Origin of the sequence: Prevotella koreensis, from assembly GCF_003977605.1 — a bacterium.
GTDB lineage: Bacteria > Bacteroidota > Bacteroidia > Bacteroidales > Bacteroidaceae > Prevotella > Prevotella koreensis.
In genome coordinates this window covers 184,846-300,188 of sequence record NZ_RYYU01000001.1, presented here as the reverse complement: position 1 = coordinate 300,188, position 115,343 = coordinate 184,846, and the positions used below count along the sequence as shown (strand labels likewise).

At 44.4% G+C, this 115,343-nt stretch carries 89 protein-coding genes, 1 tRNA gene and 1 other RNA gene (2 of these 91 only partly in view); 44 read left to right on the top strand and 47 right to left on the bottom strand.

What is annotated here, in order from left to right; genetic code table 11:
* From wecB to EHV08_RS01220, 4 genes are all read right to left on the bottom strand, one after another.
* Positions 1–13 carry the start of a non-hydrolyzing UDP-N-acetylglucosamine 2-epimerase gene (gene wecB / locus EHV08_RS01235; protein WP_126677623.1) on the bottom strand. Its footprint begins 1,073 nt before the window's first position, so the window shows 13 of its 1,086 coding nt (coding positions 1–13); it begins with the start codon at positions 11–13; its stop codon lies off the left edge, out of view.
* A gap of 136 nt (positions 14–149) precedes the next feature.
* Entirely contained in the window at positions 150–1,103 is a 954-nt protein-coding gene (locus EHV08_RS01230) for an SPFH domain-containing protein (protein WP_126677622.1), read from the bottom strand.
* Positions 1,104–1,151: 48 nt separating this feature from the next.
* On the bottom strand, positions 1,152–1,607 hold the full coding sequence (locus tag EHV08_RS01225; protein ID WP_126677621.1) for an NfeD family protein: 456 nt from the start codon (positions 1,605–1,607) through the stop codon (positions 1,152–1,154).
* A gap of 42 nt (positions 1,608–1,649) precedes the next feature.
* Positions 1,650–2,111 carry a hypothetical protein gene (locus tag EHV08_RS01220; RefSeq protein ID WP_203227035.1) on the bottom strand — a complete coding sequence of 154 codons (462 nt, stop codon included), beginning with the start codon at positions 2,109–2,111 and terminating at the stop codon, positions 1,650–1,652.
* A gap of 264 nt (positions 2,112–2,375) precedes the next feature.
* On the opposite strand from EHV08_RS01220, the gene EHV08_RS01215 reads away from it, so the two are divergent.
* A complete protein-coding gene (locus EHV08_RS01215) occupies positions 2,376–2,783 on the top strand; it encodes a 5-fold beta-flower protein (RefSeq protein ID WP_126677620.1) in 408 nt (135 codons plus the stop codon).
* A 64-nt stretch (positions 2,784–2,847) separates the two neighbouring features.
* Here EHV08_RS01215 and EHV08_RS01210 read toward each other — a convergent pair whose 3' ends face one another.
* Positions 2,848–3,132 (bottom strand): hypothetical protein, encoded by a 285-nt coding sequence (locus EHV08_RS01210; RefSeq protein ID WP_126677619.1) that lies wholly within the window; start codon positions 3,130–3,132, stop codon positions 2,848–2,850.
* A 270-nt stretch (positions 3,133–3,402) separates the two neighbouring features.
* Between EHV08_RS01210 and EHV08_RS01205 the strand changes: the two genes are divergently transcribed.
* Both EHV08_RS01205 and EHV08_RS01200 read left to right on the top strand, forming a co-directional pair.
* A complete protein-coding gene (locus EHV08_RS01205) occupies positions 3,403–4,224 on the top strand; it encodes an SDR family NAD(P)-dependent oxidoreductase (protein ID WP_126677618.1) in 822 nt (273 codons plus the stop codon).
* Complete coding sequence (locus tag EHV08_RS01200; RefSeq protein WP_126677617.1) at positions 4,225–5,730, top strand: class I adenylate-forming enzyme family protein; 1,506 nt, start codon at positions 4,225–4,227, stop codon at positions 5,728–5,730. It begins immediately after the preceding gene.
* A 180-nt stretch (positions 5,731–5,910) separates the two neighbouring features.
* Here the strand turns inward: EHV08_RS01200 and EHV08_RS01195 are convergent, their stop codons facing one another.
* From EHV08_RS01195 to EHV08_RS01185, 3 genes are all read right to left on the bottom strand, one after another.
* Positions 5,911–6,273, bottom strand: a complete 363-nt coding sequence (locus tag EHV08_RS01195) for a DUF2023 family protein (RefSeq protein WP_203227034.1) — start codon at positions 6,271–6,273, stop codon at positions 5,911–5,913.
* Between the two features lie 13 nt (positions 6,274–6,286).
* Positions 6,287–6,784 carry a flavodoxin FldA gene (gene fldA, locus EHV08_RS01190; RefSeq protein ID WP_126677615.1) on the bottom strand — a complete coding sequence of 166 codons (498 nt, stop codon included), beginning with the start codon at positions 6,782–6,784 and terminating at the stop codon, positions 6,287–6,289.
* A gap of 228 nt (positions 6,785–7,012) precedes the next feature.
* Positions 7,013–9,226, bottom strand: a complete 2,214-nt coding sequence (locus tag EHV08_RS01185) for a S8 family peptidase (protein ID WP_158676029.1) — start codon at positions 9,224–9,226, stop codon at positions 7,013–7,015.
* Positions 9,227–9,565: 339 nt separating this feature from the next.
* On the opposite strand from EHV08_RS01185, the gene EHV08_RS01180 reads away from it, so the two are divergent.
* Both EHV08_RS01180 and aroC read left to right on the top strand, forming a co-directional pair.
* The gene (locus tag EHV08_RS01180; protein WP_126677613.1) at positions 9,566–10,165 is read left to right on the top strand and encodes an FKBP-type peptidyl-prolyl cis-trans isomerase; all 600 of its coding nucleotides are present in this window, start codon (positions 9,566–9,568) and stop codon (positions 10,163–10,165) included.
* A gap of 74 nt (positions 10,166–10,239) precedes the next feature.
* Positions 10,240–11,331 carry a chorismate synthase gene (gene aroC, locus EHV08_RS01175; protein ID WP_126677612.1) on the top strand — a complete coding sequence of 364 codons (1,092 nt, stop codon included), beginning with the start codon at positions 10,240–10,242 and terminating at the stop codon, positions 11,329–11,331.
* A 205-nt stretch (positions 11,332–11,536) separates the two neighbouring features.
* Here aroC and EHV08_RS01170 read toward each other — a convergent pair whose 3' ends face one another.
* From EHV08_RS01170 to holA, 4 genes are all read right to left on the bottom strand, one after another.
* The gene (locus EHV08_RS01170) at positions 11,537–12,448 is read right to left on the bottom strand and encodes a dihydroorotate dehydrogenase (RefSeq protein ID WP_126677611.1); all 912 of its coding nucleotides are present in this window, start codon (positions 12,446–12,448) and stop codon (positions 11,537–11,539) included.
* Positions 12,449–12,499: 51 nt separating this feature from the next.
* On the bottom strand, positions 12,500–13,276 hold the full coding sequence (locus tag EHV08_RS01165) for a dihydroorotate dehydrogenase electron transfer subunit (RefSeq protein ID WP_126677610.1): 777 nt from the start codon (positions 13,274–13,276) through the stop codon (positions 12,500–12,502).
* 166 nt (positions 13,277–13,442) lie between these two features.
* Positions 13,443–13,919 (bottom strand): helix-turn-helix domain-containing protein, encoded by a 477-nt coding sequence (locus EHV08_RS01160; protein ID WP_126677609.1) that lies wholly within the window; start codon positions 13,917–13,919, stop codon positions 13,443–13,445.
* Positions 13,920–14,695: 776 nt separating this feature from the next.
* Positions 14,696–15,724, bottom strand: coding sequence for a DNA polymerase III subunit delta (holA, locus tag EHV08_RS01155; protein ID WP_126677608.1), 1,029 nt, complete (start codon positions 15,722–15,724; stop codon positions 14,696–14,698).
* Between the two features lie 84 nt (positions 15,725–15,808).
* On the opposite strand from holA, the gene EHV08_RS01150 reads away from it, so the two are divergent.
* The 3 genes from EHV08_RS01150 to EHV08_RS01140 all read left to right on the top strand — a co-directional run bounded on the left by EHV08_RS01150 (position 15,809) and on the right by EHV08_RS01140 (position 17,479).
* Positions 15,809–16,258, top strand: a complete 450-nt coding sequence (locus EHV08_RS01150; RefSeq protein WP_126677607.1) for a type I restriction enzyme HsdR N-terminal domain-containing protein — start codon at positions 15,809–15,811, stop codon at positions 16,256–16,258.
* A 69-nt stretch (positions 16,259–16,327) separates the two neighbouring features.
* A complete protein-coding gene (locus EHV08_RS01145) occupies positions 16,328–16,516 on the top strand; it encodes a hypothetical protein (protein ID WP_126677606.1) in 189 nt (62 codons plus the stop codon).
* A gap of 12 nt (positions 16,517–16,528) precedes the next feature.
* Positions 16,529–17,479 carry a bile acid:sodium symporter gene (locus tag EHV08_RS01140; RefSeq protein WP_126677605.1) on the top strand — a complete coding sequence of 317 codons (951 nt, stop codon included), beginning with the start codon at positions 16,529–16,531 and terminating at the stop codon, positions 17,477–17,479.
* Positions 17,480–17,857: 378 nt separating this feature from the next.
* Here the strand turns inward: EHV08_RS01140 and EHV08_RS01135 are convergent, their stop codons facing one another.
* Entirely contained in the window at positions 17,858–18,697 is an 840-nt protein-coding gene (locus tag EHV08_RS01135; protein WP_126677604.1) for a zinc ribbon domain-containing protein, read from the bottom strand.
* 297 nt (positions 18,698–18,994) lie between these two features.
* A complete protein-coding gene (locus tag EHV08_RS01130; RefSeq protein ID WP_126677603.1) occupies positions 18,995–19,798 on the bottom strand; it encodes a Nif3-like dinuclear metal center hexameric protein in 804 nt (267 codons plus the stop codon).
* Positions 19,799–20,386: 588 nt separating this feature from the next.
* Between EHV08_RS01130 and EHV08_RS01125 the strand changes: the two genes are divergently transcribed.
* Both EHV08_RS01125 and EHV08_RS01120 read left to right on the top strand, forming a co-directional pair.
* Positions 20,387–21,430, top strand: coding sequence for an agmatine deiminase family protein (locus EHV08_RS01125; RefSeq protein WP_126677602.1), 1,044 nt, complete (start codon positions 20,387–20,389; stop codon positions 21,428–21,430).
* Between the two features lie 37 nt (positions 21,431–21,467).
* Entirely contained in the window at positions 21,468–22,376 is a 909-nt protein-coding gene (locus EHV08_RS01120) for a carbon-nitrogen hydrolase (protein ID WP_126677601.1), read from the top strand.
* Between the two features lie 149 nt (positions 22,377–22,525).
* Here EHV08_RS01120 and EHV08_RS01115 read toward each other — a convergent pair whose 3' ends face one another.
* The 4 genes from EHV08_RS01115 to EHV08_RS01100 all read right to left on the bottom strand — a co-directional run bounded on the left by EHV08_RS01115 (position 22,526) and on the right by EHV08_RS01100 (position 30,440).
* Positions 22,526–23,914 (bottom strand): MFS transporter, encoded by a 1,389-nt coding sequence (locus EHV08_RS01115; protein WP_126677600.1) that lies wholly within the window; start codon positions 23,912–23,914, stop codon positions 22,526–22,528.
* Positions 23,915–23,971: 57 nt separating this feature from the next.
* A complete protein-coding gene (locus EHV08_RS01110; protein WP_126677599.1) occupies positions 23,972–27,664 on the bottom strand; it encodes a DUF4922 domain-containing protein in 3,693 nt (1,230 codons plus the stop codon).
* 538 nt (positions 27,665–28,202) lie between these two features.
* Positions 28,203–28,664: a nucleoside-diphosphate kinase gene (gene ndk, locus EHV08_RS01105; protein WP_126677598.1), complete on the bottom strand. Its 462-nt coding sequence runs from the start codon at positions 28,662–28,664 to the stop codon at positions 28,203–28,205.
* 159 nt (positions 28,665–28,823) lie between these two features.
* A complete protein-coding gene (locus tag EHV08_RS01100; protein ID WP_238988077.1) occupies positions 28,824–30,440 on the bottom strand; it encodes a phosphoethanolamine transferase in 1,617 nt (538 codons plus the stop codon).
* Between the two features lie 452 nt (positions 30,441–30,892).
* Between EHV08_RS01100 and EHV08_RS01095 the strand changes: the two genes are divergently transcribed.
* The 4 genes from EHV08_RS01095 to secG are packed head-to-tail and all read left to right on the top strand — an operon-like array spanning position 30,893 to position 33,866.
* Entirely contained in the window at positions 30,893–32,107 is a 1,215-nt protein-coding gene (locus tag EHV08_RS01095) for a sigma-54 interaction domain-containing protein (RefSeq protein WP_126677596.1), read from the top strand.
* Between the two features lie 29 nt (positions 32,108–32,136).
* Complete coding sequence (gene lptE, locus EHV08_RS01090) at positions 32,137–32,679, top strand: LPS assembly lipoprotein LptE (protein ID WP_126679379.1); 543 nt, start codon at positions 32,137–32,139, stop codon at positions 32,677–32,679.
* Positions 32,680–32,700: 21 nt separating this feature from the next.
* The gene (locus EHV08_RS01085; protein WP_126677595.1) at positions 32,701–33,471 is read left to right on the top strand and encodes a tetratricopeptide repeat protein; all 771 of its coding nucleotides are present in this window, start codon (positions 32,701–32,703) and stop codon (positions 33,469–33,471) included.
* Positions 33,472–33,479: 8 nt separating this feature from the next.
* Complete coding sequence (gene secG, locus EHV08_RS01080; protein ID WP_126679378.1) at positions 33,480–33,866, top strand: preprotein translocase subunit SecG; 387 nt, start codon at positions 33,480–33,482, stop codon at positions 33,864–33,866.
* Positions 33,867–34,120: 254 nt separating this feature from the next.
* Here the strand turns inward: secG and EHV08_RS01075 are convergent, their stop codons facing one another.
* From EHV08_RS01075 to tsaA, 4 genes are all read right to left on the bottom strand, one after another.
* Complete coding sequence (locus EHV08_RS01075) at positions 34,121–37,237, bottom strand: chitobiase/beta-hexosaminidase C-terminal domain-containing protein (protein WP_126677594.1); 3,117 nt, start codon at positions 37,235–37,237, stop codon at positions 34,121–34,123.
* Between the two features lie 316 nt (positions 37,238–37,553).
* Positions 37,554–40,133, bottom strand: coding sequence for a C10 family peptidase (locus EHV08_RS01070; RefSeq protein WP_126677593.1), 2,580 nt, complete (start codon positions 40,131–40,133; stop codon positions 37,554–37,556).
* A 424-nt stretch (positions 40,134–40,557) separates the two neighbouring features.
* A complete protein-coding gene (locus EHV08_RS01065) occupies positions 40,558–43,758 on the bottom strand; it encodes a choice-of-anchor J domain-containing protein (protein ID WP_126677592.1) in 3,201 nt (1,066 codons plus the stop codon).
* A gap of 483 nt (positions 43,759–44,241) precedes the next feature.
* A complete protein-coding gene (gene tsaA / locus EHV08_RS01060) occupies positions 44,242–44,898 on the bottom strand; it encodes a tRNA (N6-threonylcarbamoyladenosine(37)-N6)-methyltransferase TrmO (protein ID WP_126677591.1) in 657 nt (218 codons plus the stop codon).
* Positions 44,899–45,073: 175 nt separating this feature from the next.
* Between tsaA and EHV08_RS01055 the strand changes: the two genes are divergently transcribed.
* The 8 genes from EHV08_RS01055 (at position 45,074) to ccsA (ending at position 54,228) form a co-directional block, all read left to right on the top strand.
* Positions 45,074–46,372, top strand: a complete 1,299-nt coding sequence (locus EHV08_RS01055; RefSeq protein ID WP_126677590.1) for a DNA recombination protein RmuC — start codon at positions 45,074–45,076, stop codon at positions 46,370–46,372.
* Positions 46,373–46,475: 103 nt separating this feature from the next.
* Positions 46,476–46,549, top strand: a tRNA-His gene (locus tag EHV08_RS01050).
* Between the two features lie 374 nt (positions 46,550–46,923).
* The gene (locus EHV08_RS01045) at positions 46,924–47,997 is read left to right on the top strand and encodes an NAD(P)-dependent alcohol dehydrogenase (protein WP_126677589.1); all 1,074 of its coding nucleotides are present in this window, start codon (positions 46,924–46,926) and stop codon (positions 47,995–47,997) included.
* Positions 47,998–48,474: 477 nt separating this feature from the next.
* Positions 48,475–49,512 (top strand): transposase, encoded by a 1,038-nt coding sequence (locus EHV08_RS01040; RefSeq protein WP_126677588.1) that lies wholly within the window; start codon positions 48,475–48,477, stop codon positions 49,510–49,512.
* Between the two features lie 448 nt (positions 49,513–49,960).
* Positions 49,961–50,566, top strand: a complete 606-nt coding sequence (nrfH, locus tag EHV08_RS01035) for a cytochrome c nitrite reductase small subunit (protein WP_126677587.1) — start codon at positions 49,961–49,963, stop codon at positions 50,564–50,566.
* 12 nt (positions 50,567–50,578) lie between these two features.
* On the top strand, positions 50,579–52,075 hold the full coding sequence (gene nrfA / locus EHV08_RS01030; protein WP_126677586.1) for an ammonia-forming cytochrome c nitrite reductase: 1,497 nt from the start codon (positions 50,579–50,581) through the stop codon (positions 52,073–52,075).
* A gap of 48 nt (positions 52,076–52,123) precedes the next feature.
* Positions 52,124–53,434, top strand: coding sequence for a cytochrome c biogenesis protein ResB (locus EHV08_RS01025; protein WP_126677585.1), 1,311 nt, complete (start codon positions 52,124–52,126; stop codon positions 53,432–53,434).
* Positions 53,431–54,228, top strand: coding sequence for a cytochrome c biogenesis protein CcsA (gene ccsA / locus EHV08_RS01020; RefSeq protein ID WP_126677584.1), 798 nt, complete (start codon positions 53,431–53,433; stop codon positions 54,226–54,228). Before EHV08_RS01025 ends, ccsA begins: the two co-directional genes overlap by 4 nt.
* A gap of 290 nt (positions 54,229–54,518) precedes the next feature.
* Here the strand turns inward: ccsA and ssrA are convergent.
* Positions 54,519–54,918: a transfer-messenger RNA gene (gene ssrA, locus EHV08_RS01015) on the bottom strand.
* A 204-nt stretch (positions 54,919–55,122) separates the two neighbouring features.
* Here ssrA and EHV08_RS01010 point away from each other — a divergent pair.
* The 11 genes from EHV08_RS01010 to EHV08_RS00960 all read left to right on the top strand — a co-directional run bounded on the left by EHV08_RS01010 (position 55,123) and on the right by EHV08_RS00960 (position 73,898).
* The gene (locus EHV08_RS01010) at positions 55,123–55,758 is read left to right on the top strand and encodes a sugar transferase (RefSeq protein WP_126677583.1); all 636 of its coding nucleotides are present in this window, start codon (positions 55,123–55,125) and stop codon (positions 55,756–55,758) included.
* A 61-nt stretch (positions 55,759–55,819) separates the two neighbouring features.
* Positions 55,820–58,345 (top strand): SLBB domain-containing protein, encoded by a 2,526-nt coding sequence (locus EHV08_RS01005; protein ID WP_126677582.1) that lies wholly within the window; start codon positions 55,820–55,822, stop codon positions 58,343–58,345.
* 33 nt (positions 58,346–58,378) lie between these two features.
* Positions 58,379–59,455 carry a Wzz/FepE/Etk N-terminal domain-containing protein gene (locus EHV08_RS01000; protein ID WP_126677581.1) on the top strand — a complete coding sequence of 359 codons (1,077 nt, stop codon included), beginning with the start codon at positions 58,379–58,381 and terminating at the stop codon, positions 59,453–59,455.
* A gap of 93 nt (positions 59,456–59,548) precedes the next feature.
* Positions 59,549–60,652: an O-antigen ligase family protein gene (locus EHV08_RS00995; protein ID WP_158676027.1), complete on the top strand. Its 1,104-nt coding sequence runs from the start codon at positions 59,549–59,551 to the stop codon at positions 60,650–60,652.
* The gene (locus tag EHV08_RS00990) at positions 60,624–62,153 is read left to right on the top strand and encodes an MATE family efflux transporter (RefSeq protein ID WP_126677579.1); all 1,530 of its coding nucleotides are present in this window, start codon (positions 60,624–60,626) and stop codon (positions 62,151–62,153) included. Before EHV08_RS00995 ends, EHV08_RS00990 begins: the two co-directional genes overlap by 29 nt.
* On the top strand, positions 62,150–62,704 hold the full coding sequence (locus tag EHV08_RS11840; RefSeq protein WP_126677578.1) for an acyltransferase: 555 nt from the start codon (positions 62,150–62,152) through the stop codon (positions 62,702–62,704). Before EHV08_RS00990 ends, EHV08_RS11840 begins: the two co-directional genes overlap by 4 nt.
* A gap of 90 nt (positions 62,705–62,794) precedes the next feature.
* Positions 62,795–64,015 carry a polysaccharide pyruvyl transferase family protein gene (locus tag EHV08_RS00980; RefSeq protein ID WP_126677577.1) on the top strand — a complete coding sequence of 407 codons (1,221 nt, stop codon included), beginning with the start codon at positions 62,795–62,797 and terminating at the stop codon, positions 64,013–64,015.
* On the top strand, positions 64,012–65,553 hold the full coding sequence (locus EHV08_RS00975; protein WP_126677576.1) for a hypothetical protein: 1,542 nt from the start codon (positions 64,012–64,014) through the stop codon (positions 65,551–65,553). Before EHV08_RS00980 ends, EHV08_RS00975 begins: the two co-directional genes overlap by 4 nt.
* Before the next feature lie 3 nt (positions 65,554–65,556).
* Positions 65,557–66,708, top strand: coding sequence for a glycosyltransferase family 4 protein (locus EHV08_RS00970; RefSeq protein WP_126677575.1), 1,152 nt, complete (start codon positions 65,557–65,559; stop codon positions 66,706–66,708).
* Positions 66,709–67,048: 340 nt separating this feature from the next.
* Positions 67,049–70,465 carry a transcription-repair coupling factor gene (gene mfd, locus EHV08_RS00965; protein WP_126677574.1) on the top strand — a complete coding sequence of 1,139 codons (3,417 nt, stop codon included), beginning with the start codon at positions 67,049–67,051 and terminating at the stop codon, positions 70,463–70,465.
* Positions 70,466–70,874: 409 nt separating this feature from the next.
* A complete protein-coding gene (locus EHV08_RS00960; protein WP_126677573.1) occupies positions 70,875–73,898 on the top strand; it encodes a T9SS type A sorting domain-containing protein in 3,024 nt (1,007 codons plus the stop codon).
* Between the two features lie 263 nt (positions 73,899–74,161).
* On the opposite strand, the gene EHV08_RS00955 is transcribed toward EHV08_RS00960, so the two are convergent.
* Positions 74,162–74,896, bottom strand: coding sequence for a hypothetical protein (locus tag EHV08_RS00955; RefSeq protein ID WP_394366043.1), 735 nt, complete (start codon positions 74,894–74,896; stop codon positions 74,162–74,164).
* A gap of 514 nt (positions 74,897–75,410) precedes the next feature.
* Positions 75,411–75,884, bottom strand: a complete 474-nt coding sequence (locus EHV08_RS00950) for a hypothetical protein (protein WP_126677571.1) — start codon at positions 75,882–75,884, stop codon at positions 75,411–75,413.
* A 238-nt stretch (positions 75,885–76,122) separates the two neighbouring features.
* On the opposite strand from EHV08_RS00950, the gene EHV08_RS00945 reads away from it, so the two are divergent.
* The 6 genes from EHV08_RS00945 to EHV08_RS00920 all read left to right on the top strand — a co-directional run bounded on the left by EHV08_RS00945 (position 76,123) and on the right by EHV08_RS00920 (position 82,876).
* The gene (locus EHV08_RS00945; RefSeq protein ID WP_126679377.1) at positions 76,123–77,568 is read left to right on the top strand and encodes a sodium:solute symporter; all 1,446 of its coding nucleotides are present in this window, start codon (positions 76,123–76,125) and stop codon (positions 77,566–77,568) included.
* Between the two features lie 94 nt (positions 77,569–77,662).
* Positions 77,663–78,067: a YARHG domain-containing protein gene (locus tag EHV08_RS00940; protein ID WP_238987982.1), complete on the top strand. Its 405-nt coding sequence runs from the start codon at positions 77,663–77,665 to the stop codon at positions 78,065–78,067.
* A 12-nt stretch (positions 78,068–78,079) separates the two neighbouring features.
* Positions 78,080–78,940 carry a M15 family metallopeptidase gene (locus EHV08_RS00935; protein WP_203227033.1) on the top strand — a complete coding sequence of 287 codons (861 nt, stop codon included), beginning with the start codon at positions 78,080–78,082 and terminating at the stop codon, positions 78,938–78,940.
* A gap of 165 nt (positions 78,941–79,105) precedes the next feature.
* Complete coding sequence (locus EHV08_RS00930) at positions 79,106–80,851, top strand: DNA polymerase III subunit gamma/tau (RefSeq protein ID WP_126677570.1); 1,746 nt, start codon at positions 79,106–79,108, stop codon at positions 80,849–80,851.
* 77 nt (positions 80,852–80,928) lie between these two features.
* Positions 80,929–81,438 carry a histidine phosphatase family protein gene (locus EHV08_RS00925; protein ID WP_126677569.1) on the top strand — a complete coding sequence of 170 codons (510 nt, stop codon included), beginning with the start codon at positions 80,929–80,931 and terminating at the stop codon, positions 81,436–81,438.
* 394 nt (positions 81,439–81,832) lie between these two features.
* A complete protein-coding gene (locus EHV08_RS00920; RefSeq protein WP_126679374.1) occupies positions 81,833–82,876 on the top strand; it encodes a virulence RhuM family protein in 1,044 nt (347 codons plus the stop codon).
* Between the two features lie 531 nt (positions 82,877–83,407).
* On the opposite strand, the gene EHV08_RS00915 is transcribed toward EHV08_RS00920, so the two are convergent.
* From EHV08_RS00915 to EHV08_RS00900, 4 genes are all read right to left on the bottom strand, one after another.
* Complete coding sequence (locus EHV08_RS00915; RefSeq protein ID WP_126679373.1) at positions 83,408–84,514, bottom strand: hypothetical protein; 1,107 nt, start codon at positions 84,512–84,514, stop codon at positions 83,408–83,410.
* Between the two features lie 162 nt (positions 84,515–84,676).
* Entirely contained in the window at positions 84,677–86,590 is a 1,914-nt protein-coding gene (locus tag EHV08_RS00910; protein WP_126677568.1) for a polysaccharide biosynthesis protein, read from the bottom strand.
* Between the two features lie 39 nt (positions 86,591–86,629).
* Positions 86,630–87,217, bottom strand: coding sequence for a sugar transferase (locus EHV08_RS00905; protein ID WP_126677567.1), 588 nt, complete (start codon positions 87,215–87,217; stop codon positions 86,630–86,632).
* The gene (locus EHV08_RS00900; protein WP_203227071.1) at positions 87,214–88,413 is read right to left on the bottom strand and encodes a DegT/DnrJ/EryC1/StrS family aminotransferase; all 1,200 of its coding nucleotides are present in this window, start codon (positions 88,411–88,413) and stop codon (positions 87,214–87,216) included. The genes EHV08_RS00905 and EHV08_RS00900 overlap by 4 nt, the downstream gene beginning before the upstream one ends.
* Before the next feature lie 202 nt (positions 88,414–88,615).
* On the opposite strand from EHV08_RS00900, the gene EHV08_RS00895 reads away from it, so the two are divergent.
* Positions 88,616–89,413, top strand: coding sequence for a glycosyltransferase family 2 protein (locus EHV08_RS00895; protein ID WP_126677565.1), 798 nt, complete (start codon positions 88,616–88,618; stop codon positions 89,411–89,413).
* Between the two features lie 166 nt (positions 89,414–89,579).
* Here the strand turns inward: EHV08_RS00895 and EHV08_RS00890 are convergent, their stop codons facing one another.
* The 4 genes from EHV08_RS00890 to EHV08_RS00875 all read right to left on the bottom strand — a co-directional run bounded on the left by EHV08_RS00890 (position 89,580) and on the right by EHV08_RS00875 (position 93,608).
* Positions 89,580–90,800, bottom strand: a complete 1,221-nt coding sequence (locus EHV08_RS00890; RefSeq protein ID WP_126677564.1) for a glycosyltransferase — start codon at positions 90,798–90,800, stop codon at positions 89,580–89,582.
* 45 nt (positions 90,801–90,845) lie between these two features.
* Positions 90,846–92,000, bottom strand: a complete 1,155-nt coding sequence (locus EHV08_RS00885; protein ID WP_126677563.1) for a glycosyltransferase WbsX family protein — start codon at positions 91,998–92,000, stop codon at positions 90,846–90,848.
* Between the two features lie 68 nt (positions 92,001–92,068).
* Entirely contained in the window at positions 92,069–93,001 is a 933-nt protein-coding gene (trxB, locus tag EHV08_RS00880; protein WP_126677562.1) for a thioredoxin-disulfide reductase, read from the bottom strand.
* Between the two features lie 58 nt (positions 93,002–93,059).
* Positions 93,060–93,608 (bottom strand): glutathione peroxidase, encoded by a 549-nt coding sequence (locus tag EHV08_RS00875; RefSeq protein ID WP_126677561.1) that lies wholly within the window; start codon positions 93,606–93,608, stop codon positions 93,060–93,062.
* 226 nt (positions 93,609–93,834) lie between these two features.
* On the opposite strand from EHV08_RS00875, the gene EHV08_RS00870 reads away from it, so the two are divergent.
* Positions 93,835–94,434: a hypothetical protein gene (locus EHV08_RS00870; RefSeq protein ID WP_126677560.1), complete on the top strand. Its 600-nt coding sequence runs from the start codon at positions 93,835–93,837 to the stop codon at positions 94,432–94,434.
* A gap of 319 nt (positions 94,435–94,753) precedes the next feature.
* On the opposite strand, the gene EHV08_RS00865 is transcribed toward EHV08_RS00870, so the two are convergent.
* From EHV08_RS00865 to EHV08_RS00830, 8 genes are all read right to left on the bottom strand, one after another.
* Entirely contained in the window at positions 94,754–95,995 is a 1,242-nt protein-coding gene (locus EHV08_RS00865) for a nucleotide sugar dehydrogenase (RefSeq protein WP_203227032.1), read from the bottom strand.
* 10 nt (positions 95,996–96,005) lie between these two features.
* A complete protein-coding gene (locus tag EHV08_RS00860) occupies positions 96,006–96,461 on the bottom strand; it encodes a lipocalin-like domain-containing protein (RefSeq protein ID WP_126677558.1) in 456 nt (151 codons plus the stop codon).
* A gap of 8 nt (positions 96,462–96,469) precedes the next feature.
* Positions 96,470–98,032, bottom strand: coding sequence for a capsule assembly Wzi family protein (locus tag EHV08_RS00855; protein ID WP_126677557.1), 1,563 nt, complete (start codon positions 98,030–98,032; stop codon positions 96,470–96,472).
* A 366-nt stretch (positions 98,033–98,398) separates the two neighbouring features.
* On the bottom strand, positions 98,399–99,304 hold the full coding sequence (locus EHV08_RS00850; RefSeq protein WP_126677556.1) for a DNA/RNA non-specific endonuclease: 906 nt from the start codon (positions 99,302–99,304) through the stop codon (positions 98,399–98,401).
* 111 nt (positions 99,305–99,415) lie between these two features.
* Positions 99,416–99,670, bottom strand: coding sequence for a type B 50S ribosomal protein L31 (locus tag EHV08_RS00845; protein WP_126677555.1), 255 nt, complete (start codon positions 99,668–99,670; stop codon positions 99,416–99,418).
* 111 nt (positions 99,671–99,781) lie between these two features.
* Positions 99,782–101,116 (bottom strand): hypothetical protein, encoded by a 1,335-nt coding sequence (locus EHV08_RS00840; protein ID WP_126677554.1) that lies wholly within the window; start codon positions 101,114–101,116, stop codon positions 99,782–99,784.
* 51 nt (positions 101,117–101,167) lie between these two features.
* Complete coding sequence (locus EHV08_RS00835) at positions 101,168–102,097, bottom strand: DUF5689 domain-containing protein (protein ID WP_126677553.1); 930 nt, start codon at positions 102,095–102,097, stop codon at positions 101,168–101,170.
* Between the two features lie 20 nt (positions 102,098–102,117).
* Positions 102,118–104,679, bottom strand: coding sequence for a TonB-dependent receptor (locus EHV08_RS00830; protein WP_126677552.1), 2,562 nt, complete (start codon positions 104,677–104,679; stop codon positions 102,118–102,120).
* 569 nt (positions 104,680–105,248) lie between these two features.
* On the opposite strand from EHV08_RS00830, the gene EHV08_RS00825 reads away from it, so the two are divergent.
* Together EHV08_RS00825 and EHV08_RS00820 are read left to right on the top strand one after the other, a co-directional pair.
* Positions 105,249–106,637, top strand: a complete 1,389-nt coding sequence (locus tag EHV08_RS00825) for a C10 family peptidase (protein ID WP_006948820.1) — start codon at positions 105,249–105,251, stop codon at positions 106,635–106,637.
* A 125-nt stretch (positions 106,638–106,762) separates the two neighbouring features.
* The gene (locus EHV08_RS00820; protein WP_238987981.1) at positions 106,763–107,458 is read left to right on the top strand and encodes a hypothetical protein; all 696 of its coding nucleotides are present in this window, start codon (positions 106,763–106,765) and stop codon (positions 107,456–107,458) included.
* Positions 107,459–107,491: 33 nt separating this feature from the next.
* Here EHV08_RS00820 and mobV read toward each other — a convergent pair whose 3' ends face one another.
* The 5 genes from mobV to EHV08_RS00795 all read right to left on the bottom strand — a co-directional run bounded on the left by mobV (position 107,492) and on the right by EHV08_RS00795 (position 112,803).
* Complete coding sequence (gene mobV, locus EHV08_RS00815; protein ID WP_006948816.1) at positions 107,492–108,853, bottom strand: MobV family relaxase; 1,362 nt, start codon at positions 108,851–108,853, stop codon at positions 107,492–107,494.
* A 196-nt stretch (positions 108,854–109,049) separates the two neighbouring features.
* Positions 109,050–109,466 carry a hypothetical protein gene (locus tag EHV08_RS00810; protein ID WP_004363970.1) on the bottom strand — a complete coding sequence of 139 codons (417 nt, stop codon included), beginning with the start codon at positions 109,464–109,466 and terminating at the stop codon, positions 109,050–109,052.
* Positions 109,467–109,477: 11 nt separating this feature from the next.
* Complete coding sequence (locus tag EHV08_RS00805; protein ID WP_203227070.1) at positions 109,478–110,689, bottom strand: primase-helicase family protein; 1,212 nt, start codon at positions 110,687–110,689, stop codon at positions 109,478–109,480.
* A 504-nt stretch (positions 110,690–111,193) separates the two neighbouring features.
* On the bottom strand, positions 111,194–111,577 hold the full coding sequence (locus EHV08_RS00800; protein WP_019189219.1) for a hypothetical protein: 384 nt from the start codon (positions 111,575–111,577) through the stop codon (positions 111,194–111,196).
* Positions 111,578–111,579: 2 nt separating this feature from the next.
* Positions 111,580–112,803, bottom strand: a complete 1,224-nt coding sequence (locus EHV08_RS00795) for a site-specific integrase (protein WP_019189218.1) — start codon at positions 112,801–112,803, stop codon at positions 111,580–111,582.
* A gap of 581 nt (positions 112,804–113,384) precedes the next feature.
* Here EHV08_RS00795 and spt point away from each other — a divergent pair.
* Entirely contained in the window at positions 113,385–114,572 is a 1,188-nt protein-coding gene (spt, locus tag EHV08_RS00790; protein WP_126677551.1) for a serine palmitoyltransferase, read from the top strand.
* Between the two features lie 176 nt (positions 114,573–114,748).
* Here the strand turns inward: spt and EHV08_RS00785 are convergent, their stop codons facing one another.
* On the bottom strand, positions 114,749–115,343 hold the 3' portion of the coding sequence (locus tag EHV08_RS00785) for a helix-turn-helix domain-containing protein (protein ID WP_126677550.1). It continues 275 nt past the right edge of the window; 595 of the gene's 870 nt are visible here — the last part of the coding sequence; the start codon falls outside the window, past its right edge; it ends in the stop codon at positions 114,749–114,751.

The following is a 115,343-nucleotide window of genomic DNA, read 5'->3' as shown; positions in this document are numbered from 1 at the left end:
ATATTTTCTTCATTATTTGGTGATTTGTTATTTTCTTAAAGGAGTTAAACATTGTATGAGTTAGGGCAACACATTTGCTTAGAGTCTGGCTCACATAACACCAAGTGAGTGTGATGCCGGAACTCCTATTCAATTCCTTTTTCTTATTGTCATTCTCCCTTGAACAAATCTTTTATTCCTCCGATAGAGCCAAGCAGGTTTGTTGCTTCATACGGCAGATAGACGGTTCTGGTCTGCGGACCGTGTGCCAGTTGCTCCATCATCTGTATATACTTCTGCGCGAGCAGGTAGTTTGCAGGGTTAGTGCTCTGTCCAACGGCCTCTGTAATCTTTCCGATGGCAATCGCTTCTGCTTCTGCTTTACGTATTCTTGCAGTCGCTTCACCCTCTGCACGCAAGATAGCCTGCTGCTTGTCGGCCTCGGCACGGTTGATTGTAGAAGTCTTCTCTCCCTCCGATTGCAAGATGGCAGCCTGCTTCTGTCCTTCACTGGTGAGTATAGTCGCACGCTTGTTACGCTCTGCCTGCATCTGCTTCTCCATAGCGTTGAGTACGCTCTCCGGTGGTGTGATGTCCTGAAGTTCAACGCGGTTCACCTTGATACCCCACTTGTTTGTGGCATCATCGAGCACTGCGCGCAGTTTGGTGTTGATGGTATCGCGCGATGTCAGCGTCTGGTCGAGTTCCAGTTCACCGATTATGTTACGCAGTGTTGTCTGTGTAAGTTTCTCGATAGCATTCGGAAGATTGTTTATTTCATACACTGCCTTGAACGGATCTACGATTTGGAAATACAGCAAAGCATTGATTTTCATCTGGATATTATCCTTCGTAATAACATTCTGTTTGTCGAAATCATATACCTGTTCACGCAGGTCGATAGTCGTACTGTAAGTATATCTACCGCTACGCAGCGTAACAATATCCTTTGCGCGGTCGAAGAACGGTATGATAACGTTTATACCCGGCTGCAGAGTGGCATGATAACGTCCAAGGCGTTCCACTATTTTTGTCTCGCTCTGAGAAATTATCACGAGACTCTTCTTTACGAGCAACAGTGCCAACAGCACTATCACGAGAATTACAATAAGTGTTGTATTCATAAATTTTGGTATTTATTGTTTTTATTTTCATACAAGTTTTGCGGTCGTTCAGCACTTTTCAACCGTTATGATGATGCTATCACGCCCCACCACTCGCACCTTTGTGCCCTCGCCTATCTCACCACCATCGGCAGAAACGGCTTTCCAGTCGTCGCCGTCAATGGCCACACGGCCGTGTCCGTCGGCTACAATGGTTTCGCTCACTCTGCCCTCCTGACCTATCAGTGCGTCGGCATTGCTCTTTCGGTCGGGGTCGTTGCGATGAAAATATTTCAGCATGACGGGACGCACAAAGAACAGACAGAGCACCGCGAGTATTGCGAAGATGAGCAACTGCCAAAGGAATGGCAGTCCGGTAAGCGACAATACCGAAGTTACTCCTGCCGCAATGGCGAAGCAGATTATGAAAAAATCGCCACTCGTGAGTTCAAGAATGAGCAACATGAAAGCCACTACAGCCCAGAATTGCCACAGATTTTGAGTGAAATAGTCGAATATTCCCATTATCGTTTTATTTTATTTTGTTATTCATTAATTTTGTCAATATCATATTTTTCCATTCCTCCTCATCACCCTGTAACGTTCCGGAAAAGTCAACTTGCGATACATCCGCCATCCTGTTGCACCGTTCTCGAACCTATCAAGGTAGTGCATGTCATTCTCGTTTATATATGCCTCTATCTCGAAAGGGTTAAGATAATATGCGAGCAACTTGCGTTTGCGGGCAAGACATATCCCCTTGAGCCAGAACGTTAGGTAGAGAGCGTAGAACCTGAACCAGTTATTACCGGTGCTCTGTGCCTGTCTAAGGTGTATCATCTCATGGTTTTTCATCACCGTGTACTTGCTGTTCAGCGAGTCGGCAACACTCTGACGGTTAGTGAATATCCACCCGAACAACGTTATTCCGGAAAAACCCTTCCTGCAAAGGAAAGTGTTCACCATAGCCGGCATGTCCGTAATACGGCTCGGCCGCTTGGCTTTGAAGATGACTGAGAGCAGGTTCATATTACTTTACGGACATTAATTATTTGGTGCAAATATATTAAAAAGAATTAGAACAGCCAAATTTTTCTATATATTCATGGGCAATATTGTTTTGAAAACAAACGTTAATAATATGAAAAACAAGAACTTTCTTTAAGGAACTTCATGCCAATTTGTTTTTTTTCAGTATCTTCGCACCGAATGTATGTCAACATACAGAAACACGTAAGCAGATTTCAACGACTGCTTATCATATAATAATAGTAATAAAAACAAAATTGGCTTATGAAAAAAATGTTTGTAATTTTCGCAATGATTCTCATTCCGATGATTTCATTCGGACAAAACATGTATGACCGCTCAGGCTCATATAAGGGCAAAGTGGAGAGCAACGGTAGTGTGTATGACCGCACCGGCTCGTATAAGGGCAAGATTGATAGCGGAGGGAGCATATACGACAGAACGGGGTCATATAAAGGAAAGTTCGACCGTGGCAGTTTCTATGACCGCACAGGATCATACTTGGGGAAATTGGATAATAACGGAAGCGTGTATGACCGCACAGGTTCATACAAAGGAAAGATAGAGAGTAACGGAAACATATACGACCGCACAGGGTCTCATCTCGGCAAAGTGAGTAATGTAAATCGTAGTACTGCCGTCGCAATCTGGTTTTTCGGGTTCTTATTATAGTAATAAAACACCATCGGCCTGCATTTGAAGTGCAGGCCGGTGGTGTTTAACTACATCCACGATATTAGTTGCCCAAGACAAAAACATATCCCATTATGCCGAATGATAACGGCTCGCCAAGCATGCTGCTTCTACTGCATACCACATAGTCATCATATTTAAGGGCATGGTTAAGCACAAGTCTTGAGTACGAACGAGCATCCACCACGTTCTGTGCACCGGTTTCAAGTTTCCTGGCATAGTGCTCAGTTATGGCATCTATGTGTTTCTCCTTTGGCGGATTAAAGAAGAAACAAGCCACTACAAGAACCAGAACAGCCGTTAATATAATCGTTAAAGTCTTTTTCATTGTCAATATCTGTTATGTTGCAAAGATATAAATTATTTTATATAAATCCAAAAATGACAATGATTTTAATATAAAAAAGGGGATAAATGAAACGCTGCAGAGTATTCTTACGAAGAGCAAAAGCACATTGAAACAGGACAGGAAGTATGGCAACAAGCAAATAAAATAAGACAATAAAAATAAGCATTACAATAATGCTTTATGGTGTTTTCTCTTGGAAATCTCCCGAAATAGTATTATCTTCGCGCGGCAAAAATAGGACATTGAGCCATGAATATAATAACAAGTTTTATTTATCCATCGGTACATATCGCTGAAAACAAGTTGATTCGGCACTTCAATGGAAAGACCGTTGTAATAGTCGGAGCATCTCATGGGATAGGAGAAGCACTGGCTACAAGACTCATGTCTGTCAACTGCAGAATGATTCTGATAGCAAGAACAGAAGAGAAGTTGAAGAATATTTGCATAAAAGCCAAACAGAATGGTTGCCAAGCCGATTATCATGCGCTTGATTTAAGAGACCACAAAGCACTTGACCAACTCATAACAAACATGTCTGTTGAACTTGAAAGGATTGATTATCTGTTTTACAATGCAGGCAAATCAATCAACCGTAATATCTGTAATGCAACAGAACGCATTAACGATTACGACAGAACAATGAGCGTAAACTATCGTGCTATGGTGGCATTGAGTTTGGGATTGTTTGAAAAACTCAGGACTGCAAAAGGCAAGCTCATTTATACTTCATCTGTCAGCACTTTATATCCGGCCGCTCCGGGCTGGTCGGCTTATCATGCTTCAAAAAGCGCATCGAATGTGTGGTGCGAAACAGCAAGCGTGGAATGGAGCAAAATAGGTGTTCGTACAAAGGTTGCCTACATGCCATTGGTGCGCACGGCGATGTCTGATACCAACGAAAAATATCGCAAAATGCCTGCTTACAGTAAGGAAGAAGCAGCAAAACGACTCCTTAAATTGAGCATGAACAACCGATACTGTTACAAGCCTTGGTGGGCAAGAATATCTGCACCATTATCCTATTTGCTCTCACCTATAATCAAACAAATCTATAAACGCATTGCCTAAATGAGCCTGTCACTTATTAAATCGCTTGTAAGACTCCACCTTATTACTCCTTTAGGACTCTACACTATCATACGTTGCTTTATGTATGAGGGCATAACCCTTATGGCTGTGCTTAGATTTTCGGCAAAATATTATCCTGAAAATACTGCCATTGTTTCCGAAAAAAGAAAACTTACATACCGCCAACTATATCATCAGGCAAGGAATTTATCTAAGTTTCTATGGCAACAATACCAACTCAAAGAAGACATGCGGGTGGCTTTGCTCTGTCGTAATCATCATGTTTCCTCCATCCTGTTGCCCGCATTATCACGATTAGGAGTCAAAATCAAACTAATAAATACGGACATCTGCGAATCAAAAATTAAAGAAATTGCAGAGAAACAAGTCTTCAAACTATTTATTTACGATGAAGAATTCAGTGATAGAATCCAATCCGATATGCTGCCATTCACTTGCATCTCTACCGAGTCCATCAAAGAAATATCGGCCGAAGATTATCATCATGTCAAACTTCCGAAAGTAAAGCGTGGAGGTGATATATCCATTTTCACAGGTGGTTCAAGTGGTAAGTATAGCGAAGCAGCAAGACGTACCGGGGTGATACAATTCCTATCACCATTCATTGCACTGATAGAACGCATTAAAATTCAAAACTACAACAGCGTATTGATAGCACTTCCTTTCTATCATGGATTTGGTCTTGCCACATGGATAATCTCTCTTGTGATGGGGAAAAAGATTTGTCTTATGCGCCATTTCGATGCAACAGAAGCATTACAAATGATTCTTAATGAAAGAATTGAGGTGCTCCCGGTCGTGCCGGCAATTCTATCGCGAATATGGCAGCAACCAAATGCCCACTCGATGATGCAATCTGTGAGGTGTATTATCAGCGGTGGAGACAGACTTGACAAACGGCTCGTGGAACAAACCCACAACATCCTCGGACCTGTTTGTTACAATCTTTATGGCACAACAGAAGCAGGTTTACTCATGCTTGCTACTCCCGACGACCTTGATAATAACAAAGAAACGACCATCGGGCGACCAATCAGAGGGGTATGTACAGAAATACGTAACATAAGTTCAGAAGATATTGGTACGCTTTGGGTAAAATGCAGTTGTGCAATGCTTGGCCAACAACACCATTGGCAACCAACTTCCGACTTGGTTTTCAAGAACAACAACGGTTATTATTTTCATAAAGGAAGAGCAGATAGCATGATAGTATGTGGAGGAGAAAATGTTTTTCCCGGACATGTTGAACAAATAATAAACGGGCATCCGTCAGTAATACAGTCAATGGTGTATGCCGTTGAAGATCCGAAATTCGGTAATGTTCTCAACGCACAAGTAGAGTTAAAAACCGACATGCACATATCTGACAAAGAACTAAAGCAATGGTTGCGCCAAAGACTTTCACGTCCGGAAATGCCACATCATATTATTTTCGGAGAATTCTCTTTATTGTCCACCGGAAAAATATCAAAACAGAGAACTTAACACACCCTCCGTTCCATACCAAAAGAAATCCACAAAATGTGCTGATAACGCAATGGACTATCCTCACGGACAGTCCATTGCATATTATACAAAAACATTATGAATTTTATTTAGCGAACAAGATTCTAAAAAAGTTTACCTTTTTATTTACAATTTATATATTTTCCATCACATTTCAACTCATTGAGCCTTCAGGCATGTGCGGCACTTGCGTTCACAATAGCGTTCGCACTGGGCGCAGATGTCATACCCAAGCATCGCACCAAGAATGAAATCTTCTTCCGGAGATAATTGGTTGAGTGGCCGAGTAACCATCATCCGAATGGCATCAAGACACTCTTTCTTGCCGAAGAAAAGGTTCAGTCGGTCGTTACCGACAGGCTGAACGATGTAACTTATGCCCTGACGTTCCAGACGACGGATTGCAAACTCCTCGTATCGGCGGTTGAAAGTGTAGAGCACCATGTGGCGTACCCCTTTCTTATACTCATAAATATGATTCATGAGCACTTTCATGTCAACAGGCATAACTTCGGCTTTCATATTCATCAATTATTTACTTTAAACTACCTTTTATTTGTTCGAGCCAAGCGTCGATACGGCTTTCGGTACGGTCGTCCTCGTTGATGTCGTCAAGAGCAAGACCCACAAACTTGTTATCTACAACCGCATCAGAGTCGTCGAAGGTATATCCGTCGATTTCAACCTCGCCAACAAGTGTTGCACCACCGGCCTTGGCTGCATCGTATAGTTCTTTCATTGCACTACAGAAAGTGTCGCTGTAACTTGCCGAGTCGCCGCAACCATACACCGCAACAACCTTTCCTGCAAGGCTTGCACCCTTCAAGAGATCTACACCGTCATACCAGTCATCCTGCAATTCGCCCGCACCCCATGTAGAAGTACCAATCAACAGATTATCGTTTTCTGCCAAAACGGCATCATTAAGGTCGGTAACATTGATTGCTTTAGCACCAACTTTTTCTGCGATTTTCTCTGCGATAGCCTCGCATGTACCGGTTGAAGAACCGTAAACAACTATTGTCTTTCCCATTTTAGTTATTCGTTTAAATAATTATATGTTTATCTTTCGATTGCAAAGTTAATACGAAAAAAAAACATCTGCAATACCTAAAAATGGTGGTTTGTGCAAAATACCTACTTGTTAGTATGGCGATGAATTGATAACACACGACCGACAAGCAGTGAGCAGATAAAGGAAAATTGACCGTGTGGAGCAATTATAAAGTGCGATTGCTCACCCACGGTCAATCTTCGGTTCTCATTTTACAATTCTCACAAGTGTGGAACCGCAGACAGCAGTGTCCGGAGAAGTGATTTGAACGGCATATACCCCGGCGGGGAATGTCGCCATACCGACCTCTGTCGATTCTGTTCCGGCTGCCACCCTACCCTCATATAACATGTTGCCGGACACATTATATATATATACTCGTGCCGAAGCACTCAATGGACGAGTAAAACAGAGGTGAAGCAACGACGAACCATCAAGACGGAAATCCACACCTGTAGGCTGCTCTTTTGAAATGCCTTCTATGCCATCAATACCGAGTATGCGCAACAGGCCACGATAGACATCAATCTCGCCGTAGCCGTAAATGTTGTTGGGATGGCTGAGCGTGGGGTCGAGTTGGTGACAAGTCTCGCTGAAAAGACTTATCACGTCATCGGCAGTGAGTGACGGATTGGCCTGCAACCAGAGCGCAATACAACCCGAAACCATCGGTGCGGAGAATGATGTTCCCAACGTTGCCTGCCACGGATACTTGCGTCCACGGAACTCACTCACACTCACCACCGAGCGCGGATAGGGATATTCTCCATACACAAAACTGCTTGACGTGGTGATTATATTAGACCCCGGCGCAACAACATCGGGCTTTATGCGCCCATCGAAAGTAGGACCGCGCCCGGAATAGTATGCTATCACGCCTTCCTCGGTATCAACATTGCCGCACTCTTCGCCTTTATAATTAATGTATTTGGGGCGATAACTCGTAGCACCGACACATATAACGCTCGGCGCACTGCCCGGAGAATAAATGGTGTGGCTCTTCTCTGCATCTTTCAAAGACATGTCTATGGCATTACGAAGGAAATAACCGGATATGCGATAGAGTTCCACATCCGACTCTTCGCCAATCAACTGAACCGACAAAGGCATGTCTGCCCCAAGCCTGCCAACGGTTGTCTTCAACATCACATCTATCATCAAACGCTCATTATCAAAAACATTGGGATAGGCCGCGAAACCGAACATATAATCAACACCATGCAGACGAACGGTATCATTGAGCAAAGAGTCTTTACGGGCAATTATGTCCGACATTCTATATTCCACACTTGCAATCTCATTGGAGGCATCATAGGCATTGATACGCAGCGCGAAATCTCCGTTGGCAGAAATCCTGAGATAGGCCGAACTGCCTACTCCTTGCAGAAAATGCCCCATGCCCGACTTACCCACGGGCTTGTGTATATAAGTATTGTAATGCCCTTCGTTGCCCGCCGAGGCCACTATAATCCTGCCCGGACCACTCATCTGTCGCAGCACTTCATAGAAAAGTTGTTCGTCAGTGTCTTGCGCCTGATGACTTCCCTCGCTGAACGACACCACACACGGTTTGCCCTGCGACGCGGCATAGTCGAGAGAGTACTTGAAACCGAGCGCATCTGTGGCTGAGGTGTATTTGTAGAGGTCTTCTTTTCTTATGAATATCGTGTCGCTCGTCACGGCATTGCTCACGGCCACAATGTCGCTCTCATAGGCTATTCCTCTGTAAGATGTGCCGTAACCTGTGCCGGCCAGCACGCCGAGGGTGTATGTTCCGTGAGCGAAGTTTAAGCCGTCACGCGAATGTTTATAGGCAAGTATCTCCGCCTCGGTGGTGTAATCGGCTCCCACATAGAGCGCACTGCCAATGGTATCGGTAGAGAGCATGTCCCAAAATCGCTTTATGCGGTATTGTGTTTGGTCTGCATTATAGAAGTTGGGATTGGTCAGGTCGAAACCTATATCCTGAATGCCTACAACCACACCGTTGCCGGTGAACGCCTGCGGAAGTCGTGTTCCGGCATGCGCTTTGTCGGCACCGATTATCGTGACCGACTTGTCGAGCAACTCGGTTCGCGTGGGCGAAGCCTCTATACGTTCCACTCCGTTCTCGCATGCAAGGGCATGCAGGGCGGCGATAGGGATGTCGGCGATGTATATATCGCCAAAAGAGGCAAGGCGACGGCAACCGTACCTGCTCATCAAAGCATCGGCATCGCCCTTGATACGCACAAAGGCACAAATACCGGAGTTGCTCCGTGCACCAACGACACCGGCCTTGTCTGAAAACATCGAAGAGACTTTTTCCTGCTGTATCGCCGCCATTCTCACCATCGGCGACATCTTATCGAGTGCCGAAGAATGGGCAAAGGCGATTATTGTGACAACGGCAAAGCATATTGACAGTAACGTTCGTTTCATACGAATAATGGTTTTATTGCTGCAAAGTAAATGAAAAAAAACGAGAAAACCAAGTGTTATGACACAAAAGAAAATACCTATCGGCGCTCTGAATATCATATACCTCACAGCAATTTGGGCGATTTTGCCGACCAATTTCGCCCAAATTGCAAAGCAAAATCGCCTGTTTTGGTCGGCAATTCAGGCCAAATTGCTCGGCTGTAGGATATGTAGCATGGCATATAAGGTGTGCTTGGCCTGGCGTATTTATCCCTACGCGGAGTTCTTTTTATGACAATTTTGAGCAAATGTCGAATAAAAACGCTATCTTTGCAGCCATAAGAATAAAAATAAATCAAAATGGAAGAAAAGACAAAAAACATGTTTGTTGCCGTTGCATACAATCTTTATTCGATTGACAACGGCAAGGAAGAATTTATAGAAGAGGCTACGATAGAGAATCCATACACGTTCCTGAGTGGCTTCGGAATGGTGCTCCCGGCTTTCGAGAGTGCTATATTGGAAAAGCAGACAGGCGAGAAATTTGAGATTTTGCTTGACAAGGAACAGGCCTACGGAGAGCACGACAAGGATGCTGTGATAGAACTTGGACGCGAAGTGTTCACCATTGACGGAAAATTCGACGACGAAAAGATATTCGAGGGGGCTATGGTGCCGCTGATGAACGAGGAAGGACAGCGTTTCCAAGCAACGGTAGTGAAAGTTGATGATACGAACGTAACGGTTGACTTGAACTATCCTTTGGCAGGAAAAACACTGAAATTCATCGGCCACATAATTGAAAACCGAGAGGCAACAAATGCCGAGATTGAGTCGTTCGTGGCACAGATGAGCGGCGAGGGAGGCTGCGGTTGCGGAGGCGGTTGCAACTGTGGTGAAAGCAGTTGTGACAAAGATGGTGGCTGCAACGATGGCTGTGGCTGCGGAGGATGTGATTAATCATCTACCAACCACTTTCCCAATAATACCCAACCCCTCAATCAAAGTATCTGCGAAATCCCAATAATACAATTATGCGCAACACCTTCGGCCAAATTTTCACACTCACCACCTTCGGCGAAAGCCACGGTGAAGCCATCGGCGGCGTTGTTGACGGCATGCCTGCCGGCATTGACATTGATATTGACTTTATCCAAGAGGAACTGAACAAGCGTCGTCCCGGCCAAAGTCACATCACAACAGCACGTCAGGAAGCCGACAAAGTGGAGTTGTTGAGCGGAATATTCGAGGGAAAATCCACGGGGGCACCTATCGGATTCATCGTCCGCAACAACAATCAGAAGTCGCAAGACTACGAGAGTATGCGGTGCCTGTTCCGTCCGTCTCATGCCGACTACACTTATTATAATAAGTATGGAGTTCGCGACTATCGTGGTGGCGGACGCTCGTCGGCACGCATAACGATAAGCCGATGCGTGGCCGGAGCACTGGCAAAATTGGTTCTAAAGAAGGTGGGTATCACCATTCGGGCATACACTTCGCAGGTGGCCGAAATAGCACTCGACAAAGACTATACGCAGTATGACCTCATAATGACGGATAAAAACGCAGTGAGATGTCCCGACACCGGCAAGGCCGAGGAAATGGAAAGACTCATAGAGCAGGTAAAAGCAGAAGGCGATACGGTGGGTGGAGTGATAACATGCGTCATAAAAGGATGTCCCGCAGGGTTGGGAGAACCGGAGTTCGGGAAACTGCATGCCGACCTCGGCGCTGCGATGCTCAGCATTAACGCCGCTAAGGGTTTTGAATATGGCGATGGCTTTGATAGCACACTGAAACGTGGAAGTAGGCATAACGACATATTCAAGAGCAGAAAAGACAATGCAGAAGGTCTCGAAACAACGACAAATCACAGCGGAGGAATACAGGGCGGAATAAGTAACGGACAGGACATTTTCTTCCGTGTGGCTTTCAAACCGGTGGCTACGGTGATGAAAGAACAGCCCACGGTGGATACGAATGGTAACGCAACGACACTCAAAGCAACCGGCAGACACGACCCTTGTGTGCTGCCAAGAGCGGTGCCAATAGTGGAAGCAATGGCTGCAATTACCATACTTGACCACTATTTAATTGCAAAAACTGTGAAAATTTGCCCTTAATTCTATATAAAGTAAAAAAAAGTACGAAAATATTTGCAGATAAAAAAAATAATAGTAATTTTGTGCTCAGACAGCGGAGGTTTGTGAAAATCACGACTGTCGATTAAGTCTAATTTAGTTTTTGTGTTGGTTGAGGGCGGCTGTTTGGCCGCCCTCTTTTGTTTTATGCCTCAAAATTGGTCATAAAAAACATTGGAGGAAACTTTCAATCCTCCAATGCTCCTATTATTTCGCTTACGTTACGGCAACCATGGGCATCAAGCCATTCGCTGATGCCACGCGCAACTTTAACCGTGACCTGCGGATCTATGAAATTGGCAGTGCCTATCTCTATCGCCGTTGCTCCGGCCATGAGAAACTCTATTGCATCCTTGGCATTGCTTATGCCACCAAGACCAATTACGGGGATGCTCACAGCCTTTGCCACCTGCCACACCATACGTAGCGCAACAGGCTTCACGGCAGGTCCGCTGAGACCTCCTGTGGCGATGCTGAGCACCGGACGACGCTTCTCTATGTCGATTGCCATGCCCATTATTGTGTTTATCAGCGACACACTGTCGGCTCCCTCGGCCTCAACGGCACGCGCTATATCGGCCACGTTGGTCACATTGGGCGAAAGTTTCACTATTAATGTCTTGTGATAACGTTCGCGCACGGCACGCACAACGTCTGCTGCTCCTGAACAGGTAACACCGAAAGCCATGCCGCCTTGTTTGACGTTAGGGCACGAGATGTTCAGTTCTATCGCGGGAATGTGCTCCAAAGCATTGATACGTGCTGCACATTCTGCATAATCATCAATACTCGAACCACTCACGTTCACAATGATATTGGTGTCTATCTTGCTCACTTCGGGATAAATATGCTCACAGAAATAGTCAACACCCTTGTTCTGCAATCCCACGCAATTAAGCATTCCCTGCGCAGTTTCGGCCATTCTCGGGTACGGATTACCCTGCCTTGGATGGAGCGTGGTGCCCTTAACGATGATGCCGCCAATCTCTTCGATAGGTACAAGATCGGCAAATTCCGGGCCGTAACCGAACGTTCCGGATGCCGTCATCACAGGATTCTTCATCCGTAATCCACCTATATTTACGCTTATATCAGCCATATTCTCTCTTTATTAACCTCTATTATATATATTGTATATGGGAAATGAGTGTCAGATTTCCCATTTGAGTTGCTTTATATCGAATACCGGGCCTTCTGTGCAGACACAGACATTGCCCTCGGTGGTATCTTCCACACAGCACAGACACGCTCCGACACCGCATGCCATGCAGTTCTCAAGACTCACCTCGCAATCTATATGCTCCTTTGAGGCATAGCGGGCAACGGCCATCATCATGGGCTTAGGACCGCAGGTGCATATCTGTGTGAAGCGTTCTGTAGCGAGAATACTGTGGTTTGTAACAAAACCGCGCTCGCCTTCAGAACCGTCTTCCGTGGTTATCATCACCCTGCCATACTTGCGGAACTCGTCCAATAGGAGCAAATCTGCCGCTCTGCGTGCTCCCAACAGAAATTTTGGCTCTATTCCTCTCTCACGCATAGCCATGCCCATATACAGCAACGGAGCAACACCAACGCCACCACCGACAAGCAATACCTTGGCATCGGCAGACTCCGGCATAGTGAAGCCACGCCCCAAAGGTAACACACAATTCAGCATTTCGCCCTTTTTCAACATGGCAATACGACGCGTACCGTCACCTACCGCAGCAACAAGCAACCATAGTTCGTTGCGCTCGCGATCAACAAAATTCACTGATATGGGACGACGTAGGAATGTGGTGGAAGAGCCATCTACACGTACTTCAACAAACTGTCCCGGTATCATTGGCGGCAGTTCCTCGTCGTGTGTTAGTTTGACAAGAACATACTTATCATTTATACGGCACACATCAGAAACCGTCAGGTCAAGGATATATTTCTTCATTCGCCAAAATTTTTTGGCAAATTTATACAAAATAAATGAGAAAAAGGTAGGTGTGATTAGAAAATAATTAAAATAATGAATGCTATTCTGTGGAGTTACGGAGAATATTAGTATCCGAAACTCCACAAAAACTTTTCTCTAATCCAAAAAGAGAAAGCAATAGTTGTTATTTACTCTTAGGTACAAAGGTCTCGTAGGTGAGGTCATCGAAATAGATACGTATCTCGGTTATCTGTCTCTGCGGACGCTCCACATACTTCACCTCGGGCTTCAATACCTGTCGCTGAGATGCCGAATTCTGGCGACCGGCATTATTAATGATAGGTGACTGATGAGGATATGAAGCAATAGTCGACTCTGTTTCTCCAAAGTCGAGCATTGGTTCGCCGTTCGCCTGACCGCCGGTAGTGTTATCGTCATCGCCCGACAATTCACCCTCATACATCTTACCTTTGCCAAATAGCAACCAGTCGCTGTTCAGCGCCGGCAGTTTTGACTTGATAGCCTCAACCGTGTTTAGGGTCGCATTGGTGCGACCGTTGAAGATACTGCTCAGTGCTGCGGGAGAGATTCCTATGAACTGAGCGAACGTCTGTTGAGTCATGTGTTGACTCTCCATTATCTGTCGAATTCTGTCTTTCATCTACTGATAGGACTGTTTTTTGCCATTTTGGGCGTTTTTTCTTTCAGTTTACAAAGGTAAAGCAAAATATTTAAATATCCAAACTTTTAAAAACATATTTCGATTTCAAAACTTTGAGTTTTTAAATTCAAACTTTTAAATCTTTAATTTATAAATTCATATTTGTATATTCGTAAACGTAAATGTAAATTTAGAGGTTTAAATGGCCTCAAATCCTTTATTTACAAGGATTTTATAAAATACTGACTGTTATGTTATTATTTACAAAGCGAAAGCAAGCAAATAGTCAAATATGCAACTTTTAGGTGTATATTGTACGTTCCTCTTATATTTTTAGATGTATGAAATGTAGTAATTCGCTGATTATTGGGAGATTATATATAAATAACATATATAGTATATGTATAATGTTTAGGTATTGAATGTTTTGATTTATATATTGAAACGCGTATCAACTACTGATGTTTCAGTTTGTGAATTGTTATCTTTTGTGTTTTGATTTGTAAAACAAGATTAAAAACTTTGGTATTTTATGTTTTTAAATTCATTGTTGTAAACTCTAAATAATGTGAAATGTAAATATCAAGAGTCACGTTAAGCGTTTTTTTAATGAAAACGAGTTGTTTCCAAACCAATGGCAGAACAAATGATTTTATGCCCCGAAATGGAGAGGAGTTTTTCGCCAAACACACTGAAAACGATGGGAGTTACACGAAAAAAACATGTATTATAAAAATCGAATTATAGAAAAAAATAGCCCTTTCGGAGGGCGATTTTTAGTGTAAAATGAAGAAAACAAGTTCCTGCATAAGGTCAAAATCAGTGGCATTTCCCTTACCTATGCCCTTGATTTTGGAATCGGTTTCTCGTATTTTTGAAATTATTTCGAGCACTTTTCTACCCGAGTAATTTCTCACTCCGGTGATATAATCGCGAGCCGCCCACCCGCTTCTTAGTCCAAGATATTTCGCCATCGACTCATCATTATTTCTGTCAGGAGCATAGTAAGCAATCATCAGATTTTGGAAATAACCAAAAAGTTGCGGCACAAGAATGTAAGGTCCGCCTGACTTCGGATTGTTGCAAAAATACATCATAATCTGATTTGCCTTCAATACATTTTTCTGCACGATTGCATTTCTAAACTCAAACGGATTATAATCCTTGCTTACCCCGATGTTCTTCTCAACAAGTTCCGGTGTGACCGTTTTCTCTCCCTCCTTCAATGAGAGTCTGAGTTTTTCAAGTTCGCTCGTCATACGACTGAGGTCAGAACCAATATGGTCGGCAATCATCTGCGCCGCTTTATAGTCAATGCCCACCCCATGCTCTCTGAGATGAGTCTCGATGAAAGGTGGCAAATCCTGTTCACGTTTTTTGTTGCTCGTGAACACCACTCCAATTTTCTGCGCCAACGCAACGATTTTCTTCCTTGCATCTATCGTACCATTCTTGTAGCAGATAACAAGAATTGTAGTATTAAGTGGATTTTCGAAATAGTGTTCCAACTGATCCCACTGTCTCATAGCCTGTGCTTCTTTCACTATCACCACCTGTCGTTCTACCATCATCGGGTATCTGCGTGCCATATCGGCAACTTTCGCCGCCGTAGTATCGGCACCGAAGACAACGGTCATATTGAAGTCGCGTTCGTCTTCGCGCAGCGCATTATCTGAAATGAAGTCGCATATACGGTCTATATAATACGATTCCTCGCCCATCAGGATATACACAGGTGCATATTTCCCGGCTTTGAGGTCACGCATCACATTGTCAAAAGACACTGCCGACTTCTTTTCTGCCATATTTTTCGTTTCTTTCGGTTTTAATAAGTAACTTTGCGGATGCCATAAGTGGCATGCTACTATTTGGGTTACAAAGTTAATAAAATGTTTCGATTAAACCTACCCGATTACGAAATAAAAATAAAAGAGAAAGACGGCAAACCCCATATTTTCGATTTCCTACGGCGCAAATACATAGCCTTAACACCGGAAGAATGGGTGCGCCAGCACTTTGTGCATTTCCTTACCGACCATAAGGGCTACCCTGCCGGACTCATGGCAAACGAGGTAGAACTCCGTGTGGCAGAGAAACGACTACGCTGCGACTCTATTATATATAATAAGGAGGCGCGCCCGATTATGATTGTGGAATATAAAGCCCCCACGATACAACTCACACAGAGCGTTTTCGACCAGATAACGGCATACAACATGCTGCTTCACGTGGATTATCTGACGGTATCAAACGGACTGCAGCACATCTGCTGTAAAATGGATTACGAGAAACATAGTTATTCATTCTTGTCCGAAATACCTGTATATCAGAAACTTTAGCATCTCACAAGGCAACATCATCTCAAACATACGACAGCAATATTTCAAAAAAACAAAACACATCAAGATATGAAAAAGGCAATAATGAAGAATATCATCACCGGCGAAGAGAAACCCGTAAGTCTGACGATGGATCATCCCGCAGTGCAGTGCGGCATTGCCGTGTGGGTAGATGATACCGGCAAGGCCTACTTCCCGGAAGATGTACGCAATCCGTTCTACGAACTGAAAGACATCACGGAAGAGCCTGAAAAATAAAGAAATACCACCATGCTGAAATTCCTTAAAGACTGGACACTTCCGGTCTCGATAGCATTAGGAACACTCTGCTACCTTATTTTCTATTATGTTCCGGCGCTCGACACTGCCGCATGTATGTTCGGTCCGGTGTTCGATGTCATCTTTCCGTTCTTTGTTTTCCTCACTTTGCTTGTCACTTTCTGCAAAGTAGATTTCCATCAGATGCGCCCCCACCGCTGGCATCTATGGGTGCTTGTGGCACAAGTGGTGCTCGTGATTCTGAATATTGCCATCATTATATTTGTAGGCAACAGCATCGAGCAGAAAATTCTATGGGAGGCCGTACTCACTTGCATCATCGGCCCGTCTGCTTCGGCCGCCCCGGTTGTCACCGGAAAACTTGGCGGAAACATCAGTACGATGACCACCTTCACCCTAATATCCTCACTTGCGTCGGCTTTCATGATACCTGCCGTGTTCCCACTTCTCGAAAACGATACGCATATCACGTTCCTCGTCGCATTCCTTATTATTCTCGAAAAGGTGGCTTTGGTACTAATTTTACCCCTCGTTTTAGGTTATTTTATACGCCATTATGTCCATCCGATGCACCGGTGGATTATATCGAAGCCAAATCTCGGTTTCTATTTTTGGGGCGTTTCACTCGCAATAACCACAGGCATCACGGTAAAAAACATCATTCATTCCGACGCGTCTATGTCGTTGCTTGTCATGATTGCAGTACTCTCTCTCATCGTATGTTTCGTTCAGTTCGGCATCGGGCGTGCCATTGGCAGACGCTTCGGCGAAAAAATAAACTCCGGACAGGCTCTCTTTCAGAAGAATACGGCACTGAGCATCTGGGTGGCCTACATGTATCTCAATCCCGTTGCATCGGTCGGCGCAGGCTGTTACGTGCTTTGGCAGAATATCATAAACTCGCTGGAACTGTGGGACTACAGAAAGCAGCAACAGAAATGAGCCTCGCCCTAAACATGGATACCGCACACCACACATCAATAATAGGCAATTACTACTATAAAACATATCCCATGTAAAACCAAAATAGGCGATTTTGCCGAGCAAATTCGGCGAATTTGCAGAGTAAAATGGGCGAAATTGCTTTCTATTTTGGGCTAAATCGCGATGCAAAGTAGTGTTTAGCGATAATAGTTTCACACTAACCGAAGATTCATTTCAACACTAACCGCCATAAATAAGACGTGAATTATCCGTAAATACAAGAATGCATTCTCGGATAATTCACGTCTTATTTGTATTCTATCTGCTGTGATTTGCGTTCAAAAAAAGGATTTTAATGCGCGGCATCATAGCAGAAAAATGATGTTATGAAGAATTTTATGCCTCTGCAGCGTCGTCTTCCGATTTCTTTGTGCGACGTATTGCACGCTTGCGCTTTGGCTTTTCTTCTGCTGCCGGTTTGTCAAGTTTCACGCCTGCCAGTTCCGGATCAATCATTATTCGTCCGCAATATTCGCAGACGATAATCTTCTTGTGTATCTTGATGTCAAGTTGTCGCTGTGGCGGAATTTTGTTGAAGCAACCACCGCAGGCGTCACGATTCACATAGACAATACCCAGACCGTTGCGTGCATTCTTGCGTATGCGCTTGAAACTGGTGAGCAGTCGTGGCTCTATTTTCAGTTCCAGTTCCTTTGCCTTTAGTTTCAGACGATCTTCTTCGGTGCGTGTTTCTGCCACAATCTCATCGAGTTCGTTCTTCTTTTCCTCAAGAGCCATTTTGCGGTCTTTTATCACCTCTTCGTTTCTCTCCAAGTCTTGCTTCTTCTCTTCGATTTTAGTCAGAGCCTCACGTATTTTCTTATTACACAACTGAACCTCAAGTTCCTGAAACTCAATCTCCTTGCTCAGTGTGTCATACTCACGATTATTGCGCACCTCATTGAGTTGTTGCTTATAGCGTTCAATGCTCTGTTCTGCCTCCACAATTTCGCGTTTACGCTGTGAAATGGCATCTTGAAACTCCTGAATTTCAGTCTCGATACGCTCCACACGCGTGTTAAGACCGACGATTTCGTCTTCCAATTCTTCCACTTCCAGAGGCAGTTCACCTCTGATTGCACGCTTCTCGTCAATCGACGACAACGTTGTCTGTAGTTGATAGAGTGCTTTCAGTTTCTCTTCAACCGATAAATCTGTAGGATCTTTCCTTGCCATAAAACCTTGTCCCCCCTCTTTATCCCCCAAAGGGGAGGCCGTAACAGGGGCGAGGGCCTTGTCGTTAATATTTTACCTTAATCTGTCAACAGACTGCTATTTTTCCATTTCATATTGACTCCATCGCTTCCTGCTTTCTTTTATTTGCTTATTGTCATCTTTTTTCCTTATTTTCTCGCCGTAGCCCGCTACGTCTTTGAGAATAGTGCAGACAACCTGACCAACAATAAAACATAATCTGTGCAGACTTCAATGACCGATTTGGTCTTAATTCGGATATTTTTCTTGCTCTGTGCTTTAAAGATACAGTATCGGATTGGTGCAGGTCTTGCTCATCACAGCCTTCACTCCGGGACACTCCCTTTCTATTATTTCCTTGAATATTTCATTCGTGAACTGTTCGCTTTGGAAATGCCCGATAACCGCTATCTGTATTTCTTGCTCGTGTCCGAAATACTCGTGGTAGTGCATTTCGCCCGTTACAAAAGCATCGGCACCTGCTTTAATGGCATCGCCAAGCAAGAACGAGCCTGCGCCTCCACACACCGCAACGCGCTCTATCTTGCGCCGTAGCAGTTGGTTGGCTTGCACACACTCCACATCGAACCTCGATTTCAGCATCTTTATGAAGTCATCAGCAGCCATCGGTTCGGCCAGCGAACCAACGACACCATTGCCTCCCATCACCTCTGAACCGTCATACGCCTTGGCAACCTTCGTTTCGCCGAAGAAAATCGGGTTTTGCAGCCCCATTTTTTCTGCTATTCTGAAATTCACTCCGCCGCCGGCATTATCCATATTGGTGTGCATGCTTGCCACCGCAATATCTTTCTTAATTGCTGTCATCACCGCTCTTTGCACGTCATTTTCGCCCGCAATCCGTCGCAACGGGTGGAAAATTAGCGGGTGGTGACTTACAATGAGATTACAACCCGTGGCAGCAGCCTCTGTCACCACAGCCTCGGTAACATCCAAACACAATAATGCCCCTGATACTTCCGTCTCTGTCAATCCCATTTGCAGGCCTGCATTATCGTAGCTTTCCTGCAAGGGCAGAGGCGCGAAACGTTCAAGGGCACGAAGCACTTCTATTATTTTCACGTCTTGTGAGTTTAGGTTGCAAAGGTAATAATAAAAGACGAGACAGAAGCAATGCGTGCTCTGTCTCGCCTTCAATTTATTTTTTTTTAACCTAAACCATTTTTCGTACAATTCTTAAATATATTATACCGGCAGATTTACTCTACCAATATTATACATTCTAAGTACATTCACGCAATACTTATTCAATTTATTGCTATCCATTACTCTTTTTACCATTTTTCTCATAATGTTATCCTTTCTATAAATCTTAATCTTTTTACCTAATAACTTTTGCCATCCTTAGTGGCTTTCCTATTTTATCACTCTATATCCTACACGGACATTCTATTTGTTTACGGCTGCAAAATTAGTACTTTTGGTGTTTCAGCAATGCTTTATACAGCAAAACAGACGCTTTTTATAGCATTTTTTTGACACACGTCAAACGTTTTGATACATATCAATGGCATATTACAGTGATTTTTTGCTAAATGGTTATACGCGCATTTCAACGTCTTATAATTTATCATTTTGACCGTTTTTTACATATTTTCTTGTTAATTCTGCGACAAATGAGTAACTTTGTAGGATAAAAACATTCACAAGATGAACATTGACAGAGCAATATTGCCGGCAGAATGGGAACCGCAAAGTGGAGTGATGCTGACATGGCCACACGAAGAAACAGACTGGCAGCCGTACCTTGAAGAGATAAACGAAACCTATCTGCAAATGGCAGAGGCAATAGCACGACGCGAAAAACTGCTCGTGGTGACACCTCATGCAGAAGAAATAAAAGAGAAACTGAGTGAGAGACTCGGAAAAACAGAGATGAGGAACGTACGTGTAGTGGAATTACCGACCAACGATACTTGGGCACGCGACCACGGTTTTATCACTTTGCGCAATGCTGACGGCAGCCCCATATTGCTCGATTTCTGCTTCAATGGCTGGGGAGAGAAGTTCGACGCCGGTCTTGACAATGAGATAAACCGTAGTCTCATGAAAATATTCGGGTGCGAAGAGAAATACGAAAATCACCTTGATTTCGTGCTTGAGGGCGGCTCAATAGAGAGTGACGGATGCGGAACGATATTCACGACAACGTCTTGTTTGCTGGCACCTCATCGTAATCAGCCGATGACACGCGAACAGATAGACCTGCGATTACGTGAAATGTTGCGAGCCGACAGAATAATATGGATTGAACACGGACAACTTGCGGGCGATGATACCGACGGACACATAGACACAATAGTGCGTCCTTGCGCGCGCGATACTATATTATATATAAGGTGTGACGACCCTTCAGACGAGCATTATACCGATTTCAAGGAAATGGAACTGCAACTACAGGGATTGAGAACTGTCGAAGGAGAGCCTTACAAACTGCTGCCACTACCCTTCCCCGACCCAATATATCATGACGGTGAACGTCTCCCGGCAACATACGCCAACTTCCTTATAATAAACGGAGCGGTACTTGTGCCGACATACGGGCAACCGGAGAACGATGCCAAGGCACTGAAAACGCTGCAAATGGCATTCCCCGACCGAGAGATGATACCCATTGACAGCACCATTATCACACGCCAACATGGCTCAATACACTGCTGCACAATGCAATTCCCCAAAGAAATGCAATTCTGAACATATAATATAAAAGTAAAAACAAATAACGAAAGATATGAAAGAACTGAAAATAGGAATGCTGCAACAACATAACACGGCAGACATACAACATAATATAAAGAGACTGGCCGAAGGAATAGAAGACCTTGCCAAACGTGGAGCACAACTCATTGTGTTACAAGAACTTCACAACTCACTATATTTCTGCCAAACCGAAGACGTGCGAAAATTCGACCTTGCAGAACCTATACCAGGATTATCAACACAATTTTATGGTGATTTGGCACGGCAATTAGGGGTGGTGATAGTGACATCTCTGTTCGAGAAACGCGCCGCAGGACTTTACCATAACACTGCAGTGGTGATAGAAAAAAACGGAACTATTGCCGGGAAATACCGTAAGATGCATATTCCGGACGACCCTGCATATTACGAAAAATTCTACTTCACACCCGGTGACATTGGCTTCCGCCCCATTGATACGAGTGTCGGAAGGCTCGGAGTATTGGTATGCTGGGATCAATGGTATCCTGAAGCAGCACGCCTTATGGCACTGCAAGGTGCTGAAATACTGATATATCCGACAGCAATAGGATACGATGCCAACGACCATGAAGCGGAACAGCAACGACAAAGAGAGGCTTGGACTACGGTGATGCGTGGACATGCTGTTGCAAACGGACTGCCTGTCGTTGCCGTGAACCGCGTCGGATTTGAGCCGACGGACCCGCTCTGCGACACCACTGACAACAATGCAGAAATACAAGGAATACAATTCTGGGGCTCATCATTCGTTGCAGGCTCGCAAGGAGAATTACTTCACCGCGCCTCTGAGAAAGAAGAAGAATCGTTTATCGTCAACATTGACCTTGAACGCAGCGAAAATGTGCGCCGCTGGTGGCCATTCCTGCGCGACCGCCGCATTGATGAATACAAAGATATTACACGGAGATTTATTGATTAACGATTAATGTTGAGCGATGAAAGTTGAGCGTTGAGCGAAATAAGTCATGTTTATTGTAACCAAATTCGCTCAACGCTCCGCTCGGCTCCGTCAAGAGACGCTTTCGAAACATTGCAAAGAAAGAACTTTCATCGCTCAACAAAACACCCTCAGCGTTTCTTCCCAAACTCAGGGTCTATCTTAACAAACGCAGATACGACAAAGGTAATGAGGCATAGTCCCATTATGATAATGAAGAACGTATTGTAACCTACGGCATCCTTTATATAACCCGAAACCATGCCAGGAAGCATCAGTCCGAGATAAGTTATTCCGGTGCAAATGGCATAGTGAGAGGTTTTGAACTCGCCCTTACAGTAGTAAAGCATATAGAGAGTAAGTGCTGTGAAGCCGAGACCATAACCAAACTGCTCCACGAAAAGACAACTGCTTACGACAATAAGGTTTGAAGGCATCGCATAACTCATCCACACATAAACAATATCGGGCAGCGTTATGGCGCACACCATAGGCCAAAACCATTTCTTCAATCCGTCCCTACCGGCAAGCATTCCACCGATTATACCTCCCAGAATAAGACCTATCAGTCCGACAGTGCCGTTTGCAAGGCCATAATCCACAGGCGTAAGTCCCAATCCTCCTTCAGAGTTTGGTCGCAACAAGAACGTTTCCGTCATTTTGGCAAGCATTGCTTCGGGGAGTCGGTAGAGCAGAAAGAAAAGCATTGCGAACACTACCTGTCGCGGAGGTAACTTGTTAAAGAACGTCACAAACATCTTCATTATTCCCTCAAACACCTCGCGTGGCGATGTCTTGCCGGGCTTATCTTCCGCCGGACGTGGCATTATGAAGTTGTGATATAGCCAAAAAGCAATGAAAAGTCCTGCCAATCCATAGAAAATAAGACTCCAAGCGAATGCTTTCTGATCGCGAAACGACAACTGAAGCACACCGGCTACTGGTACGAGAACTCCCTTTCCGAATATTACCGCCAAGCGATAGAACGTGTTGCGGATACCTACATACCACGCTTGGTCGTGGTCGTCGAGTTCGAGCATATAGTATCCATCGGCCGCAATGTCGTGCGTTGCGCTACTGAAAGCCATTAGGAAGAAAAAGAACATTGTGCCTTGAAACCAAAACGAGGCATTCAGAGTGAAGGCAACTCCGGCTAGCGATGATCCAAGCAGTATCTGCATCGTTATCACCCACCACCGTTTTGTCTTGTAAAGATCTACAAACGGACTCCAAAACGGCTTGATTACCCAAGGCAATCCGAGCCAACTCGTATATAAACCTATCTCACTGTCGCTCATTCCTAACTGCATATACATAACCACAGCAACCGACATCACAATAACATTCGGTAACCCTTCGGCAATATATAATGTGGGAACCCATGCCCAAGGGGAACGATGGGTTGAGTGTTGAGTGTTGAGTGTTGAGTGTTGAACGTTGAGTGATGAGCGTTGAGCGTTGAGTGATGAACGAGAGTTGTTCACTTCAGGGGTTTTTCCTGTTCTTTTATTATTCTTCATTTTCTTACTATTCTTTTTTATTAAACGATGCTTGTAAGATCATTCCTCACCAGTAATTTAACGATAAATTCTCTTGATTTCCGCATCCTTATAATAATGCAATAGGATTTCCTCATAGTTGTAGCCACACTCACCCATCACTGCGGCACCGATTTGGCACAATCCTACACCATGCCCCCATCCTTTTCCACGCAAGATAAATATCTCACCGCGTTTCTCCACATCAAAATTAGAACTCATAAGGTGCGTTTCGCTCAGTGCCCGACGTATCTCCAATTCCTTACCGATGATGAACGAACCATTGCTACCAACTATTTTCAGTCGCCATATTCGCCCACTCTTTCCGCGTGATAGTGGTTGCAGGTCGATGATTGTGCCAAGACTCACTTTCAATTTTTTCTCTATTATGGCACGCAACTTCTCTTCCGTGTACTCCACCGTCCACTCATAAAAGTCGGTTGTCTCACGGTCGTAGTCGTTAAGCACCTGAGCCAATATCCCTTTATCTTGTGTATTGCAGAACGGAGTGCCACCCTCTTCTATCGCATCAGGCACCGAACGGAGGTAAGGTTTGGGAGTATCTTCCCAACAATACTGAAACTCTTCGGTCACTCCTCCGCAGCATTTCGAAAATCTGGCATCGCATATCTCGTCATGATAGGTAAGAATCTGTCCTCGTGTTGCCCGCAATGCTTCTACGACATTAGGTCGTGAGGCATTCGTAATACCCTGATAACGTTGACAATGGTCATCGGCACAGACATCGAAAATGGTGTGATCCTCGCGGTCATACCAACGTATCAGTTCGTCATCTTTCTTCACAAACGAGAAGAACGCGCCCTTATCCTCGCCCTTATCGGCACGCTTCGCCATCTGTGCGAGCAACCACGAGCGCGAGATAACGGCATGAGCCTTAAGCAATTCTATTGATGCCGAAGCACTCATTTCGCTTGAAATGACGCTTGACAGATAGTTCTCGACCGGCAATTCGTTAATGGCGCATATCTTGTCTGCCTCCACCACGAGCCTCAACGAGCCGAGGAAAGTCTGTTTCTGCTTACGTTCCCAATGGAAACTGCGCCCTATGGTGACATCGTCTATCGAGAATGACGCACCCTGTGCGTGCGGTTTGAACACCAACTCACGATATTGTTCGCCGTTCCAGAGTATTCCGCCCTCACAGAACTCCACCTCCTGTTTTCCTTCAAGGGTCTCTCCTTTTGCCGTGTAGGCTCCGTTCAGCGAGAAAACAATCCTTTCCGTGCTGATGATACCCACCTGCACCAGCGGTTCTTTCTTCGATTTCGTCTCCTGTTGTGCCGTTGCATGTTCTGCTTTCATCGCCTCTACCATAACCGTAAAGGCCTCATTGTCTATCGCCACCTCCTTAATTATACTTTCTGCCAGTTCCGGAGTGATGCGTTCGAAGTCGTCCTTACGCGGCGTAATAATCAGCCCGGCCATATCGAGAGCGCCCGGACTCACCATCATACGGGATTCACCTTCAGCCCTATAACAATCAGGACGATGCTTTCGTCGCGGAAATACCACGGTGAGATAGTCGTAACCGGTGCGCCAGCACACGATGTTCATCATCGGCTCAGTGTCTCCTTTCTCGACCGTCATCACCTTATATAGTTTTCTGAACAACCTCTCGTCATTCTCCAATGTCCTACTTCTTATCAGCAATGCAGGCACCGGATAGTCGCCAATGCTCCATATACCTTCTTCTCCGTTAATCGTTATCACCGGAGACAATGTGCGCGAGAGTCTTTGCCACTCTGCCTGTAGTGGTACAATGCCACTCGTACCGGCTTGGAAGTGCAGGTGGTCGGGAGCCGAAGCACCACATCGCGGTCCGTTGTAGAAAACGGTAAGGTCAGGGTATCGCTCCAATATCCTGTGCACTTCGCCATAATTGCCCACTATAACCTGTGGTTGATGACGGCGTGCCGGTATGGTGAAATGGTGTGGAAGTATCGGGAAAGGATTCAGCAGCAGTTCAAAACGCGAGTCGAAATCTTTTGTCATCTGCTCTGCCGGGCGATTCTTGGCACATAGGAAACATTCTCTTTCCTTTATCTCCTTACTGTCTATGTTAGCACCCGTAGAGACCATTCTTGCGGGATTAAATTGTGCACGCATCGTCAGTCTGTGTGTTACAAGGTCGCGAGTCTTCACCAACTGCAAATCCTTATATCTGTGGCGTGCGTCTGCCCACGTGTCAAGTTGTCTCAACAAGAAACGGCTCAGAGAACCATCGCGTTTCGCCTCGGCTCCGCGAGTATTCAGATATTGACGTGCTTTCAGTTCTATGGTGCGCAGTCGATCTTTATATAGGTTGTTAGCGTTTATCTTTTCGACAGTCAGTGCGGCATCGCTGTTTCCTCCCCAACGGCGACACAGATACAGTTCCGTGAATATTCTGCCAATACGATACACTCGACTGAAAGCCAGTCCCATGGCATAGTCCTCACCATAACTTGTATTGGGCAGTTTTACCTGACGCAGGAACGGAGTGAAGAAAGCACGCGGTGCCCCAAGACCGTTTATGCGCAGGGCATTGTTCGGCCCATTCTCATCAGTCCATTCCGCATGACTTATCAGCCCCGGCGGCAGTGTGTTCAAGTCAAAGTCACACATTCTGTAACTTCCCACAATCATTGCCGCACCCTGTCGGCGGAACGCATCCACCATCTGTTGCAGCGTATCGGTAGAAGAATATAGGTCATCGCTGTCGAGTTGTACGGAAAATCGTCCGCAGCGAGAGTCGTTAACAGCAACGTTCCAGCATCCTCCTATGCCCAAATCCGTGCGTTCCGGCACTATGTGTATAAGTCGCTTGTCTGTATATGCCGCAAGTAAAGACGTAGTATTGTCTGTTGAGTGGTTGTCCACAACAATGACATTGAACTTGAAATTTGCTTTCTGTGCAAGTGCGCTGTCCACCGCATCGCATATCGTTTTCTCACGGTTGCGCACCGGGATTATCACCGAGGCCTCCACCTCGAATGGTTGTTCGTTGAAGTCGGGCACGCTATATGCCGCAGTGTCTACGAATGCTCCTACGGCTTCGAGATGCCTGGTCACGGCACGTTCCATCTCTATCTGCACCTCCCTGTTGGCCGGATTAACGTAGTCGAACTGCTTCACACCGCTCGCCCGTAGGTCTTCCTCATTCTCGGTGTATAGCGGTTCGTCCAGATGAAACAGTTCTCCGTGTCGGCTCAGATAAAGTCGAAGTTCGTAGAAACCGGCATATCGGTATTCTGAGTCGGCATGATGGGTCACGAAAGAGCGCAGTAGCGGTGTGCTGAGAAGCACAACCGACCCGAAGTCGAAGTCATCACGCAGACTGCCCGGCTGATAGTCTATCACTGGGTGCAGCATCTGCTTTCCGCCTTCCACCTGATAGCGGTCGGAATAAACCATCGCCGCCCCGGTATCTCGTGCCACTTTCTCCATTCTTTGCAGCGCATAGAGGCCGAAATGCACCGGCGACGATTTCATCACCAGCAGTAAATAACCGGACTCGGCACGCTCACCAATCTTTCGTATGGTAGCGGCCGACAGCATACTGTCTATCTTTATTGTTTCGCAGCCTTCGGGCACTTCCGCCTCGCAGTCACCCTCTTCTGCAATCATCAGAAAAATCCTATTAACTATATTGCTGCCCCGCAGGTCACTTATAGTCCCTGCCAACGCCCCGATGTCACGGCACGGTAGAAAGCAGTCTATCTTTTGTATCATTTATAAATGTATTAATCAGATTTAAAGCATCAGTAAAGCCATCAACGCCTCTTCACGAATTTCATCACACTTTCGCAGCCGACTAATAGTATAATGTTATTTCCCGCACGCTATAGCCTATTTATAACGGCAAAGATACACATTATAATATTATTCACAAAATATAGCATATCCTTTTTGAAATTTATTTCCCCTTTTTCGTTTCAGGTCATGAAAAACAGCAAGACATAAAGACATAGGTTTTAGACAGAAAGACATAAAGGGACATAAAGACATAAGCATTTTTTGACATAAAGACAAAAAGAAGAAAAAATCAGACGTAAATCATAACAAATTCTTTATGTGTTTTTGCCCTTTTATGTCTTTATGTCCCTTTATGTCTTTCTGTCTAAAACCTTATGTCTTTCTGTCTAAAAAAGTTTATGTCTTTATGTCCTCCCAATAAAGGAGAGGTGTAAAAAAAAGCGGGACATCCCAATACCACAGTTTCGGTATCGAAATGTCTCCGCTATTCTTTTTGTCTCTTCACAAACAGAGTTTAGCACTCATCTGCTCCATAGATATATTCGCGCGCACCAGAGGTGTATTCGAATATCTCTTCAGGACGGAAGAAACGCTTCAACTCTATTGCAGCGTTCTCTGGTGAGTCTGAAGCATGAACGATATTCTGCTGATTGCTAACCGAATAGTCGCCACGAATTGTGCCGGGTGCTGCTGCACGACCATTGGTGGCACCTGTCATGGTGCGCACAACCTGAACAGCATCAATACCCTCAAGAGCCAGTGCCACAACAGGAGAAACCTGCATAGATGCAGCCAGAGTCGGGAAGAAAGGCTTGTCGGCCAAGTGTGAATAGTGCTCACGCAGTATTGCATCGTCGAGTTGCATCATCTTCAAGCCTGCAATACGCAGTCCGCGACGTTCGAAACGGTTAAGAATCTCACCAATGAGTTGACGCTGAACGCAACTTGGTTTCAAAAGTACAAGAGTTTTTTCCATTGTATAATTTGTTGTTATTAATAAATAAAAGTATCCCTACGCAATCAGGTTACATCCAACCTGCAAGTTTGCGCCACATTCTTTTTCACGTGCAAAGGTAATACTTTTCACGGAATTAACACACTATTTGCAGGCATAAATACGCGGTGTAACAAGAAATCAGTTTGACAAACGTTTCTCTTTGCGTTGATATATCTTATCTCCACAATAACGCACGCGCTTGGTATCGTATTTGTCGTTTATCAGACTTAGTCTTTCGTTAAACTCTTTTGTTCGAATTTGTATCAAATCCAATAGCGTGTGTATCATGTCATCTGTCATAAAAGGACGGTCTTTACTACGACGTATGCGAGCCACAAGTTCCGGATATGCTGCCTGAAATTTATTAGAAACCCATATCATCATAGGGATTTCCACCATGTGTACGTTAGGATTTAATTCGTAGTGTCCCGGTGCTTTTAGATTTATCTCCATTACATCTTCGCCGTGGTCGGGTGTGAATATGACGATGGCATTTTTGTTTTCGAATCTGTTTATTATTTCATTTATCACGCTATCGTTGTATAACACGGCATTGTCGTAGTCGGCTTTCTCGGATTTTACCATGTCATTGCTGCCAAATTCCATGGCAGTAGTAAATTTTCTGCGCGACTCCGGGTATCGCGCACTATACAACTGATGTGCTCCAATCATGTGGAGCAGAACAAAATTCTTCTTGTGGGACTTTATCAAAGTGCTGTCTAAATAAGGAAGCATGGTCTCATCGTGCGGTTCGGAAAGAGTATAACTGTTCATTTGTCGGTACATAGTATAGGCATTTTCGTTGCATCTTTTTGCATAGAAATGAGCAGTATTGGCATGTTTGCCGGAATATTCCTGATTGGATATCCATGTGGTGTGATAACCGGCAGCCCTTAGGATGGTAAACAAATCTGTATTCTCATACCATTCTCCTTTCATCCCCCTACGGTAGAATGTAAACATTTTGGCAAGGGATTTCCGTGTTACAGGTTCCGAACTTATAACATCAGTAAACTTGATTAAATTGCCCTGCTTCTCTTTCGCATCGAGAAGGGGTGTAGTGTCAAGATGATAGCCATATAATCCAAGATGATGACGCGAAAAGGACTCTCCAAGTATATAAACCACATAGGGTATAGAACTCTCGTTTTTCAATATATTGGGCTTGGCTGTTTTGTTTTCCATCTTGCTTATGGCATTCTGGCTACTAATGGCTTTTATCAAGAAGAGCGTTTTGCCTAAAACAGAGCATGCCTCATACCTTACATGCCTGTATGTGGTCATATCTCTGTTCATTTTCTCGCTCACGATTTTAACTAATGCCATTATTGTTCCGAACATTATAAACAAACTTATGCCAGTTATCACACCACGTATATTTCTTAAATTTCCGGCATAGCGCATTATGGCAAATAACACAAGGAGCGACACCACAAATACTACATATAACCAGATATTCATCATATAGGCTTTTATATATCCTAATGCCTCGGCGGGGTTTGTTTCGAGAACTATTTCGATAACAGACTGATCCGGAACACCGTTATATATCATGGAAAAATACGCATCTAAATAGAATGACAGTACCGAGAGAACTATTATAAAGATCTTAACCGAAAGACGAACTCGTTTCCACGGTATGGCAGAAAACAATAATGCCACAAGAGTATTGACAGCAAATATATAAGAAAAGAGTTCGAACTTATTCCAAACATTTTCATAGGTAATCAATACAGGCAAATTGCAGCACACCATCACAATTATAAATGTGATGTTATTTGACACAAATTGCTTTATCGCCTCGAATGTTTTATTAAAAAAAATAGGAAATTTCATAAATTTATTCCAAAGTCTATTATTATGCATTAGCAGTTATATTACGTTTGCTTTCATGTTTTCGCGGTGTCGAACATTTATTCGTCAAAGACATTATAGCAGTAAATATTTTAAAATTGCGTGCAAAGTTACAAATATATTTTTAATATTTCAAAACTTTTGGCATGAATATTATAACATTACCATTTCAGACGCGAGTTCGAAATAAGAGCTCTCAAAAAAAGGTTTTATCCAGAACTCGCATAATATTGGGGCTTTAATTTTGCACTTGTTTCCGGAATCCGCCACAGTATGCTTTTCGTTAAATAAAGCAAGTTTTCTGCCATAAATGCAGGTGGATTGGAATTTTTTATGTAATTTTGTCACCTCAAATGAATACTTCTGAACTTCAGAACATTAAACAAAGGTATAGCATCGTGGGGAACTGCGATGCCTTGAACCATGCACTTGATGTTGCTTTGCAGGTAGCACCGACTGACCTCAGTGTGCTTATCGTGGGCGAAAGTGGTGTCGGCAAGGAAATAATACCGAGACTGATACATGACATGTCGCCACGAAAGCGGGAAAAGTATTTCGCCATAAACTGTGGTTCGATACCCGAAGGAACTATCGACTCCGAACTTTTCGGACACGAGAAAGGCTCGTTCACCGGTGCTATCGGCGAGAGCGAAGGATATTTCGGGATAGCCAACAAGGGCACACTGTTCCTCGATGAGGTTGGCGAATTGCCAATCGCAACGCAGGCAAGACTGTTGCGTGTGCTCGAAACAGGCGAATATCTGCGCGTGGGAGGACAAAAGGTGATGAAGACCGACGTGCGAATAGTGGCCGCAACGAACGTGAACATGCAGAAAGCCATAAGCGAGGGCAGGTTTCGTGAAGACCTTTATTATCGTCTGAACACTATTCCGATACAGATGCCGCCACTACGCGACAGAGGCGGAGACATTCTGTTGCTGTTCCGACTGTTCGCGATGCAAATGGCAGAGAAATACAGACTGCCAAAGATAACACTCACGGAAGAGGCACAGCAGGTAATGCTGAAATACAAATGGCCGGGCAACGTGAGGCAACTGAAGAACATTACCGAACAGATGTCGATACTGAGCAGAAAGCGGGAGATAGGAGTGCAAGACCTGTATAAATTCATTCCGCAAGATAAAGAGAGCACACAACTTGCAAAGATAGACAAAGGTGGAAGTACGTCATACGAGAACGAGCGCGAGATTCTATATAAAATACTGTATGAACTGCGCGGAAACGTGTCTGACCTAAGGCGGGACATGAACATTCTGCGCAAACAACTCGATGCAACAAAGCATACTCAGACAATACCTGACAAGACCCAAGTGCCTGCAATATTCAGTCCGTCAGAACAGATTCAGATACCTCAGACACCAAGCGTTCAAGATGCTGTGGCAGAAGAGATAAAAGAACCGGAAACACTGAACCTAAGCGACATAGGGCGGCAAATGGTAGAGAGGGCACTCGAAAGAAACGGTGGAAACCGCAAAAAAGCAGCAGCAGAACTCGGAATATCAGACCGCACGCTATACAGAAGAATAAGAGAGTACGGACTGGAATAGTATCGGAAGAGAAAGATATGGCAACATTCATGCAAAATATTTTTAGGAAGACTACCGTAAAAGGGGTGCACCGCATTGGCGTTGTCACTGTCATTGCAGTAGTATTGCTGTCGGCTTGCCATGTGTCGTTTTCGTTAAACGGCGCAAGCATTGACTATACGAAGGTGAAGACAATACAGATTACCGACTTCCCGATACGCTCAAGTTATGTATGGGGACCGATGTCGAGTATTTTCAACAACCAACTGAAAGACAGGTATGCAAACAACACCCGACTGATACAGGTGAAACGTAACGGCGACCTCAAAATAGAAGGTGAAATAATAAGTTACACTCAGCGTAACAAATCGGTATCGTCGGAGGGTTACTCATCGCAAACCGAACTCGCCCTGACCGTCAACGTGAGATTCGTAAACACCACCAATCATCAGGAAGACTTTGAAAGGCAGTTCACAGCGACATCAACATACGAGACAACACAGAGCCTCAGTTCGGTTCAGGAAGAACTCGTGACACAGATGTGCAAAGAACTCACAGACCAAATATTCAACGCCACAGTGGCACAATGGTAACACCATAAGAATGAACACGATATGGATATACTGCAACTGATAAAACACCCGGAACTGATAGACAAGGAGACGCTCTATGACCTGCGCTCCCTGTTGGCCTTATATCCATACTACCAAACGGCACGACTGTTGATGCTGCAGAATCTTTACCTGCTGCACGACCCGACATTCGACGAGGAACTGCGCCGCGCTGCAATCTACATAACCGACCGCAGGGTAATTTTCAACCTCGTGGAAGCCGCACACTACAGACTGTGCAATGAGAAAAACGACAACAAGACGAACTGTGACGAAAGCATAAAACAGAACGATGGTGACAGGACATTGTCACTGATAGACAAGTTTCTCGACTCCCTGCCAAAAGAAAACGACAATGACGAAGAGCAGAAACGCAAACCCACACCGGTGGAAGCGGCCGTGGACTATGCGGCATATCTGCTCGAAACGGAGAGTGAAGAGGAGCGACAGGCGGCACAAGAGACTCCGCAGATGAAGGGACAGGAACTCATAGACGAGTTCATCGACAACAACAACGGCAAGATAGAACTGCAAGAAATTCCCGAATACATAATACCGGAAGATGACGAAGGCGAAAATGCAGAAAAAGAGTCGGACGAGAGTTATTTCACAGAGACATTGGCCCGTATTTACATAAAACAAGGACAATATTCGAAGGCTTTGGAAATTATTAAGCGTTTAAATTTGAATTTTCCAAAAAAAAATGCTTACTTTGCAGACCAAATCCGATTCTTGGAGAAATTGATAATAAACAATAAATATAAAAAACAATAAAAAAGATGATTTACACATTATTCTTAGTGCTAATTATCCTGGCCGCAGTGCTTATGATCGGCATTGTACTCATACAGGAATCTAAGGGCGGAGGACTTTCCTCTAACTTCTCTTCATCGAACGCGATTATGGGTGTTCGCAAGACTACCGACTTCGTAGAGAAAGCAACATGGGGGTTGGCTATCAGCATGGTGTTGTTCAGCATCGTGTGCGCATGGACCGCTCCTACAGCTATCGGCGAACAGAGCGTTCTTGAGAACACACAGACACAGGCTCCGCAGGCAAATCCTAACAACGTTCAGGGCTTCGGCGCAAGCGAGCAACAGACTGCTCCGGCCGCTCAAGGCGCACAGAACGATGCTGCCAAGCAAGAGACTGTACCGGAAAAGAAATAACAGACAAGTTTCAATATTGAAATATATAGTAGGGACGGAGACCTCTTATTTCCGTCCCATTTGTTTGTTTGTATTAACGCAAATAACCTCAGCCGCCCCATTGCATGGTGAGAACTCTTGCTCGTAAAAGAGGGTGATGAGAGACGATGAAAACAGAAAAGGCAAGTTGGAAGAACATTTTCCCAACTTGCCTTTTTGTCATTCACCCATACGCACGCTACGTGCGTATGGAGAATATTGTGTTGTGGGAATTGTTATTTCACCACAATTTTCTTTCCATTAACTATATATATGCCGCCCTTGACCGGTGTACTAACACGCAGACCTTGCAGATTATACACCTGCTCATAAGCGAACGGAACATCGACAGAGGCTTCGTTTATACCAACAGTAGCATCAATTACGAAATCGCAAATCACGGCTTCGCTGCTTGTGGAGTTATAACCTTTCGCAACAACGATGAGTTTGCAACTCTTGTCAATGGTAATCTTGGTAGAATTAACCGAATAGTCAAACTCCGGAGAATCTGGCCATACAGTGCGTTTGCTTGAATCGTCCTCCATTTCTTCCTGCGTAGCGGCAGTAGTGGAATACCACAGTGTCATGGCACGTGTGCCCCAATCGGCAGCCGCCGTAAGCGTTACCTCTACCGGAGAAGCAAAGATGCCACCGGCAGGAGAAACCGTAGGAGTTAGCAATGGAGCCTGAGCATTTACGACTACCACATAGGTTGCTGTGTCAGGTTTATATTCATCGTTGCCTGCAAAGATGGCCGTAATAGTAGATTCACCGGGCTTCATGGTCAAGATGTCGGCATAACTATCCAATACCACTACCGACTCGTCAGAACTTGTATAAGTTATCGGTGCTACATCGTGAGGATTATTAAGATATGCCCCCATATAAGGTTCTGCATCTTTGTATTCAACAATCAAGGTATCTTTCTCAAACGAGAGTTCAGCATCTTTGCGAATTACATACTTGAACTCTGCCACATCACTATATTTCTCTCCCACCTTGGCAACAGCCTTCAGTGTGGTGGTGGCAGATATGATAATGGGTTCGGAATATATCTTTGCCTCGGCAGAAGTCTTCGGACTTGAGCCATCAACAGTGTAAACAATCGTTGCACCCTCCTGTGCTGTCAGTTCCACACTCTTTGTTTCATCGTATGTTCCTGCTGCAACAGAAGTCTGTGGCACTTCGATGTTGCTAACCTCGTTGCGATAATTGACAACTATGCTCTTGAAATAGATTACCACCTGTGTCTCGGAATCCTGATTTACCTCAATCTTTATCTCTCCCTCAACAGGAGTGGTATCAGGAAAGAAAGAATACTGCACCGGTTCACCTGTCAGCGGCACCGATTCGGCTCCATTATATTTATAAGGTGTACCTCCAACAGAAACCTTCAGTGCGGCATTAGAGAGAGCATGGTTCGTTGTTCCCTTGCTGGCAACGACCTTAACTTCTGTTATCTCGCCGGAAATACCATTTGTTACCATCTCAATATGGCTGCATGGATCGGTTGTAGCAACACCGAAAGCCTGTCCCTTCGTTGCCAAGAATACCATTTTCTTTGATCCAACGGTCGTTGCAGTCCAGTTAACACCACTCAATACAGCGGTCAAAGTGTTAGTATCTTGGAAATTAGTACCGAAATTATAAAATCCTTCGCCACCGTCAGCCTTACTCTTGTCCCATACGTGGGTGTAGGTTCCGGTGGTGTATTCGCCGGCTTTCTCAACCGTAAGGACAAGACGGCCGCCCATTTCTGCATACTCGTCATTGCCATTGAAATAGTAATTGATATTCACCTTGCCTGCGGTCAAAGCGTGTATCGTTCCGTCGGCATCTACAGTTGCCACGGCTTCGTTTTCGGTGCTCCACTGAATCGGACTGACATTGTACGGATTATTCAGCGCAACAGGTATTCCTACATATCCTGTCTCAACGGTTGCTGTTTCTTGATTATTCTCAAAAGAGAGTTCCGGATTCTTGCACATAATGAGTTTGCGCTCAACGACATTGCTATATTCATTGTCCTTGAATGCAACGGCCTTTATCAAAACAGATTTCGTTACATGTATCGGTGCGGAATATTCGATGCGCTCCTCTGATGTCTTCGGGTCTTTCGGAGTTTCTGCATCTGCGGCATCGAGAGTGTAGTAAATCTTCGCATCTTCAGTCGCTGTAGTTATTGTGATGTCTTCATCAGCAGTGAGATAGTTTATAGCAGAACCGTTTGCACGCGCAATCACAGGGTCGGTAGGTGCAGTAATCACAGGATTGTCGCCCGACTTTTTAAGATAGTTTATCAACAAACTCTTCATGTATAGAACTCCTTTATCGGCAGATGTCTGAAAAAGTTCTATCTTTACACGTCCTTCTGCCGGCTCTCCCACCGGTGCTTCAAACTTAAATTCCTTTGCCGTAGCAACCATGTCGGCACTCTCCGCACCGTTATACAAATATGTCACACCGCCTACGCTCACCTTTATATGTCCGGCATATTCTGCCTTTGCTAATCGTGCATTTACGGTTATGTCCGTAACTTTTCCCTTTATTTCGTCTGTCCAGAACTCCGCATGCGTGGCAACGTCAGTAGTTCCCCAACCTATGATTTGTCCGCCTGAAGCAGTCATGGCAAACGTTGTAGTGCCCTCGGCCTGTGCAAACCATTTGAGACCATTTAATATGGTAGATAGCGGCATCTCTTCAGTCTTGCCATGTCCGAAATTAAAGAAACCTTCTCCACCATCAGTTTTCTTCTTGTTCCAGATATGGCTCCATGTTGCAGGCGTTGTTTCCGGTTCGGTAGTAGTATCAGTTTCGTACACCACCACAGCAGAGAAGAGATAGAGGGCACCGGCTTTGGCATTCTTTTCCTGTTCAAACACCAGTTCTATCTTACCGGACTTTGCCTCCTGTGGCACAAAAGTGAACGCAGTATTAGACTTTGAGAGTACTACAGTAACGGCATCATCGGCTTTATAGTTCTCTCCATCTACTTTCACGGCAAGTTTTGAATTGCTTCTATCTTTGCATCGTGCTGTAACTGTAACCGACTTTATTTTTCCCGGAATCCCATCTGTAGAGATTACTGCATGTTGAGCAGGTTTCTTGTTAGTGCCAATCTGCTGTCCGTTGGTGACATTATATGACATATAATAACTGTCAGACACCAATTTCCATTCCACTCCGTTAATTACTGCGGTGGCCGTACTTACACTCACGTCATTGTTAATAAACCCCTCTCCCCCATCATTCTTGTTCTTGAAACTCATAGTGTAGGTTTGCTCTTCAGCAAAGCCTGCCGTACTAATCGCAAGGAATAGCAACAGGCATAATGTTCGTAAAGATTTCATCATGGCTATAAAATTGATTAAAATGTATAATTAATTGGTTTGTTTAATATTGAAACACAATTTATGCATGGCTTACAAAGGTAAAACAAAAATCCAACATTAGCAAATGTAGGAATACTTATAACATCCTTTTATTCTATTTTGGACTTAAACGGAGGAGTAATGGGAATAAATTGAACGTGAACTATTCGTAAATGTCTTTGAATCAAAAGTATTTACGTCCCGTTTACGTTTGATTTACCACTATTGGCATTAAGCCTTTGGAACATAAATCGAACGTCAATGGGACGTAAATGAATACGAAATTATAATTGCCGGATTATCTCACAACAATCTTCTTTCCGTCAATGATATAAACTCCTGCGGGAAGTCCTGCAACAGATGTTGCTGCACGACGCACGAGTTGGCCATGAACATTGTAAATGTCACGAGGCTCGTTCTCACTGATTGTTATTACATCGATGCCGGTAGGCTTCTCGGCAACACCGCTGATGATGAGTTTACCGCTGATATACTTGAACTTGTAGTTCTGTGCTTCTCCACCACTGATAGTGAGCACATATTCGCCCTCAGGACTATCGTATGTGGCATTGCTTGTCACGGTAGGCATTGTAGTAATCACACTCTCATCCTCTCCGTTTACAAATCCTTCGAAATGAAGAACAAATTCCGGGTCTTCCTCATATTGCTTACGCGTTGCTTCCTCTACGGTTACAGTTAATTCAGCCCTGGTTATGATAAGATAACCATCCTCGTATGTAACGTCAGGAGCAGTAATCGTTCCGGGCTTTGCATGTATCGGATACCTTCCGACCGGAGACTCCGGTGTGGCATCCGTGTATATTTCCGGCTTACCTGTAACATAGTCGCCCAAGAGTTGATAAGAATAAGAGGTTGGGTTCTGTTCACCATATTTACGTGTGGCGTTGGTTGGCTTGATTGTTGTGCCGTATTCCTTGACATTTACAAATTTCTTCCAGCCTTGTGCCCTGCCATAAAGATCCTTTGTTCCTGCGGGGATAATGAGTTTGCAAAGAGACTCGTTCACACCGTCGAATGCCATTGCTCCTACTGCCGGCACGGTACGACTCTCCGAACGCAATTCTTTTATTGAACTGCAATTGCGCATAGCTTCTCTTCCAAAAGTCTCAACCGTTGCAGGTACAGTTAACTTTGATATTTTAGAACAGCCTGCCATAGCGTATGCATGCACCTTCGTAACAGTGTTAGGTATCACATATTCACCGGCAGCGATGGAGGCAACAGCAATAAGTTCGGTACCGTCATTTGACAATATCTCATTTCCGTTGACTTTATATTCTTGTCCTTCGCTCTCATCGGCAAATGTCAGTTCGCTCAATCTGCTTAGCAATGCAATGGCACCGTCACCGATTTTCTTTATTGTCTTCGGAAGTTTCAGGGTGCGTAGTTTGCTTGCCATGTAGAAAGCCTTGTATGGCAACTCATCGTTTGCAGTGGTATATGCGTTACCGTCTTCAAGCAAATATGGCTCGCCACCTGCAACAATGCGTGCTTCGGACAAGTCGAGAGAGAACATATTACCCTTTGTCTTGTTGCCTTCATTGTCAACACCGGCCATTTCGCGCAACAGTTTCAGGTCGCTACTGTTGATGTTTCCTTTAACTTTCAGTTCTCCCACAAGCAGTCTGTCATCTGCGGCAATCATGCTTCCCATGGTTCCGGCCTGCTCCATAGTGATATCTTTCGTCTGAAGATCTACCGGAACACCTCCTTCGATACCAATCACCATGTCCTGATAATATTTCCATTCGTAAGCATCAACGTCAAGCAATGACACATCATAGTAACCGTCGCCGGAGCCATTCCAACCCCAGTTCACACTTACCTTTCCGGTTTCATCATATCCGTCGAATACGAACTCGTGACCAACCATCTGCCAGCCATAATAAGATACGCCGCCATACATCAAAGGACGACCATTGCTAAGTTCGTTGAAGATAAGATCCATCCAGTCAGCCTCGTTCAGTTTACTTTCGTTGCGATCATAGAATTTTGCTGTGGATATTCCGAAATTGCGTCGCAGCCCGTCAGCGGCTTTGTTGGTATATGTACCAGAACCGCTAAGACCATACTCCATGTCGGAAGCCACACCACAATGATAACTCAGAAGAGCTACGGCCTTTCCTTCAGTCTCGGTGTAATTACCTTCTTTATATTCATCAAGCATGTTTTCATAATCATAGACTGCTTCCTCAAAATTCACAGTGAATGTTTCCATGTGACCGCCCGTCTGCTTAACCTGAACCGAGTGTGTTCCGATACCGGTTTGGGGATACTTGTTATGGGCAAGCACCTGTGCCATTGCCGTTGCAACACATCCCACTACGCAACGTTCGGTGTCGTTGCCGTAGTCATGACCATCACCCGAACCTGTGTTTGTTCCCGGCGGACAGTAGTTGTTATATGGCACGGTCTGTCCCCATTTAGTGGTGCACATCGGTGCTACAGCAGTTTGATATTTAGAAGGATCCGGCGCAACGAGTTTTCTCGGCTGCCCTTTAGCCACGATTATCCTGGCTGCTTCGTCCATTGCTTCGAGCCACCATTTAAGGTTCTCGTTAGTTGTACTCACGTCGAACCTTGTATCACTGTAGCCAAGCACTTCAGGCAAAAGGTCATCGTTGGACACTACTGCATATCCTCCTTCCTTGTATCCCAATACCACTGTTGCCTTTTGGCTTTTCAGTTCAACTACTTCACCCTTACGTGGAGCACGGTGTTGCTTCACGAGGTGGGCATTAATAGCCTGCTTCGCGAGCGACTTCATTTCTGCTTTTGTTCTTGGCTTTGCCGATGCCGTTACGACACACAGTAGCGCAAGTGCTAAAAGCAATGTTGCTTTCTTGATGTTTAACATAGTGACACGTTTCTTTTTTAATATAATTATATGATTTTAAAAGTTATCGTTCTAAACCGAACGTATATGGCATGTTCTAAAAATTCCCCGCAAAAGGAGAGTCAGTCATCAACGAATTCTACTCTTTGTGTCTTTTTGCTTTTATTCGGCATCTTTTCCTTTCTCTTTCAATCGCATAGCCCGCTATGCTCTTTCAAGAAGAAAGAAAAACCTGTTAGACTAAAAGGCAAAAATACTACAAAGGTAATTTTCAGAACCTGCCATATATGATTTATATTTTCTCCCTCAGCTATTTATTTCTGCAAAAATAACAAATGTTTTTCATATTAAGAAACATAAACCGCCGTTTTTTTTCAAAAACAGCGGTTTATTAAGTTTATACCTTCCAAGGTTTAAAAAGTCTTATCATTATCAAAACACTCAATTATCTGATGATAACCTTCTGGTTATTGATGATATAAAGACCATTCAGACCTTCGAGAGTTGTTGCCTGCTTGCGAACAAGTTTACCATCAACTGTGTAGATGTCAACCGGCTTGCCGTCAACAGAGAGTTTGTCGATGCTTGTTGTTTCAAGAACGAATGTTACAGGTTTAGACTCCTGACCGTTAGCATATACGGCTGTTACTCCAAATACATGGCTACCTACGCTCAGGCCACTAACGATTGCAGTAAGTGTGTTACCATCAACATTGGTGTAAAGTTCACCATCAACATAGATGTTGTAACTTGCAATCGAGCCTGCACCTGTAGAGAATTTCACATCGTCAACAAGAAGTCCGAAGATATCTTTAGATGTGTGACGTATTGCGAAGAACGTTGTTCCTGCCGGCAAATTGAAAGTAAACTCGCTCCAGTCTGCATTAGAAATCTGGCCGTCGCCTACCTTTGTGAAAGTAGAAACGTCGGTGCATGTTGCAGCAGTAGTTGAGAGAACTTCGAACTTCTCAAGTCCGTAGTAGCCTTGTGCAGTTTGATCCACTGTAGATATCTGTTTGCTGAAGAAACTGATAGTCTGAGCATTACCCGGAAGTTGCGGAGAAATAAGCCAATGGTCGGCTTCAGGTGTGCTATTCTGATCTGCAGGACAGAATGAAATCATATACTGCTTACCGCTCTTTGGTGTCATCACAGTCCAATTTTCCATAACTGCATCAGGATTGAATACCTGCCATGCTTGATGAGCACCGGAGTTGGGGAAAGAGGCACCTTGGAATCCATATACTTGCATTCCATTTCCATCATAAAGAGTCCAGTCACCAATAGTTCCAATATGAACATCCTTAGTTATTCCACCAATGCTGAACGGAACGAATACGGACTCATCATCAAAGCCTTCTGTCTTTTCTTCTGTTGTACTTGCAGGAGCCTGCCATGTCAGAGTTACACCATTCTGGCCTTCTGTTCCGTTAAGATTGGTTGGAGAAGGTGATGTAGAATGCTTAACAGTAATAACACTCTCAGCCACATTATTCTCGTCCTTGAGATCGCCTTCTACTGTAACCACAGCCTTAAGTGCCACATCGCCAGCCTCATCGAATATAGTTGTCTTATAATCGAAGGTTATCTGCTTCTTATCAAACGATTTCAGACCTTCTGCTACATTCTCTGTCTTTATCAACTTGCCACCTGCATAGAAGTCAACCTTATAGTTGTCACATACTTGCTCACCGCAATTTTCTACAGTAACTGTTATCGTAGCCTTTTCACCGGCCTTAACAGTTTCCGGGTTGCTCATTTCTACACCAAGGTCTTTTGCACGTACATCACGAATCATGATGTTGTCAATAATTACGCTATCATTTTTGTCAGCAAAGTTACTTACAAAGCGTACTTGTGCAAATCTGCCACCCTTGAAATCGTTAAGACTTAGACGTTCCTTCTTATATGCATTTGTCAGAGTAATGTCCTTAATCTTAGTGAACTCTCCGCCATCCTTCGATCCCCAAATAGAAAGATTTGAGTTTGAGTTTTCAGTCATAACATCGAACAGAAGTTGTGGATTTCCGGCAGGATTCAGATTTATCTTACCGGAAGAGAGATGGCCTTCGCCTGCTTGCTCTGCTTTTGGATTCAATCTGAAATTAAGAGCATAACCATCACCGTCAGATGCATTTCTAGAAAGGTAAAGTCCACCATACACGCCATCAGAGAACCATACAGAATTGAATCCCTTATTCTCAAAGTGCTCAATTATAGGAAGTTCCTCTGGTTTTCCTACAAGAATTGGTTCAGAGAATGTAGTGCTCTCATTTACACCGCCTCTGCTTTCTGTACGTATTCCGAAGAACTTGAATGCCTGCTTACCTTCATCGCAATCAAAGTCATATTCGTACGCCTGCTTGTCAGTAACTTGTACAATGGGATTTTCTATGTCATCAATCACAGGGAATGAAATTCCCATGAAAGACGCAATTGCTGCCTTGTAAACAGTGTATTTCACAGTTGTCGGATCAAGGAAGTGTCCTCCAACGCCCTCTTCTACGCGACTCCATGTCAAGTTTATCTTTGTGTGATTATCCACATTCTTGAGCCATTCGCATGGCTTTGGTTTGTCAACTCCTACATATACTGCAACCTCTTCGCTTTTCTTTCCTGCATCTCCATTTGCATCATACGGTATGGCTATGTACTTGAAATCGCCATCATTAGGGAAGGTTTCATCGTTAAACGTGCAAACTGCACCTGGTGCGACATCATTTTTAGACCATACTTCTTTGCCATCACGCAACAATACTAACTTTGAGAGATTTCCGGTAAGATTCACTCCACTGATGTCCTTTGTGGGTGCTGTCATCTTGATCTCTGCTTTCAGGAGTCCTCCATCAGCCGGTGTAACCTCAACTGTTGGTGAATCCGGTGCATTTGCTTCCAAGCCGGCCTCAACGCTAATGTTCTTAACATATATGTTGAACATGTTCTTTTCAGATATCGCATGAATTCCGAAAGAGTAATAACCATCGGACGGTGCCTCAATTTCTTTCTCGAAAACAGCAAATTCTCTTCCTTCGAAACCGGTTTCCGGCATTACTACAGTACCTGCAGCCAATGCTGCGGCCGTAATAGGATTATCTGCCTTGGCCATTTTTACCTCAATTTTCTCAGGGAAATATGATGAAGCCTGTCTTGCTTCAAACTTGAGAATATATCGCTTACCACCCTTCAATTTTATGCCCGGCGTGGCCAGCCAATCGTCTGCATCATTATCCTTGTTGTATTTGTATTTCGCACACGGAGTCTTTCCCTCTTCAAAAGCCCACGTACTACCATCTCCATTAGCATCAAATACTGCAAGATCATCAAAATTTGCTTTCGTAGAAATAGGGTTCAAGTACGGTAATACGTCAACATTTGGAGCAACTTTGAAACCGGATGCGACATTATTAGTGCGAATGTTCTGACTAAATAGTCTTTCATACTCCGACTTTTTAAGTTCTTCAGACTCAACAGCCTTGATAAGCATGTTTTCACTTGGCATTTTGCCAAAAGTTGGTCTTTGAATAGCCATAAGCATGGGTTCTCCAGCCTTGGCTGCCTTTTTGGCAACATAATTCTGAGCCTGAACCGGTAATGACAGCAGCCCCGCCGCCGCGATTACCATTAGAGATGTAAGTTTCTTACTCATAATTCTTTTTTTTAGTGAAACAAAATATTAAATAACAATTTAAGGTGTAAAAATCTCTTTATAACGTTTTGAGATGCATCTTCCGACGTTGGATTCCTCTTACTAAAACTACGTGTATGTTATTCACGAATAGTCTATACAATTTCTAATGTTCGCAAATTTATAAAAAAAAACAATAAGTTCCAAATATTTTGATAATTATTTTCACATTTTATTAAAAAAAATATAGCGATTGGGGCAAAAATAAGCACTGATAGAGAGATAAAGGCTTGTATATTAGACAGAAAAAACACTCTTTGAAGTTTGGCAGGAAAAAATGATTTGAGTGCATAAAGACAAAAAGAAAAAAATATTCACGTAAATTACATTAAAGACTTTATGTCTTTTCACCATTGCTTTTATTTATTTTCGTCCCAAACATTATGCCTTTCAGCCTCCCAAGTATGTTTTTTCAGAAAAACAATGCGCCTTTCTGTCAAAACCTCAGTAGGCTATAAGTTGGTTTCCACTCACCTTGAAGTGTATCTCCATTCCGTCAAACGGCATACCATAAACACGCTCCGGGTCATTCTGCACACGTGGACGAGGGTCAAGTTCCAGCACTCCCACGAGTGCCCGCTGCTGTTCTTCGGTAAGTTTCGCTTGTAGTTCTTCACTGATAACAACCATCAACTTCTCCCATTCCGTATTATCAACAAAACCGGAACGTGCATCTTCCTTGCAGTCACAATATCTTATATATGGCTTTATGTCAAGAATAGGAGTACCGTCCATAAGATCTGCCCCCCTTACAGATATCACAGGACCATGTTTTTCGTCAAATTCCACCTTATTTATATATACGCACGAGAGGCCGATGGGATTCGGGCGGAACGGCGAACGGGTGGCAAACACTCCGAGACGGCGATTTCCTCCAAGACGCGGAGGGCGTACTGTGAGATTTTCATTCTGACGAGGATTGGCAGAGAAAAGCCAAATAATCCACAGATGACTGAAGTCTTCAAGTCCGCGCACAGCATCAATGTTGCGATATTTCGGTTCGAAAACTATTTCTCCGACCAACTCATCAACTAATCCGCTCTGCCGCGGTATGCCGAACTTACTGCCGAAAGGCGAATGGAAATATGCGATAGGTTCCATTTTAAAAAACAATATAACTGAAAATCTGAAATTAATGTCAGATAAAAAAAACGATACTGATTGTAAATTGCAAAAATAAGTAAATAAATTCAGATTGCTGTATGTTTGGCCGGGAAAATTGTTTTTTCGGAAATAAATCGCTAACTTTGCAAATATAAAAAACCATATAACAGTAATGGAAATAATATTTGTTTTGCTCGGACTCGCGGTCGGTGTCGTCATCGGCATACTCTACGGACGTGGAAAAATTGGGGCTCTCACTACAGAGTCGGAGATGCAGAGACTGCAAATGCAGCAGATGCGCCAGGATTATGAAGAGCATCACCGCAAGGCAATGGACGAACAGCAGGCACGTTTCAATGAGGTCATAAACAAGGTGAAGGCAGAAATGCAAACCGCCACAAACGACATGTTGAAGCAACGACAGAAGGAATTTGCCGAGCATAGCAACAGCAGTATAGTACAAATTGTTGATCCGTTGCGCAAAACGATTTCCGATATGCGACAGGCTCTCGCCGACAACACATTGCGACAAACCTCCATGTCAAGCGAGATGCGCACCAATATAGAGAACATGATGCGGCAGAGTCAGGCTGCGCAGCGTAGCACCGAAGAACTCACGCGAGCCTTCAGGCACGAGACAAAAGTGCAGGGAGACTGGGGAGAAGCCGTACTCGACGAACTACTTGAGTCGCAAGGACTACATCGCGGCATACACTATGAAACGCAAACCACAATACGAGATGCACGCGGCAACACGATACGACCTGAGGACGGAACAAGCCTTAGACCGGACATAATAATGCATCTCGACAAAAACCGTGAACTGATAATTGACTCGAAAGTATCGCTGTCAAGTTTCATCGACTACGTGAATGCCGAAACACCGGAAGAAAAGCAACGCCATCTGAAAGCACATATCGACAGCATACGCCGACACGTGAAAGAACTATCCGACAAAGACTACTCCTCATACATACAGCCGCCAAAGGTGAAAATGGACTACGTGATAATGTTCATGCCACATACCGGCGCATTATGGACTGCACTCAACGCGCAGCCCAACCTGTGGAGAAAGGCAATGGAGCGCAACGTCTTCATAGCCGAAGAGCAAACACTCTTTGCGGCCTTGCGCATAATCAATCTGACATGGACTCAGATTGTGCAAGCCGAGAACCATGAAAAAGTGTATCGCTTGGCAGAGGAGATGCTTGATCGCGTGGGTAAGTTTGTCAAGAGTTACGAAGAAATGGGAAGGCAAATAACCCGCCTGCAAAAGACTTACGAGGAGGGAGAGAAGAAACTGGCACCGGGAGGACAGAGCATAGTGACAACATCAATGAAACTAATAAAACTCGGAGCCAAGCAAAACCCAAAGAATCCCGTTGCCGACACCGAGGAAGCCGACATTGCCGAACAAACTCATATTGGCAATACAAACAATGAGACAAATGCTTACTCGGAAGAAAAATAGAAGAAAAAGTATTGTTTGAAATAAAAAAACGTACTATATATTTGGAGATATGAAATAATAACCGTACCTTTGCACGCGCTTTAATTAAGCAACCGACAATACGGTGCCCGTAGTTCAGTTGGTTAGAGCGTCAGATTGTGGTTCTGAATGTCATGGGTTCGAGTCCCATCGGGCACCCAAAAGAAAACGAGCGGAATTCCTTAGAAATAAAGGATTTCCGCTTTTATTTTTATATGACATAAAGACAGGAATGTTAGACAGAAAGACAGAATGTTTAGACATAAAGACAAAAAGGAATTGAACAGAAAGACATAAATTGGGGTAAGAAAAACATTATTGTTTATTGGTTCAAAAAAGACTTAACGCAAATGGATCGCAAATAAATTTATTGTTGTCTTTTTTTGATAAAAACTTGCAAATATAAAAAATATTATATATTTTTGCCCCGTCACTCTATTCATCTGTCATCTTCGTTTTCCAAGATGGTTTTTGCATCAGCAGTGGCAACATATTAATCTTATTTTATTTATTATTTTTAAACTTAAATTATTATGAAAGCTTTTGCAATGCTTGGACTAAACAAGGCCGGATGGATTGAAAAGGACATTCCATCATGTGGACCAATGGATGCAATTGTTAAACCTATTGCCGTAGCACCGTGCACATCTGATGTTCACACCGTATGGGAGGGAGCAATCGGAGACCGCAAGGACATGATTCTCGGTCATGAAGCAACCGGTGAGATAGTAGAAGTAGGTTCTCTCGTAAAGGATTTCAAGCCCGGTGACAGGGTTCTCGTACCCGCCATCACCCCCGATTGGAACGCTCTCGAATCACAGGCTGGTTCATCGATGCACTCCGGCGGAATGTTGGCAGGTTGGAAATTCTCTAATTTCAAAGATGGTGTTTTCGCAGAATATTTCCATGTGAATGATGCTGATGGAAACCTTGCACTGATACCTGAAGGTATTGACCCGGTTGAAGCCACAATGCTTTCAGACATGGTTCCAACAGGTTTTCATGGTGTAGAACTTGCCGATGTGAAGTTTGGCGACGTAGTTCTCGTGATAGGAATCGGCCCCGTTGGTTTGATGTCTGTTGCCGGAGCGGCTCTTGCAGGCGCATCATACATATATGCCGTAGGTAGCAGACCTGTGTGCGCACAAGCCGCAAAAGCCTACGGAGCATCTGAAATAATCGACTATCACAACGGTCCCATTGCCGACCAAGTAATGAAACTTACCAATGGTAAAGGCGTTGACCGCGTAGTTATTGCCGGTGGAACGGTAGATACATTCGCCGAGGCCGTTTCGGTGTTAAGACCGGGCGGCACGATAGGTAATGTGAATTACTTGGGCAGAGGCGAGTTCGTTAAAATCCCACGCACAGAATGGGGCGTAGGCATGGGACACAAGACCATAAAAGGCGGTCTGATGCCCGGCGGTCGTCTGCGCATGGAGAAACTTGCAAGAATGGTTTCTGCCGGTCGTCTGAATCTCTCACACCTCGTGACTCATCGTTTCAACGGCTTCGAGTACATGGAAGATGCCCTTATGTTGATGAAAGACAAGCCAAAAGACTTGATAAAGCCTGTTGTCGTTGTTGCAAAAGATCTGATGAAGTAAGTTCTTTTAATACATAAACCTATATCAGCGATTATGTTTGCACCAAGTGCTTACTATCAACGATTATGCAAAATGGGCGAATTTAGTTTGCAAAATAGGCGAATTTGGTCTGCAAATTCGCCTATTTTGCAAACCAATCTCGCCCAAATTGTTTTACCGAAGCATATAATCCCCAATCTCTAAGTTTGCAATATGAATTGCAATAAATAAAGAGATTGCATCGAATAAAAAGTTTATCAATTTATAAAAGTAAACTTTTATTCCGGGATTAATTTTCTTACCTTTGTTGTAAAAAGGAGAAAATTAACCTGACAAGGAACAAGACAAGAACCCCAAATGGGCTTAAAAGCCCTATGACTGTATTTGTCCCCTTGTCAAAGCTGCATAGACCGGATAGAATGCTTAGTCTTCGAGACTATTTAGAGTTGTTGAGTCAAGCTGCTTCCGGTTAATCTCTCCATTTATAACTACAAAGATATGAAAAAAATTATTATTGGAATTGATTTTTCGAAAGAAACTTTCGATGCGACCTTATTGGACTGTCGCAACTCAGAACTTTCAGAAGCAGTGCAATCTGCTGTCCATGAAAAGTTTACCAACAAGAAAGAGGGTTTTAAAGCATTTGTCACATGGATAAAGTCATCTGTAAAGAAGATAAACGCTGATGAACTACTCTTGTGTGGAGAAAAGACCGGTAAATACTCTTTGCCTTTAAGCAACTTCTTGTACGCCAAAGGTTATTCAATATGGCTCGACAGCGGACTTCGCATCAAGAGATCTTTGGGTATCAGCAGAGGTAAGAGTGATAAGGCTGACTCGTTAAAGATAGCCCTCTATGCTTATCGTTATCAAGATATGGCAGTATGTTACGTTCCTTTATCAAAGAATGTTTCCCGACTCAAAGAGTTGTTTCTGTTCCGCCAGCATTTGGTATCTCAAATGAAAGCAATGGCTGTTCGTAAAAATATCACGGATGACTTCAAGAAAGAATTAGGCGATGTAAGATTCATTGTTGATAGTTCAACCAAGATAATTAAACAGATAAAAGCCATCATTAAAAAATGCGAGGAAAAGATGCAGGAACTTATCGAAGAGGATGAGGAACTCAAGACAACCCACGATAGTATTACTTCTGTCAAAGGAATATCTTTGATTAATGCCGCAGCCTTTATCGCTTACACAAATAACTTTAAGGACTTTGGAGGCAATGCAAAGAAGATAGCCACATATTGGGGAGTAGCAGCATTTGCACAAGAGTCCGGAACAAGTGTACATAAGGTGGCAAGAGTAAGTAAGATTGCAAACAAAATGCTCAAATCCTTACTCACACAGGCTGCAAGAATTGCTGTTAGATGGGAACCCAAGTTCAGGCAATATTTTGAACATCTCATCAGCAGAGGAAAACATCAAGGGGTAGCACTGAATAATGTAAAAAACAAACTCATACACGTAATAACGGCATTAGCCGTATCAAAGGAAAAGTATAATCCCGAATACGAATGTATCAACAGATAAATGTAATAAAAAAATGAATAAAATGAATGGATAGAGAATAATCGGAATTCTTGGAACGCAACTGTTAAAAGTAACGTTAAAAACAAGATTTTATTTGGTGGGAAACATAGAATGCAGTAATTAAGACGCATTTACATGGATTTAGTTGAAAGAAATACGTAATCTTTGCCATAAAAGAGTTTTTGGTTCTGAGCAAACAATAAATTAAGTATAATTTGCCTTAATGAAAACAACTCATTTCACTAAAAAAACATCTGGGACAATATTGACAAACAGGTAACATTTGTGCCCAAATTTACACCCATTTAAAACACATTAACCTTTTAAACATTTATTATAAATTACAATACTAATAAATGAGGATAAAATTTTGATAATTTGCAGAAAAATAACTAACTTTGGCCTCAAGAGGTTAACAATTGAAATTACAATAAAAAAACATATCACAATGAATATGCGAAAACTTAAATCATGGTTTCCCGACCTGAGTTATCGCCAAAAGGTGACATCGCTCGTTATATCGGGTGTCATTGTGGGATTAGGAGGATTGTTCTTCTATCTTTTGCGTATGCACACTTATATTGTGGGCGATGATCCCGCTGCTTGTGTAAACTGCCACATCATGGCTCCTTATTATGCTACATGGTCGCACTCAAGCCACGGAAGAGATGCGACATGTAACGATTGCCATGTGCCACACTCAAGCATAGCGGCCAAATACTTTTTTAAGGGTATGGATGGTATGAAGCATGTGGCTTACTTTGTGACACGTTCGGAACGTCAAGCCATTATGGCTGAAGAAGCATCTTCAGAAGTGATAATGGACAACTGTATTCGTTGCCACACAGAACTCAATACAGAGTTCGTAAAAACAGGCAAGATTGACTATATGCAAGCAAAACGCGGCGAGGGTATGGCTTGCTGGGATTGTCACCGTGAAGTTGCTCATGGTGGCATGAATTCGCTCTGCAAAACACCAAATGCTGAAACGCAAGTGCCTATACCTCCATCTCCCGTACCGGAATGGTTACAGAATTTACTCGAAAAAAAATAAAAATCTAACAATATGGCTAAACAGTTAAAGAAATGGCAAGGATGGTTGCTCTTCGGCGGAGCAATGGTTATTATCTTCGTTCTGGGTATGGTTTGCTATTCTCTGTTAGAGCGTCGCGCAGAAGTTACCTCAGTGTTCAACAATCGCCGAACAGTGATGACCGACTCCATCGTGAGTCAGAATGAGAAGTTTGCTGAGGATTTCCCCAAGGAATATCAAACTTGGGCAATGACCGAGGACACTTCTTTTGTGAGCAAGTACAACTCCTCGCAAGAGGTTGATGTATTGGCACAACGCCCGGAAATGGTTATCTTGTGGGCCGGTTATGCTTTCTCTCGTGAGTACAACACTCCGCGTGGTCACCGTCATGCAGTCGAGGATTTGCGTAAGATTCTGCGTACCGGTTCGCCAGGAGTAGATGGCATGGAAGATATGCAGTCAGGTACTTGTTGGACTTGTAAAGGTCCTGATGTTCCTCGCTTGATGCGTGAAAAGGGTAAGAATGCTTTCTATGCAGCCAAGTGGAGCCAGTGGGGCGACCAAGTAATGAACAGCGTAGGTTGCTCTGATTGTCATGATGCTCGCAATATGGATTTGAGACCTGCTCGTCCTGCTCTTTATGAGGCTTGGCAACGCGCCGGTAAGGACGTGAAGAAGGCAAGTCATCAAGAGATGCGTTCATTGGTTTGTGCACAATGCCATACCGAGTATTACTTTGAAAAGGACAACGGTCAGTATCTTAAGTTCCCACAAGATAAGGGACTCACTTGCGAGGCAGCTGAAGAATATTACGACTCTATCGGCTTCTACGACTACATACACCCGCTTTCTAAAACAAAGATCTTAAAGGCCCAACACCCTGGATACGAGCTCTTCAAGCAGGGCATTCACGCTCAGCGCGGATTGAGTTGTGCTGATTGTCATATGCCTTATATTCAAGAAGGTGGTATAAAGTACACCAGTCACCACATTACATCACCATTGGCAAATATCAATCGTACTTGTCAGACTTGCCACCGTCAAAGCGAGGAGACACTCCGCCAGAACGTGTATGAGCGTCAGGAGAAAGTCTTTGATATTCGCAACCGCGTAGAGAAAGAGTTGGCTCGTGCACATATCGAGGCTAAGTTTGCTTGGGAGAAAGGTGCTACAGAAAAGGAAATGGAACCAATATTGGCAGCACTGCGAAAGGGGCAATGGCGTTGGGACTATGCAGTAGCAAGTCATGGTGCAAGTTTCCACGCACCACAGGAAGTTACTCGTCTGCTTGGTGTGGCTCTCAACTACGCACAGACTGCACGTATTGATATTGCTCGCGTACTGGCTCGCCATGGCTACAGCAATGAAGTGCCAATGCCTGATATCTCTACCAAGGAAAAAGCACAAAGTTACATTGGTCTTGATATGAAGAAACTCAACGCTCAGAAGAAGGACTTTATTGACAATGTAGTTCCTCAGTGGGTGAAGACAGCCAAGAAGAATGGCAGATTCATTACAAAAGAATTGTAATGCTTAGAACATAAACGTCTAAACATTGAACATAGACATATTAAAAATATGTGGAATAAACCTTGGAAATACAGCGAGGGAATTGCTATAAGTGTAGGGCTTCTGATTACAGGAGCCCTATTACAAGTTTCTATAGGCCCTGTGGAATGGTTCTTTTTAATGTGGCCGGCCAATATTATTGTTCTGGCAATACTCATAGTGGCGTTAGGTCTGTTCTACGCCCTTCGCTCTAAAGTATATCTTTTCCGATTCATGACTCAGGTCGAGGCGGCAGTGCCGACACTTGCTGCCGCATCTGTACTTACCATTATTATGGGCTTGAGTCGCCAAGTTCCTGAGGGACGACCTGCTGTTGACCCTATTGGACTTACCCGCATGCTCAGTTTCTGGCCCTTCGTTATTATCTATCTTTGGAACATCGTGATTGTGGCAGAGGTGGGTATTCACCAACTTATGCACTTCCGGAAGCGATTTATTCCTTCGCTCATCAGCCACTTAGGACTTTTTATCTTCGTAACTTGCGCCACATTAGGTTCTGCCGATATGCAGCGTCTCAAGATGTACTGCGAAGAGGGTAAACCCGAATGGCGCGGAATAGATGATGTTCAAGAGATACACGAACTGCCACTTGCCATTGAATTACAGAAATTCACTATTGACGAATATCCTCCAAAGTTAGCAATATTTGATAGCAAAACCGGTAAAGTACTGCCCAAAGACAAACCGCAGAATATCATTATTGAGCAAGATTTCACTTCCGACGAGTTGATAGGCTGGAAAATCACAGTGGAGAAATACATTGAGGACGCGATGCCTGCAAATATGCTCAAGATGATGAAAGGAATGCCTTCACAGATGATGCAGATGATGAGAATGGACGATTTAGGAATGCGTATCAATGCCGGTGGATTTGTTGAATACAAGGAGAAAGGTGCTGCCACGGCCATTCTTATCAAGGCACAGAAAGGAAGTGTAGTAAAGAAAGGTTGGGTAAGCACGGGAAGTTATATGTTCCCAATGTCGAGTTTAAAACTTGATGATAATACAGAAATAGCGATGTCGCCTCGCGAACCATTGCGCTATGCGTCAGACGTAAACATCTATACCAAAGAAGGTAATGCAATACAGGCGCATATTGAGGTGAACAAGCCATTCTCAATTGGCTCATGGAAGATTTATCAACTTGATTTCAACAAGGAACAAGGAAAATGGAGTTCACTAAGCGTGTATGAACTCGTATCCGACCCTTGGTTGCCTGCCACTTATGTGGGTCTCTACTTGTTGATTATAGGTGCGGTTCTAATGTTTATCACAGCGGGGCGTAATAAATACAAGAAGAAGGAGGAGGATAAGAAATGATAGCATTTTGGAATTACTTTATATATTTTGCTGTGGCAGCAGTGTTGCTTTGGGCAACAGGTGCTTATGCTGCATGGAAAGACAAGAAGGTATTGGCTTATAGTGCTACGATACTCGGACTGGCAGTATTTTTCAGTTATATCCTCATTATGTGGATTGCTCTTGACCGTCCTCCAATGCGTACTATGGGAGAAACGCGTTTATGGTATTCTTTCTTCCTGCCATTAGCAGGCATCATTGTTTACAGTCGCTGGGATTATAAGTGGCTATTGTCATTCTCCACAGTGCTTTCTTTGGTTTTCATCTGCTTCAATCTTCTGAAACCGGAAATTCATAGCAAGACCCTTATGCCTGCATTGCAAAGCCCTTGGTTTGCACCACACGTAATCATCTATATGTTTGCTTACGCACTTTTAGGCGGTGCTTTTGTAATGGCTGTATATCTGTTATTCTTTAAAAAAAGCAAGGCAGCAACCCACAAGGAGCTCGACATAACAGACAACCTCGTCTATATCGGTTGGGCTTTCCTATCCCTGGGTATGCTCACTGGTGCTCTTTGGGCAAAAGAAGCATGGGGACATTACTGGGCATGGGATCCTAAGGAAACTTGGGCAGCAGCCACTTGGTTGGCTTATCTTACTTATATTCATTGTCGTTTGCGTAAAAATTGTAATTTAGAGGTGGCGATGTGGATACTTATCATCAACTTTGCCCTACTGCAAATGTGTTGGTGGGGCATAAACTATCTGCCATCTGCACAAGGCGTAAGCGTGCATACTTATAATATGCAGTAAAAATGAAATATTGAGCAAGTACATCTATCAGTATATCTATTAAAAGAAATAACAAACAAGACAACAAAAAATACTGCTAATGGTAACATTAATACCATTGGCAGTATTCGTATTATATCGTAGTAATTAATTGTGCATCAAAGTCTTTACCATCCTTGCGACGAACCATTTGTATCTGTTTGAGCAACTCAAGAGCACTTGATTGGGAAAATAAAAAATGCCGTAACCATCCAAAGTTACAGCAGTTAGTAATTTTATTTTCTCTAAGTGCCTCTTATTCGTAGCACATTAAGTGGAGCTGGCGGGAGTCGAACCCGCGTCCAAACAGGGAAACCATACGCTTTCTACACGCTTATTCCGGCCTTAATTTTCGAGCAATGGCAAGACCCGAACCACCAACCATTACCTTATCCTCTAAATTTCACTCTGCAATCGAGGCATTGCAAGGCTATTCCCGATTTTGCTGCACCGCTATATCAAAGAGCCTCGGGACGACGGCTTTTGAGCGATGTCTCGTTCCACTACCTTGTAGCGGAATAAAGCCAGTAAACTACTGTACTTCGTTTAGGCAGCGAGAGCATAGTTGTTGTTGCCAGATAAATTTGCTGACCATTGGGATTTAGGAGCCACCGGCCAACGCTCCGCGTGCTTACGTACCACTCCGGCCTGCTGTCAAATCCAGTCAACCCCGGTATATATTAAGTACATATAGGTTGCAAAGTTAGCAATTTATATCCGAATCAACAAATTTTCTGTCCAAAAAGTGATTATTTTGCAGTTTTATTGACTGTGTTACAGAGTAAGAAAAAAAATATATGTAACTTTGCAACATTTCAGAAAGAAACGTGTTATTAATATATATATTAATATATAAAATATAGGGCATAGAGCCAGATGGAACAATACAATACCTGTTTGCAAAGCAGCCACGACGCGATGAATACCGCACAGAGAGCCGTTAAAAGGTTTTTCGATATTGCGGGGGCTGCAATGGCATTGATATTGCTATGGCCTTTAATGCTTGTATTCGCGGTGTTGCTATGGATGCAGCACAACGGCCCTGCAATATTTTGTCAAGAACGAATCGGAAAGGGTGGCGAGCCGTTCACGATATACAAATTTCGCACAATGAGTAAGGATAGCGAGAAAGACGGGCCTCAACTCGTTCCACACGCAGAAGGCGTGGCATCGACAGACCTCGAACGTTTCCTACGTTCGCACCATCTTGACGAACTGCCACAGTTGTGGAACGTTTTGCGTGGCGACATGTCTATTGTTGGCCCGCGCCCGGAAAGAAAATTCTTTATCGACAAGATAATGGAGTACGACAAACGTTACCCCATAATCTATGAGATGCGTCCGGGATTAACGTCAGAGGCTACGCTTTACAACGGATATACAGACACCATCGAGAAGATGATAAAGCGTCTTGATATGGATATACATTATCTTGAAACACGTTCACTGACCGGCGATTGCAAGATAATTGCAAAAACCGTGAAGAGCATTGTCTCCGGAAAAAAGTTCTAAACATACCGTAACAGACAGAATTTCGAGTTCTGACAATCAATTTTACGACTATAACAAGAATATGAAAAAAATACTTATAATTGCATTTATGCTGGGTCTCTGTTCGTTGGGAACATTTGCCCAATCAGGTATGACCGACGAACAAGTGATGCAGTTCGTTGTAAAAGAATATAAAAAGGGTACAGATCAGACACAGATTGTTACGAAGTTGATGCAGCGCGGCGTGGATATAAACCAGATACGCCGTGTAAAGAACACGTATGACCGAATGAAAAACAAGCAGGGATTGGGCACCGTGGAGGACTCCAAATCGCCACAGTCACGCTTACGAACCAACAACGGCAACAAGAAAGAACAGGACGTACAGGCCATGCAAGAACAGCGCACAAAGGCACAACGCAACTCATCACAGAGGGTACAGAGTGTGCGCGAGGCGCGTCATACATACAATGAAGCAGACGAAGACTTCATGGAAATCAAAAGCCAGTTGGGAATGATGATGCCCGACTCGCTCGAAACGATTTATATAATAGAGGATAAACGCAAAGTGTTCGGACGCGATATCTTCAATAACAAGAACCTTAGTTTCGAGCCAAACATGAACATTGCCACACCCCAGAACTACAAATTAGGCCCCGGTGATGCCGTGTTCATAGATATTTATGGTGCATCACAGCGCACGATAGAAAGCACTGTGAGCCCTGAAGGAACGATAACGATAGATGGGTTCGGTCCGGTGCAGGTATCAGGAATGACCGTAGCGCAGGCCAATTCACATCTGCGTTCAACCCTCGGCTCGCGTTATAGCAGCAGTCAGATACGCCTCACCGTTGGACAGACACGAACAATCATGGTCAACGTGATGGGTGAGGTGAATGCACCGGGCACCTACACACTGTCGGCCTTCGCATCGGTTTTCCACGCGTTGTATATGGCAGGCGGTGTGAACGACCTCGGAACGCTGCGAAACATAAAGGTATATCGCAACAACAAACTGATTTCAACCGTAGATATATACGACTACATACTGAATGGAAAACTCACAGGCAACGTGCGACTGGCCGAGAACGACGTTATCGTGGTTGGCCCTTATGACTGCCTTGTGAACATTACCGGTAAGGTGAAACGCCCAATGTTCTATGAGATGCGCCGCAACGAAAGTGTCGGAACATTGATGAAATATGCCGGAGGATTTACCGGTGACGCTTACACCAAGTCGGTAAGATTAGTGCGTAAGACCGGACGTGAATACTCGGTGTATAACGTTGACGAGTTCGATATGAATTCTTTCCACCTCGCCGACGAAGACTCGGTGAATGTGGACTCCATCATTCCGCGCTTCTCCAACATGGCAGAGGTGAAAGGAGCGGTGTTCCGTCCCGGAATGTATCAGGTTGGTGGCAACATAACCACTGTGCGCGAACTTCTCGAATCCTGCGAAGGAGTGACCGAAGAAGCGTTTACCACTCGTGCCGTGATGCACCGCATGAAAGAAGACCGCACGCTACAAGTTATCTCTGTCGATATAGAAGGAATAATGAAAGGCCGCGTACCCGACATGGCATTGAAGCCAAACGATGTGCTCTTCATACCTACAAAACAGGAAATGATGGAGGAACAAACAATAACAATTCATGGAGAGGTGCAATATCCCGGTGTATATAAATACGCTGACAATGAAACACTTGAAGACTTTGTACTGCAAGCGGGAGGACTTAAACAGACGGCATCGACGGTGAAAGTGGACGTGGCACGCCGTGTCTCCAACCCGAAGGCATTACAGACCGACTCTATCATTGCACGCACATACAGTTTCGCACTGAAAGACGGATTCGTAATAGATGGCGAACCGGGCTTCACGCTCATGCCGTTCGACGAGGTGTATGTCCGTAAGAGTCCGGGATTCTACAAACAACAAAACGTAGTTGTTGAAGGCGAGGTTATGTTCAGCGGTACATATACGCTTGAAAGGAAGAACCAAAGACTGAGCGATGTAATAAAGGCCGCAGGTGGAGTGAACGACCGCGCATACACCAAGGGAGCGCGACTCGAACGTAAATTCACGCCCGAGGAACGACTGCGAACCGAGACATTGTTAGATATGGCAAAGTCAAACACAAACGAAAAGGACTCGATCAACATCAATAAGATTGACATCGGAGATATATATTATGTAGGTATCGAACTCGACAAAGCTCTGGCAGAACCCGGAGGCGACGAGGACATTGTGCTGCGCGAGGGCGACCGCCTTATAGTTCCGCAATACACAAGCACCGTTAAGGTGAGCGGAGACGTGATGTATCCTAATACCGTAGGATACCAGAAAGGTAAGCGGGCAGGCTACTACATCGACCAGGCCGGCGGATGGGGCAACCGCGCAAAGAAGAAACAGACCTTCATTATATATATGAATGGCAAGGTGGCACGTGTGGCTCACAACGCAAAACCCGAACCGGGATGCGAGATATTCGTGCCAAGCAAGGCTCCACGCGACCCACGTATGCTCTCGCAAACCATCTCGATAGCATCGGGCGTGGCATCATTCGCCACCATTATCGCCACATTGGCTAATATAATAAAAAAATAACGCGGAAGAAAAAATTAACCCCTCGTAAAAAATATGGAAACAAAAAAGAAACTTGATACGGTTGACGTAGATAAGATATTGAAAACTATATGGGCAAACAAGAGGCTGTTCTTTATTGTCATGTCGATAGTATTCGTATTGTCGTGCATCTACATCTTCAGTCAGCCAAGAACATATTCCACAAGTCTCAAACTTGCTCCGGAGATGGAAAACAACTCATTGGGGGGCGGATTGTCGAGCCTTGTAGCATCCTTCGGTATCGACCTCAATTCCATGAAATCGTCTGATGCCATCACGCCCCTGCTCTATCCCGACCTAATGGAAGACAACCAGTTCGTATCGAGTCTGTTTGACGTGAAAGTAACCACTCAAGACAAGGAATTAAGTACAACCTATTATGACTACATTGACAAGCATCAGAAGGTGGCATGGACATACAAGATTTTCGGTTGGGTAAAAGACTTATTCCCGGAAAGCGACTCCGAAGGAACCGCAACAGGAGGAGGGCAGAAAAAGAACGACCCCTATTTCATGTCGAAACGCCAGGACATGATAGCAGGAATAATTAGGAACAAAATAAGCATCGCCATAGACAAGCGTACGGCAGTAATCACCGTAAACACTACCGACCAAGACCCGCTAATCTGTAAGACAATTGCTGACTCTGTAAAGATGAAACTACAGAACTTCATCACAAACTACCGAACCAGCAAGGCACGCAGAGACGTAGAGTATTACACTGAAATTACCGCCGAGGCAAAGCAGAGTTACGAGAAAGCACGTCAACTTTACGGAAGTTATGCTGACGCTAATGTCGATATGGTGCTTGAGAGTTTCAAGGCAAAACAGAACGACTTGGAAAACGACATGCAACTGAAATTCAATGCCTATACAGCATTCAACACACAGTTGCAGAATGCCAAATCAAAAGTCATAGAACGCACCCCCGCATTCACTTTACTCAAAGGAGCATCGGTTCCTATCAAGCCGTCGGGTCCCAAACGAATGATTTTCGTATTTGTTATGATGATGCTTTCATTCTTGGGAACATGCTCCTATATTTTCATCAGAAATAATATAAAAAACAGGAAAGCGAACAAAACAACATAGATAATGCTAATCAAAGTAAAAAATATATCATATTCATACTTCATTTTTGCGTTATTTATATTAATTATAGCGTCCTTTTTCAATATGCGTGCAATGGAACATGGAACCGAGTATTCCGTTTTCACACGCATAGCAATGGCGTTAGCACTGCTCGTATGGGCATTCTCGGCAGCCAAACTGTTTCTGCCAAACTACAAATTATATCTCCCCCCGACAACAATAATCCTATTTTGTGTCTATTTTCTATGGGCTTCCATTCCCACACTGCTTGACGACAAGACGCAGACCGGTGATTACATAACCAACATAATGTACATATTCACCCCCATGTTTGTGCTTGTTTCATCTTTCAACTCTGCCATGCATACCGATTTCGAGCGGTTCGACAAATTTGTGTTCATGATATTGTTATTGGCACTTGCAATACAATATGTCTTGATTTTCAAGGAAGTAAATTTCTTTCTTACAAACCACCTGGCATCTTCCTATTATGTGTTGTACGCCCTTCCTTTGGTATTGCTTTTCAAGTCAAAATGGATTAAGTTGTTTGCTATAATCGTTGTCACCATTATATTGTTTTCATCATTCAAACGTTCCGGAGTACTTGCCCTTGCCGTATCATTGGTAGTGTATATTATGATTTCTCAGTTTGTGAAAAAGAAGTTGAAACCTGCCTCTGTATTAACAGCCATCGCACTCATTGCCATTGCCGGTGTTGCATTCTACTTTTTGGCAACCGATAATTCCACCGGCAATACCATACTCGACAGATTCGAGAATGTGGATCAGGATCAGGGCAGCGGTAGAATACCACTCTGGGAACAAACGATAAGGATGATAGAAGACCAAGACCTGTCTAATCAGATTATCGGGAACGGATTCAACACAGTGTTGCGCGAGTCAACGCTGCAACTCTCTGCCCATAACGATTTCCTTGAAACGGCATACGATTTCGGAATAATCGGTTTACTGCTTTATATCGGAGCATTCTTCACGCTCTTTTTCGTTGTTTTCAAAATGATAAGGAAGAAGTCACGTTATGCTCCATCCATTGCTATGCTTGCCGTAATATACGCCATACAGTCAATGACCTCTCACGTTATAATATATTATTGGGCAAATGTGTTCATGCTCTCATTCGGTTATATGATTGGAAAATTCCAGAAAGATGAAACCTACCCAGAAGATAATATTTAATACGGCAGTACTCTACATGAAGATTGTCATCTGCATGGCAATCTCTATATGCACTGTACCCATCGTATTGCACTCGTTGGGAGAAAGTGATTACGGACTTTTCAACCTCATTGCCGGCATCATATCAATGCTTGCTTTCATAAACGGGGCAATGACCGTTTCCACACAACGTTACCTCTCGGTGACGATAGGTGAGAAAGACAAGAACAAACTTCTGCAAGTATATAACATAAGCATCCTGTTGCACATAATAATAGGGTTGATTATAGTACTTCTCATAGAAGGCTCCATACCTATACTATTCAAATATTTCCTCAACATAAACAGCGGACAGGAAGATGTAGCACACCTGCTTTTCCACTTCCTTGTCATCAGCATGTTCTTCTCGGTCGTCACCGTACCTTTCGATGCGGTATTAAACTCGTATGAAAACATGCTTTTTTTCTCTATCTCCGGCATCATTGAGTATCTTCTGAAACTTGCCGTTGCACTATCGCTGACATTGTTTTCGTCGGCAAGACTTGAGATATACGGCATTTCAATAACACTGATAACAATTCTTGTGCTTATAATAAAATATGTATATTGCAGAAACAAATACAAGGATTTGCACATCTCCCCACGTTCATGTCGCAACAAGAAACTCTTCATCGAGATGTTCGGGTTTGCCGGTTGGAACACACTATCGTCCCTCGCAATGGTCAGTCGCAACCAAGGTATAGCCATTATCCTCAACCATTTCCACGGAACAGTAATTAATGCGGCATACGGAATCGCTAATCAGGTAAACGCAGCACTGGGCTATTTCTCATCTACAATACAGAAAAGCATAAACCCACAGTTGATGGAAAGCGAAGGACTGCACGCACAGGAAAGACTTCAGAACCTCACTTTTGCACTAACAAAGTACTCAGTACTCATACTCGGAGCTATGTCCTTACCTGTTATCATAGAACTGCCTTTCATCACAGGTATATGGATTGGTAACGTACCACAATACACAATAGAGTTTACGCGCATAATAATCATTCTGTCTCTCATCACACAATCGTCCTCCGGACTCATGTCTGCTGTACAATCTTCCGGAAGGGTGAAATGGTACACCACGAGCGTCAGTATCATGCTACTTATCACTCTGCCATTGTCATACTTTGCCTTGAAATACTTTCTCATACCTACATACGCATTGCTGATAGCGTGCGTCATCGAGATTGCGGTGTTCTTCGTAAGACTTATGTTCGCAAACAAGTTGCAGTCTATCCCCGTATGGGAGTATATCTCCAAAGCCATATTGCCAAATCTTGCAATATTCATTAGCATAGGAGCATGTCTCTATGCAATTACCACTATTATGGAGACATCATTCATAAGGCTCATAATCGTTACATCGCTTGACATTTCGTTATATTGCATTCTGGCATATCACCTTGCCATGAATAAGGGCGAGAAAGAATACATCTGTAATGTTGCAAAGAAAATAAAAAAGAAAATCAAAAAATGAAAGACCGATTACGACGAATATACTACTCATGGCTACTATCCATGAACTACATATCAATGGCGTTCATCAGGAAAATTCCATCGCAGACCATACGTAAGCAATTACTCAGAATGCTCGGTGCAGAAATCTCCACACACGTGTCGATGTTCTCCACTGTAGATATAAGGAATCCGAAAGGATTGAAAATTGGTCGCGGATGCAGCATCGGCCCGCATGTAATGCTCGATGCACGCATGGGACTTGAGATAAAAGAGAATGTCACGATAGCGTATGACGCTACAATATGGACACTACACCATGAGATGAACTCGGCTGATTTTCATGGAACAGGAGCAAAAACGACAATAGAGGATTACGCATGGATATGCTCCAAGTCAATATTGTTGCCCGGTGTGCATATCGGACGAGGTGCCGTAGTGGCATCAGGAGCCGTGGTAACACAAGACGTTGAACCTTATTCCGTTGTCGGTGGCATACCGGCGAAGAAAATAGGCGAACGCAAAGTGCACGACTTCACATACGAACCATATACCCACATGCACATTGTATGACATGGAGTGGGATGTAACAGCAAAGTCAATAAAGACAGGACGGCAAGGCATTTGTGCAGCCGGAAAAGAAAAACAGAACGTTAGGAAAATATGAGAATAGGTCTTTTAGCATATCATGCGGCATGCAATTTCGGAGCAGTGATGCAGTTGCTCTCTACGTTTTCTTATCTAAAGAAGGCCGGACACGACCCATTCATACTGAACTGGGTGGCTGCCGACCTTGAAGAGCATTACCGGAAAACCACCCCACCTCTGCAAATAGAAGAGATGAAAGCCTTCCGCAGGTCTGCATGGCAAGAAACACCGCTATGCCGAACGACAGAAGACGTGGCACGCATCATCACGGAGTACAACATCGAGGCTGTAATAATAGGCAGCGATGCCGTAGCACAGCATCACCCTTTGCGCGAACGCATGGTATTCCCATGCCGCACCATAATAGGATTCAGCCAAACCACGTCCGACCGTCAGTTTCCTAATCCGTTCTGGGCAACATGGAATGGTATCGGCAACTGCGAAGTTCCGGTGGCTTTAATGTCGGCATCCTCACAAGACTCGGCCTATAAACTCATACCTGCAAGCGTGAGAAAAGACATGGATAAGCAGATTATGAAGTACAGATATGTCTCTACTCGCGACTCTTGGACAAGCGAAATGTTCGCATATATCACACACGGGAAATGTGTACCGGAAGTCACACCAGACCCGGTTTTTGCATTCAACCAGAACGCTGCGGAGGTGTTACCTACCAAAGAAGATTTTCTCGCGAGGCACAATCTGCCAAAAAAATACATCTTGCTAAGTTTCATCAACAGCAACACCGTAAGTCAGGAATGGATAAGCACTTTCGAGAAACTGGCAAATAAAGAAGGATATGAATGCGCTTTGCTGCCATTTGCGCAGAAGCCAAGTTTCGGAACGGTAAAGCATAATATCGGGTTGCCGCTGTCACCTACCGATTGGTATTCCTTGATACGCTATTCTTCGGGATTCGTCGGACACAACATGCACCCGGTGGTGGTGTCCATACACAACGGCATCCCATTCTTCAGTTTCGACAACTACGGCAGGAAACGTTTCAATGGAATGCTCACCGATGACCGTTCGAGCAAGATAAAACACATTCTCGACGAGGCATCGCTATCCATGCAGCGCATCTCATGTATCGGCAGAGGATTCAATCCGCCACCACCAGAAGATGTGCTTCAGCGCATTATGTCTTTCCCTCACGCAAATTCAAAGGCATTTGCCGCAAATTATCTGGAGAAATATAACAATATGATGAATAAATTAACAGACACTTTAAAATGAAAACAAGAATCACAATAACTCTGATTTGTTGCATAGCATTGTTTGCATGCTCCGAAAAAGACATCATTCCTAATCAGAAAGAAAAACCGGGACAGGGAGATAAGTCAAACATGCAATATGGCATAAGATGGCAGATTGGAAACAATAACGACCTCGGAGAGCATTGTTTCGATGCCGAAGGGCTCAAAGCAAGTTTCGGAGTGGGAAGTACACCGGGAACGAGTGACTTCGACAGCATTTATCCTTGGTCGGAGGTGAAGAGATGCAACCTGCGTAAAGAAGGGGGCAAAACCATTATTACTTACGACAACGAACCCGGTTTCTCACTCGATGGAAGCAATGGTGACGTGTTCGTGCGCATTCCTAAATTCTACGTAAAGAAGTACTCGGAGAACGGATATGAATACCGTGTAATATCGGCCAAAGGCACAAAACCACACCCCGCATTCATCGAGAACGGAAAAGAGATAGATGCCGTGTATATATCTGCATTCGAGGGTTATATCGATGAGAATGGGAAAATGCGCTCAATAGCCGACAAGATTCCCACTTCTAACATCGTGCCAAAACAATTCCTTGATGCGGCAAAGGCTAGAGGCAGAGGCTACACGCTCTACGACATGCGTACGCTCGACATGCTTTATACGCTCGTAGCGGTGGAGTTCGGTTGTCGCAACACCGGTGTAATCTTCGGACATGGCATAGCAGACTTCCGACAACCGATTGAGAAGGAGTGGGATAAGGAACAGACCTATTATTCCACAAAGAACGAAAAGAAAACGAACTCCATTACCTGCAAGCGCCAATGGAGGGACGTGATAATAGAAGGCTCGAACATCTGTATCTGCAACGGCAGTCAGAAAGACATTCTTACCTTTGCAAAATGCACGTCAAAGAAAAAAAGAAAAAAAACAGAAACCTACTATTTCGACGGACCGGCTATTGACATCAACACCGACTGCTTTATCGGCAACTGTGCACAACGAACAAACTGGACAGAGACTTGCACCGCACCGCACAACAGCAAGACCGGAAGGGCGAACATGGTCACGCCACATCTAACTACAGAAAACCGTAACCCGATGCGTTACAGGTGGATAGAGAACATCGTGGGAAACATTTGGCATCTTATGCCCGACGTAACATTCAAAGACCTGCAGATGTATGTGTGTGACAACATCGACGATTATGACATGTATAAAACAGAGCCGCCATATAGGAAAGTGGGAGAGCCTTTGCCGGAGAATAACGACAATGGCGACTTTATTCTCATCGACAGACCGGGCAAGAACTTCTGGATAACATCACTCATCGATGACTCCGGAATATCATTCGGTAAAGAATGGAATAAAAACCTAACAAGCAGACAGGCTTTCGGAGCATATTATTATCTGTCAAAAGGACTTACGATAATAGCCAATGGAGGTGGTTTTGACCATGGATACAGATGCAATATGTTGACTAACAGGGCATGGATAAGAAGTGACAAGAAGTGGCATCTCTATGGAGCAAGACTGATATACAAACCCATAGAATGACGCATGAGAATAGCATACATATCCCACCCATGTTTCGCTGACTGCGACCTGCCGCTGCTTACGGAAATGAGTAAGTTGGCTGATGTTGATTTCTATCTCATGATAGGCAAAAACTCACGTCAGGCAACATTGATAGACACGGAGGTGAAACCAAGGGGTGGTGTCTTCAAAGCCTCCGAATATCCTGCACTGGCACGTCTGAGTGAGTTCATGGATATACGAAACATCTATGTAATAAACCTTCCGGAAGGTCACGACCGGTCGCCCGAAAACCTGAAAGGAACATGGCGCGCCATGAAGTTCATAAAGCGTAGGAAATATGATATTGTGCATACCACAAATCCTTTCAGATACGGCAATTTCATGCTTTACATGCTGCGCCGACGCATGATAATGACAATGCACGACCCTATCCCCCACTCTTCCGATATGAACCGCCTGAACCGCTTGCACAGATGGGTAGCATTCCGACTTACAGACCATTTTCTGTTGCTCAACAAAACCATGCATGAAGAGTTTGTCAGGACATACGGACTGCAACGGAAACACGTTTATGAGTCAAGTCTCAGCATATATACTCATCTTAAAAAGACGGTGCCGGTGCTGCCGGAGGAGAAAGGATACGTACTGTTCGTTGGCAGTATAAACCCGCACAAAGGCATAGAATACTTGTGCGAAGCAATGGAAAAGGCTCACAAGGAAATGCCGCACCTGAAACTTATCGTTGCCGGACGTGGTAAGTTCTGGTTCGATGTGGAGAAATACCGACAGCAAGGTTTCGTGAAATTCATCAATCGTTTCGTGACCGACGAAGAACTCTCCGGACTAATCAGTAACGCCTCAATAGTGGTATGTCCTTACATTGATGCCACACAGAGTGGCGTGATAATGTCGGCTTTCGCACTTGACAAACCGGTAATTGCCACAAACGTGGGTGCACTTCCGGAGATGCTGACACACGAAAGACACGGACTGCTCGTACCGCCGTGCGACAGCGACTCTCTCTCAAAGGCCATTCTTTCACTTATGTCAAGCCCCGAAAGACTCGCCAAAATGGCAGAAAACATCAACGAGGATTACTCACGGGGCGACCGTTCATGGCAACATATCGCACGGACATACATCGAAATCTACAAGAAGATGCTCCGCAAATGATTACTCCGATATATTTCATAAAACGGAACATATCATTCAATAAAACAAAATCGCCCAAATTGGTTTGCAAATTCGCCCATTTTGCTCACCAATTTGGGCGATTTTGCATTACGAAAGAGCATGAAATGAAAAGCAAATGATTCACTATACTTTTACGGAAATTCACGTATTATGATTATGAACGTAAATTGCCATAAATGCGACGTTAATTGAACGCGAATACTTCATCAGTGAAAGAAATTGGGAGAAATGCCTTTTTGCAGTTGCCATTATGTTCTTTTTCAACATTATCAGCGTATAATAGCGAAAAAACATCTAACTTTGCAGCAACATTGAAGAAATGGAAATAAAAGACTTATTGGGTGAATACGCCGGGTCGCAGCAAGTGACTGCACTGGCACATATACTGGAAGACAAATCTGCGGAGACAGTTTTCCTGCAAGGACTAATGGCTTCTGCCGCACCGGTAATGTTCGCAGCAGCCGGTATGAAGTCGCCAAGAACGATACTTTTCATATTGCAAGACGCTGACGAAGCGGCATATTTCTACAACGACATGAAACAGATGATGGGTGCGGAACATGTGTTCTTTTTCCCATCATCATACCGCAGACAGGTGAAATACGGACAGAAAGACGCGGCAAACGAAATTCTCAGAACCGAAGTTCTGACCAAACTGCAAACTGCTACAGGTCTGCTCTATATCGTGACGGAACCTTCTGCGGTGGCCGAACTTGTGGTATCAAAAAAGATTCTTGATGAAAGGAGCATATCGCTGAAAGTGGGACAAACGGCTGATACAATGCAGTTGCGCCACGATATGCGCGATTTCGGATTCACCGAGGTGGACTATGTGTATGAGCCCGGGCAGTTTGCAACGAGAGGAAGCATCGTAGATGTGTTCAGTTACAGCAGTGAATATCCGTTCCGTATCGACTTTTTCGGTGACGAGATAGACACGATACGCACATTCGATGTTAAGAGCCAACTATCCAGAGAGCGCAAGGAGCACATCCGTATTGTGCCGGAAATGGCAACACTCACTGACGAGAAGACACCGTTCTTGCAATTTTTGCCACAGGATTCTGTTCTGGCAATGAAAGATTTCCTTTACGTACGCGAAAAGATAGACAGTATCTATCGCGACGGTTTCTCACAACAGGCCGTAGCAGAGCGCATGGAAGGACTGACAGAAATGGAACGCCATGTGCTCACAAAGCAGATGCAGGCAGAGCAGACGTTATGCCCGGGTACGCTATTCACCGAAGATGCCCTGCGATTCAAGCGTATAGAGTTCGGCACGAAACACACCGAGACACCACAGTCAACACTGAAATTCGACATTTCGCCACAACCGTTGTTGCACAAGAATTTCGAACTGCTGAAGCAGACAATCGAAGACTACACACTGAAAGGCTACAAAATCTATATCCTTGCAGACAGTAAGAAGCAACAAGAAAGACTACGCGAGATTGTCAGCGAGCCTTTCGAGCCCGTAAGTCCTACCATACACGAGGGCTTTGCGGACAATTCGCTGCGACTATGCCTATTCACCGACCATCAGATTTTTGACCGTTTCCATCGTTACAGTTTGAAATCAGACGCGGCACGAGCGGGGAAAATGGCTCTGACAATGAAGGAACTCCAGGAAATGGAGATAGGAGACTATGTGGTGCATGTGGACTTCGGTGTGGGTAAGTTTGCCGGATTGGTGCGCACGCCGGTAGGAAACAGTTATCAGGAGGCCATAAGAATAACATACCAGAACAATGACAAGGTGGATGTCTCGATACACTCGCTCTACAAAATAAGCAAATACCGCCGCCACGACACCGACAAACCGCCACGCCTGTCAACACTCGGCACGGGGGCGTGGGACAGACTGAAGGAGCGAGCCAAGAAAAAAATAAAGGACATAGCGCGCGACCTTATAAAACTTTATGCCGCCCGACGGAGAGAACGGGGATTCGCTTTCGCTGCCGATTCGTTCATGCAACATGAATTGGAGGCAAGTTTCCTCTACGAAGACACGCCCGACCAACTTAAGGCTACCAATGATGTGAAGGCCGACATGGAGGACTCGCGCCCGATGGACAGGCTCGTGTGCGGCGATGTGGGATTCGGAAAGACCGAGGTGGCCGTGCGAGCCGCTTTCAAGGCTGCATGCGATTCAAAACAGGTTGCGGTAATGGTACCGACAACGGTGTTGGCATACCAGCACTATCAGACGTTCAAAGGCAGGCTCAAAGACATGCCGGTAAGGGTGGATTATCTGTCGAGGGCACGTTCGGCCAAGCAGACAAGGCAGGTGCTCGAAGACCTCAAAGAGGGCAGAATAGACATCATAATAGGTACTCATAAACTGATAAGCAAGACGGTGGAATTTAAAGATCTCGGTCTGCTCATCATCGATGAGGAACAGAAATTCGGTGTCGCCGTGAAAGAGAAACTGCGCAAGATGAAGACCAACGTTGACACTCTGACGATGAGTGCCACACCGATACCTCGCACGTTGCAGTTCTCGCTCATGGGAGCACGCGACATGAGCATTATACAAACACCACCGCCAAACCGTTTCCCTGTGCAGACCGAAGTGCATACTTTCGACAAAGACGTTATCGTGGATGCAATAAACTTCGAGATGAGCCGCAACGGACAGGTGTTCTTTGTCAGTGACCGGATAAACGGATTGCCGGAAATGGCAAATCTTATCAAGAGACATATACCCGATGTTCGCATCGCAATAGGACACGGACAGATGAAACCCGAAGAACTTGAAAAGACGATTATGGGGTTCATGAACTATGATTACGATGTGTTGCTATCAACAACGATAGTAGAGAACGGTATCGACATATCTAATGCCAATACCATAATAATTAACGATGCCCACCGTTTCGGACTGTCAGACCTGCACCAAATGCGCGGCAGAGTGGGAAGAAGCAACAAGAAAGCGTTCTGTTATATGCTCGCACCGCCAATGTCTTCGCTCTCGCAGGAGGCACGCCGACGACTGGAAGCATTGGAGACGTTCTCGGAACTGGGCTGTGGTTTCAACCTTTCCATGCAAGACCTTGACATTCGAGGTGCCGGAAACTTGCTTGGAGCGGAGCAAAGCGGATTCATGGAAGACCTTGGGTATGAGACGTATCAGAAAATTCTCACCGAGGCAATGGTGGAACTGAAAGAGGAAGAGACCGCCGAAATGATACAAAAAGAAGCCGACAAGAGTGACACGCAACAACCAGCGAGAAAGCGAGAGAACGCGAATTTCGGTTCCACTGGCGGCGGCGGGACATATTGGGTGGCCGACTGTGCCATTGACAGCGACTTCGAAATGTATTTTCCCGACACTTATGTGCCGTCATCATCGGAGCGTATGTTGCTCTATCGCGAACTCGACCTTATAAAGAACAACGATGACCTGAAACGCTATCGGGTCAACCTCATCGACCGCTTCGGACCTGTGCCGCACGAGGGTGAGGAGCTGTTGCAGGTGGTTTCGCTGCGCAGGGCAGGACGAAGACTGGGATGTGAGAAAATAATGATGAAGCAAAAGCAGATGATTCTCTACTATCCCGGCAACACCATGAGCCCGTATTTCCAAAGCAAAGCGTTCGGAAAAATGATAGAATACATGACTGCAAACTTGGAACGGTGCATACTTCGCGAAACGCCGAAACGCTCAATGGTAATCAAAAAGGTGGAATCGGTGAGCGAGGCAGCACAGATACTGAGAACGATAGAGCAGTATTAACGAAAAAACACGTACCGGTCATGGTCATTTACGTTAAAAAAGAATTAACACTAATGAGCGTAATTTATATGTGAATACTTTGGATATCGCACCTTAAAAAACATCTCAAAAAAAAGTTGTTATCCCGAACTCGTGTACATATACTTTGAAGTTGTTTGCGGAAACAGCACTTTTATGAAATAATTTTCTTCCGAAAAACGCGATAATTTCAAATATAATATTTATCTTTGCACTATGTCATAATTTGCTTATATTACATTTTAATAACGCGAAGACCGGCTGAAGAATCGACATATTGCAGGTTTTGGTCAACTTGATATTGTCTGATAACTTACCTTTTGAAAGGTGTTTCATTTATAAATTAAATAACTAAAATACATTTACTATTGAAAAACAAAAAGTAATTATTATGAAAAGACCAACTTTTTTACTATTACTCATTCTCTTTGTCTGTGGTGTTCGTGCCGACGAAGTGAAGTTGTTAGGTGATAACACCTATTGTTTGGCAATGTCGCCCAACGGTAACTATCTTGTAGGACACAATCCTACGAAGGTGCAATTTGGAATCGGAACGGAGAGTTTCGTGTATAATATGAGCGACAAAACGCTCAATTGGGTTACAACCGACGACCCGGAGAAGTGGGAAACAAGCGGTTTGTTCAGAGGTGTAAATGATAATGGAGTGTTGTGTGGCTCTGTAAAAGACTTGAAACACTTTGTTGAGTTCTACGGAGACGTTGCTCCTACCAACGTAGCAGCCGTGTTTGAGAATGGGAAAATAGCACAACTGCCTTATGGCGACCTCGATACTACAAGGATAAAGCAACACGGAGACGGCACATTTGCCTGCTCGCTGTCTAACGATGGCAAGATTGTTGTGGGCTATTGCAAATATTCTAACTTCGCATCCAGCGACCCTTGCAAGTGGACACGCACAGGAGAGGGCACTTGGAAGATAGAAAAACTGCCATTGCCGGAGGGATATAGCAACGGATTGGCACTCTATGTGTCGTCTGATGGGCGCACCATTGGCGGACTGGCCATAAACAAAGGCTCGTCGATAGCATGTTATTGGATTGACGGACAATGCCATGTTGTAACGTGTACAGGCGACGATGTGGAACTGGCAAACAAAAAACAGATGCGCATGATAGCCGTAAGTCCTAACGGAAAATATTTCATTATATCGCTTTCCAGCCGTTCCGACTATCGCCTTTACGATGTAGAAAAAGCCAAAACCATTACTTTGGCCACCTTCGAGAGCAACGACGAAATGCGCATTCCGACTGTAACTAACAACGGCGACGTGTTTGGTGCAATGATATATGGTGCACTTGCAATGGGCGGAATGGGATATTACAGGAATTTCTGGTATCAGTATTCCTCCGGAAGAATATTCGATTTAACTTACTATACCTATCTTTTCAATCCTGAGTTGAGCATGCCTTTCCCGCTGAATTATGAGGATCAAGCACAGGCATTCCCTTGTTCTGTATCGGCAGACGGCAATACTATAGCAGGAAATAAAGACGTTTATGTTGCGCTGGGACAGACTCCTATAGCATGGTATCTCACTGTAAATAAGCGCGATGTGGAAATTCCTGCCACACCGGAAAAACCAAATGGCAAATCGACCGGGCTGCAGCAAGTTAGTCTTTCATGGAAGAGTGACAAGGCAACTTACAATTCGTGGACGTTGAAAGGCTACAATGTATATTGCGATGGAGAAAAAACAGCGACCCTGAATGAGTTGAAAGACGATATGACAACCATGCTGAAAAATATAGAACCGGGCTATCGTAACTTTACAATAGAAGCAATCTACAAGGATAAAGATGGCAAAGAGATGCTCTCTCCACGCTCAAATCCTATCGAAATAGCCATTCCGGAGACCTATTCCTTCCCGATGTTCGAGAACTTTGAACACGGTTCACTCAAGACAAACTATTGGACAATCAGCACAGACTATGGCGATTATGTAGATACACAGTGGACAGTGGCTGCCCAAATAGGTCATGACGGTTCGATGGGACTATCCAGTGGTGCTTGCACATCCACTCCTTACTCGATAAGTTTGGTAAGTAGGCCGTTCGATGCAAGTCATACCAATAAGGTAAAATGCTCGTTCCTCATTCTTTGTCAGCAGGAAAATGCGCAAGGAGGTAATGAGATCAACGCAACCAAAGATACGCTTAGCGTTGAATATACCATTGATGGAGGCAACACATGGCAGTCGGCTAAGGACTGGACTATAGAGCAGTTGCCAAACATAGAAGGTATTATGACGGTGGATTTGAGTAAGCAACTTGCAGGAAAAACCTTCCGGTTAAGATTCCGCAAGCACGGAATGGGATTGCTGAGCTACTATTTCTATCTCGACAATATCATGATAGGAAGTGGCGATAATGTCAATGCTCCGGAAGGACTCACGGGCAAAGTAATTAACAAAGAAGTATTCCTAATGTGGAAGAACAGCCGTAAATCTTATGCGCTTAACTACATCTGCGAACCCGAATCGCCCGGATATACACTGGGTAACGAGGGTAAGGAACTGATTGGAGCCAATAAATTCACACCAAACGAACTATCACCATACGATGGAAAATACCTTACTTCCGTATCAGCGCACATCAACTACTACGACGATGTTGGCGAAAACCAAGTCATTCATGCTGCTGTAGTTGTGTTCGAGGATGGAAAACTCATTTGCGAACAGGAAATGGAAAACATTAAGTTCAACGAAACCACAACCCAAAAGTTGAACACACCTATAAAGATAGACGGTACAAAGGAACTCATTGTGGGCATCAAGATACACGACTACAGTCCGGATCAGATTCCGTTAAGTTATGAAAGTTCAACCTCTTGCGTCACAGGAAAGAGCGATTTGTACTCTGAAGACAACGGAAAAACATGGAAAACGGTGTGGGATTTCTACGAAGGCGACCCTCAACTTGGCTCATGCTGCTGGAAGATAACGGGCAACGTTAACGACCAACCCGGTGATGCTACCGAGGAAACAGACGATGATTTGGTGGGCTACAACCTATTTAGAAACGGAGAACTGCTTAATATAAACTACATTCCGGGCGAATCTACTCACTTCATAGACAAGCAACCGCTCAACAATGCAGAATATTATGTTGTGGCTTACTATAACGATGGAAGAGAGTCGATGCCGTCGGCACCATTCGTTATAGACTTGACAAATGGAATAGATCCGTTGTTCAACAACTCTATGCTGTCTATAGACAAGAATGCCATCCGTCTGAATATAAAAGGAATGTTGCAACTCTATGCTCTCGATGGGCAGATTGTAGCGAAGGGAACAAACGGAATTATTCCGATAAGAAATATTCCTTCAGGTATTTACATCGTATCGATAGAATGTAACAACCGTCACTTTACTCGGAAGATTGTTATCAACAACTAAGTAAAAGCAAATTCAAAAAGCAGAAATATAACCTTTATTTTGAGGGGCAAAGGCTCGAAAAGGCAACCTTTGCCCCTCGTTTTTTTGTCTTTTCTCCTCTTGACAGACGCTTTCGCCGCGCAAAACAATGCGTATTACATTGCGTTGATAAATATACGGTTACACAAGACGAGCCTTCTTGTAAAATCTTTAAGCTTCAAAGTTTTTCTTTTCCCCACATAATACATGCAGAGTTTAGCGAGCATCAACAAAACAGTTACCTTTTAGAAAGCGATGTCGAGACCTGCATTTATTGCAGTATAGTCTTTTCCTATGGGCACAATGGGATGAGTATCGTAGATGAAACGATAGCCACCACGGATACCAATCGTAGGTGTAATGCGATATATGAGGTCAACTGCGCCCCCAAATCGTGCTTTCCTAAAATAGTCTTTAGGCTTTGTTTGATGTATGGCAGTAGTGGTAAGTTCCCAATGGTCGCCGATAGAAAATTTCAAAGTAGCCGACAAATGACTTTTTATGCAACGGCTATATTCGTAGGGATTGCTTCCAAGAGGAGGGTCGGCAACCTCCCATTTCTCAAATTCGTAGTACAAAGCAGAATTTACAAACATAAGACAATGGTCGGTTTTTATCAGCCGATAGCGTGCTTGCAGACCTGCAGACAGTTTGAAAGGCATGCCGCGGCTGCCTGCCCATTGCGACTCTGCATAGGGATAGACTTCGAAAACATGATGAAACAAGTAGCGGTATTCGGCATGAACGTATCCTTCGCTCACTGCAACCTTATTGCCAACAGTAGTTAATTCGAATTTGTTTATAAAGTTTATGACACGATTTGTATTTATCAACAAGTTCAGGTTTGCCGTGTTCTTAATGGTAAACACATGCTGTTTCTCTGTTTTAAAATCGAGTTCGGGTTGCAACGAGCCTTGTATGGTCTTCGTACTGTCTATCTCCAGCATTAGGTTTTCGGAGAAAAGCATCTGCGCCTGCATCGGAATGGCAGCCAAAAGCGTAAGCAACACAAAGGCATATCGCCTTGAATGCACCTTATTATTATCGGTTGGTTTAAGCAACAAGACCAATAAGTCAAAAAGAAAATTGCTCTTTTTCTTGATGTAAAAGTAATGTTTCATATCTTTTTCCTTAAATATCTTATTTGTATATGTTGTTATTTGCAAAGATAAAAATAATATTTCAAGTAGATGTTATATTTTGCAAAAAATATAGTAAAGGGTATTGTATAGCAAAAATAACACCTCTTTTTATCCGGAACGCAACTTTAGTAAAAACAGATTGAAGGAATAGCAACAAGTACTGAACTAAAACTATGAGTTGAACAAACTTCAGTTCTACTCTTAGAAATGAAAAAACATCTATGCAGATGTGTGCCCCCAAAAGCGAAAATGGCACTTAAAAAATATAGGGACAGATGCCATTGCCTGTCCCTATGTATTGATATTTCAGGAGTTATTTATGCCTCCTCTACGTTTTATATTGTCTTGAAAATTATATTTTGCCTTTCTTGAGGGCTTCGTCAAGCGCATCTTTGCTGTTGTACATCTTTCCTTCATAGGAACCTTCGATAGTACGTCCTAATCTTATCAGTTTGAAGCGGAGTTCAATTTTATTCTTATTCTTGGTCAAAATATAAAGGTAACTGCCCTTTTCGTAGTAACCTTCGGAACCGTCATGAACGCCATCGGTTTCAGGACCACCTACTTGCCAATCACCTTTTGCACTTAAATCGATTTCCTTTCCGAGCATTGTTTTGGGAATAATGAAAATTAAAGGGTTATTGTAATTAGCAGTAGAGAAGTATGTGACACTTATTTTGGTGTCCATATCTTGATATACAACGCCCCCTAATTTGTTGAATAAGTCTTCCAAATCATCACTGCCACAAGATGTAGTACTAACACAAGTCATTAGTGTAATGACACCAACGAGTAGGGCATACGCCCTGTTTTGCAATCTTTTCATAATAATATGTGTTTATTTAAATTAGATGCAAAGGTACAAAAAAACTCTTAAACAGACAATAGAAATCGTTGATTTCATCTTTTATACGCGAGTTCGACACAGAAACAAATCTATAATATAAAACGTAATAATAAAAAACCGTCCCATACCAATGAATTGATGAATCTTCAATTACTGATGAACATTCTTCCGAAATCAGTTCTCTGTTTCTTGATAAATGAGTAATTTTGCAGTCATTATGGTAATATTGCTCACTATTCTTGTTTATCTTGGGGCTTTGATGCTGTTCAGCCGACTAACATCTCTGCATTCCGACAACGATACTTTCTATCGTGGCAACCGTCGCTCGCCGTGGTATATGGTGGCCTTCGGCATGGTCGGTGCCAGCATTTCGGGCATAACGTTCGTTTCTGTGCCCGGAATGGTAATGGCAACGCAGATGACATACCTGCAAACCTGTCTCGGTTTCATTCTGGGATATTTCGCCGTGGCATTCATTCTGCTGCCGGTATATTACCGATTGAATCTCACCACGATATACACCTATCTCGACCGGCGTCTCGGCAAGGAAGCATACAAGACCGGTTCGTGGTTTTTCCTCTTGTCTAAGATGACCGGTGCGGCGGTGCGTTTCTATGTTGTGTGCATCATTCTGCACCGTTTCGTACTCAGTCAGTTGGGTGTTCCCTTTGTGGTAACGGTGGTGGTGATGGTAGGAATGATATGGCTATACACCCGTCGCGGCGGGATAAAGACGCTCGTATGGACCGACACGTTCCAGACAGTGTGCATGTTTACGGCACTGCTACTGATTACATATAATGTAATTGATGCTCTCGGCTACGGCATAGGTGATGCTATCAGAGCGGTGGCTGCCGACGAACATTCACGAATTTTCGTCTTCGACGACTGGGTATCGCGACAAAATTTCTGGAAACAGTTCCTCAGCGGTGTCTTCATCGTTATCGTAATGACAGGACTCGACCAAGACATGATGCAGAAAAACCTCACCTGCAAGACATTGCGCGAGGCACAGAAAGACATGTGCACCTACGGCATGGCTTTCGTTCCGGCCAATCTTCTCTTCATGGCTCTTGGCATACTGCTCATGATGTTGGCACAAAAACAAGGCCTGCCATTATCCGACACCGGCGATGAACTGCTGCCTATGTTTGCCGCTTCGGGAATACTCGGCAACTCCGTGGTGATACTTTTCACCATCGGAATTGTGGCAGCATCGTTCAGTTCTGCCGACTCAGCACTTACAGCCATGACCACAAGTTACTGCGTTGATATTCGCGAAAAGAAAGAAGACGAGTCGTTGCGCCACAAAACCCATATCGCCATGGCTGCCGTGTTTGCAGTAATAATACTCGCTGTGGATGCCGTGGGCAGTTCGTCGGTGATAGATGCCATATATGTTTTATGCTCATACACCTACGGACCACTGCTCGGTCTGTTCGCTTTCGGACTTCTTACGCGTCGTTCGGTTGCCGGTCGCACCGTTCCCTACATCGCCGTAGGGTCGCCGCTGCTCTGCTTTGCGATAGACAAGACAGTTGCCTCTGCCACAGGATATCACTTCGGCTACGAATTGCTGATGCTTAACGGCGCATTGACATTCATCGGATTATGGCTCGGAGGACACAAGATGAAAGCCAAAGAATACGCCACAAAGTGTTAAGAAATAATAAACAACAACGCTGTAATAGTTTTTTTTGTATCTTTGTAAACGATAGTATCATCTTAATTACACAAATCCTTTAAAATTAACGACTATGAAATTTTTTAAAAACAAAAAGACATTGGCCATAATTATGCTGACAGCATTAATGGCATTCGCAGGAATCAACGAGACAAAGGCACAAGTGCCGTCAATCCCACGCAAGACAAAGAAGACACAGCGCACCAACAGAAGCAGCAACGTTGTTTGGGGAACACAGTACGACTGGCTCTCAACACGTTACGTAACATACGATGACATTCGTAACATGGATCGCGGACAAATCAGGGTTTTGAAGAACTCTATATACGCACGTCACGGCCGTTACTTCAAGGATGCACAACTAAGGGAATACTTCAATTCGCTGTCATGGTATTCAGCGATATACGATGAGATTCCGGCACGCGAGTTTAATAAGTTTGAGAGTTATAACATCTCATTCCTGCATAAGTATGAATAAAGTATAGGAGCAGTGAAAAAAACAATATCAATAATTGCGGCAACACTGGTGGTGGCATCAGTGTTTGCTGTAGGTTGGAGTTGCGGAGAAAGGAAAGGCATACCGGCGGAAGCAGAAAAGGACACGATACAGGTCGGGAAAAAAGAAGCAAGGAAGACCGATAATGACGCACACTCAGCAATACCCGTAGGCGCAAAGGCACTGCTGGAGGCTTATCCTGACTTCATAACAGACTATCGCGACAACAAAATCATATTCAAAGATGGTGCCGAAATGACCTACGATGACGGCAGAAAGAAATCGTTTGTCGAGAAACTCGACGATGCCGACATCGAAGATATGTTCGCCTTCCGCTACGAACAGGACACTTGGACACCGTCTTTTCAGCAAGACGCGGGGCGCAGTAGGTGTGAGGCGCTGTTCAAGAAGATGTATGGCAACTCGGCAGCAGAAGTGCGCAAGCATCTTGTCAACGTGCCATGGTTCGGCCAGAATGTGCAGTTCACCACCGTAAACGGTGCCGACAAGCATCTGAAAGCGGTGCGCGACGAACTGGCAAAGCATCCGGAACTGAAGGCTTATTTCAAGTCGGAAGGAACATTCTACTGGCGACAGGTGCGCGGAGCGAAACGACAGAGTGCCCACTCATACGGCATGACAATCGACATCGGCGGCAACTACAAAACCTATTGGCTGTGGGCCAAACCCGGTGCAAAGGAAACCGACAAGGTGCCTTACAAGAATAAGATGCCGCAAGAGATAGTGAAGATATTCGAGAAGCACGGCTTCATCTGGGGAGGACGCTGGTATCACTACGACACCATGCACTTCGAGTATCGCCCGGAAATACTGATAATGGAAAAAATGAGATAACTTTAAATATGTAGATAACGAGGTATAGTGGTTCGGGAGTTCTGTAGTTCAGTAACGGTTTCGGCATTATGAATTGCCTTTGGCGGCATAATGACAAGAAGATGTAATGCTTGGACTGTAGAATTTCATAACTATAAAACTTCAGAACATAACTCTTGATAACAAATGGAATACATTGTTTCGGCAAGAAAATATCGCCCGATGTCGTTCGACACGGTTGTCGGGCAGCAAGCACTCGTGACAACGCTGAAGAACGCGGTGAAGACCGGGAAACTCGCTCACGCCTATCTCTTCTGCGGGCCGCGTGGCGTGGGAAAGACAACATGTGCCCGCATATTCGCGAAAGCAATCAACTGCGGACATCCAACGCCCGAAGGTGAGGCCTGCGGAGAATGTGAAAGTTGCAAATCGTTCATCGAACAGCGCTCTTACAACATCTTCGAACTCGACGCTGCAAGCAACAACTCGGTGGAGAACATCAAGGCTCTGATGGAGCAGACACGAATACCACCGCAGGTGGGCAAATACAAGGTGTTCATCATTGACGAGGTTCACATGCTGTCAACGGCCGCTTTCAATGCTTTCCTGAAGACTCTCGAAGAGCCGCCGGCTCATGTTATATTCATTCTTGCCACAACAGAGAAGCACAAAATTCTGCCTACCATCATTTCGCGTTGCCAAATCTACGACTTCGAAAGAATGGCAGTGAACAGCACCATAGACCATTTGAAGATGGTTGCAGAGAAAGAAGGAATAGGATATGAGGAAGAGGCTCTGGCCGTGATTGCCGAGAAAGCCGACGGAGGAATGCGCGACGCACTGAGCATTTTCGACCAGGCGGCATCGTTCTGTCAGGGCAATATCACATACGAGAAGGTGATAGAAGACCTCAACGTGCTCGACTCCGACAACTATTTCCGCATCACAGACCTCGCGTTGGAGAACAAGGCGGCCGACATAATGGTGCTCCTGAACGGCGTGCTGGCAAAGGGATTCGATGCAGGAAACCTTATCACGGGACTCGCAAAACATGTGCGAAACGTGCTGATGGCAAAAGACCCGCAGACCGTAGGACTGCTCGAAACGAGCCAAAGACAAGCAGAAAGATATAAGGAACAGGCCGGACGCTGCCCCATCAAGTTCCTATACAATGCTCTGAAGATAATGAACCGCTGCGATGTGAACTACAAGCAGAGCACCAACAAACGCTTGCTCGTGGAACTGACGCTGATAGAAATGGCGCAGATAACACAAGACGAGGAGGTGCCCGGCGCGGGGCGACTGCCCCGAAGATTGAAATCCCTGTTCCAAAAAATGATAAAGGAGAACCGGTTAAGAAAAGTGGCAGAGCAGGTGGCCGCAACCGGTGAGAGCAAAACTGTTGTGCCACAAACGCAACAGGAAGAACTCAAGGTGCAGAAAACTGTAGAACCGCCAAAGGTATTGAAACTGAGGGGACTGGGCTACTCGTTCAAGAAACTCAAAGAAGATGCCTCAGAATATTCCGAAAAGGAAGAAGAAGAGGAGGTGAAAGACACCGGCGAACACAGAACATTCACCGAAGACGAACTATGCACAGTGTGGTATGCCATGTGTTCGCGCATGCCGCAGCAACTGGCCGGACTGTCCGTAAGAATAAAAAATCTGCAACCAAAGATAACCGAGTTCCCCAACGTGGAGGTGGTGGTTGACAATCAACTCCTTCTCGATGACATTACAAAGATAAAAAGCAAAATACTCGCAACCCTTGTCAAGGACTTGAAGAACGATGACATCACACTGTCGCTGCGCAAAGCGAAAGAGGAAGAGGTGTGCAGAGTACTCACAAGGAGAGAGCAATACATGGAACTGACAAAGAAAAACAAGGCAGTTGCCAAGTTGCAGGAACTCCTCTCTCTCGAACTTATATAAATTGTCGTGACGGTATTTTCATCAAACAAATTGATTTATAAAATCTTTCGCAAGCGAAACAATATAGGATATAATAAATGACAACTTTACTTCTTGCAAGGCACGGCGAGACTTTCGACAACGAGAACCAAATAATGCAGGGGCAGACGCAAGGTAGTCTGAATGCCCGTGGCATTGAACAGGCAAAACAATTGGCAGAAGAGATGAAAAATCGTGGCATCGATGTCTTCCTTGCAAGCGATTTGAATCGTGCTGTCGAGACATGCAGCATCGTGGCAGAGCGCTGCGGAATGACAGTTGTCACTACCCCACTGCTGCGCGAACGCGATTGGGGAGGCTTTACAGGGAGATTCATACCGAGCATAAAAGGTGAGCCGTTTCCGGAAGATGTGGAACCGCTCGATAGTATGTTTGACCGCGCACAGCGTTTTCTCGACTTCATAAGCGAACAATATCAGGGCAAGACCGTACTTGCCGTTGGCCACGGCATAATAAACAAAGCCATTCAAGCACAGTATCATCATAAACAGATGAAAGAGATAGAGCGTATGAACAATGCCGAAGTACGCACTCTTATATTGCCTTAACCTGCATATATCGCTCTGCAATTTAGCCTGTTTTGCAAACCAATTTCGCCCAATTTACTTTGCAAATTCGCCCATTTTGGTCAGCAATTTCGCCCATTTTGCTGTGAGGTGACATAAGTCCGGTACAACGAAATGGTTTGCCATAGTTGAAATTATAGGATGAAAAATAAATTGAAAAACATTTTTTGATTAGACAACCCCATATTTTTGCTTTAAAATGTATGTATTTCAAGAAATAATAACTAATTTTATGCCGAAATTAAGTCACACAACTATGGAACGCAAGAAAATCTGCATCTTAAAGACGGTTCTTGCCTAAGTGGGAGTTAGATTTCATTATCAACTACGACATCAATTATCGTATGAGTGATGAGTTAAACGAAGGATAAAAATGATGGAAGCAAGCAACAATGACAATATGCTCATCTATCAGTCGGAAGATGGGAAAATAAAGATAGATGTTCGGTTCGAAAACGAGACGGTATGGCTGTCATTAGATCAGATGGCAACGCTATTTGGACGTGATAAATCAACTATTTCACGGCATATCAAGAATGTTTTTGAAGAGGGAGAATTGCCTAACGAGGCAACTGTTGCAAAATTTGCAACAGTTCAAGTAGAAGGAAATAGAGAGGTTGTCAGAAATATAGATTATTATAATCTCGATGTTATTATTTCTGTTGGCTATCGAGTAAAGTCGCAGCAAGGTACGCAGTTCCGTATTTGGGCAACACAGCGACTAAAAGAATATATCATTAAGGGATTTACGCTGAACGACGAACGATTTAAGACCGGTTCTTCTTACAATTACTTCAAGGAACTATTAGATCGTATTCGTGATATACGCCTTTCTGAGAAAATGTTTTATCAGCAGATAAAGGAGATATACGCAACGAGTATTGACTATAATCCGTCTGCTGAAATGACATTGGCTTTCTTCAAGGAGGTGCAAAACAAACTGCTTTGGGCTGTCAGCGGAAAGACGGCAGCCGAACTTGTTTATTATCGTGCCAATGCTACTCTACCGATGATGGGACTTACTTCTACAGAAAAAGAGGGAAAGATTAGTAAGAGCGATGCCCTGATAGGGAAGAATTACCTGAATGAGAAAGAGATTGGGCAGTTAAAACTTATCGTAGAACAGTTTCTTGCCTATGCAGAGGCGCAGGCTTTAGCAGAAAAACCAATGTATATGCGTGATTGGGTGCAGAAACTGAGACTTGTACTCACAATGAACGAGAAAAGTATCCTTGAGCATGCCGGCACAATTTCTCATAAGTTGGCTGTAGAAAAAGCCACAAAGGAGTTTATTGCTTATAAAAAACAACAACGGCAAATAGAACATTTTGAGAGTATCAAGCAACTCGATCAAGACCTTAAACGTATTGCTCCACGCAAGAATAAAAAAAAGAAAAGCAACGAAGAAGAGAATAAGTAAAACAATCTATAATAACAATAATGTAATATCTTGGCAATGAAAACTTACTATATCAAGAAAAGATTGCTTTCATTGCATCAAGCACCATATATACGGAAACGGTGTTGAAGTTCTGTTCGACAATCGAAAGCAACAGCATTGGCAAGAAATAAATATATCTGTGATATCCTATTTGTCAGCGTGACCAAGCAAAGCACTCTCTATGGACTTCAGTAAAGTATTGATAAGAAACAGAAACTCATCACATTATAAATATATGATATGACGATACAAGAAAACAACAAGGATGACAAAAATAAGCAAAACAGGTTGTAGAATGATGACTTTATAAGATTCAATTGGCTCTTCCGGGCGGTAACACCATAAAAAAACGCCCCTCGATTCACATCGTGGGGCGTTCAAATTTGTTTAATATGACTGTCTTGTTATCCATCAAATAATATCCTTTTTTCGTCTTTCAATCATTTCATCTTTCTTTTAACCTATTAGGAGATAGATGCTTTTTTTTAGATATTACATTTGTCTTTATCCTTATCTGCGTCCTCCGAACTGACCTCCTGCACCATGACTGCCGCCACTGCGTGAGCCATTGCCGAACGAGCCACTGCTACGAGAGGAGCGGTCGAACGAGCCACTGCTACGGAATGAGCCACTGCTACTGCTCGGGGTGAACGTTCCCGAAGGACGGCTCTGTGTACTGCGGTCGTTGTTACGACGGTCGAAACTTCCGCTACTTGTGGCAGTAGAGCGTGTGCTACTTTGGCGAGAGAAACCATCATCATTACGTCTTCTGTCCGAGAACCTGTCAACGTTACTTCTGGTAGTGAACTCATCATTGCGCCTACGGTTAACGAAGTCGTCGTTGCGTCTTCTTTCTGATGGTCTGTCCATTCGATCTCTTCTTGAATATTCCTCGTAGTTTCTTCCGTTATAAGAACCATCATTGCGCCAATTACTTCTGAAATCGCCATTGCGATTATTGCGGTCGAAGCGATTGTTCATGTCATCTCTGCTGCGTCCTCTATCGAAATCTCCACGATGTCCGCGGTCACTGTATCCACGTCCATCTCCTCTTCCGCTGTATCCGAAAGGTCTGCGATTGCGATAATCGCCTCTGTCGAATCCGTCACGCATTCCAAATCCTCTGTTTCCGCGTCCGTATCTGTGGTCATATCCCCAATCACGTCCGTAATACCAACTTCTTCCACCGTTGTGTCTCCAACTGTGTCCGCCGCGATATGAATACCAGAACTCGGGATAACCGTAGTAGAAGTAGTTACGACGTGGATAGCGTGCATATACTCCGAATCGCCAATAACCGGTGTCCCAGTAGAGTGGGCGATAGAAGTAAGTTGCGGCGCAATATGTATTATACTGCCAGTCGAGCAATATATAACTCAGGTCGAGATTGCGTCTTGTCCAATAAACGCCGTAAAGGTCGTCACGGTTGTCAATGCTCAGGAGATAGTCGAGATTGATCTCGTATGCCGCTTCGTACTGATCTTCGGTAAGATTCAGTTCGTAAGCCATCTTGTCTGTCAGGAACAACGCTTCTCTTCGAGCCTGCTCGTAACTCATTGCGTTGGCATTAAGTGCCATTGTCAATAGTGCTGTAAGGGCGATGATAATCTTTTTCATATCCGTAAGTTTTAAATTGTTCATATTGTTTTACGATGCAAAGAAACAACAAAATAATCATCATCGCAAAGGATTTTCCCTAATTACCAAAGGATTTTCCCTAAAGGTTGAAAAAGAAACATGTGGCTCTGACATCTGCCGGAAACAAAAAGAGTTTGGACTTTATTTGTCCAAACTCTCATAAACCGAGTGATTGCTCTTGTATTCCGGTACAATCAGTTTCATCTGTTTCACCGTTAACATCTTATCGAAACCATAACTGTCGGCGACAAGTTGTTCTATTTGTTCTTTCACGGTGTCTATGTCATACTCCCGAACCTTTGCAACCCTTATTTTGTTGTTGACAGTAGGTATCGTGATTTCTTCGTCGTTGAGCACCTCTTCATATAGTTTCTCTCCGTCACGCAGTCCGGTGAATTCTATATCTATGTTCTGTGCCCCACTGAGTTTTATCATACGCTTTGCCAAATCGACTATTTTGACCGGTGCTCCCATGTCGAAGACGAATACTTCACCACCCTTTCCTATCGTCCCTGCCTCAAGAACCAGTTTGCAAGCCTCGGGTATAAGCATGAAATATCTGAGTATCTCCGGGTGTGTCACAGTGACCGGTCCGCCATGTTTTATCTGTTCGCGGAAGACAGGAATCACCGAACCGTTAGAACCGAGCACATTACCAAAGCGCGTTGTGACAAACTGTGTGACACCATTTATCTTACCATCCTTTATTGCACGGTCAAGACTTTGCACATAAATCTCGCAAATTCGTTTCGAGCATCCCATCACATTGGTGGGGTTTACGGCCTTATCTGTGCTTATCATCACAAACTTCTTAACCCCGTACTTCACCGAGACATCGGCTATTACGCGAGTGCCGTCGATGTTGTTCTGCACGCTTTCACACGGATTATCCTCCATCATCGGCACATGTTTGTATGCCGCAGCGTGGAAAACATAGTCGGGACGATATTGGTTAAATATCGTTTCCATGCGTTCGCGGTTGCGTATCGTTGTGACTATTGTCTCTGCCTTTACTTCAGGAAAGCCATTCTTCAACATCAGTCTGATGTCGTGCTGTGGCGTTTCGGCCTGGTCAATCAGTATCATTTGCGAAGGATGGAATGTTGCAATCTGTCTTACAATCTCGCTTCCGATACTGCCTGCCGAACCGGTTATCAGTATTTTCTTGCCTTTGAGCAGGCTTCTCACGGCATCAAGGTCTATGTTTATCTCGTCTCGCGGCAGCAAATCCTCAATTTCTATCTCGTGCAGTTGAGATGCGAAGATGTCACTCTTACCGTCCCATTCTGTTGCAGAAGGCATCACGAAGATGGAAATGCCTTTCTCAATGAGCATGTCAACGAGTGCGGTTTGCTTTATGAAATCGTCTTTTTTCAGCGGTGAGATGAAAAGTGCAGTTGCCTTTTCTCTCTCCATTGTCTTCAGAAGGTCTTTGTCATTACGATAAACCATCACTCCCATGAGCATCTTTCCCGCCATGTCATTTGCATCACTGACAAATCCTTTCAACTTATATTCCACGTTGGGAGCTGCCAGCAATGAGCGCGCTATGCTTAGTCCTCCTGTCTTCACCCCATAAATGAACACGCCACGAGCATCCTGATCCTGCTTATAGTACTCATACATGTATTTCACTATCATTCGAGCCGTCCACATAACAACGGTTGAGAGCACGAATGTCATTGCCAGTTCGCGCATTCTTATTTGCACGAAATACAAGTCGTACATGAACACTTGCCTCATAAAAGCAATCGAAAGCACACCTATAAGGTTTGCAAGCGCAATACGGTGAATATCGGAAAACGATGTATATCTCATCACTCCCGAATAGGTATGGAAGATTCTGAAACCTATTATATAGAACACGAGATAGAACAGCAGCGTTCCCAACAAAGGCAGGAACTCATTAGCCGTTACCGTCGCGCCCCAGATGAGCGTATGACACACCAATCCGCTTGAGATTACCATGAAGCAATCGAAAGCGAAGACACACCAATATGGCAATGCGTCTTTTGTGAAGTACCAGTGTGAAATTTTCCCTAAAAACTTCTTCATTCTTGTATATATATTAAGGAACGACTGTTTTATTATGTTTTACCCTACAATTTTAGCCAATGTAAGGAATATTATTTTGAAGTATTCTTTCAGTGATTTGTTGTTGATATACTTCATGTTAAGTACAATCTTTGCCGGCATTACAACCTCGACATACGTCCTGTCCGGATCGTCTGACTTAGCAAGTAAGATGTTCTCATCAACATATTCGATAGAGGCATAGTCTGTAATACCCGGTCTGACACTCAGAACCTTGCGCTGCTCCTCTGTGTATAGATCAACATATTTCTGCACCTCCGGACGTGGTCCCACAAGACTCATATCACCAACAAGAACATTCCATAGTTGTGGTAGTTCGTCAATCTTATACTTGCGTATGTAATATCCTATACGTGTTATTCTTGGATCACGCCCTCCCACAGTAATAAGTCCATGCTTATCAGCATCAGTCCTCATCGAACGGAACTTGTATATGGCGAATGGAATGCCGTTCTTCCCTATCCTTGTCTGGCTATAGAAACCACCGCCCTTGCTCTCAATAATAATTATTATATATATGACGAGAAAGAGTGGGGATAGAAGCAATAGTCCTATTGTCGAGAAGAGGATGTCGAATAAGCGTATCATAGGCATACAATGTCTTTGAAGTTGTTGAGCATGAATTCAACCTGTTCATCGGTAAGAAGAGTGTGCAATGGCAGTGTCACCTCGTTCTCGAACTGCCGATAGGCATTGGGGTAATCGTTGATATTAAAACCAAGTGCTTTATATGCCGTCATCATAGGCAGCGGTTTGTAGTGAACGTTACATGCAATACCACGATTTGCCATTTCGGTTATCACAGAATTTCTAAAAGAAGAGTCTTTGCCGGAAAGCCGTGCGAGGTAAAGATGTCCTGACGATTGGTGAGAATCGTTGTAATGATCAAGCACTGACACATTACATTCTGCCATGACTTCATCATATCTACTTATCAGTTGGCGGCGACGTAGCAGCATAGCGGGATAGCGTTTCATCTGCACCAATCCTATTGCCGCCATTATATCGGTCATATTACACTTGTATGCCGGATAAACTATGTCATATTCCCATGCCCCGAGTTGTGTTTTTGCCAAAGCGTCTTTGCTCTGTCCATGAAGCGAAAGTAGTTGGAACTCATGGTATAATGCATCATTATCTATTCCTTCCACATTCCTCCATGTCAATGCTCCGCCTTCTGCCGTGGTAAAGTTCTTCACAGCGTGGAAACTAAAAGACGTAAAATCTGCCACAGAACCAATCTTCCTACCATGCCATGTGGCACCAAACGCATGTGCTGCATCTGCAACTATCACAACACGACCAATTGCCTCCTGTATTTCGTTACACGCCGAGAACAGGTGTTTCTTGCTGTCAACCGCAAAGAGAAGTCTGTCATAGTCGCACGGTACACCTCCGAGATCAACCGGAATAACGGCCTTGGTTCGTTCGTTTATCGCCTCTGCTACCTTATCGTAATCCAACTCAAAAGAGCCCGGCATGGTGTCCACCAACACAAGTTTTGCACCAACATGACACACAACACTTGCCGAGGCGGTATATGTATAGGCTGAAGTAATCACCTCATCGCCCTCACCAATGCCAAGTACCCGCAATATAGACTCAAGACATGCAGTAGCCGAGTTAAGACACACGGCCTTGTCAACATCGCAGTAGTTTGCAATCTCACGCTCGAGTTGTTTGGTACGTGGCCCTGTTGTTATCCATCCGGATAGCAGCGCATCGCGCACTTCGTTGGCTTCCTGTTCTGTAATATCCGGTGGTGAGAATGGTATTTTCATTATTTTTTTAATCTTTCTTAAAAACATTATCTATTTAAATAACACACTAAACCCTTATTTATTGCTTCGTTATTATTGTTTTTATTTATGTCAAACATTCCCGCCGGCATACGAAACTTTTTATTGTAACATACAATTTTTTACGAAATATTGTCTATATTTGCACATCGAAAAGAACGACGTCTATAAAAAGAACACGGCAAGAATGAATGACTATGGATTAGTATCAATCATCACCCCAACATGGGAATGTGGTAATTTCATAGAAGACACTATAAAAAGTGTCCTCGCACAGACCTATGTAAACTGGGAGTTGCTGGTACAAGATGATTTTTCTACAGACAATACCGCAAACATAGTAAAACGATATGCGTTGTCAGACGCACGCATAAAATATGATTGCAATGAGAAAAATATTGGAGCAGCAGCAACTCGCAACAAGGCGATATGCCGTGCAAGTGGCAGGTGGGTCGCATTCTTGGATGCTGACGACTTGTGGTTGCCGTCGAAACTTGAACATCAACTAAGGTTTATGGTTGAGAATAATCATGCCTTCAGTTACCACGAATACAACGAGATAAATGAAGACGGACAAAAAAACGGCGTATATGTCAGTGGTATAAGTCGCGTGAACAGAATGGCAATGCTCGCATGTTGCTGGCCGGGATGCCTTACAGTAATGTATGATAAGGACTGTATAGGACTTGTGCAAATAAAAGAAATTGCAAGGAATAATGATACGGCGATATGGCTGAAAATAGTACGTAAGTCTCCTTGTTACCTCCTTAAAGAGAACCTTGCCTGCTACCGCAGGCGTAATAACAGCATAACTCCGAAATCTATTCTGAAGAGGATATGGTCACATTATCCGCTTTTCCGCGTAGCAGAGGAAATGAACCCGTTACTTGCAACGTTCTGGACATTGGTCAATGTGTTCGGCAATGGCTTTAAAAAAACATTTTATGTCAAACATCGTGACACGAAATGCCACGATATTGAATAGTCAAAACCATTTTTTTATTTCCTATACACTATGAGTATTACATGTTTTATTGACATGTAAGATATGTCTTGCAGTGCATGGTGCTACTTAACCGAGTATATATACCCCTATCTTTGTTCCTTGCTTCGTGTTTCGAGTTTTATCAAATTCTGTCAATACTATAATATCACGTGTCGCACATGGATTGATACAGTTTCATGGTAGTCCGACTTATGTGATGCCACGCATAATAATCATTGATTTTCTCCCAATCGGCGTGATTGTTTTTAATGGCGAAAATCTTATCCGGTGACATACTGATATTGATGAGTTGTTGCTGAATATCCTTAAAAGTGGTGCCCGAAATCTCCCAACCTACAGGTGCAACTTTCAGAGGATCGCATAAACCACCAACATTAGTTGCGGCAATGGGAGTACGAGTTGACAATGCTGTTAGCAATGCACCGCTTTGAGAAATCTTGCGATAGGGCAGCACATATACATCTGTATGTTTGAGCAGATAGTAAAATTCCTCATTAGAAATCCTGCTATTCTCTACAATGACGTTGTTGCAAGCAGACAAAACAGACAGGTCAATATTGACTTGTTTACCGATGATGAGCAAGCGCAGATTATCGTTCTGACACAGTTCGGGAGTCTGTGCCCACACTTCTGCCAGCAGGTCGATACCTTTGTACCGACTCTGTTCTCCTAAAGAAGAGAATACGATTTTGCCGTCAGTGTTGTATTTCTCGCTCCACTTGCTGAGAGATTGCCTGTAAATTTGTTCGTCTATATCCAATTGTATTATACCGTGAGGGATAACGGTTATTTTATTTTCCGAAATATCAAACATGGAGATAATCTCTTTTACAGTGGCCGGCGTATGTACTATGATGCGGTTTACTGTGTGATATAGTTTTTTATAGATGTTTACGTGGCGGTTACCGGTGTTATGAGGCAGCACATTATGGGCCGTAAATACATACTGTGTGCCGAATAACTTCTTTGTAAGTTTAACAAAAAGGAGGTCAAGACTTGGCAACTTGAACCATTGCACGTGTACCACCTTTGGCTTGTATAACGCAATCAAGAAGAAAATACGTATGTAAGACCACACATAACTAATGGCTTTGAGATTGTTGTTAGCAATAGAGTTATATGTAAAAACAGACTTCTCATTCCAACCTTCAATGCTCTTATAATCATACTTTTTACTGTGTAGGTACAGTAAGTTTTGCTTATCGAAATGGCTTAGAAGGTTGTAATCGTAAACAGACAGATTGCTATATGACTGCGGGTCTATATAAAAGAAATCGTATTTCTTCATTGTTAACTTACTGTTTGTTATGAGTTTCCTCAAAAACACATCATCTATGGCTAAACTGTTGTCATAATCAGTCATCATAATCTTTATGCTTATGATGACTTCATAACATTCATTGATGAGGTATTACTTCTGTGCATCGCGCAGCGCATGCAGCAAACCGTGCCCGAATTCCTCGTCAGGCTCAACATAATTGCCTTCTCCCCATTCGTTCCACGACTTTAGGAAGATGATGCGATGTTGCTCTTCTTTGCGGCTTACGATGCGGATAGCGTTGCGTATATGTTGCTCGAACTTCTCCGGAGTGACGTTAACATATACCCCATCGGCAGAAGAAACGCGCGGTGAGCGATCCCATTGTGGCAGTATTGTCGGGAAAACATTTTCCCAGACATCCTCCGGAGCAAAGAAATTTGCCACCGTCCGTTCATAGTCGTAGCAACGGCTGCCCACGTTAAGACCCATTCTGCGCATCACTGTCTTTGCAATGTTCCTCCACTTTCCCTCATACAGCATCTCGCCTCGCCTTTTCCCATACGAGTTAACGGCATCAAAACCCAGCGACAACACATTATTATATATGTCGGCACTGCTGCGTAGATTTGGCAGTGCGGGCTTATGTTTCCCATCGGCAGCAATCTTGAACGACAGCGTGGAGGGCGACATGCCCACGAAATAGAACCCGGGCAGACCGTGCTCTGCGGCTAACTGCTGCCACAACCCGATAAAGTCTCCGACATCAGGAAATCCCAACGGGTCGTATATCGCGAAGAGCAACTTTCCGTCAACGGTGATATATCGCTTGTCTCGGAAGGCTTTGAGCAACGACATGAAATGAGCCACATGGTCATCGCGCCCCGGATAGGTCTGCTCAACGAGCAATCCGTCGTGCTGCATCGCCGAAGTTCGCCGCCATGTCTTGTTGCTCCATGTATGGTTTGCCCAGCAGATGCAGAACGGGAAGTCGGGTTTGCCACTTTCAACAACCTCATTGAACGGTCGTTCGAGGAGTTGTTTCCCCCCGCCGAACCAGTAATGATAGTAGCAGAAGCCCTCTACCCCGGCCTCCCTTGCCAACACAGCCTGCTGCTCTCGGGTCTCCGGAAGTCGCAGGTCGTAGAAACCAAGGTCGGCGGGTATGCGTGGTTGTCGGTGTCCACGGAACAAAGGCTTGGCCTTAGCCACGTTAGTCCACTCCGTAAAACCACGTCCCCACCAGAGGTCGTTCTCCGGTATGGGGTGGAATTGCGGCAAGTATAATGCAATGATGCGTGCTTTCATTTCACTGTATGTTGTTCTTTCGACTTGCAAAGATAATCAAAAAGTCGCGAAACAACAATATCCTGCCGTCAGATTGTTTGCAAGTAGCGTTCTGCTTCGAGCGCTGCCTTGCATCCTGTACCGGCAGCAACGACGGCCTGACGATATGTCGGGTCGCATACGTCACCGGCAACGAAAAGGCCGGGAGTGCGTGTCTGCTGTGTGTTCCCTATGGTGCGGATATATCCTATCTCATCGGTATCAACCCACTTACGGAACACATCGCTATTCGGCTTGTGACCGATTGCGAGGAAGAAACCATCGATAGCCACATCATAATGTTGCTCATCGGCCTCTCCTTTGCGTTTCACCACGTGCATTCCCTCCACTCCGTTCTCACCATAAAGTCCGGTAGCGTTGTGCTCGAAGAGTATTTCGATGTTCTCGGCAGCCATGACACGCTCCTGCATAATCTTCGAAGCACGAAGGAAAGGCTTGCGTACAACGAGATAAACCTTGCTGCAAAGTTGTGAAAGATAGAGTGCATCCTCACATGCCGTGTCGCCTCCGCCTACTACGGCCGTCACCTTTTTGCGATAGAAAAAACCGTCGCATGTGGCACAAGCCGATACTCCGCGTCCGTTATATTTATCCTCATCGGGCATGCCAAGATATTTGGCCGATGCGCCGGTGGCAATAATCACTGTGTCGGCTTCTATCTTCTCACCGTCATCGAGGGTTACGACTGCCGGTTTGTTGCTGAAATCAACATCGGTCACAGTGCCCGCAACCATTTCTGCTCCGAAGCGTTCAGCCTGCTGCTGCATCTCCATCATCATCTGGTTAGCATCCACTCCGTCGGGATAACCCGGAAAATTCTCCACTATAGTGGTCTGCGTGAGTTGTCCACCCATCTGCATTCCACAAACCACAACAGGGTTAAGATTGGCCCTGCCTGCATAAACGGCAGCGGTATATCCTGCCGGACCGCTACCCACGATTAAACATTTTGTATGTTTCATAAGCAAATAACCGCGCCTCTGTCATCCTTTACGGAACACAAAGGAGCGGTTTGAATTTTTATAATAGTTCTATAATATGTTTTTCTATGTTCTCAATTTTCTCTGTCGGTTCGAAGCGTGCAACCACCTGTCCCTTCTTGTTGATAAGGAATTTGGTGAAATTCCATTTGATGTCTGACTTCTCCTTATAATCCGGGTCGGCCTCACTGAGCATCTTGTCAAGCACCGTTGCTATGGGGTGCGACATATCCCAACCGGCAAAACCTTTCTGTTCTTTAAGGAATTTGTATAGCGGATCGGCATCTTCCCCATTCACTTTCACCTTCTTGAAGCGTGGGAATTCTGTTCCGTATGTGAGTTTACAGAAACTGTGTATGCTCTCATCCGTGCCCGGAGCCTGCTGTCCGAACTGGTTGCATGGGAAATCAAGGATTTCAAACCCTTCCCCATGATACTTCTCATATAGTTTTTCCAGTCCTTCGTATTGCGATGTGAATCCGCACTTTGTTGCTGTGTTGACAATCAATAACACCTCGTTGGCATATTCTTTCAATGATACCATGCCACCCTTTCTGTCTTTGACAGAGAAATCATAAACTGTTTTCATTTTTATTATATGTAATTTATTGCGATAGAATTACATTGCAAAGATAAGAAAAAAAACAGCAACAGATGAATTTCCTTATCAGTTTTAGTTTTTTTAAGGAGTTAATGAATAGGGATTCCCCCCTCCAATTATGGATATTCCTACTCACTTTTCGGGAAAATCACCTCTATTGGTTATTTTAAAACTGCTATCTTTGCAGCAAAGAAACAATTAAACACATAGAATTATGAAAAAGATTACTTCAACGATTGCAATGGCAATTATGGCAATGACGGTTATGACACTTACCTCTTGTGAGGATGTTTACATCTCTGGCGAACTTACCGGATCGGATTCAAAGATTTGGGAAGGCAGAATAAGCACATACTACGAAGATCGTTGGGGACTGACAGGTGACGATTATCACACGGTAATCCAGTTCGATAGCGACGATTTCAGGCTGACGAGAGGCAGAGGCAGGGAGGTAGATTACGACATCCGCGACCCATACGGAAGTTATTGGTACAGCGAGTTCGAATGGAGAGTTGACAAAGGAGTTATCGAGTTGAGATATGCCGACACAGGTTTCGCACCGGTATATATCTACGAATACACCTTGACCGACAACTATTTCTCCGGCTATATGGACGACGGAACAAAAAAGGACATAATGTTCAAACTCTTTGCGATAAATTATTTCAATTGGGATAGTTACTTTTACAACTACGCCCCGAGATATTCCTCACCGAAAATGATGCCGGGGAACAAGAACAATACCGGCAGTGAAAAAACAAAATTCGGTAGCAAGGGAAAATTCGTAAAGGTTCCGGAGCGCATAACAGAGTAGTTCTACGAAAAGAAGCGAAAGCAAAAACAAAATCTGTATAAAATCATCAATCCCCCAAAAAGTATTGCAAGAACTTTTTGGGGGACTCTTCTTTATGCCCTAAATGTAGTTACGTGAATCTCAAATCTGTAATTAGAGTCCTTAACTGATTTTGTTCGATTGTCAATCAGATGTGCTGACGTTTCATTAAAGACGTAGCGAACTACGGCGAGATGTAATGGCAGAGAAGATGTCGGCAAGCATACTAAAGCAGTAAGGAAGCATGCCGGTAATAACAAAATCTAAGCAAATGGGTTATAATGAACGATTGAGAATAATGTCAGTCGCGCATGAAAATGTCGCGAGTATATACTTTCTTACGAACATCATCGAGCGATGTGTCATAACGGTTGGCAATAATGGCATTGCTCATCTGCTTGAATTTCGCAAGGTCGTTGACAACCTTACTACCAAAGAACGTGCTACCGTCTTCAAGTGTCGGCTCATAGATAACTACCTGCGCGCCCTTTGCCTTGATACGTTTCATCACTCCTTGAATACTCGACTGTCGGAAATTGTCAGAATTACTCTTCATCGTAAGGCGATATACTCCCACCACCACCGAGCGTTCTTCATTCGGACTGTAGTCGCCACGATTGTAATAGTCGTAGTATCCGGCCTTCTTAAGCACACGGTCGGCAATGAAATCCTTACGCGTGCGGTTGCTCTCGACAATTGCCTCAATAAGGTTTTCGGGCACGTCGCGATAGTTTGCAAGCAGTTGTTTTGTGTCTTTCGGAAGACAGTAACCGCCATAACCGAACGATGGATTATTATATTGGTCACCGATTCGCGGGTCGAGGCACACTCCTTTTATTATAGAGTAAGTGTCGAGGCCTTTCATCTCGGCGTAGGTATCAAGTTCATTGAAATAACTCACGCGCAAAGCAAGATATGTATTGGCAAAGAGTTTAACGGCCTCAGCCTCCGTAAGTCCCATGAAAAGCGTTTCCACATCGGGCTTCCTCGAACCTTCCTTCAGCAACGAAGCAAAGTCATGCGCCACACCGACAAGCCTTTCATCGTCAATCACCGTACCCACAATGATGCGCGAGGGGTAAAGGTTGTCATACAGAGCACGGCTCTCACGTAGGAACTCCGGTGCAAAGATTATGTTCTGAGAGTTGTATTTCTCACGGACATGCTCGCAGAAACCCACAGGAATGGTGCTCTTTATCACCATTATGGCATCCGGATTTACCTTCAACACCAATTTTATTACCGCCTCCACAGCAGACGTATCAAAGAAATCCATCTGTGAGTCGTAGTTCGTCGGTGTCGCTATTACCACATACTCTGCCTCACGGTAGGCTTCTTCCGCATTGAGGGTGGCATGCAGATGGAGTTCTTTCTCCGAGAGAAATTCCTCAAGTTCGAGGTCTGCTATTGGCGACTGACGACGGTTTACCATGTCAACCTTCTCCTTTACCACATCCACTGCCGTAACATCATTGTGCTGCGCGAGCAATGTTGCTATCGAAAGACCGACATACCCGGTGCCGGCAACTGCTATTTTTCTCATATTTCTGATTTTACATTTTATAGAAATGAAGTTTCAATTTGTCTGTGACGAGTGTCATTCTCTTCGACTTCAGCGTCTCGATTTTAAAACTCTGCTCAAGTGCCTCAATGCCGAAAGGTTTTAGGACTTCTGCATTATCGACCGGCTTATCTCCCGCACTGCGGTCGTTTATCAACGGAGAGTACACTCGTAGTATGGTTTTCACATGTTCAAAGCGTAACAGAAAATCACACGACCTGTTGTCGCGGTCACTCATATTTATAATTTTTGCCTGCACTCCCCAGAACAAACGTTTCTGCGACAGGTCGCAAGTGCCGCCTGTGGCAATCGTGTCCACTGCAATGAGATGCCAATAACCATCAAGTTTCCCGTTGCCGGAGGTCTCTAATGTGCAACTCTGGAACATTGCCGAAGCACAGAAAAGTGCCGACAATATAAGTGTGTATATTATGTTTCTTTTCTTCATATCATTTCCTATCTTATCAGTCCTCCCTTGCTTATAGTAAACTGCACACCATAGTTATGCCCCAACATACTGCCCATGTCGGCACCAAATGCTCCTTTTACAATCCAGCCATTAAGTTTCCCACGGAACTTATACATTGCCTCGGCCAGCACACTGACATTGTGACGAGGCTTGATGAATGGCGAATGGTAGGTTCCGAGTCCTTCTTGGTATGTCGCCATAAGACGATAGTAGAGGTTCTCGTTAGGCTCACCACTCACGCCAAAGTGGTACGCCATTATGCGATTGTTTTTCACTTCCACCGTACCATCGTTATTATATATCGGCGACTGATATAGCGGGTTACCCATTACCTGTCCCCAATGCTGCCATCCGGGAAAGATATGGTGGTTGTAGAAGTTGTCACGACCGCTCACATGGTCTTTCAGAGATGGCGTGCGGTCATGATAGACAGGGCCGCTCTGGTATTTTGAATATACATATTCCAGCACCACCGCATTAATCCATTTGCTGTATTTATAATGCAAGTCTATGCCAAGCATTGCGTCCTTAAAATCATAAACGAAGAATTTCCTATCCTTTTTCGTGTTCCACTCTTCACCTGTTCCATAGCCGTCATAATCCAACTGGAACATTCCGGAATGGTCTTCGAAATATTTGTCGGCATAGATTCCGAGCCTCCACGTATCGGAATCATAGTTTATGCGCAACAGCCAAGAACCAACATTGTTCCCTTCGTCATTACGATAGACCGTTTCGTCCGCATCTCCTCCTCCGGGAATGAAAGCATGCCAGAACGCACCAAAGTCGGTGGAGTTTTTCAAAACATCAATGGTTCCGCCCGGTCCGGGTCTGTAACATGTACCTCCGAACTGTGATGCCATCTCCAAACCGCCCTCTATCGATAGTGGGAAAAAGGCATTTTCGTTGCCTATTTTCAAATATCCGGCCTTACTGTGATATAGCACATCGTCGGTGTATCGGCTTTTTCGTTGCGTGAAGTCGTGCTGCCAATTATCATCAGTGAATTTTCCATAAGCCAGATGTCCTTTCAGATGAAGCCATTCGCGAGTGTGAGGTATCGTCCAATATTCGGGTAACGACAACCTTACCTGTGGCACCGGTCGTGCATTTATGCCGAAAGTCTGACTACCGCTTGAAAGCGAGTTGTCTTTAAGTTGCATTTCCTGATGCTTGCTTCCCACTGTCAGCACACCGCTAAACCATCGCAATTCGGCGTATGCCTGCTGTACGATGAACTTTTCCCTGTAGTTGAATGGTGCGGCAACATCAACACCATAGCCCACGCCCCAACGTCTGCCGGAATCTACGCGTAGCGGTCTTTCAACGGCAGCACGCACATATCCGTTGTTCTTTTTCAAACTGCTAAGTCCGTATTTGTTGGCATTCAACCACAACGGAGTCATGTTGCGCGAGAACGAGCCTTGCGCCTCCACCTTGTATTCCATTCCTCGGGCAACATCCGTTTTCCGTTTCCCACTTCCAATCTGCGCCAAAGCAGTTGATGGAATTATGGTTGCCAGCAATAGAATGAGTATATTTTTATCCATAAATACGTAGTTGATTTCCGTACCTTAAATGATATAACGTGTGCATAACTGTTTTATTATCATCGCAGAGGATTTATTTCTACATGTTGAATAATTGCAAACCATTAGTTGTCCGCGACACAACATCTTGTTTGTGACAAGCATATTGAATAGGATAAGATGTTATCTCATGTGTAACTTTCTGTTAAGTTTTATATTATTACCAACAATCTTTCATGTTTTTACACACAGTTGCGAAACAATGAAATGGCATAATCGTTATGTATTGCCGGATGTTCACACAGAGGTAATATATGTCTATGGAAACAATTTCGCATAAATCGGTTTGCCGTATATGCTTCGGAAAATATTTAGGGACTACTGAGATTAGTTCAATCCCCATGCCTTGAGGGCATAATTGCCTTCTACGCTATTCTCTTCGGCATCCGGCAGATTGCAGAAAAAGTCTATACCGGTAAGGCGTTCCAATTCGTCGATGCTCTTGACATACATCGTTAGTTTGTCCCTACTGCGGTCTTCGTTCTTGTTCTCCATCCAGAAACCAATGGCACGATACCCAAGTGAGTTCTTCAGCAGCAAAGCGCAGAAGAAATATTTGGGAACTATCAATTTGTCATTCACACGCTTCAGTATGTTATTCTCGCTGTCAATGGTACCGCCTTTGCAAACATAGAGCACATCGGTGGTATTTGTCGGTGTCCACGCCTTGCGTATCCTGTTTTCAAGCACTTGCCATATACCGGCATTGAAGAGATTGTACTGTGGTTGCATGTTTGATAGGAAGAATGTCTGATAGTTTGCTTCCTTGGAATATTGGCGGTCGGCAGAAGGACAGATATGCCCGTGGTCGAATCCCGAACCATAGAAATAGTCATAATCTAAATAATATCCGTGCTTTGCCAATTCCGGGTCGAAAGGATAGCCGTTTTTCTTCGTATCATAGCGTCCTGCGCTGCCTTGATAGCCTTTCCGCATCTGGTAGCATGACCAACGCTGTGACTTTTTATCAATGTCCCATTCCAATGCGTAGTTTACGCCATAGGAGTCTTGTGTAGAGTGTACCACAACAAAATTGTTTCCGCTCTGCTGAAGTCGTGGGAATTCAAGTCTTGTCACTTCTGCCGGGATTCCGGGTTTAATGACATTTTTGTTCGAATTTGCTTTATCTGTATTTCCTCCACCACCCTGTGTCGGTTCATCTCCATCGCTACCGCAACTCGACAGGGCGATAACGGTAGCGGCTATAATTGCAAAAACTTTCTTCGTGGTCATAATATTAAATGTTTTTGGTTTATAAAAGAGAAAACGCGTTAGAGTGTATATGCAACTACACTCTGACGCGTTCTTGTTTCCTGTTGAAATATATAAAGGTATATATTCTTATTACTTGGAAGTGCTCTTTGCATAACGACTCATGAAGCGATCTACGCGACCGGCCGTGTCAACAAGCTTACTCTTACCTGTATAGAACGGGTGAGAAGTGTTTGAGATTTCCAACTTTACCACAGGGTAGGTCTCTCCTTCAAATTCTACTGTCTCATTAGCCTTACATGTAGATTTTGAAAGGAACATATCGCCGTTGGACATATCCTTGAATACGACGGGGCGATAGTTTTCCGGGTGAATACCTTTTTTCATTTCTTTAAATTGATGTTATGTTTATAATAATTTTTTGTTCACGTCACTATACGTTACGGGCTGCAAAATTACTAAGAATTTCGCAGCCCGCCAAATATTTATCCGACTTTTTTATTTGCCGAATGTAATAGTTATCTTTTTAACTCTCAACTGAACGCCACCTTTGTTGGCAGAGTAATCGTTGCAAACGGTCATAACCTTATCTTCATTTTTAACGGTCATCTCGTTATTTCCCACATACACATTACCTCCGGCCGTCTCACACTCCAATACTATTTTCTTGATTTTGTGAGCCTTTCCGGTGATGGTGAAGAGGTTTTTAGCATACATACGTACGCCCTTTGTGGCATCATAATATTTCGGAGTAGTAGCACTCTCTCCCTTAGCAAATACTATAGAATATTCTTCGTTATTAATATTAAGACCCTCTTCCTGCTTGTCTGCCCAGCCTTGCTGACTCAAATCGACGAGTACTGCACTCACTCCTTCTGCTGCAGAAAGCGATGTGTCATCAATAGTAATTACGTTTCCTTCTACGGTTCTCTTTATTCCGGAGCCTTGACCGCCGTTTATGGCAATGAGATAATTGCCTTGTGCCAACTGCAATGCTCCGTTATACATTGTCACCTTGCCATATACAATCACTTCGTCGCCCTCTTTTATCTTGCCGGCATCGGTGAATTTCTGTTTTCCAAGGTCTAGACCGCGGAATATTTTCAGTTTATCGTCACCTTCAGAGCCGTCTTGTGCTATTTCGTATGTTGCGTTTCCGTAAGTTCCGGTATCAATAGCAGGAGTTCCAACTATCTTACCTTTTACATAAACAGAATCTTCGCTTGACTGTCCTGACTCAAGTTCGTAGAATGTCTGGAGCACTGCGGCTACGTTGTATGGGGTAGCCAACGTACCATTACCTGTCGGATCGAACTTCGTATTTGGCTTTCCCGGTTTTTCAGGCAGTTGTCCGTTAAGTGAGGTGATAATGCTTCCGGCCTCAAATTCCGGTGTATTGCCCTTGAAGTTCTTGCACTTACCTTTCACTATTACCTCGTCTCCCACTTTTATTTGGTCTTCTTGGGTGAACTTTGCACCACCGAGGTACAAGCCACGGAACACCTGCAACTGATTAGAAGAAGAACCGTCGTCAGAGATATAGTACACAGCGTTGCCATAATTAACATCCACTTTGTCTATGGTAGAAATCTTACCTTTAACAAAAATTTCATCCGTAACGTCATCCTGAGACATTGCCTTTATCAAGTTTAATGCCGCAGCAACATTATATGGGTCTGCTTCTGTTCCTGTTCCTTTAGGATCAACCAATGGAGGATTCACCTTTCCACCGTCTTCTTCCGGGAAACCGTATGGTGCCGGCACATCCTCGCAACTTGTCATTGTGAATGTCGCCATCGCGATCATTATCACAGAATAGATAATTTTTTTCATATTATGGTTTTATTTTTTATTTCTTTCGTATTTATTTTATCTGTTATCTCCTTAAGGTTTTATCGTTGATGGAACGATGTCGTTAAGATCGCGTATTATCACTTCCCAAGAGTTGTTGTAACGCTTGATTATACCTGTGATATCAACGTTATACAGTGGCAGTTTGTTGGAAGCGAAATCGGCAAAACCGCTATTGTAAAGCATCACGCCGGGATTGCTCGCAGAGCCTGTCATTGGCAAGCCTTCAAAATACCAAGATACCGATGTGTTGAACGCCGGATCGGCAAATTTGGAGTTCTCATCGAGTTTGAGTTTCACCACATTGGTACCGGAATAATAAGAACCTTCCTTGAATTTGACGTTCTTCAGCACGCCGAGTTTTCCGCCATCTTCCACCGCGTCCCATTTATTCATGTTTTTTCCTTCTACGAATTCGGCTGCCTCAACAATCTGCGACTTACCCGTTATGCGGAAATGTTGTTGCCATTCACGACGCGTAACCTTTCCGATCTGGTCTTTACCGGCATTGTTTCCCTGTGTCACTTTCGACGGCATGCCCACCACCGGTTGCAATCTGTAGTTGCCCACACACAGTCCTTGCAGTTCGACTATTATCTCCGTGCCCACCGGCAGATATCCATGCAGTCCGCCTTGCTGTATCTCAATGAGTATGGCACCGGTCTCATCCTGTATCGCCACCTCATTATATATATTGCCAGACACATCGTTCGCGGTAACGAAGCCACGTATCTGCAATTTCTCTTTCACCTTTTCGAACGACGCTCCGTCGCGATAATCGGTGGTCATGGCTTTCTTATACTTATCCTTCAGTTGCTTTATCGTGATAAGATTTGTTGCCTTGATGGCGTTGTTTCCGTATGGCGCACCGTTGCTGAAGTCCGGTTCGGCATGGTCACCATCCATACATGCCGTCATTGCGAGGCATATCATGGTAATCAAAAGATATGATATTTTTTTCATTTTCTTACGTTTTACGGTTTTTAGAATTTATATGTCAGGTTCAGCATACCGTTCGTTCCGAAGGCATAATATTTCTTCGGGTTGCGCGAGAACTTATATACACGGCTTCTCACGTTGTCTGACGTTGCTCCTGTATAGTCGCTTCTGCTCTGCTCGTAGCCTCCTGTAACGATACGAGTGTTGTTCAAAAGGTTCGTAACCATTAAGTTGATGCTTATGCTGCGCCCCTTCTTCAGACGAATGTTTCTGCCGACAGAGCCATCGACCATAAAGCCACCGTGCCCCTTTGCCTGTGCAACAGCCTCTTCGCGCAGTTGGCCTTGGTTGTCGAACACATTACCTTCGAGTTGCTGACGGTAGTTCAACGTACTGCCATAGCGGTAACTTGGAGAGTATGCAAGATAGATACGGTCATAGTAGTTGCAGTTCAAATCAACGAACCAACCACGGTTGTGGTAACTCAGTCCGGCCGACAATGCCGTTAACGGAGTACCTGCTTCGCGCATATTCTTGACGTATGCGGTCTCTCTTGTGTATATTGCCTTGGTCGAGTTCATGTATCTCACCTGTGCATCGTTCACGTTCTTGCCCTCTCCTATGCTACCCAAGACTTTGAAATCGAGCGTAGATGTGAGTTTAAGTTTTGCTGCAAGTTCCACTCCGTAGTACTCTTTTTCCAATCCTGTCAGTGACACATAAGAGAACGAATTGATGTCATCGAAGTAGAAGTTCTGCCACTCCGTAACGTTAGAAAGGCGACTGTAATAACCATTCAGATTGACATGCAGCCATGAATTGTGATACTGATATGAGAACTCGCTGCTGAATATGCGTTCGTTCTTCAGTCCTTTGACGAAGTCGTTGCTTATTTCCGGTGCTGCGAATGCCGTTGATGCCATAGGCGCGCGCCATTCATACCCTGCTCCGAGGGCAAACACATGGCCACGACCGGCATCATAGGTCAGACTTCCCTTACCTCCAAGTTCTCCGAAACGAGCGGCTTTGCTCTTTCCATACGAGAATTCCGGTGCCATACCATTGCGCATCTTACCGTCGCGCTGCATCAGTACGCCACCTGTTCTGGCCGACACATTGGCATGCCAACGACCCATGCTGGTACTGTAGTTGGTCCAGAAGTATCCCTTGTTGACGAGGATGTCATAGTCATATCCGAACCTATCACCCACACCCACAACAGCATTGGGGTTGTTAAGGTCGTACTGCAAGCGTGGGTCATCCATTGTATAAGTACCCAAAGCGTATGTATTGATGTTATGGAACGACTTTGCTCCGAGCATGTCTTCCATAGTCTGATAATGGCTTCCCTTATTTGTTCCGAGCATAAAGCCAAGATTCCAGTTGCTCTTTTCGTTCACCGAGACATTCAGTGCCGACGCGAGTGATAGCGTCAAAGCATCGTTGTGCTTTGCCTGAATGAAGTACATGGCATCATGTCCATTGGCAGATGCCTGTTTGTTTGAATAAATCAACTGGTCGAAATTTATCTGACGATTGGCCTTCGAGCCTGAGAAGAAACTGTAAGCCGTTGTCCAGTTGCCCAATGCTTCCAGCGTGCGATGCTGCTCATCGTTCTCATCGAAAACGTTATAGAAGCTGCTTGGCATCACTTTCCAATAGTCCGGTTGCGGGTTATCGGTGTTGTTATAGTTCAGCTTCGTGCTCTTATACATAGAATATTTTCCGAACATCGACGTTGTGAGTTTCATATCGTCGTTTATTTTCCAGTCCCATGTGAAGATGGCGGCCGGCGCGTAGTCGTTCACAACGCGCGAATTGCGCTTCTCTCCGTTCTGATAGCCCCAGTAAGGGTTGTAGTAGTTGCTGTTAGCCATCCAGTAAGCCTCGTCCGTGGAAGCACCCTGTGTGGAGCGTTCCGTAGGATTGCCCCATGTGGCGAACGACAACTGATGGTTGCCAAGAATCTTCTCCACTGCGAGGAAATATGACAGAGAGTTATAGAATGTTCCCTCAACATATCCACGGTCGGCCCAACGATAGGTGAGGTTAGCGGTAACAGCCCAACCGTTGCTCATCAGTCCGGAACTGTACGTATATACACCGCGCATGGTGTAGTTGCGGTTTGCCGCGCTCAATGCCATCCTATGACCTGCGGCAAAGTTGGCAGCACGGAAATTGTAGTTCACTCCACCACCCATGTTCGACATGTTGTAACTTCCGTTCTCGAAAGGAAGTACGTTGTCGCTGTAACGCGTCATCTGGTTAAGTCCGCCCACAAGCGAATAACGGAACTGTCCCGTCTCCATATCGTTCATCAACATTCCGTTGATATGGACATCGTTATATTTTTGGTTGAACGAACGATAACGGAAGCGAACGGGTGAGAAAAGAAAGCCGACACGTTCTGCATACATATTGTTGTTAGAACCGATGATTGTCACGTTCTGCGACATGTCATCGTTATCTCCCAACTGTGCCTCTGTGAATGTGAATGCAGACTCGTCCATGGCGGCGTTCTTTTGCGCCTGCGTCTCCTCGGTCTGGGCAAATGCCAAAGGAGCATAGCAAAGGGCGAGCACTGCAAGTTTCAGTTTTTTTTGCATCTCGTTATTTGTTTTTATTATAATTATTTCTTTGGGCTACAAAGGTAGTTTAAAAAAAGATAAAAACAAAACAAAAGCGTAAAAATATTGACTTTACACAATATGATATATGCAAAATGTTTCGCCAAAAGGTCGGTGCTTCCGACGTTTTACATTCGGTAATGGCATTCCGGTTCACTACATGTACACTCATATTCCTACTTCAACCAAAGACATGGCATAGTAACGTCAGAGGTTTATTTTTCAACAGAAAAGGGTTGGTTATGAACTTTTTTTTGTAACTTTGGATAGGAAAGCGACAACCCTTTATACAAGAGTGTTCCATGCGATTGGTTGATTTTCGGGTAACGATTTGGCAACCGTTCCTTTTGCTATGTTCTGCTTTGTTTTGCTTGCAAAGAACTCTTTATGTGAGCAAAGATAGTAAGATGTTTGGAAAACTCAAAACATTCGTAGGGCAAAACTTGTACAAAATGCTTTGAAATGTTGTAAAATACCCAACAATGGGGATTGTATTAAATATAAAAATTGCCTATCTTTGCAAAATAACTTATCTAATCTAATTTAATATGGAATTAATGAGAAAATTTACAGTATTAGGAATTATTGCTTGTGGGCTAATAAATTTGTATTCCTGCACTACACAAGAAAGTTTTGAAGAAGCAACAGACAGCAGTTTCTTAAACCTTTCTCAAGAAGAGTATATTAGTATAGCGTTTGAACATCCAAAAGAAATAACAGAGGACCAAGCGATAACTCTTGTCAAAGACTTTTCGGGGAAACAAGCGACAAGAAGTATATCTCAATCCCCTATCATCGAAAAGAAGTACTATATTGGTGGAATTTCTTCCAAAAGCGTAGAAGACACAGTTTCTTCCATCCCTATATATCAGTTAAAATTATCAGAAAAAGAAGGGTTTGCTCTTGTTGCTGGGGATGAGAGGTTTGCAACAGTTATTGCATTCGCTGAAAAAGGTAATTTAGCGGATACAACACAAAATAAAAGTGTTGCTTTGATGGTAAGGGAAGCAGAAAATGCCATCAAGAGTAAATTGCGTTATTATAATGCTATTAGAGACTCTCTTCATGATAAAACATTATGTAAACTTAAAACTGCTTTTCATACAAATGACATTACATATCATGATGTGAAAGAAAAAATAAAGGTAGTCCAAACACCTCTTACTCGTGGGCAATGGATACCTGAACCAACAATGGGGATTTTGGTAAAAGAAGTTAAGCCCATGTTGCGTACAGAATGGGGACAAAATAGGCCTTACAATAATGAACTTGGATATATTAATAATGATATTCCAAAGGTTGTTGGATGTGTGGGGACGGCTATTGCCCAGATTGTTGCACATTATGAGGCGATGTCTTCTGTATATGGTCATACTTTAGATTGGAATTTAATAAAAGAACGCGCAGGCATAGATGCCTTAACGGATGATGATATTCAACACCAAGTCGCACTGCTTTGCAAGCATGTTGCATACGGCATCAAAACAGAATGGAATATGGATGGAACAGGCGGTGCCTCCATGACTAATAGTCATAAATATTTGGAAACAATGGGAGTAACTTTTAATTTGGGAAAAAGAAATAAAGGATATGATATGGATGCGGCCATAATAATTGCATCTTTAGACCGCGGTTGTCCTGTGTTGATAACAGGAGATGAGGAGCCTTCCGAAACAAGAAGTTCTGGAAATAAGAAAGGGGGACATTGCTGGATTTTAGACGGTTATCAGGTACGGACGCGTTCTACCCCAACAAAACTAAAGGCAATGATAAAATCACACGATGTCTATGTTCATGCCAATTTTGGTTGGAAAGGATATGCAAGTGGATACTATATGGTTGACAGAAATGAGACTTCACTCTCTTTCGATACAAGACCGGTAGAAGGAAATTATAATCAAAGACTTCGCTTATTTCCGATGGTAAAAAGGAAATAATTCCAAATTCATTTCACACTTTCTAATGATTGACAGTTATTATGGGCAGATATTTTAGATTCTCTTTGGCCTGCCTTTTGTTTGCATTTATAATAAGTTGCACCTCTTCTGATGAGGATAAGAAGTTGACTTTTCAATTGGATAAACCTTATAGGGAAATCATGCAAGGCTCTACGCTCCGTGTGTTCATCACGAGTGGCAGTGGAGACTTGCAGATAAGCAATTCCAATGCGTTTAAGGACTATGCTAGAATTGCCTATGCGAGAACTCCCGAACAGGCAGGGCATGTAGGTGTTCTTTCAATCCAAGCCCTGCAAGTGGGAGAATTTCAGGTCTCACTGACCGACAACCTCACAAAGGAAAGACAGCAACTGACCGTTAAAGTCCTCCCGCCTTATCTGTTACTGGAAATTCACGAAGGCTCAGACCCTGTATGGTCAATAGGAAGCGGAGTTTCGGGACTTTTCCTTGTCCAGAACGCAGCGCATTCTTTTTATCTGTGCCGTTACACCCCTACCGTATATCGGCATGTCGGGCCTGCCGTTCTCTCGGGGGTATATGAGATTGTCATGAAAGACGGCATTCCGACGAACTTGCGCCTGAAAAGCAAGAAACAGGGGTTTGTCCGTGATTTCACCCTAACAGTGAAAAATAAGAAAGAGGCTTTGGAAAGGCTTGGGAAATTAGGAAAGCTCGGCCTACTTCCGGATGAAGAGAAATTCATCTATCCTGTCTTTCTTGACGAGCATGACATGGAAGAGCATATCATGGCGGAAATATCTTATAAGGAAGCAACCTTGCCTGAAAAGGTCATGGAATGAGATGCAGAAAACAAGGAGCATGCGGAGACATGGTTACAGCCTGACTCCCTTGCTCCTGTTTTCTTTTGAGGAAAGGATGGACGTCTGTCTGATTTTCTCCCACTGCCCCTTGAACCATGCGGCAATCGGCACTCTATCCACAAGCAGGTCGAGTATGGTCTTGCCTTCCTTCTCCGTCCTACCCACCTGCAAACGAACCTTCTCAGCGGCGAACGAACGCCTGTATTCCTCCGACCGCAGTTTTCCCGTAACAACGAGAACTTTGCCTTGCAAGAGTTCGTCCGTGTATTTCTCGGACAATCCAACCGAACGGCAAAGCCTTTCTATCTTGAGAAACTCGGCAAGCATGGGAAACCACTCCTTCGCTTTGTCGACGATGCGCCTGAGATTGCCGATTTCTCGCTGATGCTGCTCCGATGCTCGCAATCGCTCTGCGGTGTGGCTGTCTTTCATATTCTGCATATCCATGCGCATCTGTCCAATGTTCTCTTTCAGTTCCGCCACCTCACCGTGCAACTGCCTGTTCTCGCTTTCGAGCCTGCTCATCTTGTTGCTTCCCAAAAGAGAACCAATTCCGTTGAGTGCTGCGGTGGCAGTCCTGGCAGCGGAGTTCTTCAGTTCCACCGTCTTTGTCTCCGCCTTGATGCGTGCGAGTTCCTGCTTAGCTTGCTCTGCCTCTGCAATGATTCGACTTGCCTCTGTCTCTCTTGACAGCAGGGTGGCAATGTTCGCCTGTATGTCCTCGCCCTGCGTGATGAGGCTGCGGTAATACTCGTGTGTGGAGAGGTGCTTGGCGAGAGACCCTCTTACACCTCTTTTCAGCCCGTACTTCTCCATGTGTTCGGCGTAGGTGTCCTGATACCTGATAAGGCTGGCACGGCTCATCACTTCATCTGCACACAGGCGTGGGGCAGGTGCTTTTACCTTGTACTTGCGCTTCACATTTTCTTCCTTTTTCTGCTTCCTACGTTCTCCCTGTACTATCGGCACGATAGTGGCATGGATATGCGGTGTTTCCTCGTCCATGTGCAAGACTGCTGAAACAAGATTATCTGCTCCATAGGTTTCCCTCAACCATTTTACATTGTCCGCACACCACTCATCGAGTTTGCCCTCACCCTCCACGCGTGCCATGTCCTCGTGTGTGCCGCTCAATACAATTCGTATTGCCTGCACTTGGTTCTTTCCAATCTTACGTTTCAGTCCCGCCGTGTCAAGGCGGTGGCGTATGGCTAACGTGCGGTTGCACACGCCGTCGGGAAACATTATTAACTCACGGTTTAGATGCGTCCTCGTTGGGTCTGTGTTCTTTGGCACAATGGTGCGCTCGATATGTGCCGACATTCCGCTGTCAGCTCCCTTTGCCTTTTCCAAATGCAATACACAATATCCCATGATGTTATCGTTTTATAGTTGTCGTCTTTTGTCTTTTATATTCCTGATTTTATCGGTGAGAAGAAAAATGAAATGTGTTTCGGCTTGCCCGTTCCTTCATGCCGACAGGCTCGGCAGGGGTGTCCAGAGGGGTGCAACCCTGTTGGCTTATTGGGGGATTTTTAGCGGACACGGAGTGAAGCGTTAAGAAAATCCCCTAATAAGCTACGGTATTTTCTCTTTTGAAAATATCCGTACCGTGCTTACCACGTGGGCATTTGCCCCTGCCACTTCTTTCCCTTATAACCTGAAGTCCCCACGGTTTCTCCATCGGTGCTGCCGATTGGACTTGTTTCTCCGAAGGCATACTTGGACTGCACCCGAATATCTGAATACCCTGCATGCTTGGAAATACAGAATGCACGGCTTGCCGTGACTGCCTTTTTCTGTTGCTTATATCAGCGTGTCTTGCCTGTTCCGTTTCAGCCTGTAATGCCACTGCCGTTTCCCACCGAAGTCGGAGTGATGAAAATTCTGATGAATTGATGAATGTCGTTCCAATAATCTGGAAATCAACATAATATGCTTTCATCATGCCCTCATCAAGCCGCTTGTCAAAGTGGAGTTTCATCATTTCCGATTCCTCTATCCCTGCATTTCCTCCAACTGCTTCCTGCCGATGGTGTAAAAACGCCCCGTGCGCCTAATCTCCGTATATGGGCGCATGTTGTCATAGCTCGGCTGGCAGGTCGTATAGGTGAGCGTGTTTTCGGCAGGAGTGAGTTTCCATATATCCTGCACGATACGCCTTACCTGCGTCCTGTCCGTCCTGCAGCCTGCGCAGTTCAGCAGAAGGAGCATGTCGTTGATGCAGAAGGAGAAAGCGTCCGCTTTCATGCAGTCCATGACTTCAAGGCAGGTTTCCGCCATCTCCACTTCCGTCCTGTTGCGGTTGCTCCGTATAATCCTGATCAGGGCTTGCGTGTGGATGAGTTCGGGACTGAACCACATGCGGCTCTCTTTCTTCGTGGAGAGCGTGCGGTGCTGGAGAAAATAGAGGAAGGCGGGTATTTCCTCCTTTACCCTTTGCAGGAAGTCCGTGTCATCCTTTTCTATCCTCCCCACCTTCCTCACCCAATAGCGTGTCTCTCCTGTGTCGATTATGACGGGCAGACGTTCGTTGTTGGAGCATAGTACGAACTTGGCGAAGAATGAAATCTCGTCCCTGTCCTTGCCCTTCGCCTCCACCTTGTAGGAAAGGGTGGTGCTGAGGTTCTTGAGCCGCTCGCTGTCCTCCCTGCGGTCGAGAAGCACCTCGTCCACGAGGATGAGCAGTTTCCCTGCCCAGTCCGAGTTGAACTGACTTCGGAAGTCCTCGTTGGTGTTGAAGGTTACATTGCCGCCGAATAGGGCTTTGAGGAAGTTGAGGAATGTGCTCTTGCCCGTGTTGCGTTCCTCTGATACGAGCAGCAGGATGGGCAGTTTCTCTATGGGATGCAGGTAGAGTAGTTGCAGGTAGTCCATGCCAAGTTCGTACTGCTCCCCGAAGATGTGCCTTGCCAATGCCTCGATATGGGGAAACTCCCCTTGCTTCGGATGATGTCCCGTCGGCTCGTAGAGGTTGAGGAAACTGCCTACTACGGGCTGATAGTTCACATGGTCGGGGACGGTGCAGAAACCGTCATACTTCGGGACGGTCGCCAGATAGTCCCTGCCGTAGTCCTGACGGAGCGTCTCGTTGTTCCACACGATGCGCTTCCTTACAAAACCGCCTCCGACAAGAGGCATGTCTGCAAGTTTGTAGAGCGTTGTGCCCACACGGACGAAAGCCCCGTCCTTTTTTCTTTTTTCGGGCATATCTTCCAGCAGCCCGTCATTGTTTTTCTTATCCATTTCTTTCTTGCTTAAATGGTTGATATATAGCATCGTGCAAAGTTACGGACATCGTTCGGAAAACTACTTGTGAAGAATGGCGCGGAACGGTGAAAGAAAAACGGAATGGAATAAAAACAGGGGAAAGCAGGGAGGTGCGGAGCAAGAATTGAGGGGAACAGGAGGATAATTTTGCAGGATTTGTCGAGGGTTGCTGAAAAAGGGAAAATGCCTTTTTCTTTCATCGTTCGCAAGCGTCTGATGATATGTTGATGAACTTGCAATCGCTTGATATTCAATCATATTATATCAATATTCATCAATTCATCAAAATAAAAGAAGTTGTGTTCGGTATGTTTTTCTTTTCTCGGCAGTCCTATACGACTCGTCCCTGACTGTTATCCCTGCCCTTCAACCACCCAAAAAGAAAAAGGTTTATTCCCCATCGACACAAGGGGATAAACCTCTATAAACCTCTGTCAAGGCGTTTCAGCAGGGACTGCCTGCCCGTGCAGGAAGGAGCATGACAAACCTTTCGTGCCGTTCGTTCAGCATTGCGATGACATGCTCCCGAAGCCTTTTTGCCCTTTGCGACCTGATACGGAACGCAAGGGCTATGACCATTTCAAGGCTGTACGCATCAAGCCAGCGACCCTCCGCCACCCTTATGTTCCTCTCTGCCGTGCAGGGATGCAGCAGCCCGACCTTGTATATTTCCTTGACCTGCGTGCGGACGGAATGTCCGAACACGCCAAACAGGTTGGCAATCTCATACTCGCCCATCCATATCTCGCCGTTGGGTATAGTGACGTTCCCGTGTTCGTCCATCGTGATTATCTGACGAGCATTGTTGTTTGTATCTTTCCCTTTCATTGTTATCCTATCTTGATATTGCCGAATGATACGTTGAGCTTACTGCCGAGCATGGAGAGGTCGGTGTCGAGTTTCTCGGTGGTTATCTTCGCATAGAGTTGCGTGGTTACGATGTTTGTGTGTCCGAGTACACGGCTCACGCTCTCGATGGGCATGCCCTTGCTGAGTGCCAATGTCGCAAAGCCGTGCCTTGCGCAGTGGAAGGAGATGTCCTTTGTGATACCGCACTCGCAGATGACTTTCTTGAGCCTCTTGCAGACCGTCCAGTAGTTGATGTCCCCGAATATGGAGTTGTCTTTCTGAAACGGTCTGTATCGTTCGATGATTTGCAGGGGGACATCAAGCAACTTCACTTGGAACGGAACATGCGTCTTGTGTCTTCTCGCAAGTATCCACTTCTCGCCGTTCACCTCCACTATATCGTCGGTGGTGAGTTCCTTCAGGTCCACGAACGAAAGGGCGGTGAAGGAGGCGAAGACGAACAAATCACGCACGAAGGCGGAGTGACTGTCGGCGAACTCGTGCAACATCAGTGCCTTCAGCTCGTCCTCCGTAAGGAACTCACGCTCCTTCGTGTTCGGACTGACATGGAACTGCGCGAACGGGTTTCTGGGTATCTTGCCGTTGAAGTGCGCACGCATCACCACGCCCTTGAGCCACATGCAGTTCAGCCAGATAGTGGCGTTCCTGTTTCCTTTCACCGTGCTGAGGTACACGGCGAAGTCCCTGATGAAGTCGGGGGTGAGTTCCAGCATCGACATATCGCTGCGGTTGTACTTGTAGCGGATAAACCTCGCCGTGTTTTCCCTTGCCCTGAGCATCACCTTGTATGTCCCCATGCTCCTGTCCTTGCCCACACGCTTGAGCAGGGAGGCGCAGTCCCTGTCAAAGGATTTGAGCAGGGTGTCGTACTCGCTGCCAAGCCCCTGATAGGCGTTGCGCACCATCTCTGCCGTGACGAATGCCTCACGATCGGAAAGCCTTTGGTAGTGCTTGATGATTTGCGCCTTGATGTTGTCAAGCGAGAGATTGGTTGCGATGGCTTCCTTGCTCCTACCTTTCGCCCTGTTGCCTCTCACATCCCACAACTCCCTCGGGATGGTGCGCTTGCAGCTGAACTGTGCCACCGTGCCGTTGATTGTTACACGCCCCATGATGGGGACGATACCGTTTTTCTCCTTGCTGCCGTTCACATAGAACAGCACCTTGAATGTGCTTCTTGCCATTGCCTCTTCTTTTTGGTTGCAAAATTAAACATGAAAGAGCCTAACCCTGCTATGCAAAATATGGAGCAACAAAGCAACAGCAACGGATGCACGGAAAATCGCTGTTTTTCTCCTTTTTGGTGGAGGTGGTTACCCTGCTTTCGGGTAACGATTTGAAAACCTTTCTATTTCAATAATCCGCATATTACTGCCTCGTGGCAGGTGGCGGATTTTCTGCAGTTTGCGCCGTATGTCCTTAATAATCAAGCCCAATTGCGTTAAACTGCCGACTTTATGCAAATATTACAGCAATTTTATGTAACTTTGTCTTTGGTAATCATCGCTTGGTTGTTTTGTAAGTTATTGATTTACAACCATAAAGTTACAAAAAACTAACGAGATTACCAACTTTTATAGAGACTTTCTTAACCCGAACTCGCGTAAGTATTGTAATTTTGCACTTGCTGGTTGACTCTACAGAAAACAATTTCTTTCACTTTTTACAAAATTATTTAGGACACTATTTCTTTGGAATATATTTTTTTTGTATCTTTGCAGCCTAAATTCAAATTTAGTAGGGAACCTACTCTTAAATTACATTAATGGGACTATTACAAGAAAGGTATAAGAAATACCGTGATCCGCAGAAATTTATTAATCTCGGCGTTTATCCATATTTTAGAGAAATCGTAGGTAAACAAGGAACAGAGGTTGAAATGGGCGGTCATCATGTGTTGATGTTTGGAAGCAATGCCTATACAGGACTTACTGGCGACCCGCGTGTAGAGGCTGCGGCAAAAGCAGCGATAGACCAGTATGGCACGGGCTGTGCCGGCAGTCGTTTTCTTAACGGAACACTCGATTTGCACGTGAAATTCGAGAAAGAACTTGCCGAATTTGAGGGCAAGGACGAGACTTTGATATTTTCCACGGGTTTCTCGGTAAATTCCGGCGTTCTCGCAAATGTATGTGGTCGTGAGGACTATATAATATGTGACGACCGTAACCACGCATCTATCGTTGACGGTAGGCGACTGTCGTTTGCCACTTGTTTGAAATACAAGCACAACGATATGGAGGACTTGGAGAAGCAATTGCAGAAATGCCGTCCGGAATCGATAAAGATGATTGTCGTTGACGGAGTGTTCTCTATGGAAGGCGACCTCGCCAATCTTCCGGAAATTGTTAAGTTGAAGAAGAAATACAACGCAAGTCTTTATGTCGATGAGGCTCATGGACTTGGCGTGTTCGGTCGCGAAGGGCGCGGTGTGTGTGACCATTTCGGTGTTACTGACGATGTGGATATTATAATGGGCACATTCTCTAAGAGTCTGGCGAGCATAGGTGGCTTTGTTGCGGCCGATTTTGACACGATAAACTTTCTTAGACACACCTGCCGTACATATATTTTCAGCGCCAGCAATGCACCGTCGGCCACGGCTGCGGCAAGGGAAGCGTTGCACATAATACGCAAGGAGCCGGAGCGTATAGAGCGCTTGTGGCAGGTGACGAGATATGCTCTGCGACGTTTCCGCGAAGAAGGTTTCGAGATAGGAGATACCGAAAGTCCTATCATACCGCTCTATGTGCGTGATGTTGAAAAAACATTCCTTGTAACCAAGTTGGCATTCGACAACGGAGTGTTTATCAATCCTGTCATCCCACCGGCCTGTGCACCTCAGGATACGCTTGTTCGTTTCGCTCTTATGGCAACTCATACAGAGGAGCAGGTTGAACGTGGAGTTAAGGCTTTAAAGGAGATATTCGTAGAGCAAGGAATCATAAAATAAGTATTAGGATTTGGTGTTCACGAGCAAAGCATATATAAGTTTGATTCTGAACATCTGTTTACAGATAACAATAAGACAAGAAAAAGGGCAGCACCTTATCGAGAGGTGTTGCCCTTTTTCTTGTTATGTTTGAAACGATGTTCTGTTCCAATAGTATTATAATTTGCGGATAGGTTTTACAGTCTGTATGAAGTAGGCATTTTGCCGGTCTGACGCTTAAAGAACTTGACGAAGTTTGATGGGTCTTCGAAGCCGAGATGATAGGCTATTTCTTTTACTTTCATGTCAGAATACTGCAACAAGCGTTGTGCTTCGAGTGCCAAACGACTGTTTATTATCTTCAGTGGTGTAGTGTTTGCGGCCTCTGCCACTACGCGTGTAAGTGTTTTTGACGATATATTCAGCAATGCGGCATAATGCTGTACTGAATGTTTTTCGTGGAAATTATGTTCCAGTTGTTGACGGAAACGCACGAAAATACGGTCGGCCTGACAGTTTATGCACAGTCGTTTCTCGTTTTCATTATTTCCTCTGCGTTGTATTGTTATAAGGAAAATATGCAGCAGATGTTGCAAGTAGTCTTTATGTGCGAAAGCATCTTTGCGGTTCATTTCTTGTCGCATGGCGTTAAGAAGCATTAGAAGTGTTTCTCGTTCTCCTTCACCTATTATTATATATGGGAGTCGGTCGTTAGTGTCAAACAAGTCGTATTTCAGGAATATGCTCTCCATGCTACTCTCATCGCTGAGAAATTGCTCGCAGAAGCGTATG

Excerpts from the sequence above, each read along its gene's own strand:
- EHV08_RS01005 (WP_126677582.1), top strand. The coding sequence starts at position 55,820 with ATGAAAAAAATACTTATAATTGCATTTATGCTGGGTCTCTGTTCGTTG.
- aroC (WP_126677612.1), top strand. The coding sequence starts at position 10,240 with ATGCGCAACACCTTCGGCCAAATTTTCACACTCACCACCTTCGGCGAA.
- nrfH (WP_126677587.1), top strand. The coding sequence starts at position 49,961 with ATGAATATGCGAAAACTTAAATCATGGTTTCCCGACCTGAGTTATCGC.
- EHV08_RS01125 (WP_126677602.1), top strand. The coding sequence starts at position 20,387 with ATGAACATTGACAGAGCAATATTGCCGGCAGAATGGGAACCGCAAAGT.
- EHV08_RS00855 (WP_126677557.1), bottom strand. The coding sequence starts at position 98,032 with ATGGATAAAAATATACTCATTCTATTGCTGGCAACCATAATTCCATCA.
- EHV08_RS01075 (WP_126677594.1), bottom strand. The coding sequence starts at position 37,237 with ATGATGAAATCTTTACGAACATTATGCCTGTTGCTATTCCTTGCGATT.
- EHV08_RS01210 (WP_126677619.1), bottom strand. The coding sequence starts at position 3,132 with ATGAAAAAGACTTTAACGATTATATTAACGGCTGTTCTGGTTCTTGTA.
- spt (WP_126677551.1), top strand. The coding sequence starts at position 113,385 with ATGGGACTATTACAAGAAAGGTATAAGAAATACCGTGATCCGCAGAAA.
- EHV08_RS01180 (WP_126677613.1), top strand. The coding sequence starts at position 9,566 with ATGGAAGAAAAGACAAAAAACATGTTTGTTGCCGTTGCATACAATCTT.
- EHV08_RS00960 (WP_126677573.1), top strand. The coding sequence starts at position 70,875 with ATGAAAAGACCAACTTTTTTACTATTACTCATTCTCTTTGTCTGTGGT.
- EHV08_RS00915 (WP_126679373.1), bottom strand. The coding sequence starts at position 84,514 with ATGAAAAAGATTATCATCGCCCTTACAGCACTATTGACAATGGCACTT.
- EHV08_RS00930 (WP_126677570.1), top strand. The coding sequence starts at position 79,106 with ATGGAATACATTGTTTCGGCAAGAAAATATCGCCCGATGTCGTTCGAC.
- EHV08_RS00825 (WP_006948820.1), top strand. The coding sequence starts at position 105,249 with ATGGAATTAATGAGAAAATTTACAGTATTAGGAATTATTGCTTGTGGG.
- EHV08_RS01220 (WP_203227035.1), bottom strand. The coding sequence starts at position 2,111 with ATGAACCTGCTCTCAGTCATCTTCAAAGCCAAGCGGCCGAGCCGTATT.
- EHV08_RS00920 (WP_126679374.1), top strand. The coding sequence starts at position 81,833 with ATGGAAGCAAGCAACAATGACAATATGCTCATCTATCAGTCGGAAGAT.
- EHV08_RS01225 (WP_126677621.1), bottom strand. The coding sequence starts at position 1,607 with ATGGGAATATTCGACTATTTCACTCAAAATCTGTGGCAATTCTGGGCT.
- EHV08_RS01000 (WP_126677581.1), top strand. The coding sequence starts at position 58,379 with ATGGAAACAAAAAAGAAACTTGATACGGTTGACGTAGATAAGATATTG.
- EHV08_RS01230 (WP_126677622.1), bottom strand. The coding sequence starts at position 1,103 with ATGAATACAACACTTATTGTAATTCTCGTGATAGTGCTGTTGGCACTG.
- nrfA (WP_126677586.1), top strand. The coding sequence starts at position 50,579 with ATGGCTAAACAGTTAAAGAAATGGCAAGGATGGTTGCTCTTCGGCGGA.
- EHV08_RS00940 (WP_238987982.1), top strand. The coding sequence starts at position 77,663 with ATGAAATTTTTTAAAAACAAAAAGACATTGGCCATAATTATGCTGACA.
- EHV08_RS01165 (WP_126677610.1), bottom strand. The coding sequence starts at position 13,276 with ATGAAGAAATATATCCTTGACCTGACGGTTTCTGATGTGTGCCGTATA.
- EHV08_RS00835 (WP_126677553.1), bottom strand. The coding sequence starts at position 102,097 with ATGAAAAAAATATCATATCTTTTGATTACCATGATATGCCTCGCAATG.
- EHV08_RS00980 (WP_126677577.1), top strand. The coding sequence starts at position 62,795 with ATGAGAATAGGTCTTTTAGCATATCATGCGGCATGCAATTTCGGAGCA.
- EHV08_RS11840 (WP_126677578.1), top strand. The coding sequence starts at position 62,150 with ATGAAAGACCGATTACGACGAATATACTACTCATGGCTACTATCCATG.
- holA (WP_126677608.1), bottom strand. The coding sequence starts at position 15,724 with ATGGCAGAAAAGAAGTCGGCAGTGTCTTTTGACAATGTGATGCGTGAC.
- EHV08_RS01145 (WP_126677606.1), top strand. The coding sequence starts at position 16,328 with ATGAAAAAGGCAATAATGAAGAATATCATCACCGGCGAAGAGAAACCC.
- EHV08_RS01065 (WP_126677592.1), bottom strand. The coding sequence starts at position 43,758 with ATGAGTAAGAAACTTACATCTCTAATGGTAATCGCGGCGGCGGGGCTG.
- EHV08_RS00955 (WP_394366043.1), bottom strand. The coding sequence starts at position 74,896 with ATGCAGGCGCAGATGCTTTTCTCCGAAAACCTAATGCTGGAGATAGAC.
- EHV08_RS00995 (WP_158676027.1), top strand. The coding sequence starts at position 59,549 with ATGGAACATGGAACCGAGTATTCCGTTTTCACACGCATAGCAATGGCG.
- EHV08_RS01135 (WP_126677604.1), bottom strand. The coding sequence starts at position 18,697 with ATGGCAAGGAAAGATCCTACAGATTTATCGGTTGAAGAGAAACTGAAA.
- EHV08_RS01055 (WP_126677590.1), top strand. The coding sequence starts at position 45,074 with ATGGAAATAATATTTGTTTTGCTCGGACTCGCGGTCGGTGTCGTCATC.
- EHV08_RS00990 (WP_126677579.1), top strand. The coding sequence starts at position 60,624 with ATGAAACCTACCCAGAAGATAATATTTAATACGGCAGTACTCTACATG.
- EHV08_RS01185 (WP_158676029.1), bottom strand. The coding sequence starts at position 9,226 with ATGAAACGAACGTTACTGTCAATATGCTTTGCCGTTGTCACAATAATC.
- EHV08_RS01095 (WP_126677596.1), top strand. The coding sequence starts at position 30,893 with ATGAATACTTCTGAACTTCAGAACATTAAACAAAGGTATAGCATCGTG.
- mobV (WP_006948816.1), bottom strand. The coding sequence starts at position 108,853 with ATGGGATATTGTGTATTGCATTTGGAAAAGGCAAAGGGAGCTGACAGC.
- EHV08_RS00860 (WP_126677558.1), bottom strand. The coding sequence starts at position 96,461 with ATGAAGAAAAGAAACATAATATACACACTTATATTGTCGGCACTTTTC.
- lptE (WP_126679379.1), top strand. The coding sequence starts at position 32,137 with ATGCAAAATATTTTTAGGAAGACTACCGTAAAAGGGGTGCACCGCATT.
- EHV08_RS00905 (WP_126677567.1), bottom strand. The coding sequence starts at position 87,217 with ATGATACGCTTATTCGACATCCTCTTCTCGACAATAGGACTATTGCTT.
- EHV08_RS00875 (WP_126677561.1), bottom strand. The coding sequence starts at position 93,608 with ATGAAAACAGTTTATGATTTCTCTGTCAAAGACAGAAAGGGTGGCATG.
- EHV08_RS01110 (WP_126677599.1), bottom strand. The coding sequence starts at position 27,664 with ATGATACAAAAGATAGACTGCTTTCTACCGTGCCGTGACATCGGGGCG.
- EHV08_RS01115 (WP_126677600.1), bottom strand. The coding sequence starts at position 23,914 with ATGAAGAATAATAAAAGAACAGGAAAAACCCCTGAAGTGAACAACTCT.
- trxB (WP_126677562.1), bottom strand. The coding sequence starts at position 93,001 with ATGAAACATACAAAATGTTTAATCGTGGGTAGCGGTCCGGCAGGATAT.
- EHV08_RS00845 (WP_126677555.1), bottom strand. The coding sequence starts at position 99,670 with ATGAAAAAAGGTATTCACCCGGAAAACTATCGCCCCGTCGTATTCAAG.
- fldA (WP_126677615.1), bottom strand. The coding sequence starts at position 6,784 with ATGGGAAAGACAATAGTTGTTTACGGTTCTTCAACCGGTACATGCGAG.
- EHV08_RS01100 (WP_238988077.1), bottom strand. The coding sequence starts at position 30,440 with ATGGTGTGCTGCAATTTGCCTGTATTGATTACCTATGAAAATGTTTGG.
- EHV08_RS00945 (WP_126679377.1), top strand. The coding sequence starts at position 76,123 with ATGGTAATATTGCTCACTATTCTTGTTTATCTTGGGGCTTTGATGCTG.
- EHV08_RS01195 (WP_203227034.1), bottom strand. The coding sequence starts at position 6,273 with ATGAAAGCCGAAGTTATGCCTGTTGACATGAAAGTGCTCATGAATCAT.
- ccsA (WP_126677584.1), top strand. The coding sequence starts at position 53,431 with ATGATAGCATTTTGGAATTACTTTATATATTTTGCTGTGGCAGCAGTG.
- EHV08_RS00950 (WP_126677571.1), bottom strand. The coding sequence starts at position 75,884 with ATGAAAAGATTGCAAAACAGGGCGTATGCCCTACTCGTTGGTGTCATT.
- EHV08_RS00830 (WP_126677552.1), bottom strand. The coding sequence starts at position 104,679 with ATGCAAAAAAAACTGAAACTTGCAGTGCTCGCCCTTTGCTATGCTCCT.
- mfd (WP_126677574.1), top strand. The coding sequence starts at position 67,049 with ATGGAAATAAAAGACTTATTGGGTGAATACGCCGGGTCGCAGCAAGTG.
- EHV08_RS01085 (WP_126677595.1), top strand. The coding sequence starts at position 32,701 with ATGGATATACTGCAACTGATAAAACACCCGGAACTGATAGACAAGGAG.
- EHV08_RS00805 (WP_203227070.1), bottom strand. The coding sequence starts at position 110,689 with ATGCCCGAAAAAAGAAAAAAGGACGGGGCTTTCGTCCGTGTGGGCACA.
- EHV08_RS00910 (WP_126677568.1), bottom strand. The coding sequence starts at position 86,590 with ATGAAGAAGTTTTTAGGGAAAATTTCACACTGGTACTTCACAAAAGAC.
- EHV08_RS00870 (WP_126677560.1), top strand. The coding sequence starts at position 93,835 with ATGAAAAAGATTACTTCAACGATTGCAATGGCAATTATGGCAATGACG.
- EHV08_RS01170 (WP_126677611.1), bottom strand. The coding sequence starts at position 12,448 with ATGGCTGATATAAGCGTAAATATAGGTGGATTACGGATGAAGAATCCT.
- EHV08_RS00970 (WP_126677575.1), top strand. The coding sequence starts at position 65,557 with ATGAGAATAGCATACATATCCCACCCATGTTTCGCTGACTGCGACCTG.
- EHV08_RS00850 (WP_126677556.1), bottom strand. The coding sequence starts at position 99,304 with ATGACCACGAAGAAAGTTTTTGCAATTATAGCCGCTACCGTTATCGCC.
- EHV08_RS01205 (WP_126677618.1), top strand. The coding sequence starts at position 3,403 with ATGAATATAATAACAAGTTTTATTTATCCATCGGTACATATCGCTGAA.
- EHV08_RS01070 (WP_126677593.1), bottom strand. The coding sequence starts at position 40,133 with ATGTTAAACATCAAGAAAGCAACATTGCTTTTAGCACTTGCGCTACTG.
- EHV08_RS01200 (WP_126677617.1), top strand. The coding sequence starts at position 4,225 with ATGAGCCTGTCACTTATTAAATCGCTTGTAAGACTCCACCTTATTACT.
- EHV08_RS00795 (WP_019189218.1), bottom strand. The coding sequence starts at position 112,803 with ATGGCAAGAAGCACATTCAAGGTGCTGTTCTATGTGAACGGCAGCAAG.
- EHV08_RS00800 (WP_019189219.1), bottom strand. The coding sequence starts at position 111,577 with ATGAAAGGGAAAGATACAAACAACAATGCTCGTCAGATAATCACGATG.
- EHV08_RS01010 (WP_126677583.1), top strand. The coding sequence starts at position 55,123 with ATGGAACAATACAATACCTGTTTGCAAAGCAGCCACGACGCGATGAAT.
- EHV08_RS00810 (WP_004363970.1), bottom strand. The coding sequence starts at position 109,466 with ATGATGAAACTCCACTTTGACAAGCGGCTTGATGAGGGCATGATGAAA.
- ndk (WP_126677598.1), bottom strand. The coding sequence starts at position 28,664 with ATGGAAAAAACTCTTGTACTTTTGAAACCAAGTTGCGTTCAGCGTCAA.
- EHV08_RS01215 (WP_126677620.1), top strand. The coding sequence starts at position 2,376 with ATGAAAAAAATGTTTGTAATTTTCGCAATGATTCTCATTCCGATGATT.
- EHV08_RS01150 (WP_126677607.1), top strand. The coding sequence starts at position 15,809 with ATGTTTCGATTAAACCTACCCGATTACGAAATAAAAATAAAAGAGAAA.
- EHV08_RS01040 (WP_126677588.1), top strand. The coding sequence starts at position 48,475 with ATGAAAAAAATTATTATTGGAATTGATTTTTCGAAAGAAACTTTCGAT.
- EHV08_RS00840 (WP_126677554.1), bottom strand. The coding sequence starts at position 101,116 with ATGAAAAAAATTATCTATTCTGTGATAATGATCGCGATGGCGACATTC.
- EHV08_RS01160 (WP_126677609.1), bottom strand. The coding sequence starts at position 13,919 with ATGAAAGACAGAATTCGACAGATAATGGAGAGTCAACACATGACTCAA.
- EHV08_RS01045 (WP_126677589.1), top strand. The coding sequence starts at position 46,924 with ATGAAAGCTTTTGCAATGCTTGGACTAAACAAGGCCGGATGGATTGAA.
- EHV08_RS00890 (WP_126677564.1), bottom strand. The coding sequence starts at position 90,800 with ATGATGACTGATTATGACAACAGTTTAGCCATAGATGATGTGTTTTTG.
- EHV08_RS00975 (WP_126677576.1), top strand. The coding sequence starts at position 64,012 with ATGAAAACAAGAATCACAATAACTCTGATTTGTTGCATAGCATTGTTT.
- EHV08_RS01025 (WP_126677585.1), top strand. The coding sequence starts at position 52,124 with ATGTGGAATAAACCTTGGAAATACAGCGAGGGAATTGCTATAAGTGTA.
- EHV08_RS00885 (WP_126677563.1), bottom strand. The coding sequence starts at position 92,000 with ATGAAAGCACGCATCATTGCATTATACTTGCCGCAATTCCACCCCATA.
- tsaA (WP_126677591.1), bottom strand. The coding sequence starts at position 44,898 with ATGGAACCTATCGCATATTTCCATTCGCCTTTCGGCAGTAAGTTCGGC.
- EHV08_RS00895 (WP_126677565.1), top strand. The coding sequence starts at position 88,616 with ATGAATGACTATGGATTAGTATCAATCATCACCCCAACATGGGAATGT.
- EHV08_RS01120 (WP_126677601.1), top strand. The coding sequence starts at position 21,468 with ATGAAAGAACTGAAAATAGGAATGCTGCAACAACATAACACGGCAGAC.
- EHV08_RS01140 (WP_126677605.1), top strand. The coding sequence starts at position 16,529 with ATGCTGAAATTCCTTAAAGACTGGACACTTCCGGTCTCGATAGCATTA.
- EHV08_RS00925 (WP_126677569.1), top strand. The coding sequence starts at position 80,929 with ATGACAACTTTACTTCTTGCAAGGCACGGCGAGACTTTCGACAACGAG.
- EHV08_RS00865 (WP_203227032.1), bottom strand. The coding sequence starts at position 95,995 with ATGAGAAAAATAGCAGTTGCCGGCACCGGGTATGTCGGTCTTTCGATA.